Origin of the sequence: Rapidithrix thailandica, assembly GCF_039710355.1 — a bacterium.
GTDB lineage: Bacteria > Bacteroidota > Bacteroidia > Cytophagales > Flammeovirgaceae > Rapidithrix > Rapidithrix thailandica.
In genome coordinates this window covers 403,698-519,040 of the sequence record NZ_JBDKWZ010000002.1, presented here as the reverse complement: position 1 = coordinate 519,040, position 115,343 = coordinate 403,698, and the positions used below count along the sequence as shown (strand labels likewise).

96 protein-coding genes, 2 tRNA genes and 1 pseudogene (2 of these 99 cut by a window edge) are annotated in these 115,343 nt (G+C 40.5%); 62 read left to right on the top strand and 37 right to left on the bottom strand.

The genetic code is table 11. The features are described from left to right. Positions 1 to 256, bottom strand: partial view of a helix-turn-helix domain-containing protein gene (locus AAG747_RS05590; RefSeq protein ID WP_346820151.1) — the 5' portion only. Its footprint begins 131 nt before the window's first position; 256 of the gene's 387 nt are visible here — the first part of the coding sequence; its start codon is at positions 254 to 256; the stop codon falls past the left edge of the window. A 309-nt stretch (positions 257 to 565) separates the two neighbouring features. Here AAG747_RS05590 and AAG747_RS05585 point away from each other — a divergent pair, with 309 nt between their 5' ends. From AAG747_RS05585 to AAG747_RS05575, 3 genes are all read left to right on the top strand, one after another. Beyond that, positions 566 to 1,816 (top strand): redoxin domain-containing protein, encoded by a 1,251-nt coding sequence (locus AAG747_RS05585; protein ID WP_346820150.1) that lies wholly within the window; start codon positions 566 to 568, stop codon positions 1,814 to 1,816. Positions 1,817 to 1,903: 87 nt separating this feature from the next. Beyond that, positions 1,904 to 5,050 (top strand): SusC/RagA family TonB-linked outer membrane protein, encoded by a 3,147-nt coding sequence (locus AAG747_RS05580; RefSeq protein WP_346820149.1) that lies wholly within the window; start codon positions 1,904 to 1,906, stop codon positions 5,048 to 5,050. A gap of 11 nt (positions 5,051 to 5,061) precedes the next feature. Beyond that, positions 5,062 to 6,402 (top strand): RagB/SusD family nutrient uptake outer membrane protein, encoded by a 1,341-nt coding sequence (locus AAG747_RS05575; protein ID WP_346820148.1) that lies wholly within the window; start codon positions 5,062 to 5,064, stop codon positions 6,400 to 6,402. Between the two features lie 75 nt (positions 6,403 to 6,477). On the opposite strand, the gene AAG747_RS05570 is transcribed toward AAG747_RS05575, so the two are convergent. Further along, positions 6,478 to 6,936, bottom strand: coding sequence for a JAB domain-containing protein (locus tag AAG747_RS05570; protein ID WP_346820147.1), 459 nt, complete (start codon positions 6,934 to 6,936; stop codon positions 6,478 to 6,480). 490 nt (positions 6,937 to 7,426) lie between these two features. Between AAG747_RS05570 and tssD the strand changes: the two genes are divergently transcribed. Beyond that, positions 7,427 to 8,122 carry a type VI secretion system tube protein TssD gene (gene tssD, locus AAG747_RS05565; protein ID WP_346820146.1) on the top strand — a complete coding sequence of 232 codons (696 nt, stop codon included), beginning with the start codon at positions 7,427 to 7,429 and terminating at the stop codon, positions 8,120 to 8,122. A 2-nt stretch (positions 8,123 to 8,124) separates the two neighbouring features. Here the strand turns inward: tssD and AAG747_RS05560 are convergent, their stop codons facing one another. Next, entirely contained in the window at positions 8,125 to 8,682 is a 558-nt protein-coding gene (locus AAG747_RS05560) for a hypothetical protein (RefSeq protein WP_346820145.1), read from the bottom strand. After that, positions 8,679 to 10,163, bottom strand: a complete 1,485-nt coding sequence (locus tag AAG747_RS05555; protein ID WP_346820144.1) for a hypothetical protein — start codon at positions 10,161 to 10,163, stop codon at positions 8,679 to 8,681. Before AAG747_RS05555 ends, AAG747_RS05560 begins: the two co-directional genes overlap by 4 nt. Before the next feature lie 358 nt (positions 10,164 to 10,521). On the opposite strand from AAG747_RS05555, the gene AAG747_RS05550 reads away from it, so the two are divergent. Continuing rightward, positions 10,522 to 10,779 carry a hypothetical protein gene (locus AAG747_RS05550; RefSeq protein ID WP_346820143.1) on the top strand — a complete coding sequence of 86 codons (258 nt, stop codon included), beginning with the start codon at positions 10,522 to 10,524 and terminating at the stop codon, positions 10,777 to 10,779. Positions 10,780 to 10,954: 175 nt separating this feature from the next. On the opposite strand, the gene AAG747_RS05545 is transcribed toward AAG747_RS05550, so the two are convergent. Further along, positions 10,955 to 11,104 (bottom strand): hypothetical protein, encoded by a 150-nt coding sequence (locus AAG747_RS05545; RefSeq protein WP_346820142.1) that lies wholly within the window; start codon positions 11,102 to 11,104, stop codon positions 10,955 to 10,957. A gap of 247 nt (positions 11,105 to 11,351) precedes the next feature. Between AAG747_RS05545 and AAG747_RS05540 the strand changes: the two genes are divergently transcribed. The 11 genes from AAG747_RS05540 to AAG747_RS29185 all read left to right on the top strand — a co-directional run bounded on the left by AAG747_RS05540 (position 11,352) and on the right by AAG747_RS29185 (position 20,663). Then, the gene (locus tag AAG747_RS05540) at positions 11,352 to 11,921 is read left to right on the top strand and encodes a tyrosine-type recombinase/integrase (RefSeq protein WP_346820141.1); all 570 of its coding nucleotides are present in this window, start codon (positions 11,352 to 11,354) and stop codon (positions 11,919 to 11,921) included. 227 nt (positions 11,922 to 12,148) lie between these two features. Continuing rightward, complete coding sequence (locus tag AAG747_RS05535) at positions 12,149 to 12,400, top strand: hypothetical protein (RefSeq protein WP_346820140.1); 252 nt, start codon at positions 12,149 to 12,151, stop codon at positions 12,398 to 12,400. Positions 12,401 to 12,457: 57 nt separating this feature from the next. Continuing rightward, positions 12,458 to 13,750: a toll/interleukin-1 receptor domain-containing protein gene (locus tag AAG747_RS05530; protein WP_346820139.1), complete on the top strand. Its 1,293-nt coding sequence runs from the start codon at positions 12,458 to 12,460 to the stop codon at positions 13,748 to 13,750. Positions 13,751 to 13,810: 60 nt separating this feature from the next. Beyond that, positions 13,811 to 14,341, top strand: a complete 531-nt coding sequence (locus AAG747_RS05525; protein ID WP_346820138.1) for a hypothetical protein — start codon at positions 13,811 to 13,813, stop codon at positions 14,339 to 14,341. Positions 14,342 to 14,479: 138 nt separating this feature from the next. Continuing rightward, positions 14,480 to 15,835, top strand: coding sequence for an AAA family ATPase (locus AAG747_RS05520; protein ID WP_346820137.1), 1,356 nt, complete (start codon positions 14,480 to 14,482; stop codon positions 15,833 to 15,835). After that, positions 15,828 to 16,487 (top strand): HNH endonuclease, encoded by a 660-nt coding sequence (locus tag AAG747_RS05515; protein ID WP_346820136.1) that lies wholly within the window; start codon positions 15,828 to 15,830, stop codon positions 16,485 to 16,487. The genes AAG747_RS05520 and AAG747_RS05515 overlap by 8 nt, the downstream gene beginning before the upstream one ends. Positions 16,488 to 16,676: 189 nt before the next feature. Next, positions 16,677 to 17,594: a hypothetical protein gene (locus AAG747_RS05510; RefSeq protein WP_346820135.1), complete on the top strand. Its 918-nt coding sequence runs from the start codon at positions 16,677 to 16,679 to the stop codon at positions 17,592 to 17,594. After that, the gene (locus AAG747_RS05505) at positions 17,595 to 18,041 is read left to right on the top strand and encodes a type II toxin-antitoxin system VapC family toxin (protein WP_346820134.1); all 447 of its coding nucleotides are present in this window, start codon (positions 17,595 to 17,597) and stop codon (positions 18,039 to 18,041) included. Between the two features lie 102 nt (positions 18,042 to 18,143). Next, positions 18,144 to 19,376, top strand: a complete 1,233-nt coding sequence (locus AAG747_RS05500; RefSeq protein ID WP_346820133.1) for a type 2 periplasmic-binding domain-containing protein — start codon at positions 18,144 to 18,146, stop codon at positions 19,374 to 19,376. Between the two features lie 214 nt (positions 19,377 to 19,590). Continuing rightward, positions 19,591 to 20,511 (top strand): restriction endonuclease, encoded by a 921-nt coding sequence (locus AAG747_RS05495; RefSeq protein ID WP_346820132.1) that lies wholly within the window; start codon positions 19,591 to 19,593, stop codon positions 20,509 to 20,511. A gap of 2 nt (positions 20,512 to 20,513) precedes the next feature. Then, the gene (locus AAG747_RS29185; RefSeq protein ID WP_430300552.1) at positions 20,514 to 20,663 is read left to right on the top strand and encodes a TIR domain-containing protein; all 150 of its coding nucleotides are present in this window, start codon (positions 20,514 to 20,516) and stop codon (positions 20,661 to 20,663) included. A gap of 15 nt (positions 20,664 to 20,678) precedes the next feature. Here the strand turns inward: AAG747_RS29185 and AAG747_RS05490 are convergent. Continuing rightward, positions 20,679 to 21,745 (bottom strand): annotated as a pseudogene (locus tag AAG747_RS05490) (IS481 family transposase). A 119-nt stretch (positions 21,746 to 21,864) separates the two neighbouring features. Beyond that, positions 21,865 to 22,134, bottom strand: a complete 270-nt coding sequence (locus AAG747_RS05485; RefSeq protein WP_346820131.1) for a hypothetical protein — start codon at positions 22,132 to 22,134, stop codon at positions 21,865 to 21,867. Positions 22,135 to 22,205: 71 nt separating this feature from the next. Here AAG747_RS05485 and AAG747_RS05480 point away from each other — a divergent pair, with 71 nt between their 5' ends. From AAG747_RS05480 to AAG747_RS05470, 4 genes are all read left to right on the top strand, one after another. Further along, complete coding sequence (locus AAG747_RS05480; protein ID WP_430300551.1) at positions 22,206 to 22,568, top strand: tyrosine-type recombinase/integrase; 363 nt, start codon at positions 22,206 to 22,208, stop codon at positions 22,566 to 22,568. Positions 22,569 to 22,653: 85 nt separating this feature from the next. Next, positions 22,654 to 23,511, top strand: a complete 858-nt coding sequence (locus tag AAG747_RS05475) for an abortive infection family protein (RefSeq protein ID WP_346820130.1) — start codon at positions 22,654 to 22,656, stop codon at positions 23,509 to 23,511. Beyond that, a complete protein-coding gene (locus AAG747_RS29275) occupies positions 23,508 to 23,579 on the top strand; it encodes a hypothetical protein (protein ID WP_488168881.1) in 72 nt (23 codons plus the stop codon). Before AAG747_RS05475 ends, AAG747_RS29275 begins: the two co-directional genes overlap by 4 nt. Positions 23,580 to 23,991: 412 nt before the next feature. Beyond that, positions 23,992 to 24,429, top strand: coding sequence for a VOC family protein (locus AAG747_RS05470; RefSeq protein WP_346820129.1), 438 nt, complete (start codon positions 23,992 to 23,994; stop codon positions 24,427 to 24,429). 529 nt (positions 24,430 to 24,958) lie between these two features. On the opposite strand, the gene AAG747_RS05465 is transcribed toward AAG747_RS05470, so the two are convergent. The 4 genes from AAG747_RS05465 to AAG747_RS05450 form a co-directional block, all read right to left on the bottom strand. After that, positions 24,959 to 25,222, bottom strand: coding sequence for a DUF6520 family protein (locus AAG747_RS05465; RefSeq protein ID WP_346820128.1), 264 nt, complete (start codon positions 25,220 to 25,222; stop codon positions 24,959 to 24,961). Positions 25,223 to 25,296: 74 nt separating this feature from the next. Further along, entirely contained in the window at positions 25,297 to 25,764 is a 468-nt protein-coding gene (locus AAG747_RS05460) for a MauE/DoxX family redox-associated membrane protein (protein WP_346820127.1), read from the bottom strand. Between the two features lie 107 nt (positions 25,765 to 25,871). Continuing rightward, positions 25,872 to 27,119, bottom strand: a complete 1,248-nt coding sequence (locus AAG747_RS05455; protein WP_346820126.1) for a site-specific integrase — start codon at positions 27,117 to 27,119, stop codon at positions 25,872 to 25,874. A 288-nt stretch (positions 27,120 to 27,407) separates the two neighbouring features. Further along, positions 27,408 to 27,482: transfer RNA gene (locus tag AAG747_RS05450), tRNA-Pro, on the bottom strand. Between the two features lie 445 nt (positions 27,483 to 27,927). Here AAG747_RS05450 and AAG747_RS05445 point away from each other — a divergent pair. The 4 genes from AAG747_RS05445 (at position 27,928) to AAG747_RS05430 (ending at position 30,406) form a co-directional block, all read left to right on the top strand. Then, positions 27,928 to 28,509, top strand: a complete 582-nt coding sequence (locus tag AAG747_RS05445; RefSeq protein WP_346820125.1) for a DUF4202 domain-containing protein — start codon at positions 27,928 to 27,930, stop codon at positions 28,507 to 28,509. A gap of 140 nt (positions 28,510 to 28,649) precedes the next feature. Next, positions 28,650 to 29,246, top strand: coding sequence for a TetR/AcrR family transcriptional regulator (locus AAG747_RS05440; RefSeq protein ID WP_346820124.1), 597 nt, complete (start codon positions 28,650 to 28,652; stop codon positions 29,244 to 29,246). Positions 29,247 to 29,503: 257 nt separating this feature from the next. Further along, a complete protein-coding gene (locus AAG747_RS05435) occupies positions 29,504 to 30,091 on the top strand; it encodes a hypothetical protein (RefSeq protein ID WP_346820123.1) in 588 nt (195 codons plus the stop codon). 99 nt (positions 30,092 to 30,190) lie between these two features. Further along, positions 30,191 to 30,406 carry a hypothetical protein gene (locus AAG747_RS05430; RefSeq protein WP_346820122.1) on the top strand — a complete coding sequence of 72 codons (216 nt, stop codon included), beginning with the start codon at positions 30,191 to 30,193 and terminating at the stop codon, positions 30,404 to 30,406. A gap of 93 nt (positions 30,407 to 30,499) precedes the next feature. On the opposite strand, the gene AAG747_RS05425 is transcribed toward AAG747_RS05430, so the two are convergent. Then, a complete protein-coding gene (locus tag AAG747_RS05425; protein WP_346820121.1) occupies positions 30,500 to 31,321 on the bottom strand; it encodes a sulfotransferase domain-containing protein in 822 nt (273 codons plus the stop codon). A gap of 366 nt (positions 31,322 to 31,687) precedes the next feature. Between AAG747_RS05425 and AAG747_RS05420 the strand changes: the two genes are divergently transcribed. From AAG747_RS05420 to AAG747_RS05410, 3 genes are all read left to right on the top strand, one after another. After that, positions 31,688 to 34,615 (top strand): FAD-binding and (Fe-S)-binding domain-containing protein, encoded by a 2,928-nt coding sequence (locus AAG747_RS05420; protein WP_346820120.1) that lies wholly within the window; start codon positions 31,688 to 31,690, stop codon positions 34,613 to 34,615. 540 nt (positions 34,616 to 35,155) lie between these two features. Then, the gene (locus AAG747_RS05415) at positions 35,156 to 36,160 is read left to right on the top strand and encodes a helix-turn-helix transcriptional regulator (RefSeq protein WP_346820119.1); all 1,005 of its coding nucleotides are present in this window, start codon (positions 35,156 to 35,158) and stop codon (positions 36,158 to 36,160) included. 291 nt (positions 36,161 to 36,451) lie between these two features. Next, complete coding sequence (locus AAG747_RS05410; protein WP_346820118.1) at positions 36,452 to 37,057, top strand: acyl carrier protein phosphodiesterase; 606 nt, start codon at positions 36,452 to 36,454, stop codon at positions 37,055 to 37,057. Positions 37,058 to 37,132: 75 nt separating this feature from the next. On the opposite strand, the gene AAG747_RS05405 is transcribed toward AAG747_RS05410, so the two are convergent. The 3 genes from AAG747_RS05405 to pyrH all read right to left on the bottom strand — a co-directional run bounded on the left by AAG747_RS05405 (position 37,133) and on the right by pyrH (position 40,138). Further along, the gene (locus AAG747_RS05405; RefSeq protein ID WP_346820117.1) at positions 37,133 to 38,596 is read right to left on the bottom strand and encodes a TonB-dependent receptor; all 1,464 of its coding nucleotides are present in this window, start codon (positions 38,594 to 38,596) and stop codon (positions 37,133 to 37,135) included. 247 nt (positions 38,597 to 38,843) lie between these two features. After that, positions 38,844 to 39,407 carry a ribosome recycling factor gene (frr, locus tag AAG747_RS05400; RefSeq protein WP_346820116.1) on the bottom strand — a complete coding sequence of 188 codons (564 nt, stop codon included), beginning with the start codon at positions 39,405 to 39,407 and terminating at the stop codon, positions 38,844 to 38,846. A gap of 26 nt (positions 39,408 to 39,433) precedes the next feature. Continuing rightward, positions 39,434 to 40,138 (bottom strand): UMP kinase, encoded by a 705-nt coding sequence (gene pyrH, locus AAG747_RS05395; RefSeq protein WP_346820115.1) that lies wholly within the window; start codon positions 40,136 to 40,138, stop codon positions 39,434 to 39,436. Between the two features lie 285 nt (positions 40,139 to 40,423). On the opposite strand from pyrH, the gene AAG747_RS05390 reads away from it, so the two are divergent. Then, a complete protein-coding gene (locus AAG747_RS05390; protein ID WP_430300550.1) occupies positions 40,424 to 42,115 on the top strand; it encodes a glutamine--tRNA ligase/YqeY domain fusion protein in 1,692 nt (563 codons plus the stop codon). Positions 42,116 to 42,200: 85 nt separating this feature from the next. Here AAG747_RS05390 and nfi read toward each other — a convergent pair whose 3' ends face one another. Further along, complete coding sequence (gene nfi / locus AAG747_RS05385; protein ID WP_346820113.1) at positions 42,201 to 42,878, bottom strand: deoxyribonuclease V; 678 nt, start codon at positions 42,876 to 42,878, stop codon at positions 42,201 to 42,203. A gap of 33 nt (positions 42,879 to 42,911) precedes the next feature. On the opposite strand from nfi, the gene AAG747_RS05380 reads away from it, so the two are divergent. Further along, positions 42,912 to 43,655 (top strand): tRNA1(Val) (adenine(37)-N6)-methyltransferase, encoded by a 744-nt coding sequence (locus AAG747_RS05380; protein WP_346820112.1) that lies wholly within the window; start codon positions 42,912 to 42,914, stop codon positions 43,653 to 43,655. 123 nt (positions 43,656 to 43,778) lie between these two features. Beyond that, positions 43,779 to 44,435 carry a peptide-methionine (S)-S-oxide reductase MsrA gene (gene msrA, locus AAG747_RS05375; protein ID WP_346820111.1) on the top strand — a complete coding sequence of 219 codons (657 nt, stop codon included), beginning with the start codon at positions 43,779 to 43,781 and terminating at the stop codon, positions 44,433 to 44,435. 183 nt (positions 44,436 to 44,618) lie between these two features. Here msrA and AAG747_RS05370 read toward each other — a convergent pair whose 3' ends face one another. From AAG747_RS05370 to AAG747_RS05345, 6 genes are all read right to left on the bottom strand, one after another. Next, positions 44,619 to 46,778 (bottom strand): GAF domain-containing sensor histidine kinase, encoded by a 2,160-nt coding sequence (locus tag AAG747_RS05370; RefSeq protein WP_346820110.1) that lies wholly within the window; start codon positions 46,776 to 46,778, stop codon positions 44,619 to 44,621. 281 nt (positions 46,779 to 47,059) lie between these two features. Further along, the gene (locus tag AAG747_RS05365; protein WP_346820109.1) at positions 47,060 to 47,413 is read right to left on the bottom strand and encodes a CZB domain-containing protein; all 354 of its coding nucleotides are present in this window, start codon (positions 47,411 to 47,413) and stop codon (positions 47,060 to 47,062) included. A 79-nt stretch (positions 47,414 to 47,492) separates the two neighbouring features. Further along, on the bottom strand, positions 47,493 to 48,437 hold the full coding sequence (locus AAG747_RS05360; protein ID WP_346820108.1) for a succinylglutamate desuccinylase/aspartoacylase family protein: 945 nt from the start codon (positions 48,435 to 48,437) through the stop codon (positions 47,493 to 47,495). Positions 48,438 to 48,563: 126 nt separating this feature from the next. Further along, positions 48,564 to 49,472: a 30S ribosomal protein S6--L-glutamate ligase gene (gene rimK / locus AAG747_RS05355; protein WP_346820107.1), complete on the bottom strand. Its 909-nt coding sequence runs from the start codon at positions 49,470 to 49,472 to the stop codon at positions 48,564 to 48,566. Further along, on the bottom strand, positions 49,375 to 49,911 hold the full coding sequence (locus AAG747_RS05350) for an ATP-dependent zinc protease family protein (RefSeq protein ID WP_346820106.1): 537 nt from the start codon (positions 49,909 to 49,911) through the stop codon (positions 49,375 to 49,377). The genes rimK and AAG747_RS05350 overlap by 98 nt, the downstream gene beginning before the upstream one ends. Positions 49,912 to 50,173: 262 nt before the next feature. After that, positions 50,174 to 50,247 (bottom strand) — tRNA-Met (locus tag AAG747_RS05345). Between the two features lie 285 nt (positions 50,248 to 50,532). On the opposite strand from AAG747_RS05345, the gene AAG747_RS05340 reads away from it, so the two are divergent. From AAG747_RS05340 to pdxH, 4 genes are all read left to right on the top strand, one after another. Continuing rightward, a complete protein-coding gene (locus tag AAG747_RS05340; RefSeq protein WP_346820105.1) occupies positions 50,533 to 50,928 on the top strand; it encodes an START-like domain-containing protein in 396 nt (131 codons plus the stop codon). A gap of 249 nt (positions 50,929 to 51,177) precedes the next feature. Next, the gene (locus AAG747_RS05335; protein WP_346820104.1) at positions 51,178 to 52,491 is read left to right on the top strand and encodes an aspartate kinase; all 1,314 of its coding nucleotides are present in this window, start codon (positions 51,178 to 51,180) and stop codon (positions 52,489 to 52,491) included. 461 nt (positions 52,492 to 52,952) lie between these two features. Further along, positions 52,953 to 53,972 carry an ATP-binding protein gene (locus tag AAG747_RS05330; protein WP_346820103.1) on the top strand — a complete coding sequence of 340 codons (1,020 nt, stop codon included), beginning with the start codon at positions 52,953 to 52,955 and terminating at the stop codon, positions 53,970 to 53,972. 276 nt (positions 53,973 to 54,248) lie between these two features. After that, positions 54,249 to 54,887 (top strand): pyridoxamine 5'-phosphate oxidase, encoded by a 639-nt coding sequence (gene pdxH, locus AAG747_RS05325; RefSeq protein WP_346820102.1) that lies wholly within the window; start codon positions 54,249 to 54,251, stop codon positions 54,885 to 54,887. Positions 54,888 to 54,968: 81 nt separating this feature from the next. On the opposite strand, the gene AAG747_RS05320 is transcribed toward pdxH, so the two are convergent. Beyond that, positions 54,969 to 56,237, bottom strand: coding sequence for a replication-associated recombination protein A (locus AAG747_RS05320; RefSeq protein WP_346820101.1), 1,269 nt, complete (start codon positions 56,235 to 56,237; stop codon positions 54,969 to 54,971). Positions 56,238 to 56,355: 118 nt separating this feature from the next. Between AAG747_RS05320 and AAG747_RS05315 the strand changes: the two genes are divergently transcribed. From AAG747_RS05315 to AAG747_RS05305, 3 genes are all read left to right on the top strand, one after another. Then, the gene (locus AAG747_RS05315; protein ID WP_346820100.1) at positions 56,356 to 56,994 is read left to right on the top strand and encodes a hypothetical protein; all 639 of its coding nucleotides are present in this window, start codon (positions 56,356 to 56,358) and stop codon (positions 56,992 to 56,994) included. A gap of 193 nt (positions 56,995 to 57,187) precedes the next feature. After that, a complete protein-coding gene (locus AAG747_RS05310; RefSeq protein WP_346820099.1) occupies positions 57,188 to 57,832 on the top strand; it encodes a LysE family translocator in 645 nt (214 codons plus the stop codon). Positions 57,833 to 57,872: 40 nt separating this feature from the next. Further along, positions 57,873 to 58,640 (top strand): DUF5018 domain-containing protein, encoded by a 768-nt coding sequence (locus tag AAG747_RS05305; protein WP_346820098.1) that lies wholly within the window; start codon positions 57,873 to 57,875, stop codon positions 58,638 to 58,640. A 108-nt stretch (positions 58,641 to 58,748) separates the two neighbouring features. Here AAG747_RS05305 and AAG747_RS05300 read toward each other — a convergent pair whose 3' ends face one another. Together AAG747_RS05300 and AAG747_RS05295 are read right to left on the bottom strand one after the other, a co-directional pair. Then, on the bottom strand, positions 58,749 to 59,117 hold the full coding sequence (locus tag AAG747_RS05300; RefSeq protein WP_346820097.1) for a response regulator: 369 nt from the start codon (positions 59,115 to 59,117) through the stop codon (positions 58,749 to 58,751). Between the two features lie 11 nt (positions 59,118 to 59,128). Beyond that, positions 59,129 to 60,526 carry a sensor histidine kinase gene (locus AAG747_RS05295; protein WP_346820096.1) on the bottom strand — a complete coding sequence of 466 codons (1,398 nt, stop codon included), beginning with the start codon at positions 60,524 to 60,526 and terminating at the stop codon, positions 59,129 to 59,131. A 406-nt stretch (positions 60,527 to 60,932) separates the two neighbouring features. Here AAG747_RS05295 and AAG747_RS05290 point away from each other — a divergent pair, with 406 nt between their 5' ends. Further along, entirely contained in the window at positions 60,933 to 61,574 is a 642-nt protein-coding gene (locus AAG747_RS05290; RefSeq protein WP_346820095.1) for a c-type cytochrome, read from the top strand. 78 nt (positions 61,575 to 61,652) lie between these two features. On the opposite strand, the gene AAG747_RS05285 is transcribed toward AAG747_RS05290, so the two are convergent. Continuing rightward, positions 61,653 to 62,627 carry a CPBP family intramembrane glutamic endopeptidase gene (locus tag AAG747_RS05285; protein WP_346820094.1) on the bottom strand — a complete coding sequence of 325 codons (975 nt, stop codon included), beginning with the start codon at positions 62,625 to 62,627 and terminating at the stop codon, positions 61,653 to 61,655. A gap of 245 nt (positions 62,628 to 62,872) precedes the next feature. On the opposite strand from AAG747_RS05285, the gene AAG747_RS05280 reads away from it, so the two are divergent. The 10 genes from AAG747_RS05280 (at position 62,873) to AAG747_RS05235 (ending at position 79,223) form a co-directional block, all read left to right on the top strand. Next, entirely contained in the window at positions 62,873 to 65,443 is a 2,571-nt protein-coding gene (locus AAG747_RS05280; protein ID WP_346820093.1) for a YfhO family protein, read from the top strand. Positions 65,444 to 65,560: 117 nt separating this feature from the next. After that, on the top strand, positions 65,561 to 66,253 hold the full coding sequence (locus AAG747_RS05275) for a hypothetical protein (protein WP_346820092.1): 693 nt from the start codon (positions 65,561 to 65,563) through the stop codon (positions 66,251 to 66,253). A 261-nt stretch (positions 66,254 to 66,514) separates the two neighbouring features. Continuing rightward, a complete protein-coding gene (locus tag AAG747_RS05270) occupies positions 66,515 to 67,294 on the top strand; it encodes a hypothetical protein (RefSeq protein WP_346820091.1) in 780 nt (259 codons plus the stop codon). A 214-nt stretch (positions 67,295 to 67,508) separates the two neighbouring features. Then, positions 67,509 to 68,288, top strand: a complete 780-nt coding sequence (locus tag AAG747_RS05265) for a hypothetical protein (protein ID WP_346820090.1) — start codon at positions 67,509 to 67,511, stop codon at positions 68,286 to 68,288. Positions 68,289 to 68,377: 89 nt separating this feature from the next. Beyond that, a complete protein-coding gene (locus tag AAG747_RS05260; protein ID WP_346820089.1) occupies positions 68,378 to 71,149 on the top strand; it encodes a CHAT domain-containing protein in 2,772 nt (923 codons plus the stop codon). A 527-nt stretch (positions 71,150 to 71,676) separates the two neighbouring features. Further along, complete coding sequence (locus AAG747_RS05255; RefSeq protein ID WP_346820088.1) at positions 71,677 to 72,882, top strand: acyl-CoA dehydrogenase family protein; 1,206 nt, start codon at positions 71,677 to 71,679, stop codon at positions 72,880 to 72,882. Positions 72,883 to 73,174: 292 nt separating this feature from the next. Then, complete coding sequence (locus AAG747_RS05250) at positions 73,175 to 74,362, top strand: phosphoglycerate kinase (RefSeq protein ID WP_346820087.1); 1,188 nt, start codon at positions 73,175 to 73,177, stop codon at positions 74,360 to 74,362. 131 nt (positions 74,363 to 74,493) lie between these two features. Beyond that, on the top strand, positions 74,494 to 74,880 hold the full coding sequence (locus tag AAG747_RS05245; RefSeq protein WP_346820086.1) for a hypothetical protein: 387 nt from the start codon (positions 74,494 to 74,496) through the stop codon (positions 74,878 to 74,880). A 504-nt stretch (positions 74,881 to 75,384) separates the two neighbouring features. Beyond that, a complete protein-coding gene (locus tag AAG747_RS05240; RefSeq protein WP_346820085.1) occupies positions 75,385 to 77,688 on the top strand; it encodes a TonB-dependent receptor in 2,304 nt (767 codons plus the stop codon). Between the two features lie 101 nt (positions 77,689 to 77,789). Beyond that, the gene (locus AAG747_RS05235; protein WP_346820084.1) at positions 77,790 to 79,223 is read left to right on the top strand and encodes a PepSY domain-containing protein; all 1,434 of its coding nucleotides are present in this window, start codon (positions 77,790 to 77,792) and stop codon (positions 79,221 to 79,223) included. A 102-nt stretch (positions 79,224 to 79,325) separates the two neighbouring features. Here AAG747_RS05235 and AAG747_RS05230 read toward each other — a convergent pair whose 3' ends face one another. Beyond that, positions 79,326 to 79,724: a DUF6146 family protein gene (locus AAG747_RS05230; RefSeq protein WP_346820083.1), complete on the bottom strand. Its 399-nt coding sequence runs from the start codon at positions 79,722 to 79,724 to the stop codon at positions 79,326 to 79,328. Positions 79,725 to 80,173: 449 nt separating this feature from the next. Here AAG747_RS05230 and AAG747_RS05225 point away from each other — a divergent pair, with 449 nt between their 5' ends. The 6 genes from AAG747_RS05225 to AAG747_RS05200 all read left to right on the top strand — a co-directional run bounded on the left by AAG747_RS05225 (position 80,174) and on the right by AAG747_RS05200 (position 86,461). Further along, positions 80,174 to 81,439: a M28 family metallopeptidase gene (locus tag AAG747_RS05225; protein ID WP_346820082.1), complete on the top strand. Its 1,266-nt coding sequence runs from the start codon at positions 80,174 to 80,176 to the stop codon at positions 81,437 to 81,439. Between the two features lie 238 nt (positions 81,440 to 81,677). Then, a complete protein-coding gene (locus AAG747_RS05220) occupies positions 81,678 to 82,394 on the top strand; it encodes a sterol desaturase family protein (RefSeq protein WP_346820081.1) in 717 nt (238 codons plus the stop codon). Then, on the top strand, positions 82,381 to 84,258 hold the full coding sequence (locus tag AAG747_RS05215) for a beta-ketoacyl-ACP synthase III (protein WP_346820080.1): 1,878 nt from the start codon (positions 82,381 to 82,383) through the stop codon (positions 84,256 to 84,258). The genes AAG747_RS05220 and AAG747_RS05215 overlap by 14 nt, the downstream gene beginning before the upstream one ends. 1 nt (position 84,259) lies before the next feature. Then, the gene (locus tag AAG747_RS05210) at positions 84,260 to 85,159 is read left to right on the top strand and encodes a DUF6999 family protein (protein ID WP_346820079.1); all 900 of its coding nucleotides are present in this window, start codon (positions 84,260 to 84,262) and stop codon (positions 85,157 to 85,159) included. Between the two features lie 160 nt (positions 85,160 to 85,319). Beyond that, positions 85,320 to 85,742 (top strand): Dabb family protein, encoded by a 423-nt coding sequence (locus AAG747_RS05205; RefSeq protein WP_346820078.1) that lies wholly within the window; start codon positions 85,320 to 85,322, stop codon positions 85,740 to 85,742. Between the two features lie 107 nt (positions 85,743 to 85,849). Next, entirely contained in the window at positions 85,850 to 86,461 is a 612-nt protein-coding gene (locus tag AAG747_RS05200; RefSeq protein WP_346820077.1) for an HAD family hydrolase, read from the top strand. An 80-nt stretch (positions 86,462 to 86,541) separates the two neighbouring features. On the opposite strand, the gene AAG747_RS05195 is transcribed toward AAG747_RS05200, so the two are convergent. Beyond that, positions 86,542 to 88,203, bottom strand: a complete 1,662-nt coding sequence (locus tag AAG747_RS05195; RefSeq protein ID WP_346820076.1) for a PorP/SprF family type IX secretion system membrane protein — start codon at positions 88,201 to 88,203, stop codon at positions 86,542 to 86,544. Positions 88,204 to 88,236: 33 nt separating this feature from the next. Beyond that, on the bottom strand, positions 88,237 to 92,229 hold the full coding sequence (locus AAG747_RS05190; protein ID WP_346820075.1) for a cadherin domain-containing protein: 3,993 nt from the start codon (positions 92,227 to 92,229) through the stop codon (positions 88,237 to 88,239). A 785-nt stretch (positions 92,230 to 93,014) separates the two neighbouring features. On the opposite strand from AAG747_RS05190, the gene AAG747_RS05185 reads away from it, so the two are divergent. Then, positions 93,015 to 94,412, top strand: coding sequence for a sigma 54-interacting transcriptional regulator (locus tag AAG747_RS05185; RefSeq protein ID WP_346820074.1), 1,398 nt, complete (start codon positions 93,015 to 93,017; stop codon positions 94,410 to 94,412). A gap of 13 nt (positions 94,413 to 94,425) precedes the next feature. Here AAG747_RS05185 and AAG747_RS05180 read toward each other — a convergent pair whose 3' ends face one another. From AAG747_RS05180 to AAG747_RS05155, 6 genes are read right to left on the bottom strand one after another with little or no spacing between them, the layout of a single operon-like run. Further along, a complete protein-coding gene (locus AAG747_RS05180) occupies positions 94,426 to 95,157 on the bottom strand; it encodes an amidohydrolase family protein (RefSeq protein WP_346820073.1) in 732 nt (243 codons plus the stop codon). Positions 95,158 to 95,163: 6 nt separating this feature from the next. Beyond that, on the bottom strand, positions 95,164 to 96,051 hold the full coding sequence (locus tag AAG747_RS05175; protein WP_346820072.1) for a trypsin-like serine peptidase: 888 nt from the start codon (positions 96,049 to 96,051) through the stop codon (positions 95,164 to 95,166). Further along, positions 95,999 to 97,117 (bottom strand): PLP-dependent aminotransferase family protein, encoded by a 1,119-nt coding sequence (locus tag AAG747_RS05170; RefSeq protein ID WP_346820071.1) that lies wholly within the window; start codon positions 97,115 to 97,117, stop codon positions 95,999 to 96,001. The genes AAG747_RS05175 and AAG747_RS05170 overlap by 53 nt, the downstream gene beginning before the upstream one ends. An 8-nt stretch (positions 97,118 to 97,125) precedes the next feature. Then, positions 97,126 to 99,060 carry a hypothetical protein gene (locus AAG747_RS05165; RefSeq protein ID WP_346820070.1) on the bottom strand — a complete coding sequence of 645 codons (1,935 nt, stop codon included), beginning with the start codon at positions 99,058 to 99,060 and terminating at the stop codon, positions 97,126 to 97,128. Between the two features lie 29 nt (positions 99,061 to 99,089). Then, on the bottom strand, positions 99,090 to 100,352 hold the full coding sequence (locus AAG747_RS05160; RefSeq protein WP_346820069.1) for a hypothetical protein: 1,263 nt from the start codon (positions 100,350 to 100,352) through the stop codon (positions 99,090 to 99,092). After that, positions 100,349 to 101,062, bottom strand: a complete 714-nt coding sequence (locus AAG747_RS05155; RefSeq protein WP_346820068.1) for a hypothetical protein — start codon at positions 101,060 to 101,062, stop codon at positions 100,349 to 100,351. The genes AAG747_RS05160 and AAG747_RS05155 overlap by 4 nt, the downstream gene beginning before the upstream one ends. A 760-nt stretch (positions 101,063 to 101,822) precedes the next feature. Between AAG747_RS05155 and AAG747_RS05150 the strand changes: the two genes are divergently transcribed. The 3 genes from AAG747_RS05150 (at position 101,823) to AAG747_RS05140 (ending at position 104,427) form a co-directional block, all read left to right on the top strand. Then, positions 101,823 to 103,016 carry a sensor histidine kinase gene (locus AAG747_RS05150; protein ID WP_346820067.1) on the top strand — a complete coding sequence of 398 codons (1,194 nt, stop codon included), beginning with the start codon at positions 101,823 to 101,825 and terminating at the stop codon, positions 103,014 to 103,016. Between the two features lie 2 nt (positions 103,017 to 103,018). Next, positions 103,019 to 103,429 (top strand): response regulator, encoded by a 411-nt coding sequence (locus AAG747_RS05145; protein ID WP_346820066.1) that lies wholly within the window; start codon positions 103,019 to 103,021, stop codon positions 103,427 to 103,429. A 263-nt stretch (positions 103,430 to 103,692) separates the two neighbouring features. Next, positions 103,693 to 104,427 carry a class I SAM-dependent methyltransferase gene (locus tag AAG747_RS05140; RefSeq protein ID WP_346820065.1) on the top strand — a complete coding sequence of 245 codons (735 nt, stop codon included), beginning with the start codon at positions 103,693 to 103,695 and terminating at the stop codon, positions 104,425 to 104,427. Between the two features lie 367 nt (positions 104,428 to 104,794). Here the strand turns inward: AAG747_RS05140 and AAG747_RS05135 are convergent, their stop codons facing one another. Together AAG747_RS05135 and AAG747_RS05130 are read right to left on the bottom strand one after the other, a co-directional pair. Then, complete coding sequence (locus AAG747_RS05135; RefSeq protein ID WP_346820186.1) at positions 104,795 to 105,835, bottom strand: LLM class flavin-dependent oxidoreductase; 1,041 nt, start codon at positions 105,833 to 105,835, stop codon at positions 104,795 to 104,797. 996 nt (positions 105,836 to 106,831) lie between these two features. Continuing rightward, positions 106,832 to 108,058 carry an ROK family protein gene (locus AAG747_RS05130; RefSeq protein ID WP_346820064.1) on the bottom strand — a complete coding sequence of 409 codons (1,227 nt, stop codon included), beginning with the start codon at positions 108,056 to 108,058 and terminating at the stop codon, positions 106,832 to 106,834. 472 nt (positions 108,059 to 108,530) lie between these two features. On the opposite strand from AAG747_RS05130, the gene AAG747_RS05125 reads away from it, so the two are divergent. The 4 genes in view from AAG747_RS05125 to AAG747_RS05110 are tightly spaced (at most 44 nt apart) and all read left to right on the top strand, a layout consistent with a single transcriptional unit that may run on beyond the window. Continuing rightward, positions 108,531 to 110,396 carry an FAD-dependent oxidoreductase gene (locus AAG747_RS05125; protein ID WP_346820063.1) on the top strand — a complete coding sequence of 622 codons (1,866 nt, stop codon included), beginning with the start codon at positions 108,531 to 108,533 and terminating at the stop codon, positions 110,394 to 110,396. Positions 110,397 to 110,440: 44 nt separating this feature from the next. Further along, positions 110,441 to 113,563: a SusC/RagA family TonB-linked outer membrane protein gene (locus AAG747_RS05120; RefSeq protein ID WP_346820062.1), complete on the top strand. Its 3,123-nt coding sequence runs from the start codon at positions 110,441 to 110,443 to the stop codon at positions 113,561 to 113,563. A gap of 19 nt (positions 113,564 to 113,582) precedes the next feature. After that, complete coding sequence (locus tag AAG747_RS05115; protein ID WP_346820061.1) at positions 113,583 to 115,220, top strand: RagB/SusD family nutrient uptake outer membrane protein; 1,638 nt, start codon at positions 113,583 to 113,585, stop codon at positions 115,218 to 115,220. A gap of 11 nt (positions 115,221 to 115,231) precedes the next feature. Next, positions 115,232 to 115,343, top strand: partial view of a DUF5018 domain-containing protein gene (locus tag AAG747_RS05110; RefSeq protein WP_346820060.1) — the 5' portion only. The gene runs 1,568 nt beyond the window's last position; the window shows 112 of its 1,680 coding nt (coding positions 1–112); it begins with the start codon at positions 115,232 to 115,234; its stop codon lies off the right edge, out of view.

Sequence of the window (115,343 nt, the reverse complement as noted above, 5' to 3'; positions counted from 1 at the left end):
TATCTTTGAAATCAGTAAATGTGTTGGAAATAATATTGATTACGGCTTCTTCATTGAATTTTTCAATTGCTTCAGGGCTCATACCCAAAGCCTTGGCTACTTTCTCCAAAGTTTCCTCATCCACGGTTTCACTCTGTTCGATTTTGGAGATTTTTTGCTGGCTGAGCCCCAGCTCTTCGGCCATCGTTTCCTGTTTCATCCCCCGCAATTCCCGGATGCGGCTGATTTTCCTTCCTATATGTGCAGTTTCAGTCATTGTTATTTTGTTTTATAAATGTACCGTTTTTTACTGGTTGAAATCTTTCTTTGAAATTACTTCTTTCTTATAAGATACGAAAAATTTCAGGGGTAAAAAACATCCTTATCAGGGTAATTTACCACGCCTGTGGTTCGGTACCACAAATCTAATCCCTTTTTTTGTCCGACAAAACAAATTTTTATCTGAACAGGAATCCATCATGCCCCACGCCTTCCATATCTGGCTGCATTGCCACCGTCCTCCCAGCTGATTTTTATCAGCCATACCCTATTTTACCCATCTTTCCACCTTAACCTTATTTTTCACATGAAAGCAATAGTATGTGTCCTGGCTTTGCTATGCCTTTGGGCAAAGGTCAACGCCCAAGCCCCCTTAGCTATCGGGGATGAACTTCCCGGTCTTGTTTTACCGCAAACCCTAAGGGATACCGTCCGGACTTCCGATTTCCGGGGCAAACTTTTAATATTGGATTTCTGGGCCACCTGGTGCAGTCCCTGTATCCGGATGCTGCCCAAAACCGATTCCCTGCAACAGGCCTTCCGGGACAAGGTACAATTTCTCCCCGTTACCTACCAGAAAGCCGAAACGGTACAACGGCTGCTCTCCCGGCTTCCTGCAATGAATTTACCTTTTGTAACAGGGGATTCTGTGTTGCACCGGCTTTTTCCCCACCGGGAATTGCCCCACTATGTCTGGATCGATCCCCAAGGCAAAGTGGCCGCCTTTACCGGGCATCAAGAAATTACAGGAGCACATCTCCAGCGTTTTCTGGACAGTGCCTTGATTAGAACTACCAAACAGGACAGATGGGTCGATTATCACTACCAGGAACCCTTCTTTCAACAAGGGCTTTCCGGAAGTGTTCTGTTCCAATCGGTCATTAGCGGCTATGTGGCGGGATTGCCCAGCCGCTATGACCTTTTCCGGAACCCGGGCGACCGCGATCTTACAAGAATCACGGCCTTGAACTGTTCTTTGGTGGATTTATTTGCCTTGGCGTACAGTGAAGGCAAACGCAACTTTACCGCCAACCGTATCTTTTTGGACGTAGCAGACAGTGCTGCCTTACTTTCCAAGAAAAGCGGCCAGGCCTATCACCAATGGCTGGAAAAACACGGGTATTGTTACGAATTGATCCTGCCGCCCGCTTTGGCAAAAGAGGCCTTTGTCTTAATGCAGAAAGACTTGCACCGCTTCTTTCCCCAATATAAAGTACGGGTGGAAAAACGGATGCAACCTTGTCTGGCCCTGATCCGCACCACAAAGGAGGACAATTTCCAAAGCAAAGGAGGGAACCCTTCGGCTTCCTTTTCCGCCTTCCGTGCCCGCATGGTCAATACGAGTCTCAAGCGGTTGGTGGCTCAATTGTCTACGGTGTACTTGCAGCATTTGCCTTACCCCGTTATCGACCGGACAGGCTATTCCGGCAAAGTAGACCTGGCACTGGACGCTTCATTAAGTAAAGTAGAAGAATTACAGAAGGCTTTGGCCCCGTACGGCTTGGATTTGGTCAAGAAACAAGAAGAAATAGAGGTACTCATCATTATGACTAAATGATCCTTGCAACTAACGACCTTCACCGCTTACAACTGACTATTTTTTTCATATTCAGTACCCATAATTTATCATCAGTCAATTTTTACCATGATACAGCGATTTTTACTTTTTATAACCTTGTTGTTTTCCGGTTTTTGCCAGGCGCAGGAAAGCGTCACCGGAAAAGTGTTTTCCCGGGTGGATAAAGAACCCCTGCCCGGGGTGAATATCCTGATCAAAGGCTCACTTCAGGGAACGGTTTCCGGACTGGACGGCAGTTTTTCCCTTTTGGCCCGGCCTTCTGACACCTTGTTGTTTTCCATTGTAGGATATGAACGTGAAAGCGTAGCCTTGAACGGAAGGACCCAGTTGCAGGTATCCTTACCGGAAAAAGCCGCCCAGTTGAAAGAGGTAACTGTTTATTCTACCGGTTACCAACAGTTGTCCCGGGAACGGGCCACCGGTTCTTTTGAACGGCTCGACCGGGAGCAGTTGAACCGCAGGGTCAGTACCGGAATCCTCAGCCGTATGGAAGATATCAGCCCGGGACTGGTGTTTCACCGGGAGGGTAGGGAAAGGGACTTCAGTATCCGGGGAAGAAGTACCTTGTCGGCGAATGCCCGTCCTTTGATTGTGGTTGATAATTTTCCTTATGAAGGAGACCTTTCCAGCCTGAATCCCAACGATGTGGAGAGTATCACGGTGTTGAAAGATGCCGCGGCCGCTTCTATCTGGGGAGCCAGAGCCGGTAACGGGGTAGTGGTCATTACCACCCGGAAAGGAAAGGTTCAGCCCAAACCCCGCTTTTCACTGACGTCCCACCTGACCGTAATAGAAAAGCCGGACTTGTTTTATCCCTCCCGGATGTCCAGCGAAGAGTTCCTGGATATGGAACAATGGCTTTTTACCCGGGGCTTTTACAAAAGCGCAGAAAACTCCCCGAGACGTACACCGCTGACTCCGGGTGTGGAATTGTTGATTGCCCAACGGGAGGGGAAGTTATCCAAAGAAGCCCTGGAAGAGGAATGGGAGAAGTTAACCCGTAACGAAGTGAGAAAGGATTTTGAACGGTACTTTTACCGCCCGGCTTTGCAACAGCAATACGCCTTACAGCTCAGGGGAGGGACAAGCCTTTACCGTTATTTTATCTCCCTGGGGCTGGATAACAACCTGGAGAGTTTACAAGAAAACAGCCGGGAACGCTATAGCCTTTCGGCCCGCAATACCTGGCATGTCTTGAATCAAAAACTGGAAATTTCCCTAGGTGTCTACGGGGTCCAGTCCCAATGGCAACTCGACAACCCCGGACCGGGTTCGGTACGGCTATCGGCCAATGCCCCGGTCTATCCCTATGCCCGTTTGCAGGACGGAGTGATCCGCGACTACCGGAAAGGCTTTGTGGAACAGGCAAGTAACCAAGGGCTGTTGGATTGGCATTACCGGCCCTTGGACGAACTTTCGGCAAGCCCTCATAGCATCCGGGCCACGGACCTGCGGCTTACCGGAGGCTTACAGTACCTTTTTCCAGGCGGCTTGAAAGCATCGGTTTTAAGTCAGTATTTTTCCAGCGATAAAACGGAAGAACAACTCCATCCTTTGGCCTCCTATTATACCCGGGACCTGATCAATCAGTATACCGAAAGGGGCAAGGACGGGGAACTGCAACGGCATATCCCTTTGGGCGGTATCCTGGACCAGCGGTTTCAAAAAACCATTTCCCAAAACCTTCGCTTTCAACTGACTTATGAAAAGAACTGGAAACAACATCAGCTCTCCCTGTTAGCCGGGTATGAAGTGCGGGAACAGGTTCATCAAAGCACGGTTCAGCGCCTCTACGGGTACGATCCGGAATTGACCACGCATCAACCGGTGGACTACCAGAGCCGTTTTCCCCGCTACCATTATCCGGCTTCCAAAGCCCGGATTCCGCACCGGGACGGGGTATCTTTACTCACCGACCGCTTTTTATCTTCTTATGCCAATGCCTCTTACACATTCCGGGACCGGTATACTTTTTCTGCCAGTGTCCGGAAAGACGCTTCCAACCTCTTTGGCGTTCGTGCCAACCAAAAAGGAGTCCCCCTTTGGTCGGCCGGACTGGCCTGGACCCTGAGTGAAGAAGCCTTTATGAAACCTTTGGATTTATTAAAATTGCGGCTCACCTATGGCTATAACGGCAACCTGGACCGCTCTGTCTCCGCGTACACCACGGCCACCCGTTTTGGTAGCAATGTGCGCTACCAACTGCCCTATGCCGTTATCGCCAACCCTCCCAATCCCGATTTGCGATGGGAACGGGTCAGAATCCTGAACGCAGGACTGGACTTTGCCACCCGGGGAAACCGACTCTCCGGTTCGGTGGAGTACTTTGCCAAATGGGGAATGGACCTGATCGGTCAGCAACCCCTGCCTCCATCTTCCGGCATGAATCATTTCAGAGGGAATTCGGCTTCTACCTTCGGTCAGGGAATCGATCTGAAAGTAAAAACGCTTAATCTGAAAGGCGCTTTCCAATGGCAAACGAATTGGCTTTTCAGTTGGATCAAAGAGAAAGTAAGCCGTTACGAGGTTCCGGCCCTGGCGAAAAACTATATCCAATCGGGAGCGACCGGGCTTTACCCCTTGGAAGGCAAGCCCCTGTACGGGATATACAGTTACCGGTGGGCCGGACTGGATCCACAAACCGGAGACCCGAGAGGCTATCTGGAAGGACAAGCCAGTACGGACTATGCGGCCGTGCTGAATGCCACCAACTTGGAAACGATGGTCTATCAGGGCCCGGCTAGACCGGTGTGTTTTGGCGCATTTCGCAATACCTTTTCCTTCAAAGGCCTGAGTCTCTCGATCAATCTCACCTACCGTTTGGGTTATTACTTCCGTAAAAACTCCATCCGGTATAACAACCTGTTATCGGGAAATGTCGAACATGGAGATTATAGGAAACGCTGGCAGCAACCGGGGGATGAAACGTTTACCCAGGTGCCCTCGCTACCAGAGAGAAAAAATACCAACCGGGACCAACTCTATTTGTACTCTGAAGCATTGGTAGAAAAAGGGGATCACCTCCGTTTACAGGATATCCGGCTGGAATACCAACTTCCTATAGAAAAACTGCCTTTTCACAAAGCCAAAGTATATCTCTATGCCAACCATTTGGGCATTCTTTGGAAAGCTACCGGTACTCCCCTGGACCCGGACTACCGGCAAACCAAACCCCAACGCTCCCTGTCCTTAGGCTTTCAACTGGAATTTTAAATTTTATGATCATGAAAATATATTTTCCCTTTTTACTTGTATTGCTTGTCTCCTGCCAGCAAGGGTTTTTGGAGAAAAAGCCGGATCAGTCCCTGGTGGTACCCTCCACCTTGGAGGACTTACAAGCCCTGTTAGATCACGACCTGACCTTGATGAACGAAGTGCCTGCCTTGGGTTTGATTGCCTCTGATGAACTCTATACCACCCAAGAAGGCTACCGGGCTTTTATCCACCCGGCCGAACGCAACGCTTATCACTGGGCGGTGGAACTCTATGAAGGAGAACCCATTAACGATTGGGACAAACCTTACCAACAGGTATTCTATAGCAATGTGGTATTGGAAGCGTTGACGGATATCCCCGTAACGCAAACCAACAACGCTCAATGGGAGGTCTTACAAGGCTCCGCCCTTTTTTACCGTGCCCATGCGTTTTTCCAACTGGCCCAGCTCTTTTCCGCTCCCTACGGGCAAGACCAGGCCTTGGGAATCCCCTTGCGGCTTTCGGCCGATGTCAAAAAAGCAGTCCGTAGGGCCAGCCTGGAAGACACGTTCTCCCAAATCATCCAGGACCTGGAAAAGGCTGAAAATCTGCTTCCCTTGACAAGTCCGTACAAAACCCGGCCCAGCCGCCTGGCCGTCTGGGCCTTGCTGGCCCGGGTATACCTCATCATGGAAAACTATTCCCAGGCCTTAGACTATGCCAGGAAGTTTTTACAAGAGCAACGGGAACTGTTGGACTATACGGAACTAGACACCTCCCAGTCCCGCCCTTTTCCTTCGGACAACCCTGAAGTGGTTTTTGAAGCGGTATTGACCTCGTATATGTTTACCATTTCCAGCCAAGTGTATGTGGACTCTTTATTGTATCAAGAGTATACGGATGGGGATTTGCGCAAAAGCCTGTTTTTTAAAGAAGGGGAGGAGGGATACTTGTTTAAGGGCTCCTACACGGGCAACTTTTATTTATTTGGCGGACTGGCCACCGATGAAGTCTTTTTCATCAGTGCCGAGTCCAAAGTACGGACCGGGGATATCGCCGGAGCCTTAAAAGAGCTGAATGAACTGTTGCAAAGCCGGTGGAGACCGGAAGATTTTGTCCCTATCACCGAAGCGGAACCGGAAGCACTGTTAAGCCGCATTCTGGAAGAACGGAGAAAACAATTGGTATTCCGGGGTATCCGTTGGCAGGACTTGCGAAGGCTGAACCAGGATCCCCGTTTTGCCCTCACCCTGGAACGGACACTGGAAGGTGAACACTACACCCTGCCTCCGGAAGACCCCCGTTATGTGTTTTCCATTCCCGAACAGGAAATACAACTCAGCGGTATCGAACAAAACTCCAGAAAGTAAACCAAACCTACAATCCAAACAAGTAAAGGGCCGGTATAACGGGGAAGGGCAGTAAGAAGGAACAAAAAAAGGGCCTTAGAGGGCCCCTTCGTCTGCAAAGGAATAATAGCCTTCACGGGTGAGGATGACATGGTCCAGAACAACAATGCCCAGTAGTTGTCCGGCTGCTTTGAATTTTTGGGTCAGGTGCAGATCGTCCTGGCTGGGTTTGAGATTGCCTGAAGGATGATTGTGGCAAAGAACCAGTGACGAAGCTGCAGCCTTCAATGCCACACTAAAGATAAGTTTGGGATCGGCAGTGGTTTCGGAGATTCCCCCGGAAGAAACTTCGTAGAGTCCCAACACCCGGTTGGCCCGGTTGAGCAAGAGGATTTTGAATTGTTCGAGGAGTTCAAGCTTTCCTGCGTCCCAGCTATCCAGAAAAATCTGGTAAGCCTCTTGAGAACTACAGATCTGAGGGCGTTGGCAAACTGCTACTGGAGGATTATACGACACCTGGATTTCAGCGATTTGGAATTGAGCATTCGGTACCATGGTAAGAAAGGGTTTGAGGTAAAAAATAAATGGATGGGACCCATCTCAGGGGGAAGGATGAACTGGGCCAAGGAGGAACGGAATAAATGGCTTGCGAAAAAGACGTTGCAGGGTTTATGCCGTAGTTCCTTGGCCTCTGTTGCAGTCTATCCGCCTAACTTGCGATCATATTGATTGATTGTGTGCGTGGGAGTAGGGAGGGAAAATAAACTAAGGGCCTACCTTTTTTCTTTTTGGGGAGGGTATTGAATGGCTCCTCATCATCACGGGGTAAGCCTCTATGCCGCCCTCATTATGGAGGTCATATCTACAAGTACAGATGGGTCTGTACCGTTATTTCTCTTTTACAGGTAATTCTACACTCCTTTTAGCTCTTTTTGATTTACCCCTTACTCGGTGTATTTAGGAAAATGTTTTCTACGTTTGGCCTCCTTTACTACCAAAGGACAATATTGAGCATCATTGACAAACCAAATAACTTTATTATACCATGAGCTTAATTGCTAAACTATACATTGAGGACAAAGTCGTAAACATTCTTGATTTCAAATTCCGCTTTACCCGCTCGGTAGACGAACGTGGGAAACCCATGGGCAGACCCAACGGAACCCTGTTCGACATTACCTTTGAAACCACTTCCGACCAAAGCTTTTTCGCCTGGTCTGTGGGGATGGATATGGTCAAAAAAGTAAGGATTGTCGTTTCCCCGGTTACCCGGGACAGCAAAAGCCGGGTGTTTGAACTCTTCGATGTACATTGCGTCTTTTTCAAAAACCATTTCAACGGGGTGAATGGCAAACCCATGACCACCCAAATTAAACTCTCTCCGGCCCTACTTTACGATGGAGGACATAAAATCCTGGATCACTACTGGAAGGAAACCGACTTAAGTGCACAGGATACACCCGTAACGACCCTACAAAAAGAAGAAAACTTTGAAGTACTTTCCGCTCATTTTGAAAATAAAGAGCGAAAGAAAATCACGGAACTGGAAAAGGGTACGGCCTACCTGGTGATCCATACAAAGAATGGCGATGGAAAATCATTAGAAATTGATTTAACCGATCGCAATCACGATTTCAACTATCAAGGGAAAAAGCTGGAAAATGATATATTGAAAGATGTATCCGTTATAGGTGACAAAACCACACTTGAGTTAGAAATCATCGATGAACAAGAAACCTGAAGTTAAAAACACCCCTTCAGTCGGTGTTTTTCAAAGGGAAGTTTATATGGTTTTTTGTAAGAGGATCCTTTTATAATCCAATATACTGTATCCTTTTTGATTTTTTGTTTTATGACTACTTTTTGAAGAATAGCATCAGATGTTACCTCTTTGAAAAAACCCTTAATTTTTTTATCACAAGAATAATGAGGGACTGATAAGTATTTGCTACCCAGAATTGCATAACTCTTAAAATCTAATCGAACTAACTTCCCATACTGGTGATACTCAATAAAATTGATACCCTCATTTGCTTCCACCCCATTTTTATATTTACAATAGTAGAAAGAATTTGGACCGGTAATCACCTTATATAAACCTGTTAAGGGTTGATCATTTCGATTGTCAACAAGATACTCATAAGTAACAGGAAATCGCCTTGGGTCTTTATACTCAATGGTTCTAGTCTTTGTATAAGTCTCTGTATCAAGGTGTATAACTAAGGTATCCCCTTTGGGTGGATCTTGCCCAAAACTCAAAAAGGATACGAATAACAGAGGTATGATCAAAAATTGTTTCATCGTATCAGTTCTAAATCGTGATTGTCTTGTCGTAGTTTGTCCCATTGGTACTTCCAAAAGCTAAAGGTATTTAAACTATAATCCATAATATTTTCAGTAGTACCATTAACAAAAGTATGTTCAGGCACAATTGTTATCCCCTCTTCTTCGGTAGCTACCTGAAAGGAATGAACCAATCCCATATTGTGAGCCGCTTCATGTACTAAGGTCATTTCTCTAAAATGTTTATGGTGACGTGCTAACATTACATACCTGCCCGTACTAAATATATCTTCTGCAAAGCCATCAAGGTGTTTTATCCGTGTGTCAATGTCACTTGGGTTTTTAGGGTATCTTATCACTGTGGGCATTAAAAAAAATGCCACCCCAGGTTCGGATGTATATTCTTCTTCATAAATCTCTCGCAACCCAAGTAAGAATTCTCTCATATTACAAACTATTCCATCTGCATCAATTTCTGTAATAGACCGTTTAATTCGGTTAATTCCAGGGCCTTCTTCAATATTATCACCTATTTTAAATTTTTTAAAATCTACATTTATTTTCCTATAGTCATATTTTCTTTGATTTTTCTTAATGGGAACATATTCAATTAAGGCTTGAATAAACTTCTGTTTGGCTTTTTCTTCAGTATCTTCTACATATCTTTTCCAATTGGAAATGGTTGTTTCCATGCCAATTGGATCAACTGGAGGATTTAAAGACGGACTATTTATTACGTTTATTTCTACTGTATTTTCAGAAAAATTTAACTTACTTTCTATATCCATGCCATCAACCTTTCTTGAAGGCATATGAATTGAACCTTTGAAATTTACTTGTACAAACCTCGCATTCAACCTGTAAATATCCTGGTTATGATAAATCATAAGCTTTCCTACCTCTTCCCTTTGTGCTCCACTTTGGGCAAATACCTTGATTTGTTGGTGCTCTGCAAAGGTTCCTCCCGTACAAGTGATGGTGATGGTATTATTTCCTAAATAGTAGTCCCTTGTTGTTTGCCCTAAGTTTTTCGTCTGCCTCCCTGTTTGTAGGATCTCAGATAAATTGATTTGGGCAGGCTCTATTTGTAGGTGAGGGGTACTGCTCTCAAAAATAAGAGCAGTAGCATCTTCTGCTAGCTCTTCCAATGCTTCCAACTCCAAGTCCAATGTAGCTTCCTTCCCTTCTTTGAGACTTAACCAGGCCGGATAGTAATCAACCTCATAGGGGCGAATAGGGTCTGTTACGTCTCTTGAATATTCACCCTTTAGCCGTTCTACATCCGTACATAAGGGAGTGGTTCTCCTATTTACAGTTTCAATCGGATAAATATATTCATCCCGTAACCAATCAAAACCATACTCTTTTGTCACATTATTGTTCTCATAATCGGAGGGTCTTCTAAAGTGTACCAGAAAGCGCTTGAGGCTTGAAGGTCTTTTGAGTGCAGGAATTTGGATGGAGTTTTTCGGATTACCTGATTCTGATATTGTAATCATAGTTGTGGATTTGAGGTTTAAAGTGCTGTGTTGCTAGTAGCCTGTCCCCAATAGTCTTTAACCAAGATGAAAAGGTAATTTTTGAGGATCAGCAGGGCCAAATGTAGAAAACATTCCTCTAAATCTAGTTACCTAGTAAGAGGTAATAAATATATTTGTAAGGATTTTATAAGAATCTATCAAATCTTTAAGAAGTAAGTTAAACCATTCTAAACTTGAAATTATGAACTTTTTAAAAGAGCATGCAAGTACACAATAGGATGATTATCAAGGATTAGCAGCCATTGATTTTCATGATGGTGACCACGTTAGGAAAATATGTAAAGATTATGATATTGATACTGAAAAACACTTTCCTATGGGATTGAAATTTTCAGAACACACCATTAACGGAGAGAAAATTAGTACTACTATCTATACCCTGGATACAAAAAAATATGGCTCTTCCTTTGAGGATATTAAAAAAGAAATAGTGAAAAATAACGGGGAAGTAGAGGTGACAGCTCATCAGGTAGAAATTCCTTATTCAGAAATAGGAAAATATATCAAACGGTTTGAAGTCTTCACCACAAATGAATTTAGCAAAAATATCAGAAAGCTAATCATTGAAGAATAAAATAGAAAGGCCACCATTGTTTGATGGTGGCCTTTTATTTGTATAGCCAAATCTTCAAGTACAGATGAGCCTGTACCGTTATTAGAAATAAGATATGTATAAGTTGTATATTTTGTAAACTCTCTTTCTGCCAATTGTACTACTTATACATCATTTAGGAGTCAATTGTCCTAACTTAATTTTTACAACCATTCTTATCACAGGTGATTTTTTCACTTGTATTCACCCAATGATCTGAATGTTCTTTAGTGTCAAAACCACATCCTGTAGTTCCACCTTTTTGACCTTTATGGACTTCTCCTGTTGGTTTGTGTTTTACTGGCATGATAAAAGATTAATGATTAAACAAAAATATTTTTATCCTAATTTACCCAAGTTTTTTCAAAACCTTGTTTTATTATACCTAATAATAGTTGTTTTTCATAGAATTTACTAATGTGGAAAGCCTCAATGTTACACTATTGACAATAGTGTAACATTTTTGTACACACTTCCCCCGGATTTCCGGGAGAATAGCCCGACAAAGTGTTGAATCTTGATACATTATACAGTAATTTTGTAACATGAGTGAAATGAAACTGTATTCTGACAAGGGAGAACGCCTGTATTTGACCGCTTCCGAGCGACAACGCTTTGAACAGGTTTCCAAACAACAGGACCGGGAAACGATGACCTTTGCCCTGGTGCTTTTATACACTGGATGCCGCCTCTCCGAAGCTTTGAATCTTCAGGTCAGACATATCGACCTGGAGAATCATTCTATTGGAATTGAGTCTTTGAAGAAAAGGAAAAAGGGAGTCTTCCGGAGCATCCCGGTTCCGGAGCGTTTGATTGAATCATTGAACTTGGTGCATGCCTTGCGAGAGACAAAAAACAAAAACGCCCGGCTCTGGAAGTTTACCCGGATGACAGGCTGGCGAAAGATCAAAGAGATCATGGCCACAGCCAAAATCCAAGGGCCACAGGCCACAGCCAAAGGTTTAAGACATGGCTTTGGAGTCTATGCCATTGCCGACTGTGAAATACCCTTAAACATGGTGCAAAAGTGGTTAGGTCATGCGGAACTCAAAACCACCGCTATTTATGCCAATGCCGTAGGGAAAGAGGAAAGGGATATTGCCAATAAAATGTGGAGGAGATGAAAATTGGAGATTTTATAGAAAAAGAGAGAATTGGATATACATGAGAAAAACAACTGAAACTATTGAATAAAATGCGTGGATTTCGAACGAAATTACCAGATGTGTAGAATAATATTTGTTAACGATTTGCTTTTTAAATAAACATATTAAGGAGTTACAAATTTGAGATTTGTAATTTTAAAAAATATAGGCAGCGATGTAGTTTAATCTTGTATAAATAGTGTGGTGTGACATTTTTAGAAAAATTAATAAAAGACAAAGGACCAATTCTATCTGGAGAAATCCTTGAAACCCTTACAAATAAGAAAGGTATTTCAAATGCAGCTGCAAGGAAAAGATTATCTAGGTTGGGCGATAACGATAACATATATCGTGTACGAGGATTATTTGCTGACGGACAAATCACAGAACGTTATACTCATATTACTAAAAAAGGTGTAGATGGCATTGTGAGTCCACTGGATAATTTGGATATTTGAGATAAGAGAAATAACGCGCATGTGCGCGTTACACAAACGTTAGTATTTATTGCAAAAATGAACCCTTTAGATCGAATCAATTTAATTAAAGAGATTGCTGTTAAACTACAGGAGCAATTTACAACGACTGAAATAAATCTGTTTCTTGCTGGTTATGGTATCAAAGGATTAACCGAAACAATGGTTAATAGTAAAAGAGTTTATTCTCAGCAGATCCTTCAAGAAGAATCAAATGAAACAATATCTAAGGTAGCCAGAGATTTAAGCCTTGATGCTCCAAAAGCGGTTCAACCAGAACGTAAACAAGATATTGTGGGGACTAATGAAAAAAAGGTTTTTATAAGTCACTCTAGCAAAGATGCCAATGTAGTTGAGCAAGTCATTGAGCTTCTGGAAGCAATAGGGTTAAATGAGAATCAAATTTTTTGTACGTCTTTCGAAGGGTACAATATAAAAATTGGAACAGATTGGCTACAAACTTTAAAAGAAGAGCTTAACAAAGAGGTTCTGGTTATATTTATTCTCTCTGAAAATTTTTACAATAGTCCAGTAAGTCTCTGCGAAATGGGAGCTACATGGGTTAAAACAAGTGAACACATTCCCGTTCTAATACCTCCTTTTTCATACGCTCAAATTCAAGGGGTCATACCGAATACTCAGGGTATGAAAATCAACGAAAAGGCGAAACTTAATTCGTTAAAAGAAAAAGTAGAAGCTTTCTTTTCTCTAACACCGAAAAACTTTAGTGTATGGGAAAGGAAAAGGGATAATGCTGTTGGCCAAATTAATGAAATTATCACAGTCACTTCGTTAAACGATAACATCCTGGATGTCAATGAAAAATTCGAAATAATAACTGAAAAAAAAGCAGGAGATTTTGAGTTAAAAGAAGGAATGCTATTTCCATCTAGCTCTGACAATTTTAAAGTTAAGTCAGAGAAAATATCAAGAATGACCGAGGAAGGACCGACTGAAGAAGATTACTATGTGATTAGTCAAAACGGAACTGAGATGTTGAATGTCCGAACGTCTTCTGGGAAGTCTCAATTCGTAGAAACTATTGAGGAAATCCTTGTTCTAACAGAAAACTTCCGAACAAAAGAAGGCATTGGCGTTGGCTCAACAATTGCTGAATTCACTAAAGCTTATCCTAATTATTATACATGGTATACTTATGTCAGTGAAATGTATGTAATAGAATCTAAAGATTTACATATTCAGTTCATACTGCCAAAAGACAGTTATAAAGGGGGACTTGAAATTAACGGTGATATGACAGAATTAAATATCTCTGACTTTGATCAAGAAGCAAAAATCATGAAAGTTAGACTTATATCAAACAAATGCTGACACTATGTAAAAATGCATTAAAACGCATTTCACATTAACCGTTAGGCAAAATAAGCACGAATGAAAAATCACTTTGAGATAAGAGAAGTAAAAAAAGAAGACAAAAGAACAAGTTTTGACTTTTTTGTAGATGGGAAAGCACTGTCTGAATGGTTAAATATTAATCGCTTTGATTTGGCTTTTTGTGACTTTGATCTGGACTTAGTTGAAGTTGATAAATCTAAGTTTCCTAACTACAATAGAACAAAAATTAACAAAAAGGCAGCCTCTCGATTTTTAGGAAATGACCAGCCACCATTTAATCAATTTGAAACAAACCGAATAGTACTTTATAGGTGTCATTGTGGTGTTGATTATTGTGGAATTATTTCATTTCTCTTAGAAAAGCAAGATGATTTGATAATCTGGAAAGAGATAACATACGAAAATGAAGACTTTATCTATGTAGAAAACAAATCTTATGAAAATGACGGTTTTAATTGTAAGGAAGAGATAGAAAGTAAAGGACTAAAACCAATAAAGGAATTAAGATTTGATAGAAGTAAATACGAATTAGAATTCAAAAATTACCTAAATAATTACTGTGCCTAACACGGTGTATAAGTAATAGCGGTTTAAGTGATGAAACTAAGGACAAAACATAAAACAAAGGTCAGTGGAAAACCGAAAGGTTCGTGAGTAGAAATCCGCTACTACTCATACACTAAACCGTTGTAAGACATTGAGCAGATGATAAAGTCATATAGGAATTTAGGTAGAAGGTTTCAATTCTATAACCCAGAGAAGATTGAAGGACGGCAAAATATTTTCACTGTCATTGTCGGTAAAAATGGGTCTGGCAAAAGTACATTGCTCGGTAGTTTAGTTAGAGACCTATTAGGGGTTCAAAACTCTAAAAAACTGTATAAAGGTCCTGAATTAGGGTTTGAGCATATAGAAAAAGGAAAAGTAGTGACGACTAAAAAACCTAAGGAGATTATCTCAGTCTCCACTAGCCCGTTTGATAAGTTTCCCTTCGTAAGACATTCATTAGCTGTAAGTAATTATTCTTATTTAGGATTACGAGATCTTCATGGTTCCAATTTTGGTTTAGCATATCTATCAAAAATAATTGCTTCTCTGATTCAGTCTGTTTTTGAAAATCCAACAACAGCCATTGGTAAGGTTCTAAATTACCTTGGATACCATGATATTATTTCAATAAGATTTGATCTTTCTATGACAAAAGGAATGCTAGAAGATCTTGTATATTATTTGAATGATAATAGCCAAGATTTTCCTAGAAGAAGAGGTTCCTTAAGAAGGCTTAATATGAGGTACTTCTGTAATGAGGAAGATGAAGTTGATCTAGCTAAAGTCGAATACCTAATACAGGTTGCCGAAAGAATATTCAATCATAAAATTCCAAAGTTGTTTGAATTAGAAATAAATTCTAGAGGATTTGAAATGAATCATTTCGACATGAAATTATCTGAAGACTTGATTCTATTAATTCAATCTGGGATGATCAGATTAAGAGATGTTGGAATACGATCACTTGAAGATTCTCGACTATTCTCAATCCGGGATGCTAGCTCTGGAGAACAAAGTGTTATTTTAAGTATTCTTGGAATAGCAAGTGCTATTAGGGATTACAGTGTGATATGCATTGATGAGCCAGAAATATGTTTGCATCCCCAGTGGCAAGAACGTTACATACAGCTATTGATATCGACATTTTCAAGTTTTAAAAGTTGCCATTTTATAATTGCAACACACTCCCCTCAAATCATTTCAAGATTAAATGCTCGAAATTGTTTTATTATGACAATGGAGGACGGTCATGCATTTGATGCAAAAGGATATATTAAGCATTCAGCAGACTTTCAACTGGCAAAGCTTTTTGATTCACCTGGATACAAAAATGAATTCCTGAGTAGAATCGCGTTGAATATTTTTAGCAAGGTAAGTAAGAATAAATCCTTTGATAAAGAGGATTTACAAAATCTCGAACTACTTAAATACCAAAGTAATTTTCTAGATAAAAAAGACCCAGTTTATGAATTAATAGGTTCTATCAACGAATTATTCCAAATCTATGGCTGATATAGAGACACCAATTTCTTTCAGCTCAGAAACACTTGAGTTTATAAAGTCAATTGATATTGATAATGATTTTTCTCATGAAGACTGGGGAAATGATGAATATATGTCAATTAGGAAAGAGGCTAGAAATTTTTATAGAATTGAACAGAAAGGCAATTGTGCATATTGCAGAGGTCCAGTTTCTATGAAATCCGCTAGCAACTGTCAAGTTGAGCATATAGTTCCAAAATCTTTGCACAAAGAGTTTGCATTTACACCAAAGAACCTTTGCGTAGTTTGTGCTGATTGTAATGAGATCAAAAGAGAGCAAGAAACCATAGGTGATATAAAAGAGACTTTAAAAACCCCCCGCAAAGTCAAGAAATACCCACGCTCAAGTGGCGCTTTTCTTATAGTTCATCCTCATTTTGATAATTACGCTGACCATATACTAATTGTTAATGGGCTCTATGTAGATAAAAGTTCGAAAAAGGGAAACTTCACAATTGGAACATGTAACCTCAACAGACGACTTGCCGAATTCGGATGGGAAAGTGATATACTGGATGACTCAGAACTGATGAACGAAATGAACTCTTATATCACAGAAACAAGCCAAGTTAAGCGCACGAAGAGTTTAAACAAGATAAAAGCACAATTATTCAACATATAAACGTCTTACAACAAACACTAAAATGAATATGCGAACTGAGTCTTTAGATAGAGTAATACGGAACAGAAACTTTAGTGCTTCTAACCGCTGGGACGCATACTCATTTTAGTTGGACGTTGTAAGTCATGCGTTTCTCTTCTTCGACAGTAAATGATAGCAAAAACCCAATAAAATTTTTACTTTGCAATTGTGAACTACGAACTTAAAATATCGAATGCAGTTGAGGATAATGGCAAGATTGATCTTGCGAGGTTGGCAAGTATTGCAGAAAGCATAAATAAAATTGCAGAAGGAGCCTTACAAATTCGATTAAAAGGGATTAGTGTAACCAAAGGAAGAAAAAAAGAGTCATTAAAGAGATCACTAAAAGTTACTCTATCTGGTATTGAAAAAGGAAGCACAGTTCTTAAACTAGAAAGTGAAAAATTTAAGGATACCTTAAACCATATTCAATTAGATATTTTCAGAAGTGAATCACAGGTTGATCTTCAGGAACAGACCCCGATATCCCTATTTGTTTCTTCGTTTAAAGAGGTGACTGAAAAAAATGGTGAATCAGAATTACTTGATAAAACGCTACTAAAAGAACTTAAAAGTTTCAAGAAGGCATTTTTAAATGAGAATGAAAGTTTCATCATATCCAATGAAGGCTCATTTGATTCACTTGAACTTGATAAGAAAAGCTTTGATAAGATCAACATCTTAGAAGAAGAGACACCTTCCCCAGAACCAGTTATTTTAAATGGTATAGTTGAAGAATTAAAATATAGTAAACTAAGAGTTAAAATAATCACAACTGACGGCACGATTAATGGATTTCTTTCAGATGATCTTTCAGCTGAAGACATTTCACCATACTGGGGTAAAGAGATAACTATCACTGGAATAAATCACTACAAGTCCAATAAAACTTCTGTGATCGAAATTAGAAAAATTCATGAACCAAGTTCAGGAGATTCTTATTTTTCAAAAAAGTCCAAGAAATCATTATCTGTAGAAGATCAAATTAAAAATCAAGCTGAGAGAAAATCCACAAACAGGTTATCAGAAATAATTGGTAAATGGCCAGACGAAGAAAAATTCGAGGATTTAGTGAAGATGCTTTAAATGAGAAGATTTTTACTAGATACAAATATTTGTCTAGCATTTGTCAGAGGACATGAAAGCTATACGTTAATAGAGTCCGAATTATCTCTAAACAGAGACGATACTGTTACAATGATTTCAGTAGTCACTAAAGCCGAACTGTTATCGCTTGGGAAACAGCTGGGTTGGGGTAACAAAAAGCTTTCAAAACTTAATCAGCTTCTTGAAAAATTATTCATCATTGATATAAACAATTCTGATAGTGAATTGATTGAAGCTTATTATACAATTGATGCATTCAGTCAGGGAAAGCTCTCGGACAAACCACTTAATGATTCAGCTAGAAATATGGGAAAAAATGATCTTTGGATAGCTGCAACTGCATTTGTAGCCAAGGCAGAACTAATCACGATGGATGGAGATTTTGATCATCTACATAATGAGTTTATTACAGTTCATAAATATTAACGACTTACAACATATGCTATGAATCCATACCGCTTAAACCTTGCACACAGCCAAAGTACGGATCATAGCTAGGCGTTATGCAAAACATTTAAACTCAAAAATATGAACTACCTAATAAGAAACACTTTTGTAGCTTTTTTATTCATAAGCCATTTCATTACTGGATGCATTGCTCAAAATGAAAAAACTGATAAAAGGAGAGATCTAATCGTATCGCTGTATCCTTATTTACCAAATACAAGCGATTTATATTGGAAGATAGAGACAGATTTTGAACAAAAGTTTCCCGAAATAAACCTCGAAGTTCAATTGAACTCTTGGTACTACTATTCTCAAGATAGTGTAAAAAAAAGAGGTATAAATTTTGATCAAGCGGACATTTATGAATTAGACTGTGTGTTCTTGGATGAATTCATAAGTAGTGGGAAAATTCAAAAAATACCTGAATCAATTAATCAGAACACTACAGATTATCTACCACTAGCTAGTATTGCAAAACGGAATGAAACATGGTATGGTGTTCCACATTGGGTATGTGGTAATTTCATGTACTACAAAGTAGGTGATAATGAGATTGAAAATGTTTCTAACCTAAAAGACTTAGACGAAGTACTAAAGAATAGCTCATCGAAAAATGGATTGCTTATAGATTTAAAAGGAAAATCAACAATTGGAGAGCTTTATCTGGATGCTCTCTTTGATGAATTTGGTAGTTATCAAAGAGTAAAACCTTTTTTGAGTCCCGACAACATTAACAAAACGTCAGTCCATAATTTAAACAAGCTTTTAGCACTAACCGCTGATAGCCTTGGAAGAATAGACAATTATCATGACCGGCTTGGTTACTATGCTCGTGAGTTTTCAAAAAATGAAGGACGTGTATATGTTGGGTATGCTGAATCAAGTTATTATATGATAACAGAACAACTTCAATCATGTTCATTTGAAGATAGCTGTTTAGTAAGTGAAAACATAAAAATTGGAGAGTGGTCCATGTCAAACAATGGGTCAAATCCAATTGGATGGGTCGACATGTTTGTAATTGACTCGAGTGTAAGTGGACAAAAGCTTGATGATGCTAAATCCTTCATCGAATTTATGATGTTAGATGATACGTATAAATCAATTTTAATACCTGGCTGGAATGAATCCCCCAGATATATATTACCAGCAAAAAGCAACTTGTATTCAGATTCTGAATTAATTAAAAATGCTCCTTTATATGATCAGTTTTACCCGATCATAAAAAAGGCTGTTCCAGTTACGGATTTAGGATTAAATTATAATTTAAGAGCAATTGGAAAAAAGTTAGATGAGGAGTTATTAACAAAATAAATTTGCATAACACGGTATATAGCAAATAGGGCGTTCAGTGGTTTACGAAAGTTTTGTGGTTATCTGAAACACTGCCAAATCGTTGATTTGGCTTTTAAGAATGAATAAATTAAAAACAAAATAAACGATTTGGCTCAGAGCTAACTTGAAAGTTTAGTGCTTTCTACTGCCCTACTTGCCATATACAAATCGTTAGCATTTATTAAAAAAACGAATGAAGAAAATTTCAGCAGCAGCAATTAACGCTTTGAAAAAAGCACTTTCTACAGTTTACTGGTATAAATCTGATCTGAGAAGTTTTCTAGACCACACAATTACCAATAAACAAATCCTATCGTATTTAGATTGGAATGACTACAAAAGAAACATTTGCTCAAGACTTGTTGACTTACTTGTAAAAAATGAGGAAAAAACACAAAACGACCTATTGAAACTCGTTTATGAGTTGTGTAATATGAATGATTTTTCTCATCTCAAACAACTTGACGATGGAACAGATAAAGAGAAAGCAGCAAAAGAATCTGTAGCAGCATTAAGGAAATTATCGAAAGGACATTTAGAACAACTAAAAGAGCAAGAGGAAGTCGAAGAAAGAAGAAATCATGTTTTTAAGAAACAGCTTGAACAGTCAGCCGTTCGTGAAAAACTAGAAGAAATTAAAACTGATTTTTATGCTCTTGTAAGTTCAAGTGATGCTCAAAAACGTGGTTTTCAACTTGAGAAGTTGTTAAAAGACTTATTCAACCTTTTTGACCTTGACTCAAAGGCATCATTTCGAATAACGGGTGAACAAATTGACGGAATGTTTACTTTCGAGAACAACGATTTTTTACTAGAAGCAAAATGGCACAAAGACCCTGTAGATATAAGTTCGTTAGATGCCTTTAGTGGTAAATTAAGCAGAAGATTAGAGAATACACTTGGCTTGTTCATCTCAATTAATGGATTCTCATCTGATTCTATTCAAGCCCATTCAACAGGAAGACGATTAATGATACTAATGGATGGTAGCGATTTAATGGCAGTTTTAGAGGGGAGGATAGACTTAATTCAACTGTTGGTCAGAAAAAGGAGATATGCAGCTCAGACTGGGAATATTTACTTAGGTATTCACGAAATAATGAAAGGAAAATAAAAATGGATAATAGAAGAAATAGAGTCTTTATATCCTATAGTTATAACGACAGAGAAGTTGCGGACAGAATATCAGAAGCTCTTCAAAGGGAACAGATTGATGTATTTATTGACTATAAAGATATAAGTGTATGTGTACTAGCCACCACTTGATCTGACATGTGATAATTATCGGTCACTATGAAAAGAACTTTTAAGCTCTTTATATTGGATGAGCTTTTCTTTGGCTAAAGGTATGGAATCTTTGAAGGTTTGCAAAGGGGTTTTTCCATAACAGTATTTGCCGGTGTGTGTTCTTTGGTGGTTATACCACGTTATCCACTGATCCAGATCCGTCTGAAGTTCTTCAAGCGTTTTGTAGATTTTTTTCGAAAAGCTACCCAAAAGAACTCCTGTTGCAAGGTTTTGTGGAACCGTTCACAGATCCCATTGGTCTGTGGACTTTTAGCTTTGGTTTTCGTATGAGCAATGTCCTCTATGGTAAGGTATAATTGATATTCGTGATGTTCCCGTTTACCACAATATTCGGTCCCTCTATCGGTTAAGATGCGCAATAAAGGAAGTTCATTTTGCTGATAAAAAGGGAGGACCTTGTCATTGAGTAAATCAGCCGCCGTAATCGCATTCTTGCGGTCATAGAGTTTTACAAAAGCGACTTTACAATAGGTATCTATAAAGGTCTGTGCATAAATACGCCCAATTCCTTTTACAGAGCCCACATAATAGGTGTCTTGCGCTCCTAAATAACCCGGATGATGAGTTTCTATTTCCCCATGAGCTTGCTTCTCTTCTTTAGCCCGTTCCAATGCTTGTAATTGCGCTTCCGTAAGGCCAAGACCTTCTTGTGCAGATTTAGCTTCTAATGCCTTTAAACGTTTTTTAAGCGTCTCCAAATCGTGGCGTAGCCAAACGTTTCTAACGCCGCCCGGAGAAATAAATATTCCGCGTTTCTTGAGTTCATTGGAAGCCCTCAACTGGCCGTAAGCCGGGTATTCAAGCGCTATCGCTACAACGGCTCTTTCTACTTCCTGACTAACTCTGTTTTTTACAACCGGCTTCTTTCTCGAGATTTCTTGGAGGGCCAGCTCTCCCCCTTGTTCATAAAGTTCTTTGAACCTATAGAAACTGTCTCTACTATATCCCATTACTTTGCAAGCTTGAGATACGTTGCCTAACTGTTTGGCTAGCTCTAATAATCCTAACTTGGGTTTGATGATTTTTTCTTCTGTGTTCATCTGACAAAGCTTATTGAATGATTAAACTAATTTACTGAAATTGTCAGATTAAATCGTAACTAATACAAATCATTTAAAAGTTCTCAAAATTGAGTACTTTAGATGTTTCCTCTAACATCCTACTGCTTTAGCTTTTCTAGAATTGCCTCTACCATAAAGTTATGTCTGGAAGGACGACTTCTACTAGAGTAGTTTTCTTGTAAATAGTCATCTATCTCCTTTATTTCGCTTTCATATAGTCTTAATTGAACATACTTAATCTCATCCTGATTTTCTTCTGCCTTTGATGAAGGCAAACTCTTCTCATGAGAGAGGCCATCATTGATAAAAGATTCAATGTCTTTTTCTGCCTTTAAATCCTTCTTTTTAGGTTTATTACTAAGTGCCATAACGTTAAATTAATACAGAAAACAACGTTAATAAGACGTTATTACAAGTTTATACTAACGGAATTGAGTCTTTGAAGAAGAGGAAAAAGGGAATCTTCCGGAGCATCCCAGTTCCGGAGCGTTTGATTGAATCATTGAGCTTGGTGCATGCCTTGCGAGAGACAAAACACAAAAACGCCCGGCTCTGGAAGTTTACCCGGATGACAGGCTGGCGAAAGATCAAAGAGATCATGACCATAGCCAACATACAAGGCTCACAAGCAACAGCCAAAGGTTTAAGACACGGCTTTGGGGGCTATGCCATTGCCGACTGTGAAATACCCTTAAACATGGTTCAGAAGTGGTTAGGTCATGCAGAACTCAAAACCACCGCCATTTATGCCAATGCAGTAGGAAAAGAGGAAAGGGATATTGCCAATAAAATGTGGAGGTGATAAAAATTGGAGATTTTATATAAATAAGTAATTTTAGGGATCTAAAAAAAACATACATTACCTATTTCTGATTAAAGAAAAAAATATGGCAATATTTGATATTTTCTCCAAACGACAAAAGAGATTGCGAGGGGACATTCCAGAAGTCTTTACGTATAATGAAATACCTGAAACACTTAGAGTAAAAATAGTACATATAATAGAAGATGCATTTGGTATAGATAAATATAGAGATGGATTTGCCAATACAGCTTATGAATTCATACAAAATATACTTTGCCGTGAATATGGAGAATTCAGGTTGAGTGATAGGAGTAAAGATTATCAATCAGAGGTTATAAATTTTTTATTGGAAGCTACTGAAACGGACAAAGTACTTGATGTAATTGAATTATCTTTTAAATACTTAGATATAGATATTCGAAATGACTACCAACGTTATTCACATTATACAAATCCAAAAATCAATCCTGATGATGCTATTATAGAATTGAATGAAAGGTTTAAGGAAGAAGGAATAGGCTATTCTTTTGAAGGTGGTGAAATTATCCGAATCGATTCGACATATATGCATTCTCAAGTAACTAAACCAACCATTTCATTACTTTGGAACAAAACATTTTTAGGAGCAAATGAAGAATATTTAAAGGCTCATGAACACTATAAACATGGTAGAAATAAAAAATGCCTTACAGATTGTTTAAAAGCTTTTGAGAGTACCATGAAAATAATTTGTACAGAAAAGGGCTGGGCATTTACTAAAAATGATACTTCTAGAAAATTAATCCAAATATGTTTCCAAAATGGTCTAGTACCATCATTTACACAAAATCAATTTACTTCATTACAGAACCTTTTAGAAAGTGGGATACCAACAATAAGAAATAAGCTTGGGGGGGGCACGGACAGGGACAAATACCCCAAAAAGTTGATGATGAAATGACTCGTTATGCTTTGAATTTAACTGGGTCAAACATTATTTTTCTCATTGAACAAAGTAGAATAAAATAAAGATAATGTAGAAGAGAATAGGAGGATGATAGCATTACAATGATAATATATTACTACCAGTAAGAGGCTACTACAGTACAAACTTGGTGTATGCCTTACGGGAGGCGAAAAATGACCAGGTCCAAGGCTTCAAACTATTTCCGACTGTGAAATTCCCTTAAACATGGTACAGGAGTGGTCAGGCTATGCAGAACTGAAGATCACGGCCATATATGTCATATGTAGTAGGGAAAGAGGAAAGGGATATTGCTAATAAAATGTGGAGATGATAAGAATTGGATATTTTATTGAAATAAGTAAATTTAGGGATCTTTGTAGATATGAATAAAAATGTTTACTAAGGTTTGGCAACTCGCTTCGAAATACCCTACATTTCATATTACCAAGCGTTAGTAAAAATTAAACTAAGACTATGGAAGAGAAAAAAAATCAAAAAGAGAACCCAACTTCATTTTTAGACACAACAACACCAAAAGTAACAGGAATTGGTGGTATTTTCTTTTGCTCTGACAATCCGAATGAAACGAAAGAATGGTACACAAAAAATTTAGGAATCAAAATAAATGATTGGGGTTCTTCGAGTTTTGAATCCAGAAGCATTGACAATCCTGATAAGATAAATTCGCTTCAATGGAAACCTTTCAAAAGTGGAGATGAGTACTTTTCCCCTTCTAAAAAGGACTTTATGATTAACTATCAGGTTCAAAATATTGAAGCATTTGTAAACAAACTTAAAGAAAATGGAGTAACCATTCTTGACAATATAACGGCTTATGATGGCATTGGAAAGTTTGTACATATTATGGATGTTGAAGGTAATAAAATTGAGCTTTGGGAACCTGAAGATTAGAATATTAATGAAATGAGTGACAAGAGAAAAATAAAAATGATTGCTTAACACGCGGTATAAACTGTACTAGCCACTACTTAATCTAATAATAATTATTACCTGTCATCTATACTAGCCGTCTGTCACATATCACCTGGTATACGGTCCACTGTGGATGCGATCTCGTACTGAGCCCTACGAGGGGTGGGTTCATTGAATCTAATGGTCAGTCATTGGTTTATAACCTCTTTTTTTAAGCGGGCTAGGGTTATCGTTGTATCCAATATTGAACTTTGAATAACGATTTATCCTATATACTACTTGTTAATCAGAACCCGAAATCTCTACTTTCTCATGGAAACCGCCCCTTCAAAAATTTGGGTAACTGTTGCACAGGCTTATCAACCTTGATTGGACAAAGTATTGTTCGATCCTATTCTCAAACAGTTAAAAGGAGGGGAATATTCTTGTGTCAGAAGAGGCTATTTTGAATCAAAAAACATCCCGGCAAGCATTGAAAAGCCTACCGGGATTTGTTTTAGGGCTTTGTTTAAGGAGCAGGGGTGTAAGCGCCATTCACCCTGGATTCGGGAATCATTTCCTCTTCGATGGGTACATCGTTTTCAAAGCGGGCGGTACATACCTGACTGCTGCTTACGCAGTGGTAGTCAGTGCCCAATTGCTGCCCGGTAATCTCCACCCATTGGCCTTCTGATTTGGCAAACAGACGTTCTTCCGGTTCTTGAGGGGAATGAAAGGCAAAAGCGATTCCTGTAGCAAATGCTGCTACGAACAAACTAAACAGATGTTTCATGGTTTAGCGAAGCTTTTTTAACGTTCAAAAAGCGACAAAACGTTTGAACGAATAAATGAAATGCCTACTCTTTTTCAGGTTTTCGGCAACTCCCTGTCCTGCCGGTACCGGGCAGGTGTGTCCGGACAAAGTCTGTTTTCCCGGATACGGTATCCTGCAAGTGCCAGGAAAAAGATACTGCTATTCAGAGCCAACTGTACTTCCCAAGGCTGGTTGTCCAACATTCCAACACAAGAGCAAGGTACATAGGCAAAAGCCTCTGATAGTACCAATACAATATACCCGGAGGTCATACTCATAAACCCCATCGTTAAAGCAAAACCCAACGGCCGGGATTTCTCAAAAAGTAAAAGGCCTGCCAACAATACTTCCACAGAGGGCAGTAATCCTGTTAAAATCAAGGAGAGTGTTTTGGGTAGGGGCTGGTTGAGTAATTGTCCTTGAAATGCTTCCCAGTCGAGCCATTGCCTGGTAGCTGTATAGAGCATTACCCCCGCCAGAAGCTGGGGAAGGACTTGAAAAAATAGGCGTTTGATGTGCATAAAAAATCCCTTTTCACCTATATAACAAACCCAAAGCTCGACTACCCTACCATATACTTTGGGTTTATTTACAGGGGTTTGATTTCATTTGAATACAGAAGCAACTACTAACCCTGTTTCTCTTTTCGCCTTTCTTCCCGGGAAAGTTTTTGCCGGAGCTGGCTCATATCTTCGCTGAGCTTTTTTTCCAACACCCGGGCATAGATCTGGGTAGTAGCGATTTTGGTATGTCCCAACATTTTGCTTACCGACTCGATGGGCACTCCATTGGCCAGGGTGACCGTGGTGGCAAAGGTGTGCCTTGCCAGGTGAAAACTCAAATTCTTTTTGATCCCGCACAGATCAGCAATCTCTTTCAGGTAACTATTCAGCTTTTGATTGGAAATCACCGGAAAGAGCGTTTGCGTCACTTCCGCCCGTAGGTGATCTTTGTATTTTTCAATAATTTCACTGGCGACAGAGAGCAGAGGAATTCTTACCGGATTGTCTGTTTTCTTCCGGGCAGTGATAATCCAGCGTTCTCCGTCAATGCCAATGGTAAGTTGTTGAGGGGTCAAACGCATGACATCGCTATAAGCTAAGCCTGTGTAACAACTGAATATAAACAAGTCCCGTACATATTCTACCCGTGGGATAGTCAAGCGCTTTTTCTGTAAACATTCCAACTCTTCTGTATTGAGAAAACCCCGGTCGGTTTTTTCCAGGCGCCTTTTGAACCGGGCAAAAGGGTCTTTTTCCAACCACTCCTGATCGATGGCCAGATGGATAGTCTTTCGCATCCGTTCAATATGTTTCATGACGGTATTGTTGCCCATAGGTTTCTGGTGATCCTTCGGTTGGTGTTTTCGCAAAAAGAGCTCGAAATCCGTCAGAAATTTATAGCGGAGTTCTTTAAGGGGAATGTCTTTCCGCTTGTATTTTGTCAGGAGGAATTTTTCCAAATACTTTTTGGTGGTAAAGTAGTTTTTTAAGGTTCCCCATTCCAAAATGTCTCGAAAACGCTCATTGTGATAGTCTATTAAGCCCAAAAGGGTTTGCCTTTTCTGTTCGTCATCCTCTCCCAAAAACTTCTTTTTGACATCTTCCGCAGTAAAGGTATCTGTCTCTAGTAATAAAGCTCGATAACATTTGACCACTTTTGCTCGAACTTGTTCCAGATAAGTATTGATTTCATCAACCTCCTGTTTGCTACCTTTGGCCATCCCTTTGTGTTTGTTCCAATTGGCTAAGTTGATGGAGCATTTTAATGAAATTGAAACCCTTACTCCATTGACTGTCACCCGGCAATAGATAGGAGTTGTACCATTTTTTACCCGGGCCTTTCTTGTGTAGAAGTTAATTCCAAAAGTTTTCATCAATCGTATAAAGTTTGGTTAGTAATGGTGGTAAATGATTTTGGTACCAATAACCTTAGAAAAACAGGTGTCCAAATGGCACCAAACAGGCATATAGATTATCATTTAACTATCTGAAATTCAAATAAATATATAACTTTTGTAACCAAAAATGAAATGGTAATTTTGGTAACCGAATTGGTCCCAAATACTTTGAAAACAAATGGTGAGCATTGGTGGGCTGAAAAAAGAAAAAGCCCTCAAATCGTGTGATTTAAGGGCTTTTGCAATTCTTTCGACTTAAACTTGTCGGGGTGGCAGGATTCGAACCTGCGACCCCCTGGTCCCAAACCAGGTGCGCTAACCGGGCTGCGCTACACCCCGAATTGCTGTGCAAAGATAGAAAGGGATTTGAAATTTGAAATGGTTTTGAGAATTTTTTTTTGAATGATTTTTAGGTGAATTTATGACTTATTGAAAATGAAGGAATTATAATTTGATTTTTTGAAGAAAACATAGGGGAGATGTGATAAGCGTTGCTATTAAACGAATAAAAGAAGATTTGCCCCCGCCTCTGCATATAGCTTATGGTATGTTTTATTTGTTTTGCTCTCAATTGAGATGGGCGTTCAGCAACATCCCGTCACTTACTACACAACTTTATAATGGAATAGCGTTGGCAGTCCTATAAAAAACTATATAAATGGTCGCACAAAGACAACTAATTGCATCTTAACATTAGCGTTCTTGAAGGATTTTATGTTTCTTTGAAATGGAGGTTTTCTCCAGTAGAAACCTCTGTTACTCTTGAAATTCTAACTTCGTGCTTATGTCAACTTTATTTACACAAGCGATCCAAGCTTTTGATGAATACAATGCCAACGACCCCAATCATGAAATAGTAGGAGAGGGGACGGTTGCAAAAGAATTGCTTTATGCTCAGCGCATGACTCAAAAATTGATGACATTTGCTCCTGAAGCTTCCGAGGCATTGCAATTAGCCGTTCGATGCCAGCACATCGGCCGGTGGGAAATTGCCCGGAAAGACTTTCCAATGGATAGAGTCGGGTATCTGCAATGGCGAAATAAGGAAAAACAACATCATGCCGAAGTGGTAGAAGAAATATTAAGTCATCTGGAATATCCTCGTACTACAATTGACCGGGTAAAGTTTCTGGTTCAGAAAAAACAAATGAAACATGATGAAGAGAGTCAAACGTTGGAAGACGTGGTTTGTCTGGTATTCATGGAGTATTATTTTGAGGATTTCGCCAAAGAGCATGATGAGGAAAAAGTGCTGAGCATTTTACAAAAAACCTGGAAAAAGATGTCGGAAAAGGGGAGGGAGGCTGCCCTTCAACTGTCCTTATCAGAGTATGCCCTTGCTTTGGTAAACAAGGCTCTTTCTTAGGGTATGTCTAAATTTTTCTCCTTTGGGTCACGAGTTTTAAACATGTTCTTGAGTAAGTCTTCCCTTCAATAAACCCATTAGAAAGGATAAAAACGTTTTTTTGTTTTAAATGAACGATCATTCTTTTATATTTGCCCTATATGAGAACAAAAGATGCAAGTAAAGAACAAGCAATCCGGGAAGAAGCGCTGGAGATGATTGTACAAGAAGGTTTTAAAGGCTTGAGTATGCAAAAGTTGGCAAAAAAAGCGAATGTATCACCCGCTACCATTTATTTGTATTTTGAAAACCGGCAAGACTTGCTGAACCAATTGTTTATGGGTGTGCAGCAAAAAGTGATAGAGGCTTCGTTAGTGGGCTTCGATCCGGAAATGCCTTTTGAAGAGGGGATGAAAGTGCTTTGGCTCAATCGTTTCCGGTATTTTAAAGAACATCCTGCTGAGTTTTTTTTCCTGGAACAGTTTGTAAATTCTCCTTTGCTAAGTTGTGTCAACAATTGGGATAAGAAAAAAAATCTGGTAAACCCCTTACAAAAGTTTGCCGAAAATGCGGTAGCCCGGAACGAAATTGAAGAATTGCCTTTTGAGTTGTATTGGCCGATTGGGTTCTCTCCTTTATATCAATTGATTAAATATGAACTACACCCGGTGTTATACCTGGGAAAACATTTTGAAATCTCGGAGGAAAAGCTTTTGAAAGCATTACAAATCGTATTAAAAGGGATGAAAAAAGGATGATTTTTTTAGGAATTAAAAGAATGAATATTCATTTATATATTCTCCGCTTTTGCAAGAGAGTACTTATCCATTTGCATGAAGAAGAAATGGAAATGACGAATTTTTACAATTATGAATGATTGAGATGTGTTAGCATTGCACTCTTTCTCCAGTGAAGGGATCAACAGGACGGAGTACTTTAAGTAAGAAGGGTTGGGTCTTTTCTAAAGGGTAGAAACATAACGACACGAAATTCAATTATATACAAGGGTAAAACCATGAAAACTAAAAAACTATTATTGGTGGGGAGGAGGAAAGAAGCATTGGACCGGCTGGTAATGGGGCTTACCTGGGAAGGGTACACTGTGGAGGGGACTGTGAACGTAGAAGAAGTCTTGACTAACTATGTTCCCAGCCAGTATGATCTGGTAGCTTTTGGCGCAGGGGTAGGACAAAAAAACAAACAACTATTGAAGAACTTTTTCAATCTGAATAACCCCAATATTTTATTGTTGGACTGCCCTCTTCCGGTCTTTTCTTTGATCATGGATCAAATAAAGTATGCCTTTGATAATCAATGGACAAAAGAAGAGTTTATCGAAGAGTTTTCATATGAAATTAACACCGGGGTTCAGGTAACTTTTTGCTTGAAAAAGGAGTGTAATATAACTATACGTTTTTATCAATTTAACCACCTTAATGGAGATGAGCACATAACAAATATCCTTACCGGGTTCCTGAAAGAAGGGGAACATCATTATTCCCTGCCATCAGAAGGATGGGTAGAAAATGGGCGGAATGTTTTAGGGGTTCAAGCCGGCTCCCAATTGGCGCTATTCCCCATCGAAAAAGTCATTGAAAACTAAATGAAAACCCTCTTGTTCGAACCATGAAGTAATAACCTAAGTTTTGACAATTTTTTTATACCAGTTTTATTTTGCTCACCTGCTTAAAAACAGACTATCATGGAAGTTTTTGTATTTAAAACATCAGTGAGTAACTCTACTGATGTGGCCATGTTACAATCTGAATTAGATCAACTCATCAAAAGAGGTCAATGGAACTTTGACCTGGAAGATTGCGATAAAATCCTCCGTTTGGAGATAGATGATAGCCGGACCAAAAAGGATGTAGTATCTTTACTTCACAATAAAGGGATCTTGTGTGAAGAGTTGGAGTAGGTATTAATTCGGATTTGAGACGAGTATGTATTGTTATGCCTCTTTCTACGAAGGTAGAGAGAGGCATTGTTATGTAAAAAAATGAGTAGATTGTCAATTGCATACCGGAGTTTGCCAGTCAAACCGCCGGTTGAGTAATGCAAAGAGTTTTTCATTATAGGGGTGGTAAAATTCCTTTAAGCAGCTGATTTCTTCCTCAAATTCCGTTTCGGAGAGTTTATGCCCTTGATTGGCTTTTTGCATTTCAAGCTTCTCATCGGCAATGTTCAGGAACCGGGTAACCTTTTTTAAGACTTGGTTGAGGTTGGCTAGCAATTCGGTATTTTCCACGATTAAAATATTCTCCGAAGGAAAATATTTTAAATATTCTTGAATTTGAGGGTAGTAAATCCCACGCTTCACATACGAAATCTGGTTCGTATACCAATTTGTGATTTTGATGGTATTCAGATCCGAATAAATGGCTTCTTTAAAGCTTCTGGGATCATGGAGGTAGAAATACTCAGGGTGATTTTTGAATTTATAATGAAGCATATTCCATGCAGACAGTGCGCGGTAAGCCGGATCGCGAAGCATGATGATGATTTTGATCGCCGGATTGTATTGGTGAATTCTTTTGGCTACTTCCGGATGATACAGGTATTCCGGAGTGGCTTCAAAGAGCAATTGTCCTTTTTGTAAATGATGGGGCAAGGGAAATTGTTGGTGGTAATAGTGGTTGCCGAGGGTCTTGTAAAGATCGTCCCGGTTAAAAAATTGTACTTCTTTGGTGAGGGCACTGCACACTTGGGAGTGGTTCTCTAAAATCTTGTAAAGACCGGTAGTACCGGCTTTTTGTGCACCGGCAATGATAAAGTCCGGTCTTGTATGGTAGCCGATTTGGATCAGCGTTTTTCGCAATCTGTTTTTGAGCATTTTCAAAGTTTGAATGTTGCCTTCCCATACCACTTATTCATTAAACGATTAGCCCTTTCAGGTCATCACAGTTTAAGATAAACAGGTTTTAAAGAAGGGATGATTAAATGTGTTGATGATAAAGAGTTAGTAAACGGTAGGGAAAAGAGTTGTAAGATGATGGTGAAGATAATTAGGGGAATTGTATGGGACGTCAAGATAGGGGTTTTCTTCTTAAAGGGCTAGGGGTGGTGTTAGAAGAAAGCTTAATGAGTGTTAATCAATGATAAAAAAGGGAATTTTTTATTTGTGGAACTCTATCCGCCCCTCATCCTATTTTCTCTGCTCTTGTTTATATTTGTGTTTCTGGATCTTACACTTCATATCATGATTTCGAAAAATCTGCTTGCTCAACTTTCAAAAAAATTAGACGGAGAGTTTTACTACAACGAAACAATGCGTACCTTGTATGCTACCGATGCTTCGGCATACCGGGAAATGCCCTTGGCTGTAGCGCTACCCAAAAACAAACCGGATATTCAAAAACTGATTCACTTTGCCAACCAACATGGGGTTTCCCTGATCCCCCGGACTGCCGGTACTTCCCTAGCCGGACAAGTAGTGGGTAGTGGCATCGTGGTAGATGTATCCAAATATTTCACCCAAGTATTGGAGGTCAATAAAGAGGAACAGTGGGTCAGGCTTCAACCGGGGGTAATCCGGGACCATTTGAATCATTATTTAAAGCCTTATGACTTGTATTTTGGACCGGAAACCTCTACCGCTAACAGAGCGATGTTGGGAGGTATGGTGGGCAATAATTCCTGTGGGTCTAATTCGGTGGTTTATGGCAGTACCCGCGACCATTTGCTGGAAGTGAAAGCTTTCTTAAGTGATGGCACAGAAACGGTATTTAAAGCCTTGAATCCGGAAGAATTCGAAGCGAAATGTCAGGAAGGAACTTTGGAGGGTTCGGTATATAGAAAAGTACGTGACATCCTTTCGGACAAGTCCAACCAAGAGGAGATCAGAGAGGGCTTTCCCAAACCTAGTATACCCAGAAGAAATACCGGTTATGCATTGGACTTGTTAATGCAGGCGGAAACGTTTACCGAAAGTAAAGAGCCCTTTAACTTTTGTAAATTAATAGCCGGTTCGGAGGGGACATTGGTGTTCATTACGGAGATCAAAGTACATGTAAATCCTATGCCTCCGGCTTATAAAACCTTGGTATGTGCACATTTTGATACGGTGGATCAATCGCTTAGAGCAAACTTGATCGCTTTAAAATATGAACCATCGGCCTGTGAATTGATGGACCACTATGTATTGGAATGTACCAAAACCAATATAGCACAAAGGCAAAACCGCTTTTTTGTAAAAGGAGACCCCGGGGCGATTTTGGTTGTGGAAATATCACGGCACAGCGAAGAGGAAATGTTAAAAGATGCCCAAGCCTGTATTGCAGAAATGAAAACGGCCGGTCTGGGGTACCATTTTCCGATAGTGGGCGGGGAAGATATTAAAAAAGTATGGACTCTAAGAAAAGCAGGTTTAGGGCTTCTGTCGAATATACCTGGCGATGCCAAACCTGTGGCCGTTATTGAAGATACGGCCGTAGATGTCAACGACTTACCGGCATTTATTGCCGAGTTTAACGAAACGCTGAAACAACACAACCTGTATTGTGTGCATTATGCACATGCGGGGTCGGGAGAGCTGCATTTGAGGCCCATCATTAACTTGAAGACCGAAGAAGGTAACCGGCTATTCCGATTGGTAGCGGAAGAGATCGCGAGGTTGGTGAAAAAATTTAAAGGTTCACTGAGTGGAGAGCACGGTGACGGAAGGTTGAGAGGTGAATTTATCCGCTTTATGGTAGGGGAAAAAAACTACCGGTTGATCAAAGAAATAAAACAGGCATTTGATCCTGGTAATTTATTGAACCCCGGGAAAATCGTAGATACGCCTCCGATGAATACCAGCTTGAGGTACAGCCCCGGTCAGGATACTCCACAATATGAAACGGTATTCGACTGGAGTGATTCGCAAGGAGTATTGCGGGCTGCTGAATTGTGTAACGGTTCCGGTGATTGCCGGAAAACGGAGCTGTCAGGCGGAACGATGTGTCCCAGCTACATGGCAACCCATAACGAAAAGGATACAACCCGGGCCCGGGCCAATATACTAAGAGAGTTTTTGACACATTCCAGGGAAGCGAATCCTTTTGCCCATCAGGAAATTTATGAGGTGATGGATTTGTGTCTTTCTTGTAAAGGTTGTAAATCCGAATGTCCTTCTAATGTGGATGTAGCGAAGTTGAAAGCCGAGTTTTTACAACATTACTATGAAGAGCACGGTATTCCTCTCCGCACAAAAATGATTGCCAACATCAGTACATTTAACCGGCTTGGCAGTCTGTTTCCCGGTTTGTATAATTTTTCTGTTTCAAACCCTGTCATTGGCTCGTTCCTTAAAAATACTTTAGGCTTTGCCCCGGAACGTACTTTGCCAAAATTAGAAAAGTACACCTTGCGGAATTGGTATAAGAAACATCATAAAACTGATGGGAAACAAACTTTTAAAAAGAAAGTGTACTTGTTTTGTGATGAATTTACCGATTATAACGATACCTCCATCGGTGTTACTACCATCCGGCTTTTGGAAAAGTTGGGATATGAAGTGGAAGTACCGGTACATATAGAAAGTGGACGTACGTACTTGTCTAAAGGCTTACTCAAAGAAGCAAAGAACATTGCAAATCGCAATATTGCATTGTTGAAAGATTTGGTGAAGGAAGATACGCCTTTGCTTGGAATTGAGCCTTCGGCGATTCTTACCTTCCGGGACGAATACCTGGATTTGGCTTCTCCGGGAAATAAAAAAGCAGCAAAAGACTTGGCTCAAAATACATTCCTGGTAGATGAGTTCATTGCCAAAGAAGTGGATGCCGGAAATATTACAGCCGACCAATTTACCGATCAACCGCAGTTGATTAAACTGCACGGACATTGTCATCAAAAATCACTCTCATCGTTGACACCTACCAAAAAGATCTTAAGCTTGCCTGCCAATTATGAAGTGCATTTGATACGTTCCGGTTGTTGTGGAATGGCGGGGTCATTTGGGTATGAAAAAGAGCATTATGAAATATCCATGAAAATAGGAGAGTTGGTGTTATTTCCTACGGTGCGCAAGCAACCCAAAGAAGTCATTATTGCGGCTCCGGGAACCAGCTGCCGCCATCAAATCATGGATGGTACTCAGCGGAAAGCCTTGCATCCGGTAGAAATTTTGTATAACGCCTTGAGATAATCTATGACGGGAAAGTAAACGGTAAAGAAGGGGGGAGTGCTTCTGGCAACTCCCCCCTTTTCTCGTGTATCAACAAATCTATAAGCTAAAATCCTAAGTCTAACTTAAGCAAGGAAATAATATTTAACAGGTTGACTAAAATAAACAAACTGCTTATCAGAAGTATCAGGGATTTTACAGATAGTTTTTGAACTAACCGGGCAATTGTCGTAATCATGATAGTTTTAGTTTATTGTATCCACATTTCACGTACCAAAGGTAAAAAATGTTTCGACCGTACTCAAGAAATCGTTCTTTGTATAGTCTTATTAAATGTTAATAGGGTGCAATTTTTATTTGAGTAGTAGATTTGTCATTCTATGTGACCGTTTCAAACCTGCTTTTCTTTCCAAATTATTCCCTAGAATCTCCCATCAATGGGTATATAAATTTTCCAATTGCATTTCTTCTCTCTATTTTTGAGAGGAAACTTTGAACCCAGCATAAAGAGGGGGACTTTGATCCTCCCGGAGCTAATAAACTTTTTAACAATTACCAATCATGCCAAGTAGCAAATTAGCCTTTTTTCGATATTTGTTGATCGACCGGATGTTGCGCAACAAAATGAAAAAATACCCGACTAAAGAGGAAATTTTGGAGGCCTGTCACGACAAGTTTGGGGTGCGGTCTATTTCTACCATAGAGAAGGACTTGAGTGCCATGCGCTTGGAATTTGATGCGCCCATTGAGTATTCCAAACGTTACAAAGGCTACTATTATACGGACTTAAGTTTCAAGCTGCTGTCTGTGAATTTGTCAGATGAAAATTTGGTGGCATTAAAGTTTGTAGAAACCTTTCTGGAAGAGTTCAGGGCCATGCCGATTTTTTCCGAGTTTTCGGATGCGGTGGATAAAGTATTGGATGGTTTGGAAATTACCCGGACTTTTAATAATCAGGTGACACCTATCGGTGAATTTGTTCAGATTGATAAATCGGCCTATGTAAAAGGAAGTGATATTCTGAGTAAACTGATCAAAATTGTTTCCGATCAACATGTGGTGAAAATTCAATATCAAAAATTTGGCTCTTCCAAGACCAAAGCCTATACGGTACACCCTTACTTGCTTAAGGAATATAGCGATTTGTGGTACTTGATCGGTTATGTGGAAGAGTACCAACAGGTGCGCACATTCGGGATCGACCGGATCAGTGAGTTTGAAGATTTGGAGAGAGCGATTATTTCCAAAGAAGAAGTAAACTTTGATGCGGAGAGTTTCTTTATGTATTGTTTGGGGATTACGGCCTTGGATGAATCCCCCAATGATGTGGTGCTTTCTTTTGCGCCCAGACAAGGGTATTATTTAAAAACTCAACCCATCCATTCTTCACAGGAAATCATGGTCGATTCGGAAGAAGAATTCCGGATTCGCTTGAAATTAGTCAATAATTTTGAACTTAAGAAGTGGATATTAAGCTTCGGTTCTGATGTAGAGGTTGTTTCTCCGGAAGAGCTCCGGAAGGACATTCGGGAAGAAATAACCAAATCGATAGATTTATACCAATGAAGTGACTTAACCTTTTTCTTTTTCCTGAAAAATGTTTCAAAAAGGCCTCCTCTGTGTTACTTTTTTCAACAATAGCTTTGGCTATTCTTTTCAAAAAGTGCCTTGAGGGGCCGGTTTTGATTCCATGTTCGGTCAAAAACTATACGTTTAGAGCACTTCTATAAAAAGAATTTTAGGGTATTCAGGCAGGGGGCTGAGAGCAGGGTTAAATTTCTCCTTTCTGGGTGAAAATTTTCATCATCCAAGGAGCTGCCCCCACAACGAATTTTAAATATGCCCTGAAATTAAAATATGATTGGAAATTTGCCTATGAATTATTTAGCCCATGCATTCCTGGCCGGAAAAGAAGAAGAGTTGATTTTCGGGAATTTTATTGCCGATCATATCAAAGGGAAGCAATACCAATCCCTTCCCGTGCGGATAGGGCAGGGGGTGATGATGCATCGCTATTTGGATAGCTTTACGGATAGCCATAAGGCAGTAATGGCGGCCAAGCAACACTTGTGGTCTCTTACAGGTAAAATGACCGGAGTTGTGGTGGATATTTTGTTTGATCACTACCTTTCTACGCATTGGGCATTGCTGCAAACGGAGCCCTTGAAAGTATTCACCACATCGTTATATCGAACAATCCGGAAGTTTGATGAGCAAACCCCTGAAAGTGCGCAACACATGCTCCATTATATGGAAGCGGATGATTGGTTGTATCATTATCAATTCAAAGAAGGCATGCGTGATACCTTAGGAGGAATCAACCGGAGAACCAAAGGCATGTTTCAACTCACTGAAAAGTTTGAAAGCATCATGGTGGCATATCCTCTGATGGAAACGGATTTTGAAATTTTCTTAAAGGACGTTCGAATTAAAGCCAAAGAGATTTTAATAGCCCTGGATTAAAGGGAACATGACAACAAGAAAGAGGGAAAAGTACATGACACTTTTCCCTCTTTCTGTTATGGTAGTTTTTTTAATTTAAGAAGCCGTGGTTTTGACCTTATCGTCTTTCCTCACTCTTCCCAGCAAATCACAAGGATAGTCAAACAAACACTTGTCCTTAATGATATCGGCTACCGTATCCGGAACGAGGTCTTCCCAACCCGACTTCCCGGATTTGATCATCTTCAGTACTTCATCGGCAATGATGTGCAGGTTATGTTCTTCCACTTGTTTGATATCTGCGATTTTGTTATTGTCTGTCAAATAACGGAACAAGTGCTCCAAATGGCTCGGAAGTTGAATATTATCACAGGTGATCAAGTTTTTTTCACCTTTACCTCTGAGTGAAGGGTAAATATACAGCTTGATATTTTTGCTGAACATTTCTCCAAAAGATTGCAAGATGCCTCCTTGCTCCTCATTGTAATATTTTTCGTTGAAAATACTTTGCAGGTTGTTTACCCCCAGTATCATTCCGATTTTCCGGTTGCGGGTGAGGCGGGAAAGGTAACTGATCAGTTTGTAATATTCCTTGTATCCGGATATCAACACATATTGCCCCAGGGAACAGAGAATGTCCACCCGGTCGAGAAAATCTTTGGCATCAATCTCTCCTTTTTGGGTAATCAGGTTGTCCAGGTTTAGTTCGGACATAACCATGATATTGTCCTCATCTACCTCCGCTTCTTTTTTAAAGAGTTCATAGCCTGAGGCAAACATGTCGAGGTTGACATGAGTAATGGGACGGAAGCGGCCTCTTAAGATAAGCGGGTTTTTTTTGTACAGACAATCCGCTGGTTGTAATACCTGACCGTCAGGTCCGAACATGGTTGCATCGGTAAGGCCATTGGTAACGAGTTTCAAACTCATCAGGCGGTTGTCCAAGTCCAAGAAATCCGGTCCGGTCAAACGGAAAAAATCCACCTCGATACGCACCCGGGAAAGATCATCCAATAAGGAGTTGAGTAATTTTTCAGGGTCATTATGATAATAGTAACAACCATATGCCAAATTCACTCCGATCACTCCCAAGGCTTGTTGTTGCAAGAGGTTTTCATTGTCTTTCATCCGGCAGTGAATCACACATTCGTTCGGTTCGGATTCGGGGGTGAGTTGAAACTTTAAACCGATCCAGCCGCGCCCTTCGTTTGTGCGTTGGTAGTTAAGTGCTTCTACGGTATTGGCGAAGGCAAAAAAGCAAGACTCCGCAGCCCGTTTTTGAAGGCGTTTGACCAAGAGGTTATACTCTTTGTCCAGCATTTTATGCAGGCGGGGTTCGCATACATAACGGCCGCTGATTTCCGGTCCGTAAATAGCATCACTGAAAGCCATGTCGTATGCAGACATGGTTTTGGCAACGGTGCCTGAAGCACCACCTGCCTTGAAAAAATTAGCCGCCACGTCTTGTCCGGCCCCAATTTCGGCAAAGGACCCGTAAATTCTGGCGTCCAGGTTGATTCTGAGTGCTTTTTCTTTCGTAGTTAGTTTTTTGAAATCCATCGTTGGGTTGTTTTTGGCTATATTTTTTTATCGTTGGTCTATCTTGGTTTTGTCTGATCTTGTCTTAAAAAAATCTTTGTTTTTTCCCTACTATGGAGCAGGGTTGTGCATTGATCTTCAAAGTACTGCAAAGTTTGACAATCTTTATTCAAAGAACAATGAAAAAAACGCATATGTTTTTATTTAAATTTACAAATAGCCCCAAAGGATAAAAAAAAATCCGGCCAAGCGGCCGGATCATCACTGTTTACACAGTCATTATATCTTTTTCCTTCTTCTCAAGATGTTCATCAATCTGTTTCACAAATTGGTTTGTCAGGACTTGAACATCGTCCTCGGTCTTTTTCATAAGGTCTTCCGCTAATCCGTCTTTCAGCATTTTTTTCAATGTATCGTTGGCGTCTTTCCGGACATTGCGAAGACTGATTCGAGCGTGTTCGGCTTCGTGTTTTGCCTGTTTTACCAAGTCTTTTCTTCTTTCCTCGGTCAAAGGAGGAATATTGATTCTGACGACTTCCCCGTCATTTTGCGGATTAAGGCCCAAGTCACTGTTCTTGATGGCCTTTTCGATTTCCGGCACCATGTTTTTCTCCCAAGGCTTGATCATCAGGGAGCGGGCATCAGGGGTGGTAATGGAAGCTACCTGGCTAAGTGGGGTAGGAGCTCCGTAGTAATCGACCTGAATTTCATCCAACATAGAAGGCATAGCTCTGCCTGCGCGGATCTTGGTCAGTTCGATCTCACAGTGGAGCACGGTTTTTTCCATGTGGTCTTTGGTCTCTTCCAATAACAATTGAATGTCTTCTTCCATGTTAATATGTTTTTTAATCTTCAGTGTTAACTAATGAGTGTTCCTATATCCTCTCCTTTTACCAAACTGTACAAGTTACCCGGAGTGTTCATATCGAAAACGATAATCGGTAAATTGTTTTCCTGACACAGGGTAAAGGCGGTGGTATCCATGACGTTCAGTCCTTTTCGGATTACTTCTTGAAAGGTGATTGAAGTGTATTTGGTAGCGGCTTCGTCTTTTTCCGGATCGGAAGAATAGACACCATCTACCCGTGTACCTTTTAAAACAATATCGGCCTCAATCTCGATTGCTCTTAAACTGGCTGCCGAGTCTGTGGTAAAGTACGGGTTGCCAGTGCCTGCCCCAAAGATGATAACCCGCCCTTTTTCCAGGTGCCTTACGGCTCGTCTGCGGATATACGGTTCACAGATTTCATCCATCTTGATTGCACTCATCAAGCGGGAGTAGACTCCGTGTTGTTCAATAGCACTTTGTAAGGCCATTCCGTTGATAAGTGTGGCCAACATTCCCATATGGTCGCCCTGTACCCGGTCTACTCCGGTTTTTTCCGCTTCCATACCCCGGTAAATGTTTCCTCCTCCGATAACGATAGCTACTTCAATACCTAAGTCTACTACTTTTTTTATCTCCGTAGCATATTGTTCCAGGCGCTCTGCATCTATCCCAAAATTTTGTTTGCCCAGCAGGGCTTCTCCACTAAGTTTTAGTAGTATCCTTTTATATTTCATCTAGCGTAATTTTGAAGTTTTGCAAATATATAAATTTTCGCTTTTCTATGCCCCTCCTGTGCTTTTTCATTGATAAAAATGTAAAGCGGCTTATCTTTGCAATTATCTCCCGGTAGAGGATATGGGTCGAGAAGGAGCCATTGAGAGAAGTTAAGAACTTACAGAGTACATTTCAAAAAAAAGAGGGTGAATTTACAAAACGGTGAAGTTTTAATGCCTTACAATTGTTGATGGACTGTATTGGAGAAGAATGGAGAGTTTAATTGTTTTCGTAGTAAAATCTAGATGAGTTATATGAAAGAGAGTAGCACCAACAAGCCTTCGGTAAACTTTATTGAGGCGATTATAGAAGAAGATTTAAGAAACCATAAAAATAATGACCGGGTACATACCAGGTTTCCTCCTGAACCCAATGGTTTTTTACATATAGGGCATGCCAAGTCCATTTGTTTGAATTTCGGGTTGGCTCAGAAGTACAAGGGCTTGTGCAACTTACGCTTTGACGATACGAATCCGGCTGCAGAAGAAACCAAATATGTAGAGTCTATTAAAAAGGATGTGAAATGGCTAGGTTTTGACTGGGACTCTCGGGAATATTTTACTTCCGATTATTTTGGAAAATTGTATGGCTATGCCGTAGAATTGATTGAAAAGGGATTGGCTTATGTAGATGATCAAACAGCGGAAGAAATCAGTGCCAGCCGGGGAACACCTACCCGTCCCGGGCAGGAAAGTCCTTATCGTAACCGTTCCGTAGAAGAAAACCTGGACTTGTTTGAACGGATGAAGAAAGGGGAGTTTGCAGAGGGAAGTAAGGTGCTGCGCGCTAAGATTGATATGGCTTCGCCCAATATGCATATGCGTGACCCGGCTTTGTACCGGATTAAGAATACGCATCATCACCGTACAGGTGCTGATTGGCATATTTATCCGATGTATGATTTTGCACACTGTCTTTCGGATTCCATCGAAGAGGTGACCCACTCGGTTTGTACATTGGAATTTGAAGTACACCGCCCGTTATATGATTGGATCTTGGATAAGCTGGAAGTCGCTCATCCACAGCAAATCGAATTCGCTCGTTTAAACCTGAGCTATACGGTGATGAGCAAGCGAAAATTGTTGGAGTTGGTGAAGGAAAATTATGTGACTGATTGGGATGATCCGCGAATGCCGACTATTTCAGGTTTGCGCAGAAGAGGATACACGCCGGAGTCTATCCGCAATTTTTCCGAGCGTATTGGCGTGGCCAAACGAAACGGCATTATCGATGTCAGTTTGTTGGAATTCAGTATCCGGGAAGACCTTAATAAAAAAGCATTGCGAAGAATGGCTGTGTTGGATCCTATCAAGGTCGTAATCACCAATTATCCGGAAGGGCAGATAGAAGAATTGGAAGCAGTTAATAACCCGGAAGATCCGGAAGCGGGTAAGCGGAATATTCCTTTTTCCAGAGAAATCTACATCGAGCGGGACGACTTTATGGAGAATCCGCCTAAGAAGTTTTTCCGGTTGGGTCTGGACAGGGAAGTGCGCTTGAAATATGCCTATATCATCAAATGTGAGGAGGTCATTAAGGACGAAGCAACCGGGGAGATTCTGGAATTGCGTTGTACCTACGATCCGCAAACCAAAAGTGGTCAGGATACTTCCGGCAAAAAGGTGAAAGGCACTATCCACTGGCTATCCGCAACACATGCAAAAGATGTGGAAATCCGTTTGTACGATCGTCTGTTTGAAGACGAAGATCCAGCCGGACACAAGGAGAAGGATTTTCGGGATTTTATTAACCAGGACTCTTTGGATGTGTTGTCTCATGCAAAAGTAGAACCCGCTTTGACGGAAGTAAGTGCGGGGGAAAGTTTTCAGTTTGAGCGTAAGGGGTATTTCTGTGTGGACCCCGATACCACAAAAGAAAAAGTGGTATTTAATCGTACGGTCACCTTGCGGGATAACTGGGCGAAAAAGAATAAATAACCAACCGAATAAAAGAGGGCAAATGCTGTTTGTCTGCTTGCATTCGAATGTTTGGAGATTTTGATAATATTACACAAAGGGACATTTATGAAGTGTGTCCCTTTGTGTTTTTGATGCGTGCTTCATTGACTAAAAGGTGAGCTTGCCGGGTAGGCTCCGGAATGCGGTATCCTTTAATGCAAGGTTTGATGATGTCAATAGCACTCTTGAAATCCATTAGGTGTCCGGGAGAAATGAAAACAGGTTTTACGTTGGGTTTGGTACGTAAAACGGTGCCGATTTGCTCTTCTTTATCCATGAGTGGAGAAGTATCGCCCTTTTGATTTTCCGGCATGTCAAAACTCCCGGTGAGGACTTTTTTCGCACAGCCGATGGTGGGAATTTGGAAAACAATTCCGAAATGCGAGGCGATTCCCATTCTGCGGGGGTGTGCCATGCCGTGGCCATCTAAAACCATGACATCCGGCCGGGTTTTTATCTTTTTCCATGCCTCGGCTATCGGAGGGATTTCGCGGAAGGAAAGCAAACCCGGGACATATGGGAAATGCATGGTGGCTACTGCCGTTTGTTTCTCGATGATTTCCATTTCAGGGAATCTCAAAATAACAATGCCGGCATATGCCGTGCTGGAAAACCGGTTGTAAGAAATATCAGCTCCTCCTACCAACTTCACCTCTTGTTGAAAACTTTGAATGCGAAGTTTTTCCTGTAAACCTTTCTGTTCTTGAACCGCCTGTTTAGGGCTAATTTCCCAATTGTGCATGATTTGTATCTTTTTATCCTTAATTTCAAAGCTATGAAAGAAATTGTTGCCAAACCTCATCCCGGAAAGAAGAAAAGCAAACCTTTTCGATGCAAACAGTTTGATGTGTATCAAGACCGTTGTGGAATGAAAGTCGGAACGGACGGGATGTTGTTGGGTGCTTGGGCAGGCGTTCATCAAGTTCAACGAATTTTGGATGTGGGCACAGGCACAGGCTTGTTGTCATTGATGATGGCTCAGCGGAATGTATTGGCCAATATTGATGCCGTTGAGTTAGATGAACATGCGAGTCAACAAGCCAAAGAAAATTTTTTGCGCTCCCCTTGGAAAGAAAGGCTCCATATACACGAAGGATGTTATGAGCAATTCCAGACACTCCATACTTATGATTTGATTGTAAGTAATCCACCGTATTTTGAAAACTCTTTGAAGCCGGAACTGGATCAACGCAAAAAAGCCCGGCATACCGATAGCCTTTCTTTGGAAAGCTTTTTGGCTAAAAGCCTGGATTTATTAAAGCCGGAAGGGCGAATACAGGTAATTTTGCCTGTAGAGCAAGGAGAGCGTTTGATTCGCTTAGGAAAGGAATTGGGATTGTGCCTTATAAAAAGATGCAAAGTTTGTCCAGGGCCGGACAAACCGGTATTCAGGTATTTGCTTTCTTTACAGAAAATACCTGGTACAATTGAAGAAGAAAAATTGTTTATTTATCAGAAAGGAAATCAATATTCGGAGAAGTATATTGAACTGACAAAGGGTTTTTATACCATTTTTTGATGGATGAAGTATACGGAAAGTTTTTTTACGAAAAGGGCCTGTTTGTAAGAAAAAAATTAAACAGAGATACACCTGAACAGTGGTAAAATCAAACCTGTTTTTCAACCAAAAATTAAGATTGCCATGAAGCATTTTGTTATCTTACTCACCAGCTTGTTCATCATTGTAGGTGTTTCCTCCTCATGTGGACAAAGCCAAGGGCAACAAGAAAAAGACAACGAACAAAGTGAAAAAACTAAAAAAAATATGGAATTAGCAACATTTGGCGCAGGCTGCTTTTGGTGTGTAGAGGCAGTATTTCAGAATTTGAAAGGTGTAGAAAAAGTGGAATCCGGGTATTCCGGAGGACATGTGAAAAACCCTACTTACAAGGAAGTTTGTAACGGTACCACCGGGCATGCGGAGGTTTGCCAATTGACGTATAACCCGGACGTAATCTCTTTTGAAGAACTACTGGAAGTATTTTGGCAAACGCATGATCCCACTACGCTTAACCGGCAAGGCAACGATGTGGGTACTCAATACCGTTCTGCCGTTTTCTATCACAATGAAGAGCAAAAAGACTTGGCGGAAAAGTATAAAAAAGCCTTGAATGACGAAAATGCCTTTGGCAAACCTGTGGTAACGGAAGTGAGCCCCTTTGATACGTTTTACAAGGCGGAAGACTATCATCAGAACTATTACGACAACAATAGCTTTGCTCCTTATTGTATGATGGTGATCCGTCCGAAACTGGATAAATTCAAAAAGGTATTTAAAGATAAGTTGAAAGAAGATTGAGGCGGAAGCCTGAAGAAGTAAAGCCATAAGCCCGGCAATGGAGTTCCTCATTTGCCGGGCTTTTCATTTGAATCTTCTATATAAAAAGAGTACTCTAAGTTGCAGGTTTAGAGAGTGGTAACTACAATTCTTGATTGTGGCAAACCAACAGCCTCTTTCCAAAAAAAACAATGAGAACATTGTTTAACATTTGGTGCCTGTTAATTCTTCATGAATACTTTTTTTCTCTGTAGAAAGAGGGATGCATATTTTAAATATGGTTCCTTGGTTGAGCGAGCTCTCCACGGAAATTTTTCCATGAATGGCATCTACTTGACTTTTGACCAAATATAAGCCCAAGCCTTTGCCACCTACATGCGTATGAAATCGTTTGTACAATCCAAAAAGTTTTTTCTGGTGGAGTTCCAAATCAATCCCTAAGCCGTTATCGCTGATGTATAGACAAAAGATATTATGAGTCAACTTTTTGGTGCGTATGGTGATCACCGGGGGTACATCGGGTTGTCTGTATTTGATGGCATTGTTGATCAGGTTATACAAAATACTCCGGACATAACTCTTGATTGTGAAAAATTCATCTATGCTCTCAAAGTCGGTAAGAATACTTGCCTGAGTAGATTGAATTTGTCCTTTTAACGACTCTTTTACTTTTTGAATCAAGGAGTTCAAACTGACCCATTCCCTCACTTCTTTTACATCGTTTTTCAGTTCCAATATCAGATTAATATCCTTAATCACCGAGTCCAGGTTTTCTGTGGCTGTATTTAACAAGGAAAATAACTGTTGGTTATCAGGGTTCAATTCATCGGCATCGATTAAGTTTACCAACCCCTGAATATTGGCCAAAGGGGCCCGTAAATCATGCGAGGTGATGTAGGCAAATTGTTCCAGGTCTTTGTTTTTGGAAACCAGGTCCTGGGTGATTTTCTTAAGGTGTAGGTTTTTTAGTTTATGCTCTGTTACATTCCGGGTAGTTGCTACCAAACAGTTCTCCCCGTATTTACTTTTCTTTAATTTTTTAACCCTGGCTTCATACCATTCCAACTCTCCGGAATGTGGTTTACGCAAAGCGTATTCTACCGTTTGGATTTCATCGGATTGACTGGCAAGTTGTACCGTATTGTTCAACTTTTTACTCAAAGGTTTCGGGAATATATCGTCAATCTTTTTGCCTAAAAAATCCTGTTCTTTTTGGTAATAGGAGATTTCTTCCGATGCATATGCCTCTAAAAATTTTCCTTGGCTGTCGATAACAAACAGTAAGTCGGGAAGAACTTCCGCAATGGATAAATAATGCTCCTGGTTGACTGCCAGCTTTTCTTTGAGGGCCACGGCTTCTTGCAGATGATGTTGTAGCTCTTTTTCTCTTTGCAGCAATTGTTCGTTTAACAGTTGATGCTCTTTTAAAATCTGTTTGGTTCTTTGTTCGGCTTTTTTGCGCTCCTGGGCCTCCAGGCATAAAGCAAGCAAGTCCGTCAGCGAGGAAATAAAATCCTGTTCTCTGGGTGTCCAGGTATGATATCGATCAACAAACGAACAGCATAAACCTCCTTTAAACTTCCCTTCTGCCCGGAATTGTACCACTATTAAAGAGTGGATATTGTACTTATTAAAGTAGTCTTTGGCATACTGAGCAATGCGAATATCCTCGTTGATTTTGTGAAAAACCCATATTCGTTGTTCTTCAAAAGTTTGCTTAAACTGGGGGTGTTCCTTACAGGAAATGCATTCGGCACCTTCCGATGCACCTGTTTTCGCATCGTATGCAAACGTTTGTTGAAAGATATCCTTACCTTCCTGATACATCCATAGGCTGGCTTTGTCAAGCCCCAAGGTTTCCACGGCTGTTTTGGTAATTAACGCAACCGTTTCTTCAAAATCACCCGAATACACGGGGTGAGCTTGGCTGAGTTTGTAAAGCGTATTGAGGTAATACTCACGTTTGTCTTCTTTGTATTTTTTTTCAGTGATATCATGAATTCTCAGTGAAAAGTAAACACTGTCATGACTACGCTTATGGTATTGTAAGCTTTGCCTGACATAAATCGTATTTCCTTTTCGAGTGAAGAGAATTCCGTCTCCTTTCCATTGATTCATTTGTCTTGCACAACGGAACGCAACGTTTTGCATGAAATGACTTTCCGAAACAGGGTACAAGTCCCAAATTTCTAGTCCGTCCAATTCCACATCTTCAGTGTAACCAAGTAATATTTTTGCTTGATTATTAGCATAGAGAATTTTTCCGGATTGATGTATGATGAATGTACAATCACTACTAGACTCTACAATTTCTTCAAATACCCCATATAGTTTCACACTAGGAGTAAATCTGTTAATTGCCATTAAATTAAGGAGTCAAACTTTAATTGCGTGAACAAAATAGCTGATAGGGTTAGTTATTTTGTAGTGTATTTTTAGGGGTTATAGAAAAAAAGTTAATTTTTTAGTGTGAAGGTTTTTGAGTGAAGGTGAAATCGAAGTGCGAATATAGGGGGTTTTGATATAAATCAAATGCTTATTCGTTTTTTTTAAGAAAAAGTACTGAAAAGCCCGTTAAAGACTAGTGAAAACTAAGTATAAAACGGGCTTGTTTTTATGATAAAAGCTTTGTTACGGGCTTGTTTTTAGAGATTTGGCGCTTCTTCTTCCGTTTTATCCAAAAGTAGAATCAATTGATCCGATAATTGATTCAATTCTTGAAAAGCGCCTTCTGCTTCTACCCTTAAACCCTTATTTCTAAGTTCAATGATTTTGTGTACTTGTTCATGTAGCTGAATGTGGCATTGCCGTAATTCCGGCATATGAGGTAAGTGCCCGTATTGTGCTTTGCCCCGGTTGTCCAACCAATGGCCGAGTTCGCAATCGTGATGTGATAAGGCTTCTTTCTTTGTCAATAAGGATTTTCCGTCCAAAAAGCTTCTCAGCCGGAATTTCCAGTTGAGATGCTTAAAACGAGCTGTCGAAAATTCGAAATTCATAACGTGTACCGGGTTTAATAGTGTGTATCATGAAGTCTGCGAAATTCGTGGCTCTTACGGTGTTCTCAAATGATTTTTGTCATTTGAGAACACCTAAATGCACTAGAGCATCGCCTTGGTGTACGACCGGCAAGTGGTTGATGCCAATAATGTATCCGGAATAAGGGGCTTTTATTTGTACTTTGAAATCACCAAAGCTGTCGGTTAAGGTACCCAAGACTTGGTTTTTATAAACCTTTTCTCCATAGTGTACATAGCTGGAGAACAGCCCGGAGTTTTTAGCGCGGATCCACGATGAGTTTTTTATGATTTGGTTGGGGTGGTCGGGGAGAGGGCTTTGCGAAACCATATGGAGGGAATGCATCAGGCGCAAAGTGCCTGCAATGCCTTGGGCTATGGCAAACTCATCGAAGCGAAGGGACTCACCTCCTTCATAAACCAAGATGCGTTTGCCCAGTTTGCTGGCCGCTTGCCGCAAAGATTTGGCGATTGGTCTGGAATTTAAGGTAAAAGGAGCATGAAAAGCTTCTGCAAGGGCTTGGCTTTGGGCATCGTGAAAGTCGCAGCGGACCTGAGGATAATTGCTGCGGGAAGCACCTCCGGTATGAAAATCCACTCCGTAATCAATTTGTGGAACGATGTGTCGCATCAAATAAGATGCGACTCTTGAAGCCAAAGAGCCGTTCTTATTGCCTGGAAAAGAACGGTTGATGTCTTTGCCATCGGGTACTTCCCTGGAAAAATTGATAAACCCGTAGATATTTAGAATGGGGATACAAATGACAGTGCCGCATTCGGGCACATGAAGGGATTGTTCTATGATCCTGCGTACGATCTCAATGCCATTGATTTCATCACCATGCAAGCCCCCCATTAACAAGAGTACCGGCCCCTCTGTTTTTGCCCTGCTGACTGAGATGGTAATGTTGATAGGGGTGTGGGAGGGCAACAAGGCAATGTTTACGTCAATTTTGGTGCTTTCACCTGGAACAATCTCTGTTTGATTGATGAATAAAGTTTTCAAAGGCTTGTTTGCTTTGTGCTTCGTTGAAAATAAGAAATTTCCCCCGCTTAACAGTAAAGCGAGGGAAAGTAGCCATGGCGAATATTCGTTATCCGTTGATTTACGATTGGCAATGGATTTATAAAATTAAGCATTGATCTTGTCTTTCGGTAGTTTCTTTTTGAGTGCATTCTGTTCTATGAATTCGATGATTTTTCCCGCGATATCTATATTGGTGGCCTTCTCGATCCCCTCCAAGCCCGGAGATGAATTCACTTCCAATACCATTGGTCCCTTTTTGGATTGTAACATGTCTACTCCGGCAATGGCCAGTCCCATGCATTTGGCGGCTTTTAAAGCGGTGGACTTTTCCGTACGGCTTAGTTTAATGACTTGGGCGGAGCCTCCCCGGTGCAAGTTGGACCGGAATTCCCCTTCTTTCCCTTGGCGTTTCATGGCGCCTACTACTTCTCCGTTCACTATGAAAGCCCGGATATCCGCTCCTCCGGCTTCTTTGATAAATTCTTGTAAGATTACCCGGGTTTTTAAGCTTTCAAAAGCTTCCACTACCGATTTAGCGGCTTTGTTGGTATCGGCTAAGATTACTCCCAGGCCTTGGGTACCTTCCAGTAATTTGATCACTACAGGGGCATCACCAATATGGTGTAATACTTGGTTTTCGGTTTTACTATAATTGGTAAAAGCGGTTTTGGGCATTCCTATTTTAGCCCTTGAAAGGATTTGTAAGCTTCGCAATTTGTCTCTGGACCGGGTAATTGCCAAGGAGTCAATAGCACTGAAAACATGCATCATTTCAAATTGCCTGACCACAGCCGTGCCATAAAAGGTAACCGAAGCACCAATGCGAGGTATAATTGCATCGATATCTACCAGTTGTTCGCCTTTATAGAAAATAGAGGGGCCGTCTTCGTCCATTATTAAGTCACATTTCAAATGATCAATCACCCTCCCTTGATGCCCTTTTTCTTTGATGGCTTCGATTAATCTTCGGGTTGAATACAGTTGAGGGTTTCTCGATAAGACTGCGATGTTCATGATTATGAGTTTTATTTTGAAAAGATAGGTCTTTTAGGGCTACATCAACCAAGAATTTTTTGGTAAGGAATTTTCTTCCGATTAACACAGGGTATTTCATATTTTCCCGGTCGGCCAGAGAAAATACCGTACGGTAGGACTTGCCAAATACGATCATTTGGGTTTTGATTGTAAACCGTTCTTCACTCACCCCGGAAGTGTTTTTTACTTTTTTGATACCAAAGCTGTGGCTGTAATAATAGTCACCCTCGTATTCGGGGTGGGAGGGGTCTAGTAATTTAAACCGGAGGATTTCCTTTCCGTCTCGTAGTACTAATTCAATATGATGGCAATGAATGGCACAACCATAAGCCCCCGTATCAATTTTGGCGTCCAGGTTGTTTAAATTAAATTCCGGCAGGTCGATCCGGTCTTTCCGGCCAATTATTTTATGTGGCATAAAAAAACATTTACAATAAACCTTTGTAAGAAGGAGGCTCTTGTTTTTCGGGTAAAATTAATAAAAGTGCTCTATGGAGACACTTCCCTATATAAATTAGAAAAGATTTTAAGTTTTGTCAAAAAATACAAAGATTTCTTATCCGGACTACGAGGTGGAAAGAACAGTGAGAAAATAAGTACATGGGAAAAGTTGCGAATTAGGCTTTGAAAAGAAGAAAACCCTTTGCAAATTTTCATTGCAAAGGGTTTTTGAAAATTAGTAGCGGAGACGGGAGTTGAACCCGTGACCTCAGGGTTATGAATCCTGCGCTCTAACCAACTGAGCTACCCCGCCGAATTGTGATGCAAATATCGAAAAAGGATTTTAATTGCCAAGCCCTAAGGGGTATTTTTTTTGAAAAAAATAAAGGTAAAATTGTATTATGATGGGTAAGAAATTGAATTTCAGAAGGATGAAGGCTCGAAAAAAAATGAACTTTTGTGAACTTTTTTCATGGTCAAGGCCCCTCTGGGGGCAAAGTGTAAGGAACTCTGTATTTATTTCCGGGGAACGGAATTTAAGCTTGTGGTTCTAGTTGATTTTTTTAAATTGCAAAATCACACATAAAATATTCACAATATGGCCAAGTATAAATACATCACAGAATATGAAATTAGGGCTTCGGTTAAAATGATTTATCCGTATTTGGCGACTGCCTCTGGTTTACAAGAATGGTTGGCTGACGAAGTAAATATCAATCCTGATAAAACACTGACCATTACCTGGGACGATGGAGATACCTATTTGGCTAAAGTGTTATCCAACAGGAATAACCATCATATAAAATACGAATTTACCAATACCAAAGACGAAGAGGGAAATTGCAATACCTTAGAATTTAAAGTCGATTATAATGAATTGACTCAATCTTCTTTTTTGCGGATTTTTGATGTGTCTGAAATGGATGATGAGGAAGAATTGAAGGAGTTATGGGGCCATTTGGTGGAACATCTTCGGGAGATATTGGGAGCTTAGAAGAGATGTAAAGGTCAATTGTATATAAGGAGAAATTAAAGATCGGGAAGTAGGTGACTGACTGATTTGTACTGCTTTACCAGTGAAAAAGCGAAGGGGAAGCTGCGTGATATTCGTAAAGTACTACCGGGGAGTATTATTTCTAAAGTTCAATCTGTAGCTTTGTGTTTTAGCATGAGAAAGCTGATGGGGAAATCTCCAAATCAGCCAGATGGTGTATATAGTATTTTATATAAAATTAAAGTTCAAATGAAAGTACTAAAATTTGGCGGAACTTCTGTAGGTAATGCCGAGCGGATCCAGTATGTAGCAAGCTTGATTAACAATGAAGAGCCCAAGGTAGTGGTATTGTCAGCCGTATCAGGTACTACCAATGCTTTGGTCGAAATTGCAGGCCTTTACTTTAAAGGGAAGAAAGAGACTGCCAGAGAAAAAGTGGACGAACTGGCCGATACATATGAAACCCTGACCGGGCAACTCTATCAGGAGAGCAGTGCCTTGAAAAATGCCCAAGCTTTTTTAACAGAGAAATTTACCTTCTTAAAACAGTTTGCCGAAGGCGAATTCGGGGAAAAACAAGAGAAAGAAATTCTGGCTCAAGGTGAAGTGATCTCTACAAACTTAATGAAATTTTACCTGGATGAAAAAGGGGTGGAAGCCGAATTGCTTTCCGCATTTGACTTTATGCGCACAAAGGAAGGCGAGCCGGATTTGGAATATTTGGGAAAACAATTGAGCGCTATTCTCAAACCCAAGCAAGAAGAAGGGAAGAAGCTGTTTATTACGCAAGGGTATATTTGCCTGAACGAATCGGGAGAGGTGGATAATTTGCAAAGAGGAGGAAGTGACTATACGGCCTCATTGATTGGAGCGGGTATTCTGGCGGAGGAAATCCAGATCTGGACAGATATTGACGGAATGCATAACAACGATCCCCGCATAGTGAAAGATACCTTTCCTGTACGGGAGCTTTCATTTGACGAAGCTGCTGAGTTGGCCTATTTCGGAGCGAAAATTTTGCACCCTGCGAGTATCTTACCGGCTCAGAAGAGGAGCATTCCGGTTCGTCTGAAAAGTACGATGAAACCGGATGCGGATGGGACCTTGATCACTGACCAAACGACCCCGAAGAAAATCAAAGCCATTGCCGCGAAAGACGGTATTTATGCTATCAAAATTAAATCAAGCCGGATGTTATTGGCTTATGGTTTTTTGAGAAAAGTGTTTGAGGTATTTGAGAAATACAAAACGCCTATCGATATGATCACTACCTCTGAGGTGGCTGTTTCATTGACGATAGACAACCCCAAGCACTTGGCTGCCATCGAGGCGGAATTGGCAGAGTTTGGCTCGGTGCAAATTGATGAAGGCTTGACCATCGTATGTGCTGTTGGGCAGTATTTGCAAGATGAACCCGGTCTGGTGGCTAAAGTACTGGATTGCTTAAAACATATCCCGATTCGAATGGTGTCTTATGGAGGAAGTAAAAATAATGTTTCCCTGTTGGTACATAACTCGGACAAAGAAAATGCGCTGTTGACTTTGAATAAAGGTTTATTTTAACCGTTCGCGATGAAGTGGTTTATACTTATTGGTTGTTGACCGAATATGGAATCAAAATCGGCTCATCAAGGCATTTTTTAAAGAGAATAGCCAAAGCTATTGTTGCAAAAAGTAAGACAGAGGAGGCGTTTTTGAAACATTTTTTAGGAAAAAGAAAAAGTTTAATTCACTTCGATAGTAATTGAGGAAAAAGCCCTGGCAGTTTGGATGTTGTCAGGGCTTTTTAACAAATGTATTTTGATGGTATTGTTGTATAGACAAATAACAAAGAGAAAAACGAGAAAATACCTGTATAAAATAACAAAGTATTAACGAAACCAAAGAAAATATTAAGAATAGGATTTAAAAAAGAAATAATTCTAAAAATATAGGTTTGTTTATGAAAAATATTTTATTTTTAAACAAGAATTAACAATTACTATTAAACTAAATTAACAAACCAAACCTAGTTCAATAAGTTAATGTACGACAACGAAGTAAAAATCCTCATCGAAGCCAAAGAGGTATTAAAACATACACAATCTGCTGATCAAACACTCCTGGAAGAATTCAAAAACCTCACTCTTGCCTACGAACGCTTGCTCTCAGACACTCAGGTCATGACCAAAATCAGCGACCGGCTACAAAATAAGTTGAGCTCGGCAAATGAGAGACTGAACGAGCAGAAGAATAAACTGGAAATGGCAAAACGCTTGATTTCCAAGCAAAACGAGGAATTGAGGCAAACAAAAAAGGAGCTGGAGCAAAAAGTAACTAAACGGACAGAAGAGTTGGAACAAGCCTACCACGATTTGCTGGTTGCCAATCAGGAATTGGATAACTTCGTATATCGCGCCTCGCATGATTTAAAAGGTCCCATTGCCCGGCTATTGGGCATCTGTATGATTGCCTTGCAAGAAGTGGAAGAAGAGGAGGCCGTGGAGTATTTTAGTGTATGTAAGGCTACCTCCGAATTTATGGATCATATCCTTTTGCGCTTATTATCTATCAATCAACTTAAAAGTACCCGGCCAGGGTATGTTCGCTTTCCTTTGGGAGATTCTGTTCAAAGAGCAAACGAAGTGGCTAACCGGCTTTGGGGGGTGCATACCTTGGACATACAGGTGCGCTTTTCGGAAAATTTGTTGCTGACTACCGATCAGAAAATTTTTGAATTGATTATTGAAAATGTATTGGAATACGCCATCCAAAACAGCGTATTTCCGGGGGAACCCAACAATGGCTATATCAAGTTGACTTTTGCGGAAAGTGAGCAAGATATGTTTGTGCATATGGAATACAATGGACAACGGATTGTGCCTACTTCAAACGAAAAACTTTTTTCTTTTTACCGAACTTCCAATCATCCGGGGCATACGGGGATGGAACTTTATACGGCTCGTTTGGCAGTGGAAAAATTAAACGGAAATATTGAATTGGTTTCTTCTACCCAAGACAAAACAGTATTTAAAATTATGATTCCCGATATTTTATTGGGCTAATTCTATTCTTAAATGATTTGAGCTAATGGCTTTATAATCATTTTATTATGAACTTTTGTGGATGGAAATTTCTTTAAAGTCTTACTTGAAGATCTTATCAACGTCCTGTTTTTTGTAAAAAGTACAGCCCCAAACATGCAATGTACCGGATGTTAAGTCCGGACACTATCCTTCCTTTATTCCAATAGTAGATCTTGTAATTTTCCTATTAGGTAGTAACTTTACCCGGATCTTACCGACTGTAGTTATGTATCAATTCAAACCGGAAAACAACAGATGAAACTTGCAGATATCAGACGGGAATATGCCTTGGAAGCATTAGACAGGCATCATGTGGATAGTGACCCGCTCAAACAATTCCAGTACTGGTTTAAAGAAGCAGAAGAGGCTCATGTGCACGACAGTACTGCAATGACCTTGGCAACGGCAGATGCGAATGGAGTACCTAGCTGCCGGATTGTTCTATTAAAGGGAATAGAGGAACAAAAATTCGTGTTTTATACGAATTACCAGAGTAAGAAAGGAGTGGAGTTAATTACAAATCCCGTGGCTTGTTTGAACTTTTACTGGTCGGAGTTGGAACGCCAAGTACGGGTAGATGGGAACGTGGAAAAAGTGTCGGAAGAACAGTCGGAATCATATTTCAGAAGCCGCCCCAGAGAAAGCCAGATCAGCACCTGGGTATCTCAACAAAGTCAACAAGTGGCCTCCCGTGAAGCTTTGGAAGCCAAATTTGCCGAAATTGAAAAAGAGTATCAAAACAAAGAAATTCCCCGTCCGCCACACTGGGGAGGTTTTGCGGTGGATCCCTTACGCCTTGAGTTTTGGCAGGGGCGTACCGGACGCCTTCATGACCGGATTGTCTTTGAGAAGCAGACAAATGGAACCTGGGAGATTTACCGTATAGCGCCTTAAAAGAAAATAGACCTATAGCTATCTTACCGGAGGAACCCTTTCCATGTTCCCTTTCGGGTAAACGGAACATGGAAAGGGGCATTAGTAATTATACTTTTCTTTCCAATACCATTGCAAGCGCTTTCTCAATTCATTTTCCCTGGGATTGTTGCCCGGGTCATACAATTTGGTGCCTTTCAATTGATCCGGCAAAAATTCTTGCTCCACAAAGTTATTCGGATAATCGTGCGAGTATTTGTAACCCTGTCCGTACCCCTCTTTTTTCATGAATTGGGTAGGGGCATTACGCAAGTGCATGGGTACAGGTTGGTTACCCGTTTGCTGGACAATTTTCCGAGCTTTTTTGATCGCCAGGTAGGAGGCATTGCTTTTAGGAGAAGAAGCCAAATATGTGGTTGCCTGTGACAAAATTATTTCTGCTTCGGGAAAGCCTACCATATGGACAGCCTGAAAACAATTGGTCGCCATGACCAGAGCTGTTGGGTTGGCATTGCCGATATCTTCGGAAGCCGAGATCACTAATCTCCGGGCGATAAATTTGGGATCTTCCCCCCCTTCAATCATCCGGGCTAACCAGTAGGTGGCCGCATTCGGATCACTACCCCGGATGGATTTGATAAAGGCCGAAATAATGTCATAATGTTGTTCCCCTGATTTATCGTAAATGACCGTGCGTTGTTGAGCTGCATCCAGTACAATTTGATTGGTAATTTGAACAGGATCCTCCGTTACCGAATCGACCGTTAATTCCAGGAGGTTGAGTAGTTTACGGGCATCTCCTCCGGATAAATTCAACAAGGCTTCTTTTTCTTTGATTTCTACATTTTTTTTATGGAGAATTGAGTCTTCTTTCAGAGCTTTGTCGATCAGTTGTATCAACTCTTGCTCGCTGAGGGCCTTGAGTGTATATACCTGACAGCGGGAAAGTAAGGCTGAATTTACCTCAAAAGAGGGGTTTTCAGTGGTTGCTCCGATCAATGTGATGATACCCCGTTCTACGGCTCCGAGCAGGGCATCCTGTTGGGATTTGTTAAAACGGTGTATTTCATCTATAAATAAAATCAAGTTGGGAGAATACTTGGCTTTTTCAATTACCTGCCGTACCTCTTTGACTCCCGCACTGATAGCGCTGAGTGTGTGGAACGGACGCTTGAGTTGTTGGGCAAGGATAAAGGCCAAAGTGGTTTTGCCAACTCCCGGAGGGCCCCAAAGGATCATGGAAGTCAGGGTATTGTGGTCGACCATTTTGCGTATGACACCACCCGGGCCAATTAAATGTTGTTGGCCTACAATGTCATCCAATTGTTGGGGACGAACTCTTTCGGATAAGGGAGTGCTTCTTTGTATCATTCGAGTAAATTGTTTTTCAGCGAGCAATGCAACAAAATTATAAAGGAATGAGCAACCCTGAACGATAAGTTTTGAAAAATAAAAAAGATCAACCACCTTATATCTAATAAAAAAAAGAATGCGTAAATCCATATTACTTTTTCTGATCAGTATCTTCTTTCACCTGTCTGTCTCAGCGCAAAATAATTGCGAACAAACCTTTAACTTTTTCTTGAAAGCTCAGTTCAATGATTTGTTTTGGATAGGGGAAAGTCGCGGAGGTGAGTGTAAATCTTCAAAATTGATTCAAATCTTGGTGAAGGAAAATCAAGAAGTGGACGTGATTGACCTGATGCTGCAAGATTACAACAATTGGTACTGGGTAGAGTCAGCGGAGGGCTATTTAAGAAGGGAAACGGTAGTGCACCTTGAAAGCAAAGGGAAAAACTTTGTAGATAAAGGAACCCGGATGAAAGTGTACAAGCCCAAGTACAACACCCGCCTTTGGAATATTTTTCATCAGGAATTTCCCAATCATTGTGGGGAGGCCTGGAACAACGCCATGGGAAATGACGGAATAGACCTTCCCCGGATTGGTAAAGGGAAAGATCTGGAGCTTGTGTATTACCATCCGCAGGGTATGTATTTCAATTACGAAATTCAGGAAACGTATTATTTTCCCGATTCAAAATACCTGGTAGTAATTACCGGCCAGGAGCAGAAATGTGCAAACTTCGATACCATGCACGGCTTTTTGATTTTGAAAGTGAAAAACTAGGGAAACAGAGTACGTGCATGTTTAAATTTTACCATCTGGGTCAAAAGTTCCCGTTTAAGGAGCCTCAGTGCAATATTTTGAGAACCTGAACTGAGAATTTTACCGCCAAAAAAGCATTTTAAACATGCTCTGACTTGAAAAAACCTGTAATACCTAAAAGGGCATTTTTTAAATGTTAAAACATTCTTTCATCATGCAGTTTTTAGAGATTACCAACTTTTATGAGTTTCTATTAGCCGGGATCGTGCTGATTATTACCCCCGGAGCCGATACCATGTATATCATCGGCCGCAGCATTGCGCAAGGAAAAAGAGCCGGAATCTATTCCGTGTTGGGTATCAGTTCTGGTATTTTAGTGCATACTATATTTGCTTCGTTAGGGCTGTCGGTTATCTTAGCAAAGTCAGCATTAGCATTTATGATCGTTAAGTATTTAGGAGCTGCCTACTTGATTTATTTAGGAATAAAAATGTTGGCACAAGGTGGTGGAAAGGATGTGCTTGCCGAGTCAATCGCTCCAGATAAAGCCAGTTATCAAAAAATATACTTTTCAGGCATGCTTACCAATGTGCTTAACCCCAAAGTAGCTTTGTTTTTTCTGGCTTTTTTACCTCAGTTTGTTGCTCCTTCTATTAGTGACCCGATGCTTCCGTTTTTATTTTTAGGAACTGTCTTTACACTTACAGCCACTGTCTGGACATTGAGTTTGGCATTATTTGCGGCTGCATTTTCTAAAAAAATAATCCGTAATCCGGCTATTCAAACCTGGTTAAATAAAATTTCCGGTTCCGTATTTATCCTGTTAGGAGTCAAGCTGGCTTTTACGCAACGGGATTAATTTTAAATATGTTCTTACTTTTAAGTATCAATCAAAGCGTATGAAGAAAATCTTATTAGCCCTAGTGGTCGGAGTTCTATTTTTTGCTTGTTCCGAAGAGGACGAAGTCGCCCACAGGGAAGCGAAACTCTTTTCCATGACATTTGCATTTGGGGAGGCCATCATAGATGAAGAAAATGGGAGGCTTTATATTGACGTGCCACAGGATGTTAACTTAGTAACATTAATGCCTGAAATTGAAATTTCAAAGGGGGCTACTATTTATCCTCCTGCGGGAGTGGCTTTGGATTTTTCCAACCCGGTCAATTTTACTATCACTTCAGAAGATGGGAGTACTAAAAAGGTGTACACCGCTCAGGCCTATAAACCCATCGCTGAGTTTTCTGTATATAATGCCAGCGCTTTTTCTTCTGAAAACTTAACGGTAGAAAAAGCAAAAGGAGCTACCATTGAAGTATACTTGAGGAGAGAGGATGTGGATACCGGAGGAGTTTATCGAACACTTACTTGTAATGAGGAAGGTAAAGTAAGCTTTCATGGTGATCCGGAAGTTGAATATTGTATTGTAGCCTCTCATGAAAAGGCATCAAACATTAAAGATGGTTATTTGGTTAAGGGGGTGATCGATAGTGAAGAGGCCCTGAATCAATACAAATATATAGATCCGGAAGCGAAAATAGGCGAACTGATGATTGGCGATGTAAACGGAGATGCGAGAATTACAGAAGAAGACAAAACGAACTGCTATTGGCTCTATACCTGGCCAAAAGGAATAATTAATAAATACGCTTTTTATATAGTCGAATAATTTGCGAAACCCATAAAACTTTAGCCATGTTTTTAATAGACAGAAAGCCTTCCCATCAGAAGGCTTTCTGTCTACACAGGTTCTATATTTTCAATGACCAACAAGTGTTTAATGGGCTTGTTGAATAGCCGAAAGGATATCTTCTCGCATATAGGGTTTGGGAATATAATGATCGAACCCGGCTTTTAAAAAACGGGCTTTATCTTCCACATTGGCAAAAGACGTGACGGCCACAAAGTAGGTTCTTTGTTGGTTGGGCATTTTTTTCATCTCTTGCATTACTTGTACGCCATCCAGTGATCCCCGACCCAAATTAATATCCATGAGAACCACCTCAAATGCAATTTTCTGTGCCAGTTTCAAGGCCTCGGCACTGTTACTGGCCGTGCTAATTCGGTGATCCTTTGCAAGGATTTTTTTGAGTACGAACATGTTAGTAAGATCATCTTCTACAATTAAAATTTTGTAGTTTGACATGAATTTCAGGATTATTTAATTTCAACCTTGCTTAACTTTTGAAAGACAGGTAATTTAATCTCAAAGAGGCTGCCAAAGCCCTTTTCACTCACTACTCTAATAGAGCCTCCAAAAATTTCCGTGTATTTTTTGACTACAGACAAGCCCAGTCCCGGGCCTTCGAATTCTTTTTTAGTTCCGTTTTCTTCTTGTTCAAAAGGGATGAAAATCCTTTCTAACTTGTCATGAGAAATACCAATTCCAGTATCTTGTACTTTGATGCTGATTTCCGATGGCCCCCGGAGGGAATGTACTAAGGAAGTGGTGATTTTTACCGAGCCTTTTTCTGTAAATTTAACAGCATTTTCCAGCAAATGAGAAATAATTTGGTGAAAAACTTTCCGGTCGGCAATGACCAGGCTGGATTTGGCTTGAAGTTTCGTTTCTAATTGCAGGTTTTTCTGTTGAGCCAATAGTTGGATATGAGGTGTGATGCTTTGGATCATCTGGGAGGGGTTCAGTTCTTCCAGTTTCATTTCGGGGATTTCAGCATGTGCCCGGGCCATTTCGATGATATGATTGAGCGTTTTTAAAAGGCGTTTGCCGCTGTTTTCAATCATTTCCGTATAATGCTGCAAGTGGGGGTCTGCCGGATATTCCATCTGAATAATTTGGTTTACTCCCAGGATACCATTGATCGGAGTGCGGATTTCATGACTGATGTTGTCCAAGAAATTACTTTTCAGCTTATTGACTTCCTCAGCTTTTTCCTTTGCAATGGAAAGTTTGGCTTTCTCCAGGCGCAACGCGGACTTTGCCTTCTTTTCTTCCACCAATGTACTGCCCAAACCTGTCATTAAAAAGGAGACGGATATAGCCGTGATAAAATTTAAACAGATGAAATTAAAGGAATTGGTAATCCAATCGAATAAGCTGTATTCCGAAATATGAAAGTCGGCTAGCATATCAAAATAAAGGAAAAAACCGAGGGTGATTAAAGTAAGTGTATTAAGGATAATGGCAATGAGTACTTTCTCAAAGTCCAACAAAATGGAGGCAAACAGGGGAAAGGTAAAAAACCATAGCCAACCGGAACCGATCGGGCCATTCAAAATAATCCCTCCGATACCCAGCAAGTACAACATCCCCAAAAAACCATACACCTTGAACTGGTATTTTAAATTTTGATGGAATATCAAATAAACAAACCACAGTAACATGACCGTACTCAGGGCTACAATGTACCAGTTTTGAAAACGGATGGTCACATATAGTGTAGGAAGGTAGGCCAACACTATGAATAAAAAAATCACCACCCTTAAATGAGGGAAAATTAAATGGCGCCAGTAGTTGATGCTGCTTTTGAGTGCAGCCGGAGGAGTGGAAAGTTTGAATTTCTCAAATAATTTATTCAGAATATTAAATATCATTTCCTAATTGAACATCTTCCTGTTTTAATGTTTGTTTAATTTTGTTGTTGTAAGTATCAGGGAAATATCAGGGTCCAAAAAATACTATTTTCTTGGTATGTTTTTAAGTGAATAATTCGCTTTTATCAAAAGATAACACTATTTCTCATCATAATTCTCTAACAATGGAGAAACAGAGAAGCAGTAGCTTTTGGGAATGATTTACTTAAATCAGAGGAATTTAGTTATTATTAAGCAATAACTGTAGCAATTATAAATATTCTAGGAGAAAAGTTTAGTTAATATGTTTTAACAGACGTAAACAACTTTCTTTTTTAGTCTTGATTTTCTCTCAGGAAAGATGAGTGAGATTTATTAATTTGCAGCCTGATAAAGTACTAGTCCCAATTAAACGAAAAAAAATCCAATGTACACTGAATTATTTGTAACTCATAAAATTACAGTGCAGTTGTTTTTATTGATTTATTTGATAAAATCTGTGCTATTACTCATCAACAAACAAGCCGCACTGGAAAAAATTACCAAGGTGATTAAGGTCCCGGAAATGATTATTAGCTTTTTGTTCTTGGCTACCGGGATCGGAATGTTGTTTCAAGTACCTGAAGTGCCTGTATTATTAATGGCAAAATTTGCCGTGGTAGCGATGGCTATTCCCGTAGCAATCATTGGGTTTAAAAAACAGAACAAAGGATTGGCTTTGTTGTCATTTATCATGATTGTCGGAGCCTATGGGATGGCCGAAATCAATAAAAAGAAAAAAACAAAGCGAGTGGAAATTGCCGGTGAAGTAGCAACAGACCCGGCCAATGCTTCTTACAATCTACAAGCACATGGTAAAGTAGTGTACTCTTCCTATTGTACTACTTGTCATGGAGAAGGTGGGGATTTGGGTGCTGCCGGTGCAAAAAACCTGAAAGAATCCCAATTGAATACGGAAGAAATTCTACAGATCATTGTCAATGGTAAAAATGCCATGCCAGCTTATAAAGCATTGGAAGAACAGGAAGTGAAAGCTGTAACCAGCTATGTGGAAAGCTTGAAAAATTAATTAAGGAAACAGCGTTTCTGAAGAAGGCCCTTCCAGGTTTTTGATACTTGGGAGGGCCTTTTATATGTTTTCTCCGGTTTAGTGGGTTGCTCCTTGCATACTATGTTGAAACAATGCTGAAAGGTCCATCGTCAAAGCTACTCCGATATGTAGCAAACAGCCTCCCAGAATTGTACGGGAATACAGAGCGATGACTCCTAAAAAATACCCTCCGATGATAGAGGATAAGGCCTCTTCAAGCGGTTTTCCAAAATGAAGAAAAGTATAGGCACAGACCATAGGCAATACGGCCTGGTGCCCCATCAACCGGCTGAGTCCTATGACCAAGGCTCCCCGGAAGAACCATTCTACCAGAATAAAATCCAAACTGTAAACCAACTCATACAAAAAAGTCATTTGCCAGTGTTTTAACCCGAATACCTGGGTTATCTTCCAAGCTTTGAACTGAGGGTAAGTGGCGAGGAATTCACTTTGTGTTGAAACGAGGAGGATAAACGGCAATACTAAAATCAGAAGAATAAGATAGGGTTTGTACTTAAAGCCATTTCTTTTTAGCCCGAATATCCCTTGGGTAGTACGGTCATAATAAAAGCTCAATAACAAGAACGGAGGGATAAATAGTAAGGGCTTTTTAATGTTGGAAAATATTTTCGTTATAAAATACCTTTCATCATAAGAACTCAAGGAAGCTAAGAGGCTTTCATGTGGATAGATAGCACTACTCATGGCAAGCAGGAGCAGGCATACCAGGCTTTTAGTCCAGTACTCGGTCTTGTGTAAATAGGTTTCACTTTTGTTAAAGTACTGTAGAATAAACACCGCAGTGTAATAAGGGAAAGCGTAGAATAAAAAATAAAAAAAAATACCCTGAGAAGACGACTTATAACGATCCAATATACTGTCTTCAAAGTCCAGAAGGTAATTGACGGAGATACAAATACCGAGAAATATACCAATTAAAGCATAGGAGTAAATTTGAAAATCTTCACGCAAATGTCTTTTCAGGAAATAGGCAATTTCCCGGATGTCAGCAGTCAGTTTGTTAGTTTTCATAAAAGTAATGGATGCTTTACCCTGCCAAGAGAAAGTGGGTGTTTGTCGTTCCGTTTTATTAGGATTTGCAAGATACATAATTGCCACTTTCAAATCCCAATTGCTCATCAATTAATCCGTTTTCCTCGCCCCTTATTTGCCGGTTTTTAAAGGATGCGTTTAGTTTTTTTCCGCAATCTACTTTGGGATTGGTAGATTTTAATGGAAATTTATCAAATTAGCGGGAATTTAAACTCCAAAACTCAATGAATAAAATACAAGCGAAACAAATCTTACCTTATTTTTTAGCCCTTATCTGCTTTTATGCACTTACATTAATTTACTTTCAAGAAGAGCTGATTAATGGGAAAAGTTTGCCACAAACCGATGTCATGCAATTTCAAGGAATGTCCAAAAACTCAGTGGACTACCATAAAGAACACGGGGAATCGGCTTTGTGGAATGACGGAATGTTTTCAGGTCTGCCCGACTATTTAATTGCTACGGGAATTCCTGACGGACCCATGTCATTTATCGTGTTGGCAACCCGGGGGTTTATGGATGGGGATACTTCAGCACAATTGTTATTTGTGTCTTTTCTCTCTTTTTACCTCTTACTACTCTGCTTCCGGGTCAACCCCTATTTGGCCATTGTGGGGGCATTAGCTTTTGGGTTAAATTCGTATAATATCGTCAATATCGAAGCCGGGCATATCACGAAAACCTGGGCCATTGCTTATTCGGCAATTGTTTTGGGTGGAATGCATTTGCTCTTCCGCAAAAAGTACCTTTGGGGGTTTGCACTGACAACCATAGGCCTGACTTTGCAGCTTCGGCCTCCTCATTACCAAATTACTTATTACCTGATTTTTGTCTGCGCCATTTTTACCATTAGCGAATTGATTTTTGCTTTAAGGGAAAAAAGGCTAAACGAGTTTGTGAAGACCGGCTCAATCTTATTGCTGGCTGTTGTGTTAGGAGGGGCCACGGCTACCTGCAGGATATGGATTACCAAGGAATACACGGAATATTCTATCCGGGGTAAGGCGGAGCTGACACCATTGGAAGGGCAGACACAAGGAGGGGAAGGCTTAGATAAAGAATACGCCTTTAGTTGGAGTCAAGGCAAAATGGAAACATTTACTTTTTTGGTGCCTTACTTGTACGGTGGAGGAAGTACGGAAAAACTAAAAGAAGGGACGGAAATGTATGATAAACTGGTGAGTATGGCAGGGAAGGAGCGTACAAACCAATTGATAAAAAACAATAGCATTTATATGCCTTATTATCATGGAGACCAACCTTTTACCAGTGGTCCTTTGTATGCAGGGGCGATTATCTGTTTTTTGTTTGTCTTTGCCTTAATGATCTTGGATAACCGCAGCCGCTATTGGATGCTGGGTGGTGTTTTGTTGATGATGATGGTAGCATGGGGAAAAAATTTACAGTTTTTCAATTATTTCTTATTTGACTTCTTTCCCGGTTATAATAAATTCCGGTCTGTTTCTATGGCCTTGAGCTTGGCATTGATGTTAATGCCGTTAGCGGGGATGTTGGCAGTGCAAAAAATATTGTTTGAAGAAGTCGATAAGGAACTATGGAAAAAGGGCATTACTGCTTTGGCCATTACCGGTGGCTTATCATTAGCCTTTATGATTTTTGGGGGGATGATGGACTTTTCTAATAGCCGTGATGCCGGATTTGCCGGACAAATGGTCGGAGACAATCCGCAATTAATCAAAGAGATTACACAGGCTATGGAAGCCGACCGGGAAAGTCTGATGCGAATGGACGCTTTGCGTTCTCTAATCCTTATTTTACTGGCTTGGGTGGTGTTGTATTTTGTATATAAAAAGCAATTGTCAAGTAGCCTTGGGGTACTGGTAGTAGGGGTGTTGATCGTAGGCGATTTGTGGTGGGTGGACAAACGCTACTTGTACGATGCCAAATTTATGAAAAATCCAACCCGGCAAATTCATCAGAAGACGGCTGCAGATGAAGCCATCTTAAAAGACAAATCGCATTATAGGGTATTGAATTTTGCGGGCAATACCTTTACGGAAGCCAATACTTCATATTATCATAAATCTATCGGAGGGTACTTTGCCGCGAAAATGCGTAGGTATCAGGATTTGATAGAGCGTGTATTGGTTCCTGAACAGCAAAAATTCTACAGTTCTTTGCAGCAAAACCGGGAAATTACCTCGCTTTCCGAACTACCGGTATTAAAGTCTCCAAGCCAACTGCCGGCATTGAATATGCTAAATGCGAAATATTTTAAATTGGGAAATGATGCGAAAAGTGTGTTGGTCAATACACAGACAATGGGGAATGCCTGGTTTGTAGAAAGTCTGAAAACGGTCAACAGTCCGGATGAGGAGATTGCCGCCTTAGCTCAATTTAACCCGGCACAAGAGGCAATTATGGATGTATCACAATTTGAAGCCGGAACACAACAGTTTGCCAAAGATTCAACGGCAAGTATTGAACTGAGTGATTACTCAAACCGGAGATTGGTGTATACAACACAAAATCAAAATGCCGGGTTAGCAGTGTTTTCCGAAATTTATTATCCCAAAGGTTGGAGTGCGAGTATAGATGGGAATCCGGTAGATATCAAACGCGTCAATTATGTATTGAGAGCACTGGAAATCCCCGCTGGTAATCATGAAATTGTATTTGAGTTTAACCCTACATCGTATGAAGTGGGTTCTACAATTACATTAATTACTTCTTATTTGGTATTTTTAACTTTAGTTGGAGTCATTGCTCTTGCTACTTACAGGAGTTTTACCGGTAAAAAGCAGGAATCGCTTAAAGAAGCCTCTTCAGTTTGAAGTCCTTGACAGTAGTTAGTTTTTTTTATTGAAGAGTCGTCCATGAGGAAGGTATCATAGGCAGCTCTTCAATAAGCAATGGAACATAAATATATCCGAACACCACACACCAAAAAGATGGATTCGCTAAAAGTTTTGTTTCGGCTGGGGTTTGAAGCCAGTGCTGCCGGAGGATATTTTCACTCCGTACGCCTATTGGAGCAATTTGCTAATTTTCCTCATATGGCCTTGAAAGCCAAAGTTGCTGTGGAATTAAAAGCCTTGGGGAAAGAAAGAAGTCTTGTGGCCCACCGTATTGAGGAGGTACACACTTATTTCAAACAAATAGGCGTGGTAATGATGGAGCAACCGGAATATGCCGAATCCTATTTGCCGTGGGCCGGAATGGTCAGAGAAGAACTTAGTCAAAAGCATGCCCAAGAAAGTCCCGAAGCCCTGACGTTACTTACCGCACAATATACGGGGGAAATCGCTTCTAATTTGCAACAAATCGCTATCATTTTAAGCATTTCTACTGCTGTACTGCCCGTACCGGCCTTTGCCGGGCAGTGGAAGCATGTGGCTCAAAAGCTGAGTTCCATTACCCAAAAAATCAGTCAACTTACGGATAAACTTTTAGAAGAGAAAAGGCTTAAGGTGATTGTGGGTATGTCAGAAGAAGTTTTTCAAAAAGCATTTGATATATGTCAGGCAAACGTTGAATTTGACCAATCTGAATATTTACTGACTTTATCCAAACAATCGAAAGATTATTATGAGGAAATCAGACGGGAAGTGGAAAGTCTTTTACAAACGGATTGGGGGAGGTAAAAAAATGAAGCTTAGGAGTAATGAATCTGAAAAGAATATAAAAAAAGTACAAGGGACAACGCTTCTGTAAAATTCATTTTTTAGCCGGTTTTTCTATTAAATCCATTAGTTTATAAGAAAAAAGGAATTGTAATCAAGAAATTAAAAAATTTACAAATATTAAAAATTTTCAAAAAAACTGATTACAAATTTGAGATTCGGGGTACACCAACAGATGAAAACAAAATAAATATATTCACTGTTAAACCCCTTCGTCTCATTATGAAAACAACTACTATTTCACCGTTCATCGCCTTGCTCATCACGGTTTCTTTTTTAGCTTGTACTCCGGAACAAAATATTGAACCTGCCAAGGAGCTTCAATCCCGGTCCGCAGCCTTTTTTGATTATGGTTCCGAAGTTTTTTATTTAGGCGATCACAACCCTCAACTACTCCCAGCCACAAGTCCATCGTTAGAGGGAGAGTTTAAAGCCACTCCAGATTTGTTGGCAATTGACCCTCATACCGGTAGCATTGATTTAACCAAAAGTGAAACCGGTTTGACCTACCGAATCAGCTTTACAGCCAAAAACGGACAAGTATTTGAAAGAAATCTGACAGTTGCCGGAATGGATTATCAAACCTCTGCGATTGACTTTAGTAAGAGTGTATACTGGAAGCCTACGTATATAGGCGAAGAAGGGGCAGCCATGCCGGAAGCTCAATTTACACAATTGAAGGATGTTGCATCGGGTATCAATTATGCGGCAGCCTTGGACGAATACACCGGAGCAGTAAACATGAAGAAATTGATTAAAATAGCGGGGTTAAAAGCGGGAGAAGGCCGGATATTCGAAGTGAAATACCAACTGGGAGATAAGAGCGACTATGCCCAAAACAGCATTCGGATCAATGTTTATTACTCACCTGATCTTCATGAAGCTCCTTACGAATATCAATTAGCAACAGGGCTTATCGAAGGAGCGGCCAGGGAATCGGATGAAGCAGCGTTTGAAGAAATCAACAAACAAAGACCCCCATTGGGTGTAGGTGGAGAGTAATCAAGACTTTGAACCTAATTAAAGAAGGCCAACCGATGAACGGTTGGCCTTCTTAGTTATATCAACAGGGTAATTGTGATTGTATCCGTAAGTATTTATACTTAGTAATTAAAAGGATTTTTCAAAAAAACTGATTACAAGTTTGAGATTCGGGGTACACCAACAGATGAAAACAAAATAAATATATTCACTGTTAAACCCTTTTGTTCTAATTATGAAAACAGATTTTTTATCACCGTTCATCGCCTTGCTCATCACGGTTTCTTTTTTAGCTTGTACTCCGGAACAAAATATTGAACCTGCCAAGGAGCTTCAATCCCGGTCCGCAGCCTTTTTTGATTATGGTTCCGAAGTTTTTTATTTAGGCGATCACAACCCTCAACTACTCCCAGCCACAAGTCCATCGTTAGAGGGAGAGTTTAAAGCCACTCCAGATTTGTTGGCAATTGACCCTCATACCGGTAGCATTGATTTAACCAAAAGTGAAACCGGTTTGACCTACCGAATCAGCTTTACAGCCAAAAACGGACAAGTATTTGAAAGAAATCTGACAGTTGCCGGAATGGATTATCAAACCTCTGCGATTGACTTTAGTAAGAGTGTATACTGGAAGCCTACGTATATAGGCGAAGAAGGGGCAGCCATGCCGGAAGCTCAATTTACACAATTGAAGGATGTTGCATCGGGTATCAATTATGCGGCAGCCTTGGACGAATACACCGGAGCAGTAAACATGAAGAAATTGATTAAAATAGCGGGGTTAAAAGCGGGAGAAGGCCGGATATTCGAAGTGAAATACCAACTGGGAGATAAGAGCGACTATGCCCAAAACAGCATTCGGATCAATGTTTATTACTCACCTGATCTTCATGAAGCTCCTTACGAATATCAATTAGCAACAGGGCTTATCGAAGGAGCGGCCAGGGAATCGGATGAAGCAGCGTTTGAAGAAATCAACAAACAAAGGCCTCCATTGGGAATGGGTGGAGAGTAATCAATACTCCGAACGTAATTAAAAAAGGTCAACCGTCCACCGGTTGGCCTTTTTTTCTTATCTTCGACAATATTGATTACAACGAACTTATGAGGATTATTTTACCATATCTTCTACTTTTTTTTACCTTTCAAGGCTTGGCTCAAAAGGTCGATCAGGCCGAAAAATACTATCAATTAGGCAACGAATATTTTGATAAGTTTACCTCGGAAGATGATAGCATTGCCTTGGAGTATTTACGAAAGGCTACGCAGTTGTCAGTCCGTGCAAACCAAAAGGGACTGATCTATTACCAGGCTTACTTTGTAATGGGAGTGATTGAAATGGCAAGGTATAATTATCCGGAGGCATTGTTAAAGTTTCACCATGCATTAACCGTAAAGAACGATACATTAAACGATAGTGTGTTTGTGTTTAGAATTTATAAAACACTGGCTGAAACGGAGTGGTATCTGGATAAATACGATTCGGCTATTTATTATTATAGTAAAGCCCAACCATATATCAGTGAAAATATAGAAGATATTTATTTGGCGAAATATTACAACGGGTATGGTAACTTATTGAATAATATAGGGGATTATCATGCTGCATTGGCATATTTTCGAAAGGCAGAGCAATTGAGTAATGATTTAAATTCCTTAAACACACTAAGACTTAAGAACAATATAGCTCACACGTTATTAAAACTAAATCAATTTAATCCTGCAATTAAAATTTTTACACAATTAATTAATAAAACAGAGTCTTTAAAAAATAAGGATTGGGAATTATATATTAGTTTGATTACTAATGTGTCTTATTCGTACCTAAATGTTCATAAGTATGATAGTGCACTACAGTATTTACATAAGGCAAATAGTTTTACATTTTCTGAAAACCAACGTTATCTGAGTCGGTTTTACCGAATGTATGCCAAAGCTTATCAAGGAATTGGAAATGTTCAGTTAGCCGAAACGTATTTTGAAAAAGCCATTGCAATCAACCAAAAATATTTAGATTACCCCAATCAAATCCTACCTATATGTTATCTGGAATTAGGTAAATTATTTTGGGATTCCGACCCTCGCAAAGCTCTTGATTACTTTGAACGGGCTGCCTTTTTTCAAGATCAGTCTGTCACCAATGGGAGGCGTAACCTAAGTCCTTTGACCGTAGAAGTGCTACAGGCAAAAGGCAAAGGGTTCAACAAAATATATGTAGAAACACAGGAAGTGGCTGAGCTTGAGCAGGCCATGGATGTGTATTTGCAAGCAGTGGAAGTAGCCGATACGGTGAGAAAGCGACTGACATTTGAAAAAACAAAATTCTTTTACTCCGAAAATCAATACCCTGTTTATCAGGAAGCTTTGTATACGGCAAATTTACTATTTGAGCATTCAGGAAAACAAGAGGATTTGATCAGGGCATTGCAAGTTTCTGAAAAAAGTAAAGCTGCGGTACTTGAAGAGGTGGTAGAAAGTAGTAAAGTGAAGTATTTTACGGACATCCCCCAAGAACTAATTGAGAAAGAAAGGTATGTAAAGTATCAAATTGCGAGTTTAACGAATCGCTTGGAAGCAGCCACAACAAAGGAAGCATATAATGCAATCGAAAAGAAACTCCGAGCAAAAGAAGTAGCTCTAAATGAAGTGATATCCGGCTTTGAAAAGTATCCTCAATATTATAACCTGAAGTATTATCGAAAAGACTTGGATGTTGCTGAAATTCAGGCTTTGGCAAAAGAACATAACACGGCTTTATTGGAGTATTTTATCTCTGAAGATCAATTGTATATCTTTTTGGTAAAAGAAAATGTACTAAAACTTTGTACTCAGGTCATTACACCGGAATTTCACCAAGCTACTCAATTGATCAAGAAAGTATTACAAACAGACCGCTATCAAGATTCGGAAAAAGCTTTTCAAAAGGCCATAGAAACCGTATACCGTTACGTATACCAACCTTGTGCAGCGTATTTGGAAGGGGAAACCCGGTTAACCATTGTGCCGGATGGCGATTTGAATTATATCCCTTTTGAAATCCTGACAGAAGACCACCGGCAAGAAACTTTTTTGTTGAGAAAGTATGCCATCAGTTATGCGTATTCTTTAAAGCTTTGGATGGAATCACTCAAACAGCAAAAGAAAAACAATTCCCAAGTACTGGCATTTGCGCCTTTTGCCGGAGAGCATGAAAGCACCTTCCGGGATGATGGCTTTATGCCATTAAAAAGTTCGGCTCAGGAAGTGGCGGAAATTGGAAGTATGTTCTTAACCGGTGAAGCGGCTACCAAACAGGAATTTGTCAATCAAGCCAATCGTTACGGAGTGATTCATCTGGCAACTCATGCCCAAGCCAGCGATAAATCGCCTGAAAAATCATTTATTGCCTTTTATCCGCAAGATACCAGTTATCATTATAAACTGTATACCCATGAGTTGTATAATTTAAACCTGGCCCAGGTTGATTTGGTTGTGTTGAGTGCTTGTGAAACGGGTACGGGTTTATTGAAAAAAGGAGAGGGGGTAATAAGTCTGGCCAGGGCGTTTATGTATGCGGGATGTCCGAATGTAGTGATGACCCTTTGGAAAGCAGATGATGTGGCTTCCTTTGAAATTTCTGTGAATTTTTATAAGCATTTGAAAGAAGGACTGCCGAAAGACATCGCTTTACAACAAGCCAAAATTGACTATTTGGAATCCGACCGGTATGCGATGTATAAAACACCGAATTATTGGGCCAACTTTATATTGATCGGAAATCCGCATCCTGTGTTTCATTCGGTTTCCGTAGCTCCCTATTATGTTTTATTGGTATTAACAGGAGTGATGGGAATGCTGATCTGGGTACGTAAAAGAGTAAAGTCGACTAGAAAGTAGTGATACTCCGAAAGCCTTTTTCATCGAAATGAGTTTATTGGAATAATGATATAAAAAAATGGACATCGAACGATGTCCATTTTTTAGCTAAGTATTTGTAAAAGCTTTCAGTGTGTTAAAAAAGAGTAAACTTCACTTCCATATTTAAAAGACTAAGGATTAAACGAACGATAATAAATTAAATCGTAATTGTTAATTCGATTCTCAAATATATAAATAATAATAGTATTTTCAAGTGGATAGGAGAAATAAAATGAAAATTTTAGCGAATTTCTGCTAATCCAGTTTGAAGCTTGTGTTAACAAATAAACCCGGAATAAAATAAAAGGATAATCTGGGCTTCTCAATTTTGCAATTTCCTAAAAGCGAAAGCAATACAAAACCAAGCTCGCTGAAAGTAAGTAAACTCGTGATCCTATATAGTCGGCTCTTCTGTTTCCTCTCTCTTCTACTGTACAAGAATTGTCAAATGACAAAATAACTTGTAACTTACCTGAAGAATTGTAACCAATAAATCAAACTAACCTATGGAATCATCTCAGATTACTCGTAGCAATGTCAAAGATGACTTTGTCTCACCTGATTTTTATAATATAGATGCTTTACTGACGGAAGAACAAAAGTTGGTGAGAAGTTCGGTGAGGGATTTTGTGAAAAACGAGGTATCACCCATTATTGAAGATTGCTGTCAGAAAAATATTTTCCCCAAATACCTGCTGCCCAAATTCGGGGAATTGGGAGCTTTCGGACCTTCTATTCCGGTAGAATACGGTGGAGGTGGCATGGACGAAATCAGTTATGGCTTGATCATGCAGGAGATCGAAAGAGGTGATTCCGGAATGCGTTCCACCGTATCGGTACAAAGTTCCTTGGTGATGTTTCCGATTTATGCCTTTGGTTCGGAAGAGCAAAAACGCAAGTATTTGCCCAAGTTGGCTAGTGGAGAGTATTTAGGTTGTTTTGGCCTGACAGAACCGGACCATGGTTCAAATCCCAGTGGTATGTTGACGCATTTTGAAGACAAGGGGGAGTACTATTTGTTAAACGGAAGTAAAATGTGGATATCCAATGCCCCGGAGGCCGATATTGCGGTGGTTTGGGCCAAAAACGAACAGGGGAGAGTACAAGGGCTTATAGTGGAAAGAGGCATGGAAGGTTTTTCCACGCCCGAAACTCATAATAAGTGGTCGTTGCGAGCCAGCGTAACCGGGGAGTTGGTGTTTAATAATGTGAAAGTACCCAAAGCTAATTTGCTGCCTGGCAGAGATGGCTTGGGTGCCCCGTTAAAATGCCTGGATTCTGCTCGTTACGGAATTGCCTGGGGAGGGGTTGGAGCTGCGATGGATTGCTACGAGGTGGCCCGAAAGTATGCCTTACAGCGGAAGCAATTTGATAAACCGATTGCTTCCTTCCAATTGATCCAGAAAAAACTGGCAGAAATGCTGACGGAGATTACCAAAGCGCAACTGTTGTGCTGGCGTTTAGGAACATTAAAAAATGAAGGAAAGGCGACTTCCACCCAGATCTCTTTGGCAAAGCGAAACAATGTCGATATGGCATTGAACATTGCCCGGGAGGCCCGTCAGGTATTGGGGGCAATGGGGATTACCGGAGAGTACTCGATCATGCGGCATATGATGAACCTGGAATCGGTCATTACCTATGAAGGCACTCATGAAATCCACCTGTTGATATTAGGGAATGAAATTACCGGAATCCCGGCTTTCAAATAAGGCAATAAAAACCTTCCGGGTTTTCAAAACCCGGAAGGCTTCAACGTAACCCACCGTTTTTTCTCCTCTCCTCTTTCTGTTTAAGTCTATTTGCTTCCCCCTTTACATTCCCGGAGAGCGGTAAAAAACATCTGTAGAGAAATCCCCGGTTTTCCTGTGAATATTTACATTTATGTACTTATTTTACCTTCCGAAAAACGAAATGTCCATATCATAAAGCTAATCATTCAGCATTGCTGTGATTAACTTTCCGTTCAAATCATTTTTACTGTAAACTATAAATCAAAAAAGTATGAGAACTTTAGATCAGTTCAATTTTTCAGGGAAAAGGGCTCTAATCAGGGTAGATTTTAATGTGCCGTTGAATGATAATTTTCAAATTACGGATGATACCAGAATCCGTGCGGCGATTCCTACCATCCAAAAAATCATAAAAGATGGAGGAAGTGCAGTATTGATGTCACACTTGGGACGTCCCAAACAAGGACCGGAAGATAAATTTTCTTTAAAACATATAGTAGCTCATCTCTCTGAGAAATTAGGGGTAGAAGTGAAATTCGGAGGTGATTGCATAGGAGATGAAGCGTTCAACCTTTCTAAAGGCTTGCAAGCAGGAGAAGTGCTTTTGTTGGATAACTTGCGTTTTTATAAAGAAGAAACCAAAGGGGACGAGGCTTTTGCCGAAAAATTAGCCCGGCACGGTGATGTATATGTCAACGATGCTTTTGGTACTGCTCACCGTGCGCATGCCTCTACGGCAGTTATCGCTCGGTATTTTGAAGACAAAGTTTGTGGGTACGTTATGCAAGCCGAATTAGACAACGCCCAAAAAGTGTTGGAGAATGCCGACAAACCGTACACCGCGATTATGGGTGGAGCAAAAATTTCGGATAAAATTCTGATCATTGAAAAGTTATTGGATAAAGTAGATAATATCTTGATCGGGGGCGGAATGTCTTATACTTTTTTCAAAGCCAAAGGTGGAAATATCGGTAATTCTTTGGTAGAAGAAGATAAATTGGACTTGGCAAAAACCTTAATGGAACAAGCAGAAGCCAAAGGGGTTAAACTCTTACTGCCGCAAGATTCTGTAATTGCCGATGCGTTTGATAACAAAGCCAATACGGAAGTGGCTGACAATATGGATATTAAGGAAGGGTATATGGGCTTGGATATCGGGCCGAAAGCGGTAGAAGAATATGTAAAAGTGATTCAATCTTCCAAAACCATCCTTTGGAACGGCCCTATGGGTGTGTTTGAAATGTCAAACTTTGCCAAGGGAACGAATAGTGTTGCCGAAGCAGTCGTAGCGGCTACCAAGGCCGGAGGCTTTTCTCTGATCGGAGGAGGTGATTCTGCTGCTGCGGTGAATATCCTGGGCTACGGCAACGATGTTTCTTATGTATCTACCGGTGGTGGAGCCTTGTTGGAATATATGGAAGGAAAAGTGTTGCCAGGTGTGGCAGCATTGGATGCATAGGTCGATTTGAGATACAAATAGAAAAGGGCCATGGTAGTGAAAATACTAAGGCCCTTTTTTATACCATCCAACGATTTTTTTTCTTACTTTTGTAAACATTCAATAACTCCTTTTATGGGTATTCTATGAACATGTATTTGAAAAAGACAGGTGTGGTGTTGCTTTGCCTATTGACATTGGTGAATGCACTCGTTATGTCTTTGATTTATGCGGATTACCAGCTTAGAAAGGAGTATATTTCTAAAGTCCTCTGTATCAACAGAGAAAAGGTGGAGTCTTTCTGTGCCGGCCGTTGTTTTTTGGAAAAACAATTGGAAAAAGCACGCAAGGCAGAGCAAGAGCAACAGAGGAGCGAGTCTTCCATATTCTCATTCCTGGCGATGCCTGTCCTTGATGAAGGGCTGCATTATCTCTTTAGAACTCCTTTTGAGTTGGAATTGGATTACTATCAATTTGATGAAGTAGTCCACTCAAGTTACACCTCCGATATTTTCGACCCTCCCCGAATTTCCTGCTAATTTATTCTTGCTTAGTTTTTGGATATATTCTCTTGGCAGTATTCGTCAAGTGCAAGGGCAGAGGTATGCCCTTATGAAAAAGCATTTGAGCCGGTCGCATACGAGCCGGATTATCTATCTGAAATAGGCAATGAGCCTTACAAGGCTTAGTTTCTACGGGTTAATTCTTTATTACAAGGTTGTTTAGGTTGCTAGTCAATTTCAAAAATAGAAATGGAATTCTTGCTTCTGTTTAGCATGTGTCTGTTTCTATTTGGAAGTCGAATGTGCAATAAGATCAAGGCAATGAGTAGATCATGCTTGAAAGGGAAAAGAAGTACTTCTTTTCGCTTCATCATTTGCTCTTCATGATGCCTAAAAGGGTTTGGTGTTTGGCAAAGAAATGCCTTTTGTGATGAGATAACACTCCGTAGTAGCTCTAAATAACTCTCTTATTACTATCCGTTACCACCTCTTTTCAGGGGAGGCCGGGTGGATATTGTCTTAAAAATTTCAATTAAAATAATGAAACTGAAAATACTTCTATCACTGTTTGGGTCGATGTTTTTCCTTTCGAATATGTACGCACAACAACGTGTAAAAGGAAAGGTGTACGATCTTGAAAATCAGGAAATGTTAACTGGTGTTACCATTTTAGTTCCCTCTACAAAAGCCGGGTGTACCACGGACCGTACAGGACGCTTTGAATTAATTGTCCCTGAAGGTGAGGCCTATCTTCAGGTTTCGTTTGTAGGGTATGTATCTCAAACAGTATCTATTACTTCAGAGAATATATCAATTGGCTTGGAGCCGGCCCATACGGTGCTAAATCAGGTGATAGTATCTGCAAGCCGGGATGCTCAATTGCGTACGGATGCTCCAATAGCGATTTCGACACTTTCCACAAAACTTCTGGATGAAACCAAAGCCACTTCGTTGGAACAAGTGCTCAATAAAACTGCCGGAGTGTTGATGGTTGATCTTGGCAATGAGCAACATGCAATGAGTGTGCGCCAACCGATGAGTATGAAGAGCCTGTTCCTTTATCTGGAAGACGGTTTGCCCGTCCGGCCTACTGGTATTTTCAATCACAATGCTTTGATGGAGATGAACATGGCGATGTTACATACCATTGAAGTGATCCGGGGGCCGGCCTCTTCTCTTTATGGAAGTGAGGCGATTGGAGGGGCGATGAATTTTATTACTCAAAGACCTCCGAAAACTACTTCCGGAAAGGTGTCCTTTCAAGGGGATTCCTATGGTTACCTAAGGACAGATATGAAATTCGGTACCACTACAAACAGCAAAGTAGGGCTTAACATCGGGGGATATTATGCACAGCGTAAAGAAGGATTTCTGGATTATAGCGATTTTCACAAACTGGCTTTAACGGCAACGATGGATTATCCTTTGGGGGAGAAAACTACTCTGAAATCCACGACAACTTTTATAGATTACTTTTCGGAAATGGGAGGATCGGTAGACAGTACTTCGTTTTATGAGCAAGCGTTTAAAAGCCTTCACTCCTTTACGGAACGCGACTTAACACTTTTCCGGACGCAGGTCAAGTTGGATCATCAATGGAATACAACAAGTAATACTTCGGTACGAGTAGTTTATCGCAACAATACCTTGGGACAGATTCCCAGTTATTTTATCCGGAACAATTGGACAAACCCTTTGAAAGCTACAGGAGAAATAAATGAAAGTAGCTTTCAAAGCTATGGAGCGCTCATACAGCATAATCAAGCGTTGCCTTCTTTGAAAACGACCCTGAGAACAGGCCTAAGTTTAGATATGAGCCCTACCGGAAACCGGGCGAAATTCATTGAGGTAGAAAGAGATGAAAACGGGCGGTACACAGATTACACCAGAACGGACTCTCTCTTAACCCGGTACAATACGGATTTATTGAATCTGGCGACCTATGTACAACTGGAGGTCAAACCCACAAAACGTTTACAAATCGTGGCCGCTTTGCGCTATGACCGCTTCCGCTATGACTATGATAATCATTTGTCATCCAACGCATTTTCCGGAGCACCGGATGCGGTAAATCACTTTGAAGCGATAACCCCTAAAGTAGGGCTGACCTATGATTTGGGCAAGGGATTCGGAGCGTATGGAAATTACAGTTGGGGCTTTGTGCCTCCTCAGGTTTCCGAAATGTACCGTGGGGAATCCGTACCTACCTTAAACCCCTCTACCTATTATAATTATGAAATTGGCGGTTGGATGAGTTTGCCTTCCAATCGAGGCTATCTTGACATCAGCTTGTACCGGATGGACGGAACCGATGAAATCATTTCCATGCAACAAGAGGATGGCTCTTACCGGAATAAAAACGCGGGTAAGACACTTCATCAAGGACTTGAATACACCTTGAAGCTATACCCGGTAAAAGCAGTGGAATTTCGACTTAGTGGCACCAATGTGATGCACCGGTATATACAATTTAACAACGGAGAAGTCAATTATGATGATCACGAAATGCAAGGTGCCCCTTCATTTATCGGGAATGCCGAGTTGGCTTACCGCCCAGGCTTTATCAAAGGATTCAATGCCTCGTTGGAATGGCAATATGTGGACGAATATTTTATGGATGCTGCCAATACTGAACGTTATGAGGGGTATCAACTACTAAACCTTCGTATGGGGTATTCGCTTCGTCAGTTTGAAGCCTGGTTACATATCATGAACCTAACAGATGAGCGCTATGCAACCCGGGTTTCCAAATCGGCCTGGGGCAAATCCTATTCGGTAGGAGCACCACTTACATTTCAATGGGGAGTTGGATATAAGTTTCATTCAAAAAATAACTCCTTGTAAAAACTTGATTCTGATCTTTTTAGAATGTTAATCAAAATCTGCTAATTACGGTTCTGTAAAATTCGTAGATGGACTTGTAATAGCCCGAAATAGAAATTCAAATGTTAAAAAGAAATATATACCGTTGGCATCGTCAATTAAGTATACTGGCTTTGTTTCCCATATTATTCTGGACATTAAGCGGAGTGATGCACCCACTAATGTCAAACTTTAAACCCGGGATCGCCCGGAGTTATATACCTGCAAAACCCTTGGACAAATCACAAGTGCAGATGGAGCTGGATAGTATTCTTCAAGGTTATCAAATCAGGGAGTTTGTCAACTTCCGGTTTGTAAGTTTGGGTCATCAAGTGTATTATCAAGTCAAACTGCCCACTCAACAGGAATTACGGTATTTCCATGCCGGAAACGGAAAAATCCTGGAGAATGGAGATAAGTTGTACGCTAGCCAACTCGCCCGACAATTTGCAGGTGCAGATGCCGGTGAAATCTCAACAGTGGAATTAGTAGCCCGGTTTGATGAGGAGTATATAGAAATTTCCCGGCTGCTTCCTGTTTATAAAGTTAGCTTTGACCGGGCCGATGGCTTGAGTTTGTATGTAGACCCCTCTTCGGAGCGCTTAGGGCATAGTGTCAACCATGCCCGGCTTGGGTGGCAGGCATTTTTCCGGAATGCCCACAGTTGGAGTTTTCTGAATCACTCCCATTTGTTGCGCATTTCAGTAATATTGCTTTTTGCTCTTATCGCGTTTTTTGCAGCCGGAAGCGGTATCTATGTGTATACCGCAATGTGGAAAACACTTCAAAGTCCTAAACGAAACCAAAGAGTTGCACCGGTGCGAAAATGGCATAGAAATCTGGGAATTACGGTCTCATTCGCTCTTCTGTCTTTTGCTACGAGTGCGATTTTCCATTTGTTGCCTAAATTCCAACCTAACCTACGGGAGACCTATCATAACGAAGTGGTCTATACCACTGCGCAATTTCACTTTTCCCTCCTGAGCTATTTGCAAAATGCTCCGGCTACGTTAAATAATCTCTCTTTGGTAAACATGAGCGGCCGCAATTATTTACAAACCTTTTTGTGTTCGGGAAAAAGTACCGAATGCCAATACCAGGATTTGCAGACAAGTCAAATGTTGGAGGAGGGAGATAAAAAATATGCGATTGATTTGGCTTGCCAATACAGTGAGCGGAATCCGGAAGAAGTGGTTTCCGTAGAGTTGATTCGTAAGTTTGGTGGGGAATATGGTTTTATCAATAAGCGGCTTCCGGTGTATAAAGTACAGTTTGATACGGAGAATCATGAACGACTCTATGTGGAAACCCGTTCGGGTAAACTTGCGGCTAAAGTGACCGATGGCAAGGCCCTCTCAGGTTTTATCTTTGCCTATTTTCATAAATATCACTTCCTCGATATTGCAGGAAAAACTGTCCGTGACAGTATTATGTCTTTCTTTGCCTTAGGTAATTTTATGGTTGCTTTATTAGGTTTGAGGCTTTTGCTGAAAAAACCGGCCAAAGTATTGGCTTGAGAATGGATATAGAGCAAATATCAGAATAACTGAGAACAAAAATGCTGAAAAATAAACAAGGCGGGTCATTTACTACCCGCCTTGTTGCCGTTTAAATATATCCTATAAAGGCTGGAAGTTATACCGCTTACCTACCGTTGCTTCTACATATTTGAAATACCAAAACAATTGGTAATTTAACTCAATGCCATAATCAATGGACTGATCATATTGGATATAATTTTCAAATGGGCCTCGGCCTTTGTACTGATGATGCAAGCCGTTCCAAGCGTTTACATAGAGCCGGTTTTTCGTTTCATAATAGTTTTTAGAATAATAACTAATGGGTTTGGCATTGGTATGAAACCAAGTATCAAAGCCCGGGTCTATAATGATGAGTTCATACTCTTCCTTATCTTCCGGTGACTGGATCAAGAAGTTGCGGTCTCTTTTGGGAGTGGCCTGAAAAGCACAACCGGTTACAAATAGCAAGAGGAAAACCCATAAAGTTAATCGTTTCATAATGTTTGTTGTTTAGTTCTATTATCTTAACAAATGAGAAGGGGCTTCTGTTTTTTATCTTTACAGGAAGAATTGCTTTGTGTTAATACTTGGGTTTGATCCTTATGTAACAGGAATGAAAATTTGAAAAGGCGGGTTTTTTCTTGGTAATATGAAGGAAATTTCTGAAAATTAGAATATCTCTATCAGGCGATATACTGATAAATTACAGCTTATTTCACTTCAAAATAATGTTTAGATTAATTGAAGTGAATTAACCTTTTTCTTTTTCCTGAAAAATGTTTCAAACATGCCTCCTCTGTGTTACTTTTTTCAACAATAGCTTTGGCTATTCTCTTCAAAAAGTGCCCTGATGAGCCGGTTTTGATTCCATGTTCGGTCAAAAACTATACGTTTAAACCACTTCATTTTCTAAAAAAGTAGATACAAACAAAATTAACATTTACCACATGCAAAAAGTACAAAATTTTATTCACCTGGTATTGATTGGAGTGTTCATTTTCTTATTCAATTTACCATTGAGCTCTCAGAATATGAATCGCGTACGGGAAGTGACAGATTCCTTGTGTTCTCCCTACATGTTTGGCCGTGGCTATTTGAAAAACGGAGATAAACGAGCGGCCCAATATATCCGGAACCATTACCAATATGCAGGTTTGTTGGCCTTTTCACTCAAGGGGTATTTTCAAGAGTTTATGATGAGTATTAATACTTTTCCTGAAGAGTCCGTATTAAAAATCAATAATAAAACCATGAAGCTGGGTTCGGAGTATATTTTAGACGGAATGAGTGGTGCCGGAAAATTAAAGGGAGATGTTTTTTATTTTGAGGACTTGCATTGGGTGACGAAGGAAGATTTCGCTTCAAGGGATTTATCCGAAACGATATTGGTTTATGATCAAAAATTGGATCAGGAGATTTTCAAATTAACCAAAGAGCAGCAGAGCAAAATTTATTCTGCCCAAGCCATCATTTTATTGGCAGATAAACTTACGCAAACCCTGGCACAATTTCAATTGCCACTTCCCCGAATCATACTGAAGAAAGCGCTTTTCCCTAAAGACATCAAAAAAGTTAAAATCGATGTAATGGCCGAACTGATTTATGGGTATCCTTCACAGAATGTGATCGGGTATATCAGAGGGACTGCCCAGCCGGATAGCTTTGTCGTATTCACCGCACATTACGACCACTTGGGAGGGATTGGAGAAGAGGTATATTTTCCAGGTGCTAATGACAATGCCAGTGGGGTGGCCATGTTAATCGAACTGGCGAATTACTTTTCAAAAAATCCCCCGGAATACTCTGTCGCCTTTATGGCATTTGGGGGAGAGGAAGCAGGGTTAATCGGATCTAAGTTTTATACGGAAAACACCTTCTTCCCTTTGAAAAAAATTAAGTTTCTGCTTAACCTGGACCTTTTCGGTACCGGAGAGAAAGGGGCTACGGTTGTCAACGGTTCGGTATTTAAAGAAGCCTTTGCCTTATTGACCGAAATTAATAAAGAGAACAATTACATAACGGAAATCAAGAGCCGGGGAAAAGCCGCTAACTCCGATCATTATTTCTTTTCGGAAAAGGGAGTTCCCGCTTTTTTTATTTACCTGATGGGCGACTGGGAACATTATCATGATATACAGGATCAGAAACCACTGCCCTATACTGAGTTTCGAGATGCATTTCGTCTTTTAGTTGATTTTGCCGAACGTTTGTAAAGGCTATTTTATAGCAAGGTAACCGTAGTATGTTGCTATTGACATTTGTTACGTTGTAAGTCTGGGCAAACCTATCGATTTTAAGCTGATACTTTGTTCCGGAATAGAATATTTGTATCACTATATCCAGTGATTTTTATTTTTCATATATCATGGGGACCGGAGTCATTGCAAGAAGGATTACCTTTGGAAAAGAGGTTGACCCGGGAAGAAATGAATGTATAAAGCTAAAATACCTATGGAAATTGTACAGTTTATATTCAGTACATGGTGGATTACTTTTTTGGGAGGCTTTTTGTTTTTTACTTTTCTCTATTTTGGTGGTGCATTTTTAGGCTTGTTGCTTAAGAAAAAATTCAAACTTGCGGCCATATCACCTTATCGAAATTATTCTCAACAAGTAAAGAAAGAAATCAAGATCTCTTTGCTTTCTGTTACTGTATTTGCGTTGGAAGGTATCCCTGTGCAATGGGCTTATACTCAGGGGTATATTCATATTTCTGAGCAGGCAAGTATTTGGGCATTGTGTTTACAAGTTTCAATTTTGTTTTTGTGGAATGAGTTGCACTTTTACCTTTCTCATTACTTGCTACATCACCGCTGGTTTTTCAAAAAAGTTCACTACCTGCATCATCAGTCTACAACACCTACAGAGTTTTCTACGTATAGTTTTCATTGGTTTGAAGCTGTACTTTTAGGAAGTGTTATTTACCTGCCCATGTTGCTTTACCCGTTTCATTATTTGGCTTTACTTTTATTACCGGTAATGAGCATTTTGTTAAATGTATTGGGACATTGGAACCACGATTTGGCTGCAGGAAAATCATCACAACACTGGTTGGGCTTTTGCCATCGCCATAGTTTGCACCATCAGAAAGTACGAGGAAATTATGGCTTTTTTTTACAGATTTTTGATAAACTCTTTAATACGAATTTAAAGAATGAACGAGCTTAACGCCTATATTACGGCTGCCGGGAAATTTTTGCCCGGAAAGCCAGTCTCAAACGAAGAAATTGAAGACTATCTCGGATGTATCCATCAACGTCCTTCCCGGACCAAAGAGCGAATGCTCAAGCAAAACGGAATCACAACCCGCTACTATGCGCTGGACAAAGAACAAAAAGCTCAATACACCTTGAGCGAAATGGCTGCTAAAGCTATTGAAGATTGTTTGAAACATACCAACCTCACAAAAAAAGATATTGGTTACCTGGCGGCAGCCACTACACAGGGAGATCTCCCTGTACCCGGATTTGCCAGTATGGTACATGCTGCCTCAGGACTTGAACGATGTGAAATCGCCTCTTTGCATGGGGTCTGTGGCAGTGGGATGATGGCCTTGAAAAATGCCTGGTTGAATATTCTTTCGGGGGAGCATCAAAATGCAGTGGCTTGTGCCGGTGAATTTGCCAGCCGTATGTTTAAAAAGCAACGCTTTGAAAAACAGGGGATAACGAATGAAAACGGCGGCTTGCCTTTGGATACGGACTTTCTGCGATGGATGCTTTCGGATGGGAGTGGCGCTTTACTCGTACAGCCTTCTCCGTTACCCAAAGGAACAAGCTTGAAAATCAAATGGATCGATATTCGATCTTATGCACATTTGTTTGATGTGTGTATGTATGCGGGTGTAAACAAGTCCAAAGAAGGGGCATCAAAATCTTGGTTGGATTATTCGGATTTTTCGGAAGCCGATCACGATGGAGCTATCAATTTAAAACAAGATATCAAGTTGGTCGATAATATTGTGAAGTTAGGGGTACAGCGTTTCTTTGAATTAATAGATGAAAACAAAGTCCGGCCCGGCTGCATCGATCATTTTTTATGTCATTATTCCTCTCATTATTTTAAACAACCCATTCTCGATTTGCTGGAGAAAGGAGGGGCAATGATCCCGGAGGAGAAGTGGTTTACCAACCTCTATGAAAAAGGCAATACCGGTTCCGCCTCGATTTATATTATGCTCGAAGAACTGTTGAATGAAAAAGAATTAAAACATGGAGAACAGGTGCTGTGTATGGTGCCGGAAAGCGGTCGCTTCCTGACTACCTTTATGTTGTTGGAGGTAGTGAAAAATAAAGCGGTTAGGCCAATGCAAAAAACCTACTTTACCGAAGTGAATCCTCCCGAAATCCGCGCTTCAGGAGGGCAAGTGCAAGAGTGGTTGGTGAGAGAGTTGACCAAAGTGTGGGTGGATTTTGAAACCGGTCTGAACAAAGTGCCCATTGTCGACAAAATCAACCGGGGAGTGTTGCCTGTGGACGATTATAAGCTGCTTTTACTTAATTTGCGTCAACAAGTTATTGACGGCTCCCAATGGATTGCGAGGGCGGCATCGAATGTGAGTATGGAATTTTTTGATGTGCGTTCTTCCTTTATTTCCCATTCCCGGGACGAACACAGAGACTACCAGATTCTGGAGAAGAACTATATTAATTTAGGAGGTGAAAAAGAAGATTTGTACAACGGTGAGAAAAATATAGGAAGTGAGGCATTGAGTGCATATATGTTTTACCGGGCCAGCCTTCCTAATCCGTTTGACCTCTTGGGTGGTATGTTTATCATTGAAGGGCTGGGTAACCGCCTGGCTGGAAAGTGGGGAAGGGCCATTAAAGAACAATTGCAGTTGGATGACAATCAGGTGTCCTTTCTGATCTATCATGAAAGCAGTGATGCCAATGACAATCATTTTGAACGTTTTGAGAAAGCCGTTGACTCGGAATTGTTGACCATGGAGGTAGCCAAAAGAGTGGTAAAAACAGCCAAAACCGTGGCGAGATTATATACCTTGCAATTGAGTGAATTAGGAAACTATTAATATGGATTTTAAGGATAAAATTGAGTACTTCGAAAAGCTGGCACACGATCCCAAGGACCCAAGTCCCTGGCAAGCTTTGTACTTTGACCGGAGTGTTCCTTTTAACGAACAGGCCAAAGCCGCTTTTTTGTATGATTCTGGCTTGGGTACACGGCAGTTTCTGTTGCCAATCGTGCGGGTAACGGCCCGATTGTCGATTATGCTGATCCAGTTGTTGAAGGTGTTTACACCCAGACGGTGGAGTTCGCCTAAGTTATTGCACCGGTTTTTATATTGGGGTATGAAATACTGGATTACCCCGGAAGCCAACTATTTGATTTTACGGCATTTTACTTTAGGTTCGGAAATCTTGCAATTTGTAAAAGATAATGTTGACGGTGCGCAGGAACTGGCAATGAATCCTTTGAAACCTAAGGATTTGCATGCTGTGAAAGACAATCTTTTTCTGGATCACGATTTAAACTTGTTCAATTTTGTAATTCGCCTAAACAAAGCCATCAAAGAGCAAGGACTAAAAGTGGAAAAGGTCGAACAGCCTGACTTTTCGGCCATTAGCCTGGAGGAAATCACGTATCCGGACTTTCGGAGAAAATGGATGAATTTTTTGGACTTGGCTACAGCCATCGAAATTTTCACACCTGTCTATCAACTCTTTTTGACGGACAATGATTTTTGGAGGGCATCCAATTCCCTTCAGTTCGATGAAGTGATTGGCATATACACTGCCACCATTATCAATGCCCCTGAAAAATTGGTAGCCTTGAATAACAAACATCCTATGATCCCTTTGACGACACTGAGGGCCGGATTCCGTTTGTTGCTACATGGGTATTCTACGGAAGTACTTCATGCTACCCTGGTTCAGATGAAGAAAGAGCAAATGAACCGCATGTATGCCTAAAGGGATTTGACCGGACTGTCAAACCTTCCAGGTTTCCGGAAACCTGGAAGGTTTTTGAATTTGTTCTTCCTCAATATTTTCTTTTGCTTATAGCCATTCTAACCTTTTCTCTGTAATTTTTGGGAAAACAAATCTTTTTGGATTTATAAACCAAATCATTATGCTAAAAGTAACCCAACACCTTTTTGTCTTTTCTTTGTTGTTTTTAGGTTTTGTACAATGTACTTCCAATACTGCTCAAAACAACACTTCTGCTACAACGGAAAATACATTGGATACACGGATTATCCATACCGTAATTTTTTCTCTAAAACATGAGGCAGGCTCTCCGGAGGAACGGCAATTTTTGGACGATGCCCGTACCATTCTCACAGCCATTCCCGGAGTGGAGGAATTTGAAGTGCGCAAACAAGTGAGTCAAAAGAATGAGTACCAATTCGGGTTTTCGATGAAGTTCGCAGACCAACAAGCTTATGATAAGTATAACCAACATCCTGAGCATATTGCATTTGTAGAAAAACGTTGGAAAAAAGAAGTGACCGATTTTCTGGAAATTGATTATGAGCAGATGAATTTACAATAAAGGAATTATTCTGTATTAGGTAATTCAAGTAAAATAGAATGCTGTGTAAATCCATTACTTGTTGGTCTGGTGGATGGATTTACTATTTGTTTTTTGACAAGGATAAAATGGACAGACAAACTGAAATTATCGTATTTGATTTGTATGATACTTTGATTGAAATAACGCAAAACAAACACTTCTTTTATCAGTTGTACCAGCGTTCTTACAATGGGTTTGATCTGTCTGTAAAGGCGTATAAAAACCTACTGCTCAAAAAATCGCTGGATGAAGTTTGCAATGAGCTTCCCTCTGAATTTGAAGAATTGTTTTTCGAAACAAAGGCAGCGTTATCAGAGGAGTTACAAAGTGTCAGGCTGTTTGAAGAGACTCTGGAAGTGCTGGAAAAGTTGAAATCTTCGTACCGTTTGTTTCTGATATCTAATTTGGCCTCACCTTATATCGAACCTTATTATACTTTGAAGCTTGACCAATATTTTGAAAAAGCAATTTTTTCTTGCCAGGTAGGTTTTGTGAAACCGGAAAAGCAGATTTTCGAACATGTGCAAAATGTTTCGGGAAAGAAGGGCAAGCAAATTTTAATGGTAGGAGATTCGGAATGGTCGGATATGGATGGAGCTAGAAAACTACAATGGGAGCATCGGAAAGTTTCGAGAAACCAAAAGCCGGAATCTCATTATGAAATCAAAAATTTAAGAGGTATCGAATTGAACGGTTGAGATTTGAAATTAAAAACCCCACTTGTTTATCAGTGGGGTTTTATTCTGGGAATACCTATCAATGGAAAAGGTTCCGGTGTTTATTTAATGATAAATTCAATTCTTCTGTTTTTAGCCTGATTGGCTTTTGAATTGTTGGGAACCAGTGGTTGACTCTCCCCATAGCCGACATATGACAACCTGTTGGGATCAATTCCTTTGGAAACGACTACCTCATAAACGGCTTTTGCCCTGTTGAGTGACAATTTTTCATTGCTACTGGCAGAACCCACATTATCCGTATGCCCTCCGATTTCCACATTGATATCAGGGTTCTCTCTCATATAAGTTGTCAATTTATTCAATTCTGCAAGTGAAACCTGGGCAATGTTGAATGAACCGGTTTCAAAGTAGATATTTTCCAATTCAATTTTCGTATTTCGGGCAAGAGGTTCCAGCTGTATATCCACATTCAAATCTTCATTATGATAGTCAAGTACAATTGTTTTGGGTTGATAGTTAGGGGCTTTTACATTAAATGAATATTGAGTGACTTCATCGGGTGTAAACAAGTATTCACCGTTTTCATTTGCCATGACAGTAGTCAGGGCTTTTGGGGAACCTAACTTATATATTTGTATAGTAACTCCGGATATTGCTTGTTGATTTTGGGTATTGGATACTTTTCCTTTTACTCCCAGTATAAGCTTTTTGACTACCGGTTTAACTTCTTCATGAACTTCAGGTGTTTCCAATACCAATGCTTGAGGCTGAGCCTTGGGTACCACCACTTTCTTTTTGGCTTTTCTCCACGCCAAAGTGATTTCATAAGCATTGTTGGTAGGGTTGTGTTCATACTTTTGCGAAGTGGATACATCGTAGCTAAAGCCAAACATAAAGTTTTTATAAGCGGCTTCGGCCAAAAAGATACTTGCATGGTTGATGCTGTACCAAGCCCCCAGCCCGATATGACAATCTTCCGATTGGGCCCCGACTTTGTATTTGACCATTCCCCCCATATTCAATTGGTCAACGTCCTTTTGCTTGATCCATCTGAAAGAAGGGGTAACACTCAACTGTTTTTGATGAAAAAGAGTAAAGCCACCACTGGTTACAAAGCTTACCGGCACTTCACTCAAGTCACTGATAAATGAATTCACCGGGCGGTTTATGTTATACATGGCTACGCCTAAAAAGGAGATTTGCTTGCCGTTTTCATCCAGAAAATTCCAGGTAAGGCCGGAAGAAATGGAGAAGTAAGAAGCGTTTAAATCACTAAAAACATCATTGATGTCCGCATTTTGATCAAAATGGCCATTGAAGTACTGACTGTCCGTAGTCATTTCAGACGTGTTTACTTTTCTTCCGAAAAAACCCGGTTGTAATCCCATACTAATCAAGTTACGTCTGTTTAGTGGGATGTTATATGCAAAGGATAAGGCTGCCCCTGTAGTGTTGATAATGCCATTGCCTTCGTCTTCACTGACAACAGTTAAGCCAATTCCCCCTAATTTTGTCCCGTTGTCCCTGTAAAACGGATGTAGGAAAGATACGGAAGGGATATTGTATTTGCTGCCGGAACGGATGTATTGGCTACGGTAGTTTAAGATTACCGTTGTGTATTCCGACACCCCAACCAAAGAGGGGTTATGGTATAGAGGGGCATTCAGGTACTGGGAATAGAAGATATCTTGTGCATTGCCCCCTAGTGAATAAAGGGTAAAGAGAGTGATAAAGAATATATATTTTCGTAGAATATTCATTGTTTTAAATTTTGAGTTGAGAAAAAGCAGGAATTATTTCAGCAGGTTTACGACTCCTATATTTCTGTCATTGATCATGATGGCTTTACCACTTTCAAATCTTCCTTCAATCTGCCAAGAGTAAGTACCTACCGGAGCAGTGTTTCCGTGAATTGTACCATCCCAACCTCTGTTGGTGGCTTCGTATACATCATTGGTTTGGTATACCATTTCACCGAGGCTGTTAAATACTTTGAAATTCAACTCTAACAAGTTTTCTCCTCTTACCCTGAAGTAGTCATTTCTTCCGTCTCCATTAGGGCTAAAGGTGTTGGGGATAAACACACTTCCGTTGGGCGTTTCTACTTCGATCTCAAATGTTTGCGTATAGGTGTCAATTCCACCGTTTTCGGTTCCTCCATCGTCTGATAAAGTAACAGTTATGACAACCGTACCGCCCGCCATCTGACTGGAAGCCTGATAGGTAAGTGTGGCCGAAGTATTGCCATTGGTAAACTCTATTTCGGGATCAGCCAGTATACTCAGATCGGAAGACTCCACAGTAAAAGTAAGGTGTTGGCTTTGTTCATGCCCTGCACCCGGGGTGATATCCGCAATGGTCAACGTCTTTGGATAATCACTAACCCGAATGGTTTGGTCGGTAATGCTTCCGAATAAAGGAATGTCATTGATGTCTTTAATCGAAATGTTAAAAGCTTTTTCATGAGAGAGTCCGCCTTTATCCGTCACTAAAACCGTAAGAGTATAATTGTCTTTGGTTTCATAGTCAAAACTTTCATTGGCTTTTAAAACATTCCCATCAATAGTAAAAGCAGCTTCGTCCCCGCCACTTACAAAGGTGTACGTATGTGTTTCTGGTGAATCTTCATCCGTTGTCGTTAAGGATCCAATTGTCAAGCCTATGGCCTTATTTTCGAATACGGTATTTTCAGACAGGGTAATATCCGTAGGAACTTCATTAATGTCTTCAATAGAAATCGTATACGTTTTGTCAAAAGAAAGTCCTCCGGCATCGGTAGTCCGGATGGTAATGGAATACTCGTCTTTGGTTTCATGATCAAATGAAATGGCTGATTTGAGTTTATTTTCGTCTAAACTGAAATGAGCTTCGTCTCCTCCGTTTACAAATTCATAAGTATGTGTATCCCCATCATCTTCATCAATTGCGGAGAGTGAACCGATCAGTGATCCTGAGTCCATATTTTCAGCGATAATGCTTTCGGACAATGCAATGTCTTGGGCTACTTCATTGATATCTTTTACGGTTATGGCGAATACTTTTTCAAAACTTCCAATGTAATTGTCACTGACTTTAATCCGGATGCTCAAACTTTCATTACTCTCATGGTCAAAACTGCTTAAGGCTTTCAGTTCATCTTCAGAGATGCTGAATTCACTATTATTGGTAGCGCCCGTTCCGGAAATTAATTGATAGGTCAAGCTCAAAATATCTTCTTGACCATAAGGTGTAAATTGTGCGATGAATTGATTGATTGAATTATTCTCATCGAGTTCCAGGCTGCTTAAGTCTAATCCGGCACTATTGTTATAAGACAAAGTGCGCGAATGTTCAATGTTCAACGCAAAATCATCATTGTATCCACCAAATTCCAGTACATAACCGTTGGTAGCCGCGAAATCATTCCAACCTCCATCAAGAGTGGCATATATATGCAAATAATGCTCGCCCTCTCCGGCATCGTTGGGTTCGCCTGTGAGCCAATGGGTATAAGCGCTTCCTACAGGTACAGGAGACGTATTTCCGGTAGAGATAGCCGTGCCTTTCTCGGGTCCCGTAACCCAATAAAAATTTCCTTCCGAAGCAGTCTGACTGGCAAAAATACCATTGCCAAGTGCGGTGTTGATTGTTTGATATTCATCCGTACCGCCTAACCATCCATTATCTTTTAACTTGGCCGTGATGAATGCATTTTCTTCTGCGGAAGTAATGGTAGCCAGATAACCGGGCATCCCGTATAGTTTCTGAGCTTCGGCTTCAGATTTAGCGGTTTCCCAATTGAAATTGCCTGAGACATATTTATAGTAATGATTTTTATTCTCAATATTTAGACTGACCATATCGGTCAACAAGAAACTAATTTCCCGGTTGTCAGTATTGGTAGAGGAGGTAGCAAAAACCACCTTTCTGAAAATCTCCTGCCATTCGGTTGAGTTGCCTGTTCCTTTAAAAATAAGTGTGCCCGTTTCGGCATTGTAATCGCTGGTAATACCGTTGGGCAGAGTACCTATATGGGTTAGGATATCCCCGGTTTGAAACCCGGATTTGATATATACCATAGCATCGGTAATGTCAGCCAGACCTGTGACTTCAATCTGGCTATCCACGATGGATGTTAAAGGGAAAAATGCGGCCTTCGGTGTATCACTTCCGTTAATTTCATTAGGCGGGTGAACTGTTACGGTAATCTTTGCCCTTTCCGACTCACAACCTTCTGTAGTTTGTGTAACCCAATACTCCTGTACTCCCACAACGGTGGTAGAAGGAGTGGGGGCCGTATGGCTTGCTGTTCCTCCGGTTTCAGCGGTGTACCATGTCAAGTCAGTACCGCTAGCGTAATGGCTTAAGCTACCGGGAGGGTCTGCAAAGAAGAAACTTACATTGCTTACCGCCGGTTTTGCAGGTGCAGGTTTTACAGTTAGGACCGCTGCGGCTGTGGATTCTGAAACTCCGCAATCCGAGGAAGAAACAACACATCTGTATTGGTATCCTGAAAAAGAAGTGGGAGTATTGACGATGTTAAGGTTTCGGGTATCTACATGTTCATAAGTGGCATCTTCAATGATATCCGTAAAACCACTTCCCGTATCCACTTGCCATTGGAAGGTTAACCCTCCTCCTTTCTCTTCAATACTGATAATGTTAAGATCTCTTTCGCAACTGGTAACATCCTCAGGGTTCTGACCGGGAAGAATAGTATCATCCTGAAAATCAAGTGTGCCATCCTGGTCGCAATCGTTGCTGCCTCCTTCTGTAGCATCGTCTTCGCCGTCATTATCTGAGTCCAAATCTTTGTAATCCAGTGTCCCGTCATTATCCGTGTCAAAGCTTTCCCCGGCTATTTCAATCCCATTGCTGATTCCATCGTTATCAAAATCCAAATCGGGGTGAAGTGGTGTTGCCGCAAGCACCGACGAATATACGTAGAATTCATTTCCGGAAACTTCTTGTTTGTAATAGGAACGTATATAATAGGGGAGGTGCTCCGTGTTTGCATCCGAATGGATTGTATGTGAATAGGATTCACTTACCAAATCTGTGGATTCACCGGACCAAATACTGATAGTGGTCACATCTGTATTCCCGGCTGCCGGTAATGTATCTGAATAAGAGTATACCAATCCGTATTCCACTACACAAGTCTGGGTAATCGTACTGCTAATGCCTAAAGTAGTTCCGCCTATACTTTGAGAAGGAGTAATAGGGGTGAAATTTTGAGGAGAGTAATTTAAATCAAAGGGGTTACTATAGTTGTAAGGCCTTTCTATCATTGAAGAAGTGGACGTGGATGCTTTGTAAATTCCGGGAGACAAAGGTTGAATCGGGCAAATAAGCGCTTCTTGCCATGTACTTGACCCACTTCCGTATATCACAGGCGTGATTTCATAATTTTTACCATAACTTTTATTGCTATTCAACCAGCTGAGAACCTCATTTTGAATACCAGTATCATTGATATAATCCTCTGCGGACATGCTTTTATCGGTCAAGTCAATCCAGTCGGTAAACCGGCTGAATTCTCCATCACTGTTCGGGAAGCCCGCGGCATCGTTATACGTGTATTGCTGTCCGTTGACATCAAAAAAGCCATTTTGGTTAAAGTCAATATATAAACCTGAGCGCCCGGAAGATACTGAGCCAGCACTCCCTCCACCGTGATAGTGAAATACAATAGCGAACCAGTGTCCGCAACCGTCATTAGCCACCCAAACACCTCCCGAATGAGCATAAGTAACTGTTGAGGAGAAAAAGAGGGCTACTAGCATTAATAGGAATTGTCTTATCATACGATTTATCGGTTTTTAAGTAATATATAGGCTTGGTAAACAATGGGGTTTTCAAGCTTGATTAATCCTTGTTTTGTCCGAATACCGGAATGTGGTACGGAACAACTTGATGAAGAGGTTTTTATCTTTGAAAAGGCGATTGATTAATAAAAAAATGTCAATATGCAGGTGAGCATAAACATGCAAGTTCAGGTGAATTTTAGGAGGAGTTGCTGAAGTGTAAATGCTACTACCTGTTTGAATATATTGATCGAAACAAGTTTGTGAAAAATGGAGTTTTCCGAAGTACTATTTGATAGATGTTTGTATTGTGTAATACCGAAACCATATTGGATTAGAATTGTTTTGTTCCGGCCAGTGATTACCGAAAGATAAATGGTCATAATCTGGAAAACCTTCAATTTATATGCTATAAAGAAATTCAAGAATACCGATGATAAATATACGCTGATGAGGGTATGGCAATTTTTTTTCAAACATAGCTTTCTCATACCTTTTATAGGGGAAATGCAATAACTTTTCACAAATTCAATCAAATGGTTGCTATGTGAAAATGGTTGGGCCTGGGAATTACACAGTCTATCGTATACCTTGTTATAAACCTCTTGGATTAGCTAATTTTTCATTTGGAAATGCTCTTTAAAATCAAAGTGAAAACCTTGAAAAGAAAGTCTTTTAAAAGAAGGTGTCGGATCATTTTTTTTATTAATTTCAACCTATACAATTTTGGGGAGACCAATTTCACCACACTATTTCATTTTGACTACTTAAGCATGGATGCTGTAATGAGTGATATAACAGATTTTGATATAGATGTGTGTATCATTGACTTAAGAGAAATGCCCTGCTTAGTACCTGATGCTATTAAAAAAGCTTTTTTGACTTACGGAATTACCTGCCAATCCAAAGATAGTTTGCCAGAAATCCCTCACTATGCGATTTGCCTGTTAGATGGAAAAATCAATGTAGAAAAGTTGCATGATTTTTTGAAAGTACTGCTAGAGAAGGGGTGTAAGAGAACGGTGGGGATATTGTATAACAATGTGAACGTTGATCCTGCCTATGTTTGGCAATTGTTAAAATGTGGAATTTCGGATGTCTGTAAATGGGAGAGTAATTCCACGGAAAAATGTTTGATCTCGAAAATATTGAAATGGGAAAAGATTGAAAAAACCCTCCAATCCGGCTACATTAAAGACCGGCTGATCGGCCAGTGTGCTAACTGGATAGCAGTACTTAAACAACTGATTGAATTTTCAGTGTTTACCAATGGTTCGGGGATTATATTAGGTGAAAGTGGCACTGGTAAAGAAATGGCCGCTCATTTGATTCATCATCTGGACAACAGGGAAAATAAAAAAAACTTAGTGCTTCTGGATTGTACGACCATTGTACCCGAGCTCTCAGGAAGTGAATTTTTCGGACATGAACGGGGAGCTTTTACCAATGCCATTGCTTCAAGAGATGGGGCGTTTGCCTTAGCCGATAATGGAACCCTGTTTCTTGATGAAGTAGGAGAACTCCCGCCAACCATGCAGGCAGGCTTGTTGAGGGTGATACAAGAAGGTACTTATAAAAGGGTGGGTAGTAATAATTGGAGGAAAACACAATTCCGGCTTATTTGTGCTACAAACCGGAATTTGAACACTGAAGTGCAAAGCAGAAATTTCCGGCAAGACCTTTACTACCGGATTGCGACTTGGACGTTCAGGCTTCCACCACTCCGGGAGAGGGTCGCGGATATTCCCATTTTGGCTTATCACTTTTTTCAAAAATACTTCAAAGGAATTTCTCCGCCTCCGGTTGATAAATTAGTGTTGGATTACCTCATTGCCAAAGATTATCCGGGAAACATCAGAGAACTTCAGCATTTGGTTACCCGAATAGCCTCCCGTTATTCGGGAGAAGGTCCGATTACAGTGGGCGATATTCCTGAAAATGACCGTCAGTCTTTTGCCTTTCATCAAGAGCATCTGAACGGAGAATTTGAAAAAGCCATGCAAAAAGCATTGTCATACGGAATGGATTTAAAAGATATCAAAGAATTATCAGCAGATATAGCCATTGATATTGTTTTGAAGCAAGAAAAAGGGATTGTGAAAAATGCCGCCAAAAGATTGGGAGTAACAGACCGGGCTATTCAACTACGCTTGGCCGGCCGGAGGCAAAAGTTACCCTCTTAGCTTGATTGAGTGGTTATTGTTTGTTCGCCAATCGCAAAAAATTTCCTCCTAGCACCAAGGCTTCTTCCGAAGGGGAGAGCTTTAGTAGAAAAATCTTTTCTAACTCTAAGCCCGGGTGCAACCAAGGGCCATCTGACCCAAACAAGACTTTTTTCGCTCCGGCTCTTTGGATCGCCTCTTCCAATAAATCAAACCTCTTAACTGCAGAGGTATCCGTGTAAATGTTGGGGAACTTTACCAGTTTATCAATAAATGCAGATTGCGCTTTCCAGTCATCGGCAAAACTTCCTAAATGCGGGATAATAAAATTCACTTGTGGGTAAGCCTTTGCAAATAGCTCTATACTTTGGATTTCTCCCAATACATCGTACAGCACTGGTAAAACAAGCACTTTGGCCGTTTCGCATACCTCCCTGCTGATTCTGGCATCATAGCGATGCAATTTAATTCCGCAAAACCCATATTGCCTGACTGCCAGACGCACCATTTGCAAGATTTGTCCTTTATTTTTAGCTGCATTGACAAACGCATAACCGAAAAAATGTCTTGGTTGCTTTTGAATTATATTCGCCAATGCCCGGTTGGCCTGGGCATAGTTGGAATGAATGGGAGGAAATATTACGGTTTTGTCAATCCCGGCTTCTTTTGCCCTCTGCAAATACTTTGTCAGGGAAGCGTTGGTATCCCAAGGGCCGGTAAGCCCATCACCTTTTCCGGCATGACAATGCGAATCAATGATGAACATACTCACTTATTTTACATTTTTTGCGATGAACTCCCGGACAGATTTTGATAAAAAGACGGCCCTGTTGCCCTTAGAGGTACCGGCTACATGAATTCCCACCAATACCCGTCCTCCTTTCCATTTTGACCGTTTTAGCCAAACGGGGCTTCCACTATGCCCTTGATAGGTATCGTTCAGGTAATGCAACATTCCGGCTTTCAAGGCAATGGCTCTGTCATAATCCCAATAGGTGTAGTTTCCCCGGTATTGATGGTCCCAACTAGGTTTATCCACCGGATAACCGGCTATATTTAATTTTAACTTTCCGGAAGAGGGGGCAAAAGGTAAAGGACCGTTGAGTATACTCACTCCTCTGGGATCTTTGGGCCATTTTTTATAATTCAGACTCCAATAGCCAATGTACGTTCCCAAAGGTTCTTTCAAATGAAGGATGCCATAGTCTAAGGCGCTTCCCCCTTTGGTTTTGTCATAGCCTTTGGCCACTTCCAGATGCACCGCTTTAGAAGTGGGCAAAGGTTCAAAAGCCCCGTACCTGCCCGGGATCACTCTGATTTTGACTTTTTTTAAATTTTCTTTTTGATCATTACTTTCGTCCCAGATACAATGTCCTGCGGTTAAGACGGTTTTGGGGCCGATAAGGGTACCGGTTCTGCCAGGTTCAGGACCACTGCTTCTGTCAATTTCCACATGGCAAATGTACCGGAAGGGGGTATGGGTTGTGCTTCTGATTAATTTCCGGTCATCCCTGCCGATAATTTCGGTATCTTCTTCTTGGCAAACCCGGCAAGAGCAACCTTCAGGATGATATTGGCTAATTTCATTTAAATCAAACGGATCATAATCATCCAACCGTTCGTCCAAACTGGCTGTTTCGGAGTATATGAGATTTTTCATGAGTGAAACCTTTGCGTTGAATTAAGATGGAAACCTGTTTTGCTGCCCAAACGATTTTGCTAAGTTGGTGGTCAGCTCTGATGAAAAAGCCTAATTGAAAGCCTTGAGGGCTTTTGACAGGCACTGTAGTGATATGGTGTTTTTTTAAAAGTAAGAATTGGGATACCGGATGATGTAAATGCTTGAGCTCTAATTTCTGAAATGGGAAAATTCCTCCTGACAACTGAAAGCCATGTTTTGCAAATGCTTGTTTAAGTAAAAGCATATTACCGTATAAGCGTTTCCTTAAGTATTCTCCTTTTACATGGTTTGTGGACAAGGCATTCACTGCCGCCTGTATGGGTGCCATTGAGGGAGGGCTGGTATATACACGGACTTTACTTTTCTTTTTAAACCAGCCAATGGTTTCCTTATCACCGCAAAGACATGCCAACGGTACGCCAAATCCCTTGGCCAATGAGCAAATGGATATCAGGTTTTTGGGAGGAAGGTTTAACCATTGAACAATACCGCCGCCATCGTATCCAAAAGGCATTTGCTTATTTTTGTTCTTGCCCAGGATGCCGAGTGTTTGAGTATCATCTATCAGAAGCTTACCGCCAAATTGCCGGGCTAATTGCCAATACTCCCTGAGCGGAAAAGGTTTTCCGCAATGAGTGCACCAACTGTCAGATACGATCAGGGGTAAATATTTTTGAACTTGATCTTTTTGTAACAAATAATAAAGTCGGTCCACTTTGTTATGGGGAAAAACTCTAGTTTGGATTCCTCTTGCCCTGCCTCTTTCCACTCCCCACCGGGCAATAGGGTACACCCCCTCGTCCATATAAATGATAAACTTATTACGTGGGAGAAGACTAAACACATCCCAAAAAAGATGTAATGTAGACGTCCCTACTAATCCGGATGAAAACCCTTGTAATTTGGCAAGTTGATGGGCAACTTTTTGAGCCTGCGGAGTTTCTTGAAGTATGGCAGGTTTTCCAGTGGATAATTGCCCCCAACTTTCCAATTCACAGGAAGGGTGATATAAGCCTAAGTAAAGTGACGATGAAAAATCAATCATATCAAACGTCAGGTTCCTACGTTGGATTTACTTTTCAACTGTTCTTTTAACCTTCTGAGCAAATGCATGGAGGGTAGGGCATAATCCACTTTATCGTTAGACAAATCCACACCGGTTGCGGTCCGGTAGGCATGTAGATAACTTTGGATATCGTTTCTCCAGAAAGAAGCCCAGTTGGCAGCCTGTTCTCTTGTTGCATCTGTATCGTTCCAGTTGCCAAACCGGACGGATAGCAAAATCCTCTCCCCCCAATAGGCCAAGTTTGCGAAATGGGTGATACTGGTATCTGTCCATTCCATGATTCTTTTGACGCTGTCTACTCTATCCATCCAAGGCTCCTCGTAAGAGACCATCACTCTACCGCCTAAAAATTCCCTCATTTCCGGCCGGGCCAGTATATATTGCATAACCATCATTTCAACCCGTGAAGTCCAAGGCAAATCTCCGTATTGGTTATGGGCGCCTTCGCTCAAGAGAATATGTACTTCTCTTAATGCATTTTTTATAGGAAAAGGATCTGCATAGATGGTCGTGTCGTCAAATTCCTTATAGAACCTTGTACATAAGTGCATTAAGGTATGGAAGCCTTCTATAAATTTAGAGCGGCTTTCTACCGCCTGCATTTTAGGCACGGCTTTTCCATAGAGTGTAAGGCCGTATTGATGACTGTATTCATATGCCCTCCGGTTCATCGATAGCCTGGAATATTCGTCTTGTATATACCCCCAAAGAATATTGTTCAGGCCGCGCAAAGGATCGGTAGCCAGGTTTTCTAATTGGTTCTTAAAAGAAGACCGTTTGTTTTGAAAGCGTAAACTGATAGCATTCATCGCCTGTACCAACATCCCTTCTTCATGCCAATAAGACCAGATGAGCTCTAAAAATAATGGACGGGATAATTTGGAAACAATCGCTCCTTCACAATCACCTTCTCCTGCACCGGGAAGTCTGTTGTTTACATTGTGAAGATAGGGGAGGATTCCTGTTTTATCCTTGAAAAAACCGTTGGCAAAGCTTCCTTCAAAATAACTATTGATAAAGTTATTAATCTCTTCTTTGGAAAGGTTTCTTCCGTTTTTGGCAAGTTCGTTTTGAATCTCTTCCAACTGGTAAGTGGAACCGATTTTTTCTTTGAGAAAATCATCCGTTAACCTCTTTAGTTCGGAATAGGATCTCAAGGGGTTGAGAATTACACTGCCACTGCTTTCGGAACGGCTGCTTTTCTTAAATCCGGGTTCAATTCCATACAAGTGCTCTTTTTTACACAGTTCGTCCATACATTTTATGTATTCGTTAAACCGGACACTGTCGGTTGTTTTGGCGATAATAGCCCATAGAATTTCATCCTCGGTGGAAGGCTCGGCAGTACGGGTAAGACCTACGTTTAAGGTAGGCTCTTCCGGTTTTTCAATTAGTAAAAAAAACTCTGCTCTGTTTTCACTTTTGTAATAGGGCTCTCCGGTAGTGGTATTTGCGCTTCCTCCTTTATAGAAGGCAATGAGGTTTTCAAAGGTCAATTCCCCGGTTTTTTCAAGGGCTGCTTTGGAAGCATCATCCAAATTAAGTTTGTTGACTTTTTGTTTATGCGCGACTGCCTTGTCAGAGAGAAAATAGGAAAATTCTCTAAAGGTACTTGGTGCGGTTTTTAAATCTCTGAATAAGGTATGGATATGAATGATATCCACATACCCTTCAAAAGCACCCTTATTCAAGTGTTTTGTGGATAAAGTGAATGTTGCAGTATTGATATCCGCTTTTTTATAAGCTTCCAATCCTGCCTCGGTTTGTTTATCCCAGGCTATGATGTATTCTAGCGTAGGGGCATTCAAATCATCCGGAAACTCAAATGGGAGAGTTCCGATTTTACTTAGGGTCAAGCCCAGTCGTTTTCCTTGAATGACCTTATCTTCTTCGGGTGAACAAATAAAATTTTTAGACTTCATAACGGTTCAATTTTTCGATACTTAACATCTCAAGCAATAGGTCCGGATACAACCTTTTTCAAAGCCCAATGCTTAAGCAATTGCATTAATAATTGGCTTTCTCTTTTGGTACTGATTTGAAGATCAGCTTTAGCCTGTCCTATTACGGCAAAAGCAAATGCAGGTCTTGCCGTTTGTGAAAGCTTGGGCTGGCTGTGCCAAGTGCGATAGGCTTTTCTTAGGTTTTGAGCTTGTCTTTGCTCAAGAGGAAATAAACTTTTTAATTTTCTGCCATTCAAGCTGGCCGGTGAATGATGAACTAACAAGTTGACAAATGCTGGTAACTTGCTTTCTAATCGCTTGATCGAGTGAATTGTGTTTTTATCCGTTTGGGTTAAGGGATATAAGCTTTCCCATAGCTTTTCTAATGCAGTCCATTGAGGGTTGGGGTATAAAGCCTTACCTATGGCAATACTGATTTTGACTCGAATGTAGGGAAATGGATGTGGATCATCCATATTCATTCTAAAAACAAAATACCTAGGTAAACTTACCACCCCAATCAATCCTAAAGTAGCTCCTATTCCCAGTTGAGCCACAGACCAAAAATCAGCCAGGATTTCGGAAATCCATCTTTCATAACTTGCCCACTCCGGTGTAGCCTGTGGCTCTTTTAACTGTTGTTGTTTTAATACAAGTCGCATGGAATTCAATAAGCCCAATAAGACGGCTCCTTGATGCCCCACTTCATGAATCAGCGAAGAGGCAATGCCACTTCCCACCATTCTTTCCCGGGGAACTTTGATAATAGCCACCGGATTTAAGGTGCCACCGGGCAGCCGGGTCCTGGCTCTTCGGATGGCAGCTCCATGTCCTCTGTCCAGATAACAAACGACTTCGGGAGACGGGCTCCCCTGAATGGCTAAGGCATCTTTGGCCAAAGCGTCTAATCCTGCCAATACAATTCCTGCATCTTGCTCCGAACGTTGAGTCAGCACATCGGCAAAAATGTCCAGTTGATCTAATAAGGCATTGAAGCTTAGTTTCAAAAAAGAATATGTTCTTTGCAGTACTTCTGGCCGTACATCTCTGGATTTGGAATTTCTGTCAATAAAACCGAGAATCTGCTGACGTAATTTTTCTTTTCCTTTACTTAGAAACATGTCAATCTGAGACTGGGCTAGCTGCGGTACTCTTGCTGCTGTTACACTGGGCATGTTTATCACAAAAGGTTGTACTTGCTCTAAGCGGTTTAATAATCCTTGCGCTTCATTGATGATAAACCGTTTCGATTCTGGGTTAGAAGTAATCACACGTCCAGAAGGATTATCCGTCTCCCTTTTCTAATCCACCTTCCGGAATGCCTGCCGGAATTCACTACTTTACTTCTCCTGGTACCACCACTTATCAGACCGGGAGCATGTTTGCTAGCGGATCTTCGAATAGCAATTTTTACGGCTTTATTGGCAGGCATTCTTGAGCCGAGTTTTGAAGCGGTTCTGGCCGCTGTGCCGGTTAAGCGAACGATGCGTTTGGCTACTTCAAACTCTTGGTCTTCGGGACTCAAACCTTCCAATTCCATTTCGAACAACCGGCTGGCCCAACGTCCTAATTTACCGCCAACGGCACCGCCTACCGGTCCTCCGAAGTAAGTGCCAATGGCGCGACCTGCTACCGGAAGGGCTTTTTTGGCCAGCCCTTTTGCAAAGCGTCCTATACTTCTGCCCGCTTTGGATTTGGCAAATCTTTTGGCTCCTTTCCAGGCCCGTTTTACCAAACCTCCGATGAATTGATCCAATTCTTCTTCACTGGAAACGGCCAATAACTCAGAGGCGAGTTCCATTTCTTCTTCTTCCGTAAAAGGATTGTCTCCGTCCGGTCTCATTTCAAATTCATATTCATCGTCATCGTATTCCGATTCAAACTCAAATTCATCATCGTATTCCTCTTCATATTCCGACTCGAATTCAAATTCATTGTCATCATATTCTAATTCATCGATAGTTCTATCTAGATCATGCATAATGTTAAATTTTAGAAAATGAAAAATGGGTTAAAGAAAATGCTTCCGGAAACTACTAATCGGATTTCAATCAATATGCCAGTTCAAAAATATGCCTTTACGGCCATTTGGAGATGATTTAAGCTCTGGGTACAGGAAATACAGTTCGCCAAATAAGAAGTGAATTTCAGGTTTGCGAAGTGAAGTTCGGGAGGGACTAAAAAATGGACTGCCGGGTAAATGGCGAAAGTGAAGGAAATCGTTCAGGTGGTATCTTTACCGTTTATCGGAAGCTATAGTAAGAGTTACAAAAACAAGCGTAAAAATTGTACTGGATAAGGAAAACAAATTGTGTGTGTATGAAGTTTAAAGGATCTATTTGAATAAGGAATCCGGCAGTAATACACTTGTTTGAAGGTATACTTTGCTGAAAATGAGAAGTCTATGTATCCTGAGGTGAGATTGTGAAAAAAGCGCTTTTTTGCTGGATAATTTACCTCATTATGAGTAAATTGAGTTATAGCTTTTCAAAAAGTACAGCTTTGACCGGACATAGATTTTTTATAAGGTTGAAAATACGTTGAGCCCATTAAGATTTTTTATACACAAGTAATTTGGAAATAGCTCCTTATTCATTTTTATCAAAAACCTTCTTCATAGAGAGTAACTAACGTAACCTTTGAAAGAAAGGAACCAATTATTGCCTCTATAATCATTTAACCTTTTACGATTTACCCGTTAAATCATGACTCATCTTGGTTCTACAACCGATATATTGAATATGGAACGGTTAGTCGACACCGTTCAAAAACTATCCCTGGCGCGTAATTTAGAGACCATCATGCAAATAGTTCGTTCGGCGGCCAGAAAACTGACCGGAGCCGATGGGGCGACTTTTGTATTGCGGGAAGGAGATTTATGTTACTATGCGGATGAAGAGGCTATCAGCCCTTTGTGGAAAGGCAGCCGCTTTCCTATGAATACTTGTATCAGTGGCTGGGTGATGTTGAATAAAAAACCGGCTGTCATCGAGGATATTTATAAAGATGACAGGATTCCGGCTGATGCCTATCGGCCCACTTTTGTGAAAAGTCTGGCGATGGTACCCATACGGACTTTGGAGCCTATCGGGGCCATCGGGAACTACTGGGCCAACTACCGGATGCCGACAATGAAAGAAGTTGCGACCTTACAAGCCCTGGCTGATATTACAGCTGTATCCCTTGAAAATGTGGAGGTTCGTATTCAACTGGAAGAAAAGCTGGAAGAGCGAAAGCTGATGATTGAGCAGTTGGAGAGACAAAAAGAGCAGCTGGAAGAATTTACCCATATCATAGCGCATAATATCCGGGCCCCATTATCCAATCTACTTTTCCTTAATAATATGCTCAAAGAGAGTGCCAGTATAGAGAAAAAACTCCTGTACTTGGAAAAACAAAAGCCGGTGATTGACTTTTTGAACGATACATTTGAGGAAGTAGTGGATGCCATTCAAGTGAAAACCGATTTTAATGTTCAGCGGGAATATCTTGACATGGAAAATCAATTACAATTTGTAATCAGTTATCTACAAGGTGAAATCCTTGAGGCGAAGGCAACGATTACCTACGATTTTTCCAAGGTCAGAAAGGTTTTCTTCCCTCCGAAATACTTGGAAAGTATTTTTATGAATTTATTGAGCAATGCTCTCCGGTATTGCTCCCCCAAACGGCTTCCCGAAATTCATGTCCGGAGTTATTTGAAAGATGGATGGGTTTGTTTCGAAATCAAAGATAATGGATTGGGAATCAATCTCGCCAATCATGGAGAACAGGTATTTAAGTTGCACAAAACCTTTCATGAACACCCGAAAGCCAAGGGGTTTGGCTTGTTTATCACGAAAACTCAAGTGGAAGCTGTAGGAGGAAGTATAAGCCTGAAAAGTATCCCTGACGAAGGCAGTATATTTACGTTACGACTTTTTAAAAACCGATAATTATGGAGAAATTAAATACACTTTGTATCATTGAAGACAACGATGTTACCCAGTTTCTACTCCAACAAATGGTGGAAGAAACGCAAATGGTTAAACAGGTGAAGTTATGTTCCAATGGTCTCAGAGCTATAGAATATCTCCGCGCACTTCAAGACCAACCGGAACTGTTACCGGAAATGATTTTATTGGATTTGGCAATGCCCGTGATGGACGGTTGGAGGTTTTTGGAAGAATATAGAAAAATAAAACCTCAATTGGGGAAAAGTATAACCATTTATATCGTTACTTCATCTATCGATCCGGCGGATGTACAAAAAGCCAAAACGGTGAGTGAAGTGGCTGATTTTATTGTCAAACCGGTAACGAAAAGTAGGTTTTTGGATTTGGTACGGGAGCTGAAACGCGTAGTATAAATGTACTTGCGAATAGTCAAAAAATCAATAACTTGAAATTTTATAATCTAAAAAGATAATTAAACTCTGTAGCTTGTAATTGGATGCTCGAAATAGTGTAATTTGGCAGCGTTTATTTTAGAACATGTTTAAAATTCGTTGCGGAGGGCCGCTCCTTTGGCGGTAAAAATTCTGGGTTTAGGGCTCTCAAAATATTGAACGGAGGTGGGGGGATCTAAAGAGTGAGATTTAAACATGCTCTTATAAAAAAGACTAGCAGAACAATGAAACAGAACAAATATGATGACTCGGCTTTTTTTGAAAGGTATAGTCAGATGCCCCGGTCAATCAAGGGACTCAATGCGGCAGGAGAGTGGTATGTATTGCACAAAATGCTTCCGGATTTAACCGGAAAAAATATGCTTGATTTGGGATGTGGATATGGGTGGCATTGTATTTATGCCAAAGAACAAGGGGCAAAAAGAGTGGTAGGGGTCGATCTCTCCCAAAAAATGATTGAAAAAGCAAAAGAAAAATCCGGAGAGTATTCCATTGAATACAAACAGATGCCAATTGAAGATATTGACTTTGTTGCGGAAGAATTTGATGTGGTATTTAGCTCCTTGGCATTTCATTATATTCAAGATTTGAAAACAGTTTTTCATAAAATCCATGCTTGCCTCAAAAAAGGAGGGCAATTGGTTTTTTCAATAGAACATCCCGTATTCACTGCCAGAGCCGAACAAGACTGGTATGTTGAGGCTTCCGGTAACCGCTTGCATTGGCCTCTTGATCATTATCAAACAGAAGGAGAAAGGCATACCCGGTTTTTAGGGCATCAAGTCATCAAATATCACCGCACCTTGGAAACCATTATCAATACATTAATCGCCTCAAATTTTGAAATAATTCAACTTTCAGAGCCCAAGCCTTCACAAGAAGTTTTAAAGGAGTATCCGGAAATGAAAGACGAAATGAGGAGGCCTATTTTTTTATTGGTTTCGGCAATCAAAAAATAATCCGCTGTAATAAAAAAATTATCTTCATGCTCCGGTTTTACCAAAAGACCGGAAATTCCTGCCTTTTCAATATACCCCCATTTTATTTAGAGATGATTTTGCGGGATAAGATCTTTGATTTTACTGTGATAATTATCGAAGTGATTTAAACTTTTGAAACTGGACATTCTAATCTCTGTCTACTTCATAGAAAAGACAATTCATAAAAAGTCGAAAAACGGGAGCATTTTTCAAAATTAAAAACATGATTAAATTCCTGTAAATCAACTGATTAAAATAATTAGTTTAAATCACTTCAGTGTATAAAGAATGAAACGATACATCGTTTTGACGGATCGTTTCATTCGTCATTTTAAGAACCGTGGTATTAGCTATTAGAGCCGACTGGTGTTGGAAGAGTATTGAGTTCTTTCATAATCTCCGAAAAGATTTTGTAGGAATTAACTCTGTCACTATGATTAAAAATATGCGAAACGGCTACTATTTCGTCAATACCGGTTTCCTTTAGGAAGGCCTCTGTCTGTTTTTTTACGGCTTCTTTACTTCCAATAAAAGCATATTTTAACATGCGATGAAAGGAAGGATTTTGCATCAGGACTCTCAGTTCGGAAGTGAGTTCCGTAGGAGGCTGCATATAATCGATGTTATTAGTCATGACTCCAAACATCATTCTGATCAGTGAAGTCGAGATCTTTTCAGCTTCATTGTCCGTATCGGCCGCGATGATATTGGCACATGCAATGGTATAAGGTTCCTTTAAAAATTCCGAGGGTTGAAATTTTTCACGGTAAATCTGCAGCGCATCAAATAAAAGAGCAGGAGCAAAGTGACTGGCAAATGCATAAGGCAACCCTTTCTCAGCGGCTAAGTAGGCACTGTCAGTACTTGAACCCAAAATATAAACAGGAACTTCTACTCCCTCAGCCACAGTCGTTCTTACTTTGGCAGTATGATTTCCGGGTGAGAAAAACTGTTGTATTTGACTCACTTCTTCCGGAAATTTATACACCGAATTCATCCTATCGGAACGAATCGCATGGGCCGTTGCCTGATCCGTACCCGGAGCCCTTCCCAAACCAAGGTCAATACGCCCGGGGTACAAAGATCCCAAGGTCCCGAATTGTTCTGCAACGATTAACGGTGAATGGTTGGGCAGCATTATTCCACCGGATCCGACTCTGATTTTTGTTGTTCCCCCGGCAATATGACCGATCAACACCGATGTGGCCGAACTGGCAATACTGACCATGTTATGATGTTCGGCTAACCAAAACCGTTTGTAACCGAATTTTTCCGCTTTTTGAGCGAGGTCCAGACTGTTTTTGAAAACATCAGAGGGCTTGGAACCAACCCCCACTGTAGCCAACTCTAATAAGGAATAAGAGGTTTTTTTTTGAATGGATGACATCATCATTAAGTTAATTTGTTTGTTTTCATGATTTTCAACATACGGAGAAAATGCTGTTGATTCAGTATAAGGCATTCTCGCTTAACAGTTGAAAGTATTTGCCGCCAAAGAAACAGAATAAAATACAAAGGGGAATACGAGTCTTGTTTTTTTCTTTATTTAAATTTCATGAAGGTGTCTTGTAAAAATGTTTTTCCATTTAAAAAGAGCAGGGTACTCTAAGAAATGAATAGAATCTTTTAGTAGGTATGAATGATGTCCGAATGAGAAGGAACTCTCTCGATAATTTTTGAATTTTCAATGCCCATGTTTTTTTACTGAAACAATAATGAATATTAAATAATAATACCTATATTTACGTACAATAGTTGGTGTTTTTGGGATTGCTTGAATCCCTCCTAATATAATACACTTGCTTGATCGTTCTCAATGCTGCTTTTCATATCTCAAAAACCATGTGTAGAGGATGGCTACTTGTGTAGTCATCCTTATTTTGTATTTTTGAAAATACAAGACTGGAAATTTATTTCTAAACCCCCATGAAACCAGGAAATTTGCGTAAAGACACTAAACCTAAAAAGGTTTTCCCAATGATGAATTGACTATGAAATCAATTTTCCTTGTTGCTCGGCAAATAAATAAAAAATGGAAAAAGTCGGGGGTAAATCTTTATTCTTTTTGATGGTAAAATAAATGCGTGATCTTTCCTCACTTACACAAAATATTGGATAGGCTCTTGGTACTTAAGTTTTGAAAATGCCTTGGAAGGAAACTCTAACAGAAATTTTATAATTGAAGCCTTATCAAAAAAAATAGTAATTTAACTCAAATGCGAAGTGTTTAAACTGTAGAAAGGACTTTTGGGAAATTGATCAAAAATTGATGGGGCCAATAGAAATGATTTAAATAAAAGGGTTTTTCTCCTTTTACCTGGCCGTTATACTCTCACACAGGTTTGATGTATGCATCAAGCCTGTGTGAGATATGGTTGTCCTATTAATTTAAGAGCTTGTTGCGAACGAGCAAACAGGCACCTAGGATTCCGGCATTGTCACCTAATTGCGAGATTTTTAGTTCCGTGTCATTGCTCACTTTACTGAGTGAGTATTTGTTAATGGCACTCTTGATCGGTAAATAAATATAATCACCGGTAGAAGAAAGAATTCCTCCCAAAATTACTAATTCCGGATTGAACAGGTTGATCAATAGAGCAATACCTTTGCCTAATTTTTCTCCGATTTGAGCAATGAGTTCAATGGAAAGGATATCATCGTTGTTGGCAGCTTGAATGATGTCTTCTAGCTTGATGTCCTCAAGTTTTTTATGGTTTTGGGTAACGATACTGGTTGCTCCGTTTTTTACTTTTTGCTTAAACACTTGAAGCAGTGCCTTTCCGGAGGCTTCGGTTTCCAGACATCCCTTTTTACCACAGTGGCAAAGAATTTCATTGTTATACAAAGGGATATGACCAAACTCACCCGAAAAGCCCGATTTGCCATAATACAATTCTCCTTCGATCATCATACCCAAGCCGATACCGTGATCAATATTGACAAACAATACGTTTTTTTCTTCTTGCACGATTCCACAGGTGAACTCTCCGTATGCCATGGCCCGGGAATCATTTTCCAAAAAGGTGGGGATATTGGTTTTTTCTTGGATGACTTGCGTCAGAGGTTGTTCGTTGAAATGAAAATAACTGTAACTGTGCCCTGTTTTGTAATCAATCCTTCCGGATAAATTGATGCCTAAACCCAAGATTTTCTTGGTGTCTATATGGAGGTTTTTAATAAAGTGATTAATGATCTCACACAAGGATTCGAGGGAGCTGGGGTGGTTACCTAAAGCATAGGGAATGTCTTTGGTTGTTTTTACCAAATCTTTTTGAAAATTTATCAAGCCGATGTTGACATAATTTTTTTTGACCTCTACGCCAATAAAAAACACGGAATCAGGACTCAGTCCGTACATATTGGGTCTACGGCCCACGCTTGATTCTACCTTTCCGAAGTCTTCTACTAAACCCGCTTCAATTAATTCCAGGATGAGGTTGTTAATCTTGGGAGTGCTGGTAGTAAGTGCCTTACTCAAATCGGTGATAGTGGCATTGCCTATATTGGCAAAGTAATCTAGTATTTTCTTTTTTAAACTGAGGTTCTTGTATGCCACGCCTCCTACATCTTCGTTTTTTAACTCCTCAAAAAAAGTCGATTGCAAATTCATTTTTGATGTTTTTTGTAATTCAGCTTACAAAAGTATATTTAATTTATAAAAAAAATGTTTAATGTGGGGATGATTAATAAAATAAAGTAATAATATACTTTGCACTTCCATCCATTTGAAAGCTCTTTTCAAAAATCATTTTCTCCCGTTGCTTATTTTTGAAAAACGGGAATTTTAAGAAATACCTACAATATACGTATAAAATTAAATTGATTCCTGAAAAAGTAATTTTATAGGTGCATGGCTTCTCCTTTTCAATCAAATTATTTCTATTTATTGATAAAAGTTATTGTTAAATAAAGCTTTATTTGTTAAAATAATTCTTAATAGGTAAGCGATTTATGATAATTTATCTATATTTTGAAGTATATAACGAAGTATTAAATAAAATTTTAATTAAGTATTGATTTATTAATAATAATATTGTTTATTTGATCAATAATTAGAATGTTGTTTTACTAAATAATGCACTATGACCCACCATTACCTACTAAAGTATTTAATTTTAATTCTAATTATCTCTGCTCGGACTTCCTATGCGCAGAAAAAAACGGAATTTCAGCTGCTGATCGTCGGTGGAGGAGCAAGCGGTACAATGGCAGGTGTGCAAGCCGCCAGAATGGGAGTGAAAACATTAATTGTGGAACGGACAGAATGGTTAGGAGGCATGCTTACCTCGGCAGGGGTGTCAGCCATCGATGGAAACCACCAACTTCCTTCCGGGCTTTGGGGGGAATTCCGGCAAAAACTATACGACCATTACGGGGGGGCGGAAAAGGTAAGTACCGGATGGGTCAGTAATACTTTGTTTGAACCTTCCGTAGGAAATAAAATTTTAAAGGAAATGGCTGCTGCGGAAGCAAATCTTACCGTGTGGTACAATGCCGAATGGGTGAAAGCTGAGCCCCAAGAAGAAAAGTGGAATGTGTTGGTTCGCTGGAAAGGAAAGGAACATCATTTAAAATCGGTATTGGTGATTGATGCTACGGAGCTGGGAGACGTAATGGCTACTTTGGGTGCCGGTTATTCCATAGGAATGGATAGCAAGTATTCGAGTGGAGAGCAATATGCGCCTGAAAAAGAGAACAATATCATTCAGGATATGACGTATGTTGTTACCCTGAAAGATTATGGAAAGGGAGCGGATAAAACGATTAAAAAACCTTTGGGCTACGACCCGTCTGTGTTTGCATGTGCATGCAATGTGGCCGACCCTATTTCATTTGATAACGAGAAGAATGATTGTCATAAAATGATGACCTATGGCAAACTCCCTAACAATAAGTACATGATCAATTGGCCACATTGCGGCAACGATATTTACCTGAATTTTATAGAGGCATCCGAAGAGGAAAGAAACCGGCAAATTGAAGAGGCTAAGTTACACTCCCTGAGGTTTATTTATTATTTGCAAACGGAACTGGGGTTAAAACACTTGGGGTTGGCCAAAAAAGAATACCCTTCCAAAGACCACCTGCCCTTTATTCCGTATTACCGGGAATCCAGACGGTTGAAAGGAATTGCTACTTTAACCCTCAATCATCTTACTGATCCGTACGATCAACCGCAAGCATATTACCGTACGGGAATTGCAGTGGGAGATTATCCAATTGACCATCATCACCTGAAAAATCCCGAAGCTCCGGAAATTGACTTTGTAAAGATCCGGGTCCCTTCTTATAATATTCCTTTGGGTAGTCTTATTCCCCAAGAAGTAAAAGGGCTGATTGTGGCAGAGAAAAGCATTAGTGTAAGTAATATTGTCAACGGTACCACCCGACTTCAACCTGTTGTACTAGAGATAGGGCAAGCTGCCGGTGCCCTGGCAGCAATCAGCTTGAAAAACAAACGGCCACCAAGAGCGGTGAGTGTCCGGGAAGTTCAAGCTGCACTCCTGGAAGCCAATGCATATCTGATGCCCTATATTGATGTGAGGCCGGGTGACCCACACTTCCAAGTTTTACAGCGTATAGGCGCTACCGGTATCCTTAAAGGAAAAGGCGTGGCTTACAAATGGGCCAATCAAATGTGGTTTTATCCTGAATTGCCTGTGAGTGAATTTGAATTGCTTTCCGGACTCCGGGAGTATTACCCTGAGCTTAAGAATGATTGGTCGGCTACAGGGGAATTATTACATCTGCCGGGCTTTGTGAAAATCGTTCAAAAAATCCGTCCCTCTCTGAACCTGGAACTTCTCAAAAAAGATTGGCAACACTGGGGGTTTGAATCGCCTTGGGATGAAAACATACTACTCAGCCGGAGAATTATTGCGGTATTATTAGATCATTACCTCGATCCTTTCTCGATCAAAATCAATATGGCGGGCCATATTGAGTAGGGCTGACTTCATATGAAAATGGAAAAACTAAATGCTTAATTTTTATGAACTTTTGCTTTACTAAAGTTAAAAGCAATGGTATTCTTATGCTGTTGTTTATGATGGCCGCGTATGCTCAAGCGGTAGCACAATCCAAGATCGTTACGGGAAAAGTAACGGATGAACAGGGTGGGCCCTTGCCCGGGGTCAGTATTTTGGTGAAAGGAACTACCTATGGCACCACTTCTGATTTTGAAGGGAAGTTTTCACTTCAACTACCATCGGAAAATGAAGTTTTGATCTTCTCTTATGTAGGGTATATCACTCAGGAGGTTTCATCGGCTAGCAGGTCGGTCGTAGATGTAGTAATGACGGTTGATATTCAAACTTTAGATGAAATCGTAGTGGTAGGCTATGGTACGCAAAACCGGCAAAGTGTTACCGGTGCGGTATCTCAAGTGTCGGGGGAGAAGTTGCTTAAAGCTCCGGTTGGAAATATTACCAATCGTTTGGGGGGGATGGTTCCCGGGGTAGTGTCCCTGCAACAATCGGGACAACCGGGCAGCGATGCTTCAAGCATTATCGTAAGGGGCTCTTCTGCCAAATATATTGTGGATGGTGTACAGCGTGATTTTTCGGAAATTGATCCGAATGAAATTGAAAGCATTTCGGTCCTGAAAGACGCTTCTTCGGCTTCGGTGTACGGATTGGATGCCAATGCCGTCATCATAGTGACAACCAAACGGGGAAAGGTGGCTCCTTCCAGAATCACGTTTTCGGGTGCGCATGGGTTGAGTTCCAATGCTTTGATGTTAGAAATGTTGGATGGTCCCGGTTACGCTTATTGGTATAATAAAGCCCGGGAAATGGATGGTGACGATCCGGTTTTTACTTCCGGACAGGTGGAAAAAATGCTGAACGGAGATCCCACGGATGGATGGGGAAATACCAACTGGTATGAGAAAACTTTCGATATTGGAAAAACCAGGAATTATAATGTGAATGCTACCGGAGGGACGGAAAAGATCAAATACTTTGTGTCTCTCGGAAATTATAACCAAGAGGGAAATGTCAATGGGTTTAAGTATAACCGTTTGAATTTGCGTTCGAATATAGATGCGGAAATTGCCAATAACTTAAGCTTGATGTTTGGCTTGGCGGGACGGATAGAAGACCGGAAACAACCCGGCTTTTCGGCTTCGCCCTCAGCTTGGAACAACATCCCTCAACAAGCCATGAGAGCACATCCGTATGTACCTGAAACGATAGACGGAACCCCGGTAAGTACCCGTACGGCCAGCACGTATGTAAACCCACTGGCAGCCTCAGAATTATCCGGCTATAACAATGTGAAGACGAATATCCTTCAAACCAATTTGGCTTTGAAATACGATATCCCATATGTAAAAGGGCTCAGTGCAAAATTTTTAACGGCTTATGATGTATCCTATCAGGCTTCCAAAGTATTTTCTTCACCTTACCAAACATTGGTAGCAACCGCACCAACAATCGGTACGGATAAGATCAATTATAATTATGCTCATGATGCAAGAGGAAACACGGCTAGCCTGGTGGAAGGAATGTCTCATTATACAAATTTGGTAACCAATACCAGCCTTAATTATGAGAATACATTTGGCTTGCACAATGTCGCCGTACTGCTATTGATGGAAACGGTTCAACGGGATGGAAATAAATTTGGGGCTTACGGGTATGGGTTCGATATTCTGGAGCTGGACGAATTGAATTATGCCAATCTGAAAGACAGGACAAAGGTTTCCGGCAGTAGTTATACCGAACGGAAGGCCGGGTTTGTCGGACGGATTAGTTATGATTATAAAGACAAGTACTTAGCAGAGTTTTCCATGCGGTATGACGGTAGTTATATCTTTGGCGGAATGGTAGACGGTAAGCGTTGGGGGGCGTTTCCGGCAGCTTCCCTGGGTTGGCGGATTTCGGAAGAGGATTGGTTCCGTAGTGCATTGGGAGGTCATATCAATAATCTGAAACTGAGAGGAAGTGTCGGGCTAACCGGAACCTCGCAAATCAGCCCGTACTTTTATTTGAATACCTTATCTTTTTTAAGCAATCCGGCAGTCGTGATCGGAGGAGAAGGGCAGAACGGTCTGATTACATCAAAGCCCGGCAATATTAACCTGACTTGGGCTAAAGCATTGCAATACAATGTGGGGATTGATGCAACTTTATGGAACGGGTTATTGGGAGTGGAGTTTGATGTATTTTACAAGTATATCTACGACATGTTGAGCTCAGCCGATGCCAGATATCCTGACTCGTATGGAGGTTATGTTTATGGCTATGAAAATAACAATAAACAAGACCATAAAGGATTTGAAGTTGCTTTAACTCATCATAACAAAGTAGGAGGTTTTTCTTATTCCATAGGATTGAACGGGACGTATACCAAGCGGAGATGGTTGAAATACGGTGATTCTGAAAACACACCCGATTGGTTAAAACTCACAGGCAAGGAAGTAGGTGCGCAAATAGGGTTTATCGATCAAGGCCTATTCCAAAGCGAAGAGGAAATCCGCAATGCGGCTTTGATTGAAGGAAAAGCTGTGCGGGTAGGGGATATTCGCTACCTGGATAGAAATGGAGACGGAGTGATTTCCTATGAGCAAGACCGGGGGTACATTGGCAAATCGGCATATCCTAAGTTTGTAGGTGGTTTTACCTTTGATGCCAATTGGAAAAGTATCGACATATCCGTTTTGTTTCAAGGAGCTCTGGGTAGAGACGTGGCGCTCACCGGCTTGTACAGTAACGGAGTGATGGACCATACCTCTCTGACCAGGCCTTTCTACCACGGTGGTAATTCTCCGGAATTCTTATTGGAAAACTCCTGGAGAGAAGACAATCCCAATGGTGAATTCCCCCGGCTTTCCCTGGTGCCAGTCAGTTCTAACAATGCTTTTTCTTCCACTTTCTGGTACCGGAATGGTGATTATCTGCGCTTAAAAACGCTGCAAATCGGCTATACCCTTCCCAACGATTGGGTGCGGAAAGTCGGTATGGAAAACCTGAGGATATATCTGGAAGGACAAAATTTGTTGACATTTAGCGGCCTGTCAAAATACAATATAGACCCCGAACACCCGGGCGTATCCAATGGCTATTACCCGCAGCAACGGATATTTTCCATGGGTGTGAAATTGACCTTTTAAAGCATAAATAGTTGATATCATGATGAATAAGATATTTCATATAGTACTATTGTTTGGCGTGATCAGTTTGTGCGGATGTGATGATTTTCTGGATACGACTCCTACCGACCGGATTTCAGACAAAGTGGTTTGGGAAGATGAAGCAAACGTAACCTTGTATGTAAATGGTTTCTATCCGTACCTCGACCGTTATGGGAATTTCGGAGCAGACCAGTTTAGTGGAAACTTGACAGAAGGATTAACCGAAACATTAAAATACGGTTCGTATGTACCGGGTAGCCGGGCGGGGGATGCTAATAATTATGTGTTTACTCCGGAATCTATGTCCCCGACAGGCAATTTGTTAAACACTTGGGGAAATGCTTATGAGAGGATTCGCAGGATCAATGAGTTTCTGGTCGGACTGGAAAAATATTCCCGGTTAACAGAGGATCAAAACAAATTATTTGAAGGGCAAGCTCGCTTCTTCAGGGCGTTTTTGTATTTCCAGTTAGCAAAGCGCCATGGTGGAGTGATCCTTTACAAAGACATGGATTTGCAAAAGGATAAAGACCGCTCTTCTTCCGGGGAAACCTGGGATTTGATAGAAGAAGATTTGGATTTTGCGGCCTCTGTTTTGCCTGAAATGTGGGAAAGTGCCCAGAGTGGTAGGATTACAAAAGGAGCCGCTTTTGCTTTCAAATCCCGTGCAATGCTTTATGCGGAACGTTGGGAGTCAGCTAAAGTCGCTGCTGATTCAGTACTGGCTTTGAATATTTATGCCTTAACGGACAATTACGAAGATGCCTGGAAAGGAGGGAATTCCGAGTCGGTTTTGGAATACAATTACCTGATTACCGGTCCCAACCATTCTTTTGATAAATACTATGCAACTTTTGGAGAAATAGAAAATCAGGGAGGCAGTGGTACACCTACTCAAGAAATGGTAGAAGCTTATGAAAAAAGTAACGGAAGTAGGGTTGACTGGAGTGCATGGCAAGTACCGGGAGGTACCACTGCACGTCCGCCTTACGAAGAGTTGGAGCCTCGTTTTCATGCGACAATCCTATACAACGGAGCGACCTGGAAAGACAAGGTATTGGAAAATAGTGTGGATGGAACCAATGGAAGGTATATGGGTTACCGGGAGGATACATATGCCAAAGGAAGAACCACCACAGGGTATTATCTGCGCAAATTTATGAACGAGGAGCACACAGATCTGATAACATACCCAAGTACACAAACCTGGGTGGAACTCCGTTTGGCAGAAGTCTACTTGAACCGTGCCGAAGCCAACTTCCGCTTGAATAAAAGCGGAGAGGCGATCGCCGATTTAAACTTGGTACGTGCCCGTCCGGGTGTAGGCTTGCCTGCGAAAAGTGGTTTGACAGGGCCGGATCTTTTTGAAGCCATTCGTCAAGAACGTAAAATAGAACTCTCTTTTGAAGGGCATTTGTATTGGGATATGCGCAGATGGAAACTTGCCCATATAGAATACAACAAGTATCGTGTGCACGGGATGAAAATTTCCAAAGATCCGGGCGGATACTTGTATGAGTATGTAGACTGTGATTTGCAAGATCGCAAGTTTCTGGAAAAAACCTACGTATTGCCGGTTCCTTACAGTGAGCTCGCAAACAATGCCGCCATTGAACAATACGATGAATGGAAATAAACATAATGAAAATGAAAAAATATATATTCAATATAGCGATACTGGCCTTACTCATATGCCTGAATAGCTGCCATCATCCGGACGAACTGAAACCATCCGTCTCCAGAAATGGGATCAATAGCA

Bases quoted from the DNA above. Each gene is read 5' to 3' on its own strand.
- AAG747_RS05585 (WP_346820150.1), top strand. From the start codon at position 566: ATGAAAGCAATAGTATGTGTCCTGGCTTTGCTATGCCTTTGGGCAAAG.
- AAG747_RS05580 (WP_346820149.1), top strand. From the start codon at position 1,904: ATGATACAGCGATTTTTACTTTTTATAACCTTGTTGTTTTCCGGTTTT.
- AAG747_RS05575 (WP_346820148.1), top strand. From the start codon at position 5,062: ATGAAAATATATTTTCCCTTTTTACTTGTATTGCTTGTCTCCTGCCAG.
- AAG747_RS05570 (WP_346820147.1), bottom strand. From the start codon at position 6,936: ATGGTACCGAATGCTCAATTCCAAATCGCTGAAATCCAGGTGTCGTAT.
- tssD (WP_346820146.1), top strand. From the start codon at position 7,427: ATGAGCTTAATTGCTAAACTATACATTGAGGACAAAGTCGTAAACATT.
- AAG747_RS05560 (WP_346820145.1), bottom strand. From the start codon at position 8,682: ATGAAACAATTTTTGATCATACCTCTGTTATTCGTATCCTTTTTGAGT.
- AAG747_RS05555 (WP_346820144.1), bottom strand. From the start codon at position 10,163: ATGATTACAATATCAGAATCAGGTAATCCGAAAAACTCCATCCAAATT.
- AAG747_RS05550 (WP_346820143.1), top strand. From the start codon at position 10,522: ATGGGATTGAAATTTTCAGAACACACCATTAACGGAGAGAAAATTAGT.
- AAG747_RS05545 (WP_346820142.1), bottom strand. From the start codon at position 11,104: ATGCCAGTAAAACACAAACCAACAGGAGAAGTCCATAAAGGTCAAAAA.
- AAG747_RS05540 (WP_346820141.1), top strand. From the start codon at position 11,352: ATGAAACTGTATTCTGACAAGGGAGAACGCCTGTATTTGACCGCTTCC.
- AAG747_RS05530 (WP_346820139.1), top strand. From the start codon at position 12,458: ATGAACCCTTTAGATCGAATCAATTTAATTAAAGAGATTGCTGTTAAA.
- AAG747_RS05525 (WP_346820138.1), top strand. From the start codon at position 13,811: ATGAAAAATCACTTTGAGATAAGAGAAGTAAAAAAAGAAGACAAAAGA.
- AAG747_RS05520 (WP_346820137.1), top strand. From the start codon at position 14,480: ATGATAAAGTCATATAGGAATTTAGGTAGAAGGTTTCAATTCTATAAC.
- AAG747_RS05515 (WP_346820136.1), top strand. From the start codon at position 15,828: ATGGCTGATATAGAGACACCAATTTCTTTCAGCTCAGAAACACTTGAG.
- AAG747_RS05505 (WP_346820134.1), top strand. From the start codon at position 17,595: ATGAGAAGATTTTTACTAGATACAAATATTTGTCTAGCATTTGTCAGA.
- AAG747_RS05500 (WP_346820133.1), top strand. From the start codon at position 18,144: ATGAACTACCTAATAAGAAACACTTTTGTAGCTTTTTTATTCATAAGC.
- AAG747_RS05495 (WP_346820132.1), top strand. From the start codon at position 19,591: ATGAAGAAAATTTCAGCAGCAGCAATTAACGCTTTGAAAAAAGCACTT.
- AAG747_RS29185 (WP_430300552.1), top strand. From the start codon at position 20,514: ATGGATAATAGAAGAAATAGAGTCTTTATATCCTATAGTTATAACGAC.
- AAG747_RS05485 (WP_346820131.1), bottom strand. From the start codon at position 22,134: ATGGCACTTAGTAATAAACCTAAAAAGAAGGATTTAAAGGCAGAAAAA.
- AAG747_RS05475 (WP_346820130.1), top strand. From the start codon at position 22,654: ATGGCAATATTTGATATTTTCTCCAAACGACAAAAGAGATTGCGAGGG.
- AAG747_RS05470 (WP_346820129.1), top strand. From the start codon at position 23,992: ATGGAAGAGAAAAAAAATCAAAAAGAGAACCCAACTTCATTTTTAGAC.
- AAG747_RS05465 (WP_346820128.1), bottom strand. From the start codon at position 25,222: ATGAAACATCTGTTTAGTTTGTTCGTAGCAGCATTTGCTACAGGAATC.
- AAG747_RS05460 (WP_346820127.1), bottom strand. From the start codon at position 25,764: ATGCACATCAAACGCCTATTTTTTCAAGTCCTTCCCCAGCTTCTGGCG.
- AAG747_RS05455 (WP_346820126.1), bottom strand. From the start codon at position 27,119: ATGAAAACTTTTGGAATTAACTTCTACACAAGAAAGGCCCGGGTAAAA.
- AAG747_RS05445 (WP_346820125.1), top strand. From the start codon at position 27,928: ATGTCAACTTTATTTACACAAGCGATCCAAGCTTTTGATGAATACAAT.
- AAG747_RS05440 (WP_346820124.1), top strand. From the start codon at position 28,650: ATGAGAACAAAAGATGCAAGTAAAGAACAAGCAATCCGGGAAGAAGCG.
- AAG747_RS05435 (WP_346820123.1), top strand. From the start codon at position 29,504: ATGAAAACTAAAAAACTATTATTGGTGGGGAGGAGGAAAGAAGCATTG.
- AAG747_RS05430 (WP_346820122.1), top strand. From the start codon at position 30,191: ATGGAAGTTTTTGTATTTAAAACATCAGTGAGTAACTCTACTGATGTG.
- AAG747_RS05425 (WP_346820121.1), bottom strand. From the start codon at position 31,321: ATGCTCAAAAACAGATTGCGAAAAACGCTGATCCAAATCGGCTACCAT.
- AAG747_RS05420 (WP_346820120.1), top strand. From the start codon at position 31,688: ATGATTTCGAAAAATCTGCTTGCTCAACTTTCAAAAAAATTAGACGGA.
- AAG747_RS05415 (WP_346820119.1), top strand. From the start codon at position 35,156: ATGCCAAGTAGCAAATTAGCCTTTTTTCGATATTTGTTGATCGACCGG.
- AAG747_RS05410 (WP_346820118.1), top strand. From the start codon at position 36,452: ATGATTGGAAATTTGCCTATGAATTATTTAGCCCATGCATTCCTGGCC.
- AAG747_RS05405 (WP_346820117.1), bottom strand. From the start codon at position 38,596: ATGGATTTCAAAAAACTAACTACGAAAGAAAAAGCACTCAGAATCAAC.
- frr (WP_346820116.1), bottom strand. From the start codon at position 39,407: ATGGAAGAAGACATTCAATTGTTATTGGAAGAGACCAAAGACCACATG.
- pyrH (WP_346820115.1), bottom strand. From the start codon at position 40,138: ATGAAATATAAAAGGATACTACTAAAACTTAGTGGAGAAGCCCTGCTG.
- AAG747_RS05390 (WP_430300550.1), top strand. From the start codon at position 40,424: ATGAGTTATATGAAAGAGAGTAGCACCAACAAGCCTTCGGTAAACTTT.
- nfi (WP_346820113.1), bottom strand. From the start codon at position 42,878: ATGCACAATTGGGAAATTAGCCCTAAACAGGCGGTTCAAGAACAGAAA.
- AAG747_RS05380 (WP_346820112.1), top strand. From the start codon at position 42,912: ATGAAAGAAATTGTTGCCAAACCTCATCCCGGAAAGAAGAAAAGCAAA.
- msrA (WP_346820111.1), top strand. From the start codon at position 43,779: ATGAAGCATTTTGTTATCTTACTCACCAGCTTGTTCATCATTGTAGGT.
- AAG747_RS05370 (WP_346820110.1), bottom strand. From the start codon at position 46,778: ATGGCAATTAACAGATTTACTCCTAGTGTGAAACTATATGGGGTATTT.
- AAG747_RS05365 (WP_346820109.1), bottom strand. From the start codon at position 47,413: ATGAATTTCGAATTTTCGACAGCTCGTTTTAAGCATCTCAACTGGAAA.
- rimK (WP_346820107.1), bottom strand. From the start codon at position 49,472: ATGAACATCGCAGTCTTATCGAGAAACCCTCAACTGTATTCAACCCGA.
- AAG747_RS05350 (WP_346820106.1), bottom strand. From the start codon at position 49,911: ATGCCACATAAAATAATTGGCCGGAAAGACCGGATCGACCTGCCGGAA.
- AAG747_RS05340 (WP_346820105.1), top strand. From the start codon at position 50,533: ATGGCCAAGTATAAATACATCACAGAATATGAAATTAGGGCTTCGGTT.
- AAG747_RS05335 (WP_346820104.1), top strand. From the start codon at position 51,178: ATGAAAGTACTAAAATTTGGCGGAACTTCTGTAGGTAATGCCGAGCGG.
- AAG747_RS05330 (WP_346820103.1), top strand. From the start codon at position 52,953: ATGTACGACAACGAAGTAAAAATCCTCATCGAAGCCAAAGAGGTATTA.
- pdxH (WP_346820102.1), top strand. From the start codon at position 54,249: ATGAAACTTGCAGATATCAGACGGGAATATGCCTTGGAAGCATTAGAC.
- AAG747_RS05320 (WP_346820101.1), bottom strand. From the start codon at position 56,237: ATGATACAAAGAAGCACTCCCTTATCCGAAAGAGTTCGTCCCCAACAA.
- AAG747_RS05315 (WP_346820100.1), top strand. From the start codon at position 56,356: ATGCGTAAATCCATATTACTTTTTCTGATCAGTATCTTCTTTCACCTG.
- AAG747_RS05310 (WP_346820099.1), top strand. From the start codon at position 57,188: ATGCAGTTTTTAGAGATTACCAACTTTTATGAGTTTCTATTAGCCGGG.
- AAG747_RS05305 (WP_346820098.1), top strand. From the start codon at position 57,873: ATGAAGAAAATCTTATTAGCCCTAGTGGTCGGAGTTCTATTTTTTGCT.
- AAG747_RS05300 (WP_346820097.1), bottom strand. From the start codon at position 59,117: ATGTCAAACTACAAAATTTTAATTGTAGAAGATGATCTTACTAACATG.
- AAG747_RS05295 (WP_346820096.1), bottom strand. From the start codon at position 60,526: ATGATATTTAATATTCTGAATAAATTATTTGAGAAATTCAAACTTTCC.
- AAG747_RS05290 (WP_346820095.1), top strand. From the start codon at position 60,933: ATGTACACTGAATTATTTGTAACTCATAAAATTACAGTGCAGTTGTTT.
- AAG747_RS05285 (WP_346820094.1), bottom strand. From the start codon at position 62,627: ATGAAAACTAACAAACTGACTGCTGACATCCGGGAAATTGCCTATTTC.
- AAG747_RS05280 (WP_346820093.1), top strand. From the start codon at position 62,873: ATGAATAAAATACAAGCGAAACAAATCTTACCTTATTTTTTAGCCCTT.
- AAG747_RS05275 (WP_346820092.1), top strand. From the start codon at position 65,561: ATGGATTCGCTAAAAGTTTTGTTTCGGCTGGGGTTTGAAGCCAGTGCT.
- AAG747_RS05270 (WP_346820091.1), top strand. From the start codon at position 66,515: ATGAAAACAACTACTATTTCACCGTTCATCGCCTTGCTCATCACGGTT.
- AAG747_RS05265 (WP_346820090.1), top strand. From the start codon at position 67,509: ATGAAAACAGATTTTTTATCACCGTTCATCGCCTTGCTCATCACGGTT.
- AAG747_RS05260 (WP_346820089.1), top strand. From the start codon at position 68,378: ATGAGGATTATTTTACCATATCTTCTACTTTTTTTTACCTTTCAAGGC.
- AAG747_RS05255 (WP_346820088.1), top strand. From the start codon at position 71,677: ATGGAATCATCTCAGATTACTCGTAGCAATGTCAAAGATGACTTTGTC.
- AAG747_RS05250 (WP_346820087.1), top strand. From the start codon at position 73,175: ATGAGAACTTTAGATCAGTTCAATTTTTCAGGGAAAAGGGCTCTAATC.
- AAG747_RS05245 (WP_346820086.1), top strand. From the start codon at position 74,494: ATGTATTTGAAAAAGACAGGTGTGGTGTTGCTTTGCCTATTGACATTG.
- AAG747_RS05240 (WP_346820085.1), top strand. From the start codon at position 75,385: ATGAAACTGAAAATACTTCTATCACTGTTTGGGTCGATGTTTTTCCTT.
- AAG747_RS05235 (WP_346820084.1), top strand. From the start codon at position 77,790: ATGTTAAAAAGAAATATATACCGTTGGCATCGTCAATTAAGTATACTG.
- AAG747_RS05230 (WP_346820083.1), bottom strand. From the start codon at position 79,724: ATGAAACGATTAACTTTATGGGTTTTCCTCTTGCTATTTGTAACCGGT.
- AAG747_RS05225 (WP_346820082.1), top strand. From the start codon at position 80,174: ATGCAAAAAGTACAAAATTTTATTCACCTGGTATTGATTGGAGTGTTC.
- AAG747_RS05220 (WP_346820081.1), top strand. From the start codon at position 81,678: ATGGAAATTGTACAGTTTATATTCAGTACATGGTGGATTACTTTTTTG.
- AAG747_RS05215 (WP_346820080.1), top strand. From the start codon at position 82,381: ATGAACGAGCTTAACGCCTATATTACGGCTGCCGGGAAATTTTTGCCC.
- AAG747_RS05210 (WP_346820079.1), top strand. From the start codon at position 84,260: ATGGATTTTAAGGATAAAATTGAGTACTTCGAAAAGCTGGCACACGAT.
- AAG747_RS05205 (WP_346820078.1), top strand. From the start codon at position 85,320: ATGCTAAAAGTAACCCAACACCTTTTTGTCTTTTCTTTGTTGTTTTTA.
- AAG747_RS05200 (WP_346820077.1), top strand. From the start codon at position 85,850: ATGGACAGACAAACTGAAATTATCGTATTTGATTTGTATGATACTTTG.
- AAG747_RS05195 (WP_346820076.1), bottom strand. From the start codon at position 88,203: ATGAATATTCTACGAAAATATATATTCTTTATCACTCTCTTTACCCTT.
- AAG747_RS05190 (WP_346820075.1), bottom strand. From the start codon at position 92,229: ATGATAAGACAATTCCTATTAATGCTAGTAGCCCTCTTTTTCTCCTCA.
- AAG747_RS05185 (WP_346820074.1), top strand. From the start codon at position 93,015: ATGAGTGATATAACAGATTTTGATATAGATGTGTGTATCATTGACTTA.
- AAG747_RS05180 (WP_346820073.1), bottom strand. From the start codon at position 95,157: ATGTTCATCATTGATTCGCATTGTCATGCCGGAAAAGGTGATGGGCTT.
- AAG747_RS05175 (WP_346820072.1), bottom strand. From the start codon at position 96,051: ATGAAAAATCTCATATACTCCGAAACAGCCAGTTTGGACGAACGGTTG.
- AAG747_RS05170 (WP_346820071.1), bottom strand. From the start codon at position 97,117: ATGATTGATTTTTCATCGTCACTTTACTTAGGCTTATATCACCCTTCC.
- AAG747_RS05165 (WP_346820070.1), bottom strand. From the start codon at position 99,060: ATGAAGTCTAAAAATTTTATTTGTTCACCCGAAGAAGATAAGGTCATT.
- AAG747_RS05155 (WP_346820068.1), bottom strand. From the start codon at position 101,062: ATGCATGATCTAGATAGAACTATCGATGAATTAGAATATGATGACAAT.
- AAG747_RS05150 (WP_346820067.1), top strand. From the start codon at position 101,823: ATGGAACGGTTAGTCGACACCGTTCAAAAACTATCCCTGGCGCGTAAT.
- AAG747_RS05145 (WP_346820066.1), top strand. From the start codon at position 103,019: ATGGAGAAATTAAATACACTTTGTATCATTGAAGACAACGATGTTACC.
- AAG747_RS05140 (WP_346820065.1), top strand. From the start codon at position 103,693: ATGAAACAGAACAAATATGATGACTCGGCTTTTTTTGAAAGGTATAGT.
- AAG747_RS05135 (WP_346820186.1), bottom strand. From the start codon at position 105,835: ATGTCATCCATTCAAAAAAAAACCTCTTATTCCTTATTAGAGTTGGCT.
- AAG747_RS05130 (WP_346820064.1), bottom strand. From the start codon at position 108,058: ATGAATTTGCAATCGACTTTTTTTGAGGAGTTAAAAAACGAAGATGTA.
- AAG747_RS05125 (WP_346820063.1), top strand. From the start codon at position 108,531: ATGACCCACCATTACCTACTAAAGTATTTAATTTTAATTCTAATTATC.
- AAG747_RS05120 (WP_346820062.1), top strand. From the start codon at position 110,441: ATGAACTTTTGCTTTACTAAAGTTAAAAGCAATGGTATTCTTATGCTG.
- AAG747_RS05115 (WP_346820061.1), top strand. From the start codon at position 113,583: ATGATGAATAAGATATTTCATATAGTACTATTGTTTGGCGTGATCAGT.